Source organism: Thermomonas sp. S9 (assembly GCF_024704365.1).
Taxonomy (GTDB): Bacteria; Pseudomonadota; Gammaproteobacteria; order Xanthomonadales; family Xanthomonadaceae; genus Thermomonas.
On the sequence record NZ_JAJDFY010000001.1, the window covers coordinates 781,375 to 892,435 of the forward strand.

A 111,061-nucleotide genomic window follows, 5' to 3' on the forward strand; every position below is an offset into this window, starting at 1 on the left:
GCGCATGGCGCTGATGCGCGACGTGTTCGCGATGGACTACGACAGCCGCGGCCAGACCCCGCGCGAGGCGGCGCGCGGTAGCATCCGGGTGCTGGTCGAGGCCGGCCTGCTGGCCCCCGGCGACCGCGTGGTGTTTACCAGCGGCGAGCACATGCAGACCCACGGCGCCACCAATACCCTGCGCCTGCTCGAAATCGGCGCGGACGGGCACGCCACCGGGCTGGGCGAGCTGTAGCGCCCGCCGGGCATCCGGCGGGCCGGCCGGCGCGGCTATAATCCGCGTTTTCCCACCGCCAGCCGAGCCGCCTGCATGAGCATCGAACAGCTTGCCGAAACCGCCCGCGCCATGGTCGCCCCGGGCAAGGGCATCATCGCCATCGACGAGTCCACCAGCACGATCGCCAAGCGTTTTGCCGCAGTCGGAATCGAGAACACCGAGGAGACCCGGCGCGCCTACCGCGAGCTGCTGCTGACCGCGCCCAACCTCAACCAGTACATCTCCGGCGCGATCCTGTTCGACGAGACCATCCGCCAGTCCACCCGGGACGGCGTGCCGTTCGCCAGGTACATGGCCGAGCACGGCATGATCCCGGGCATCAAGGTGGACAAGGGCACGCATGCGCTGGCCGGCTTCCCCGGTGAGCTGGTGACCGAGGGGCTGGACGGCCTGCGCGAGCGCCTGGCCGAGTACTCCAGGCTTGGCGCCCGCTTCGCCAAGTGGCGCGCGGTGATCACCATCGGCGAGGACATGCCCTCCGGCACCTGCATCGAGGCCAACGCCCACGCGCTGGCGCGCTACGCGGCGCTGTGCCAGGAGCAGGGCCTGGTGCCGATGGTCGAGCCCGAGGTGCTGATGGACGGCGACCACGACATCGAGACCTGCTACGAGGTCACCGAGGTGACCCTGCGCGCGCTGTTCGACGCCCTGTACAACCAGAACGTGATGCTGGAAGGCACCATCCTGAAGGCGTCGATGGTGGTGCCGGGAAAGGGCTGCGCCGAGCAGGCCAGCGTCGAGGAAGTGGCGGAGTCCACCCTGATGTGCCTGAAGACGGCGGTGCCGGCGATCCTGCCGGGCATCGTGTTCCTGTCCGGCGGCCAGAGCGACGAGGACGCCACCGCGCACCTCGACGCGATGAACCGCATGGGCCCGAACCCGTGGCCGCTGTCGTTCTCCTACGGCCGCGCCATGCAGCAGGCGGCGCTGAAGCTGTGGGCGCAGGACATGCAGGGCAATTACGCCAAGGCCCAGCAGACCGTGTTCGAGCGCGCCAAGGCCAACGGCCTGGCCGCGCTGGGCAAGTGGGAAGGCTGATGCAGGGCTGAGCCCCGGCGCGGGTTCCGCCCGTCCGCAGTGCACAGGGAATGCCGGCCACGCGCCGGCATTCCTGCGTCTGGGAGGCGGTCCAGCTTGCATCCGTGCCGGAAGCGGGAGCGTAGAAACGGATTGGCGCCTAAGGAACCTCTGATCAACTCAGAGGTTCCCGCCGGCCATGGAGGGCCGGCCACGCATCCATCACGCAAGTGATGGATGCGTGTGAGCCGAGTCCGGGCCTGTACCGGACTCGGCGTGGGCTGACAACGCCTGGATGGCGTTGTTCAGACCTTCCCTAACAGATTCCGGCGCCTGCCCCAGCCGATGGCACAGGGCGCGGGCAGCGGCGCCGCCTAGAATCGGCCGTTCCCCTGCGTCGAGTCTGCCCATGCCGCCGTCCTCTGTTCGCGTCGCCATCGTGTCCTGCCTGTGCCTGCTGCTGGCCGCCTGTGGCAAGTCGGCGCCGTCGCAGGGCGGTGGCCGCGGCAACGGGCCGCAGCCGGTGGAAGTGCAGGTGGTGGCGCCGCGCGACTGGCAGGACAGCCTGCGCGCGCTGGGCACCGTGCATGCGCGCGAGGCGGTGACGGTCACCGCCAAGGTCAGCGAAACCGTGCAGGCGGTGCATTTCGAGAGCGGGCAGGAGGTGGCCAAGGGCGCGCCGCTGGTGACCCTGACCGGCCAGCAGCAGCAGGCGGCGCTGGCCTCCGCGCAGGCGCAGGCGCGGGATGCCGAGGCCCAGTACCGGCGACTGGAGCAGCTGGCCGGGCAGCAGCTGGTGGCGCGCGCCGCGCTGGACAGCGCGCGCGCGGCGCGCGATGCGGCGCAGGCGCAGGTGGCGCAGATCCGCGCCAACCTGGCCGACCGGGTGATCCGTGCGCCGTTCGCCGGGGTGCTGGGCATCCGCCAGGTCAGCCCCGGCGCGCTGGTGACCCCGGGCACCGCGATCGCCACCCTCGACGATATTTCCCGCGTGTACGTGGATTTCCCGGTGCCGGAGACCGAGTTGGCCGACGTCGCGCCGGGGCAGGCCCTGGAGGGCCGCGCCAGCGCCTGGCCGGGGCGAACGTTCGCGGGCCGGGTCGCCACCGTGTCGGCGCGGCTGGAGGCGGCGACCCGTGCTGCCACCGTGCGTGGTGAGTTCGCCAATCCCGAGCGCCTGCTGAAGCCGGGCATGCTGGTCGAGATCACCCTGGTACGCGCCACCCGCCCGGCGCTGGTGGTGCCGGAACTGGCGGTGCAGCAGGTCGGCCGCGAGACCTTCGTCTGGCGCGTGAAGGCCGACGGCCGCGTGGAGAAGGCCGACGTGGTGGTGGGCGGCCGCATCCCCGGCTGGGTGATGTTGAAGCAGGGCGTCGCGGCGGGCGAGCGCATCGTCACCCAGGGCACTGGCAAGCTGCAGCCGGGCGCGAAGATCACGCCGGTCGCGCCCGCCGCGGCCGCCACCGCCGCCACCACGCAGGCGAAGTGACGCCATGACGCTGTCCGACCTGTCGATCAAGCGCCCGGTGCTGGCGGTGGTGATGAGCCTGCTGCTGATCGTGCTCGGGGTGATGGCGTTCCTGCGCCTGACCCTGCGCGAGCTGCCGGCGATCGACCCGCCGATCGTCTCGGTGCAGGTGGAGTACCCGGGCGCGTCCGCGGGGGGTGATCGAGACCCGCATCACCAAGCCGCTGGAGGATGCGCTGGCCGGGATCGAGGGCATCAACACCATCGACTCCAGCAGCCAGAACGGCAGCTCGCGGATCAGCATCGAGTTCTACCCCACCCGCGACATCGAGGCCGCCGCCAACGACGTGCGCAACGCGGTCAGCCGGGTGGCCGACCGCCTCCCGCCCGAGGCGCGCCCGCCCGAGATCAGCAAGGTCGAGGCCGATTCCGACGCCATCCTCTGGTTCAACCTGCGCTCCACCTCGATGGACCAGATGCAGATGTCGGACTATGCGCAGCGCTATCTGGTGGACCGCTTCTCCAGCCTGCAGGGCGTGGCGCGGGTGTTCCTCGGCGGCAGCCAGCGCTATGCGATGCGGGTGTGGCTGGACGGCGACAAGCTGGCCGCGCGCGGCCTGACCGCGGCCGACGTGGAGAGCGCGCTGCGTGCGGAGAACGTGGAGCTGGGCGCGGGCCGGATCGAATCGGCCGACCGCGACTTCATCCTGCGGGTGGCGCGCGACTACACCAGCCCCGGGCAGTTCGCCGAGCTGCCGCTGGGCAAGGGGCGCGACGGCTACGTGGTGCGCCTGGGCGACGTGGCGCGGGTGGCGCTGGAGTCGGCCGAACGCCGCGCCTGGTACCACAGCAACGGCGAGCCGGCGCTGGGCATCGGCATCGTCAAGACCTCCACCGCCAACAGCCTGGAGGTCGCGGATGCGGCCAAGGCCGAGGCCGACCGCATCCGCCCGACCCTGCCCAAGGGCACCGACATCTACGTCGCCTACGACAGCACCACCTTCATTTCGGCCGCGGTGGCGCGGGTCTATGAGACGCTGGTGGAGGCGATCGTGTTGGTGCTGGTGGTGATCTGGCTGTTCCTCGGCAGCGCACGCGCGGCGCTGATCCCGGCGGTGACGGTGCCGGTGTGCGTGATCGCCGCGTTCATCGCGCTGTATGCGTTCGGCTATTCGATCAACCTGCTGACCCTGCTGGCGCTGGTGCTGTGCATCGGGCTGGTGGTGGACGATGCGATCGTGGTGGTGGAGAACGTCCAGCGCCGGGTGGACCTGGGCGAACCGGCGCTGGTCGCGGCCCGCCGTGGCACCGCGCAGGTGGCGTTCGCGGTGCTGGCCACCACCGCGGTGCTGGTGGCGGTGTTCCTGCCGGTGGGCTTCCTGCAGGGCAATACCGGGCGGCTGTTCCGCGAGCTGGCGGTGACGCTGGCGGCGGCGGTCGCCATTTCGGCCTTCGTCGCGCTCACCCTGACGCCGATGATGGCCAGCAAGCTGCTGCGCCCGCACACCGGCCCGCACGCGGTGCACGGCAACCTCGTCAGCGAGTGGATCAACGCCCGCTTCCAGCGCCTGGGTGCAGGCTACCGCGGCATGCTGGCGCGCCACGTGCACCGGATCGGGCTGTTCGCGGTGCTGATGCTGGGCGCCCTGGTGGCGCTGGTGCTGCTGTTCCGGCATCTGCCCAGTGAGCTGGCGCCGACCGAGGACCGCGGCGCGTTCCAGCTGCTGGTGGAGGGCCCGGAGGGCGCCGGCTTCGATTACACCGTCAAGCAGATGCAGCAGGTCGAGGCGATCCTGGCCGGCCTGACCGGCCCGGACAAGCCGATCCTGCGCGCCAACCCGCGCGTGCCCGGCAGCTTCGGTGCCAGCGAGGAGATGCACACCGGGCGCGCGATCGTGTTCCTGCAGCCCTGGGATCAGCGCGACAAGAGCACGGTGGAGCTGGCCGGCGAGCTGGAAAAGGAATTCGCCGGCCTGCCCGGCGTGCGCGTGCGCACGATGGCCGGCGGCGGCCTGGTGCGCAGCCGCGGCCAGCCGTTCCAGCTGGTGCTGGGCGGCCCGGACTACCAGGAGCTCGCGCAGTGGCGCGACATCCTGCTGGCGAAGATGGCGGAGAACCCCGGCTTCCTCGGCCCGGATTCCGACTACAAGGAAACCCGCCCGCAGATGCGGGTGATCGTGGACAAGGCGCGCGCCGCCGACCTCGGGGTGCCGGTGGCGGCGATCGGCAGCACGCTGCAGACCATGATGGGCGGCATCCGCGCCACCACCTTCGTGGACAACGGCGAGGAGTACGACGTGATGCTGCAGGCGGATCGCAGCGGCCGCGATTCGGTGGCCGCGCTGCAGTCGCTGCAGGTGCGCGCGCGCGACGGCAGCCTGGTGCCGCTGTCGAACCTCGTCACGCTGAAGGAAATCGCCGAGCCCGGCACCCTCAACCGCTTCAACCGCCTGCGCTCGATCACCCTGAGCGCGCGCCTGGCGCCCGGCTACCCGCTGGGCGAGGCGGTGGCCTGGGCGCAGCAGACCGCGCGCGAGGCGCTGCCGGATTACGCGCAGATCAGCTGGAAGGGCGAATCGCGCGAGTTGCAGCAATCCGGCGGCGAGGTGCTGGTGACTTTCGCGCTGGCGCTGCTGATCGTGTATCTGGCGCTGGCGGCACAGTTCGAGAGTTTCCTGCACCCGCTGGTGATCATGCTCACGGTGCCGCTGGGCGTGCTCGGCGCGCTGCTCGGGCTGTGGCTCACCGGCAGCACGCTCAACCTGTTCTCGCAGATCGGGATCGTGATGCTGGTGGGCCTGGCGGCGAAGAACGGCATCCTGATCGTGGAGTTCGCCAACCAGCTGCGCGACGAAGGCCACGGCGTCCACGAGGCCATCATCGAAGCCGCCGGCGTACGCCTGCGCCCGATCCTGATGACCTCGATCGCCACCGTGATGGGCGCGGTGCCGCTGGTGGTGTTCGGCGGCCCCGGTTCCGCCAGCCGCGCCGCCATCGGCATCGTGGTGATCTTCGGGGTGGCGTTCTCCACCTTGCTGTCGCTGTTCGTGGTGCCGGCGTTCTACGCCGCGCTGGCGCGCTACACGCGCTCGCCCGAGGCGCTGGCGCGCACGCTGGAGACACTGGAGGCGGACACCCCGCAGGCAGGCGGCCATGCGTGATCGCGACGGCGAGCTGCGGATCTACGGCCTGAATGCCGTGCGCGCGGTGTTCGCGCGGCGGCCGCAGGCGCTGCGCAAGCTGTATCTGGCCGAGGCGCGGATTCCGCTACTAAAGCTGCTGCTGAAGTGGTGCGTCGCGCGCCGGATCGGCTACCGGGTGGTGGCGGAGGAAGAGCTGCAGCGGCTGGCGGCCAGCGCGCACCACGAGGGCGTGGTCGCCGACGTGCTGCAGGAGGCGCCGCGGCCGCTGTCGTCCTGGCTGCGCGGCCTGCCGGCCGGACCGCAGTGTGCGCTGTGGCTGGATGGCGTAGGCAATCCGCACAACCTCGGTGCGATCCTGCGCAGCGCCGCGCATTTTGGGGTCGCTGCGGTGCTGCTGCCCAAGCACTCCACGCTGGCGCTGTCGGGCGCGGCCGCGCGGGTGGCCGAGGGCGGCGCCGAGGCGGTGCCGCTGGTGCGGCTGGGGCGCGAGGACAACAGCCTCGCGCAGCTGCGCGGGGCTGGGTTCCGGCTCGCAGCCACCGTGGTGCGCGGCGGTGACGACGTGCTGCGCGTGCCACTGCCGCCGCGGCTGGTGTACGTGCTGGGCGCGGAAGGCCCGGGCATGTCGCCGGCGCTGGCCGCGGCCTGCGACCTGCGGCTGTCGATCCCCGGCAGCGGCGCGGTGGAGAGCCTCAACGTGGCCGCCGCCACCGCGGTGCTGCTGGCGCAGTGGGCCGCGCGCGCGGCCTAAGCCGCGCTTACTTCGCCGCCGGCGCGGCGGCCTCCGGCTTCGGTGCGCTGCCGAAGTCGCCGTCCGCGTCCGCCGCGAGATAGGCGAAGGTGACGTAGGCGGCGACGTTCTGCGCCAGCGCCGCCGGGTCGATCTTGTCGAGGGTGTCGTCCGGGGTGTGGTGGTAGTCGAAGTAGTCGGTGCCGTCCTGGGCCAGGCCGGCGCAGGCCATGCCGAGGGCGTGGAAGGGCGACAGGTCCGGCCCGCAGCCCTCTTCGCCGGCGCTGCCGGCGGCGATGCCCAGCGGCGCCAGCGCCTGGGCGATCTGCGCCAGCGCGGCTTGCGCGTGCGCGGGGACGTCGGCCTTGAAGGCATAGATGCGCCCCGCGCCGAAGTCGCTCTCCGCGCCGATCTGGTGCTGGCGCAGCTGCGCCTTGTGCGCCTCGGCATAGGCGCGGCCGCCCCACAGGCCCTGCTCCTCGTTGGCGAATGCGACCACCCGGATGCTGCGCGCCGGACGCTGCGCCTTCGGCAGCTGGCCGATCAGGTGGCCGGCGGCCATGGTGATGGCCACCCCGGCGCCGTCGTCGATCGCGCCGGTGCCGAGGTCCCAGGAATCCAGGTGGCCGCCGATCAGCACCACCTCGTTCGGCTTGCTGCGCCCGGTGATCTCGCCGACCACGTTCTGCGAGGTGTATTCGCCGTCCCAGCTCACAGTCCAGCGCCAGTTGCACCCGGATCGGGCCGAGCGCGATCAGGCGCGTCAGCTGGTCGGCGTCCGGCAGCGACAGGGCGGCCATCGGGATCGGCGTCACCCCCGGGCTGGAAGCGGCTGATGCCAGTGTGCGGGTTGCGGTGCATGTCGGTGCCGGCCGAGCGCATCAGGTAGCCGACCGCGCCGGCGCGCGCGGCCGCCGACGGGCCGGCGCCGCGGATCTTCGCGCCGACCTGGCCATAGCCTTCGCCGCTGCGGCTGCGCGGCATCGGCACGTCCACGAAGGCGATCTTGCCGGCCAGCGAGCCGGGCGCGGCCTGCTGCAGGGCTTCCAGCGAGTCGAAACGCACCACCTCGGCTGCGACCGTGCCGCCCGGGCTGCCGCCCAGCGCGGTGACGTGCAGCGGTTGCGCGTGCGCGCCCAGCACCTGCGCCGATTCGCTGCGGCGCTCCCATTTCGGGAAGGTCACCGGCTCGGTCCACACCCGGTCGAAGCCCAGCGCCTTGAACCGGGCCTTGGCCCATTCCACCGCGCGCGCATCGGCCTCGCTGCCGGCCAGGCGCGGGCCGACCTCGGTGGTCAGCGCTTCCACCACCTTCCAGGCGGTGTCGTCCTGCAGCGCCTGGGCCTGCAGCTGCGCGGCGCGCGTGAGCGCGGCGTGGCCGATGCGGGTGGGCTGGGCGGCGTGCAGCGGGGCCGCCAGCAGCAGGGCGAAGGCGGCGGCGAGAACGGTGGTGCGCATCGGCGGGCTCCGGGGCGGGGAACCCCGGAAGTTCTAGGGCGGCGCGCGCGCGGGCGGGCCTGTGCCGGAAGTTATTTCTTCAGCGCGTCGCGGATCTCGCGCAGCAGCAGCACGTCTTCCGGGGTCGGCGGCGGCGCCTCGGGCGCGGGCGCGGGTGCGCGGTGCAGGCGGTTGATGGCCTTGACCAGCAGGAAGATCGCCAGCGCGATGATGACGAACTGGATCACCGCGTTGAGAAACTCGCCGTAGGCCAGCACCACCGCGGGGATCTCCTTGCCATCCGGGCCGGCGTGCGCGGCCTGCAGGGTGATCGCCAGCTTGGAGAAATCCACGCCGCCGACCAGCAGCCCGATCGGCGGCATGATCACCTTGTCCACCAGCGCCGACACGATCTTGCCGAACGCGCCGCCGATGACCACGCCGACGGCGAGGTCGATCACGTTGCCGCGCATCGCGAATTCCCGGAACTCGGTCATCATGCCCATCAGCGGTGGCTCCCCAAGGGTGGCGTGTGGTGCCAGCTTAACCCGTCGGCGGGGCGATCCGGCCATCCAGCTGCAGCAGCCCGCCCAGACGGGCGCGGAACGTGTCGCCCGGGTGCAGTGCGGCCACGCCGGCCGGGGGTGCCCATGAACACCAGGTCGCCGGCGCGCAGGGCGTAGAGCTTCGACAGCGCGTGCAGGATCTCGGGGACATCCCAGATCAGCTGGTCCAGCGTCGCGGCCTGGCGGCGCCGGCCGTTGACCTCCAGCGACAGTTCCAGCGGCGCGAGCGCGTCCACCTCGGCGGCTGGCAGCAGTGCGGAGACCGGGGCGGAATGGTCGAAGCCCTTGCCGGTATCCCACGGCAGGCCCTTGGCCTTGGCCGCCGCCTGCAGGTCGCGCCGGGTCAGGTCCAGCCCGATGCCATAGCCCAGGATCAAGGTCCCGGCCGTTTCGACCGGAAGAATGCCCGCCGGAGCGTCGCGGCCGAGCGCGACCACCAGCTCGACTTCGTGGTGGAGATCGGCGGTGCCGGGCGGGTAGGGGCACCACGCCGTCGGTGACGATGGCATCCGCCGGCTTCATGAAGAACACCGGGCTGCCGCGCTCGGCCTTCGAGGCCGGGGCGCTGGCGCCCATCTCGCGCGCATGGTCGGCGAAGTTGCGGCCCACGCAGTAGATGCGGCGCACCGGGAACTCGCCCAGCGCGTGGCCGTGGCGGTCGATGACGGGAATGCAGCGGCGCGGCCGCGGCCGGCACCAGATCCATCAGCGCGCCAGCGACGGCTTGCCCACCACCCGGTAATCCCCCCTCGAGGGTGCGGCCACGCACGCGCGCTGGCTTGCCCGGGCGCGTGCGCAGGCGCCTACAGCATGCCGGCCAGCAGCATCGCCAGGCCCACCACCAGCCCGACCGCCAGCAGCACCAGCAGCAGGGCGACCCCCACCAGCCCCAGCGCGACCCGCAGCAGCGGGTGGCGCGGACGGCGCGGAGTGCCGGAAATCAGGGTACGCAGGCGTAGGAAGGCGGAGTGCTGGAAGAACGACATCGCTTGAGATCCTGGACGTGACAGGGTCATGACACAATGCCGGCAGTATCGGCAGAACCGGCGGGACGGGTGTGAGCAGTTCGTTAAACGACGGGACGGTGTTGGCCGCGCTGGAGGCCCTGCCCCGCGATGGCCTGCTGGCCGTGGAGGCGCCGCTGGATGGGGCGCCGGAGCCGCTGATCCTGCACCGCGCCGCCGATGGCGGCGTGCGCGCCTGGCTGAACGTGTGCCCGCATGCCGGGCGGCGGCTGGACTACGCGCCCGGAATGTTCCTGCGCAGCAAGGCCGGCGAGCTGGTGTGCGCGGTGCATGGGGCCACGTTCACGCTCGAAGATGGCCGCTGCGTGGCCGGTCCCTGCCGTGGCGAGTCGCTGCGCGCGGTGGCGGTGCACTGCGCGGATGGCCAGGTGCGGCTGGGCGCGGCGCCGATGGATCAGTAGAGCAGGTTGACCATCGCCACGATCACCCCGGTGTAGAGCAGGGTCAGCGGCCCGCCCGAGCGCCACATGTCGCGCACGCTGTAGCCGGCCGGCCCGGTGATCATCGACACCGACGGGTTGGAGGCGGTGATGAAGTTGTTGGAGGCCGACAGCGCCACCACCAGCGCGAACGCGGTGGGGTTGCCGTTCACCGCCAGCGCCAGGTTGATCGCCAGCGGCACCAGCACGATGGTGGCGCCGACGTGGCTGATGACCATCGAGAACGCGGTGGTGAACAGGGCCAGCGCGATCTCGATCAGCCACGGCGGCATCCCCTGCGGCAGGCGCTCGATGCTGTGCCCGGCCACCCACGCCGCGGCGCCGCTGGAATCCATCGCCCAGCCCAGCGGGATCAGGCAGGCCATCAGGAACACCGTCTTCCAGCTGATCGCGGCGTAGGCCTCGTCGATCTTGAGCACCCCGGTCACCAGCATGCCGGCCACGCCGGTCATCAGCGCGATCGAGGTCGGGATGCGCGAGGACAGCGCCAGCAGCATCGACAGCGCGAAGATCGCCATCGCGATCTTGAACTTGTGCGGGCGCTGCTCGTCCTTCGGGTAGTCGGTCACCACCACGAAATCGCGGCTGCGCGCGGCTTCGGCCAGGTCGGTCCAGATGCTGTGCAGCACCAGCATGTCGCCGGCCTGCAGCGGCACGCTGCGCACGTCCTCGCGCAGCACCTTGCCGTCGCGGTTGATCGCCAGCAGGCTGAGCCCGAACTGCTTGCGCAGGCGCAGCTGGGCCTGCGATTTGCCGATGAAGTTGGAGGTGGGCGGGATCACCGCCTCGGAAATGCCGGCGCGCGCCGGGTTGAACAGGTCGGCGAACACGCGCAGGCGCGAGGACAGGCGCAGGAAGTTCTTTTGCGCGAAATCGGCGATCTGCTCGCGCGGGCCCATCACGCCGAGCACGCTGCCCACCCAGATGCGGGTGTCCGCCGGCGGCGCCAGCCGCGATTCTTCGCCGGTACGCAGCGCCAGCAGCAGCGGCATGTCCACCAGCGCCTCGGCATCGCCCACGCTCATGCCAACCAGCGGGCTGTCGGCAGTCACCGTGAGCTCGTGGATATCGCCTTCGATCCCGTAGGTGCGCGCGAAATAGCTCTGGGTGCGCGCGGGGGTCACCGCCTCGTCGCCGCTTTCGCGCAGCACGCGATCGCCGAAGAAGTGGAAATAGGCCAACGAGGCGGCCAGCAGCGCCAGCCCGATCGGCAGCGGCGCGAATATCTTCAGCGGGGTGAGCGCCGCCGCGCCGGAGGGCATGCTGGCGTTGGCCGAGACCAGCAGGTCGTTGAGCAGGATCAGCGGCGAGTTGCCGACCATGGTCAGGCTGCCGCCCATGATGATCGCCGCCGACATCGGCATCAGCAGGCGCGACAGGCTGATGCCGGTGCGCGCGGTCAGGCGCGAGGCCACCGGCAGGTACAGCGCGGTCGCCGAGGTGTTGGGGATGATCGCCGAGTTCAGCCCGGACACCGCCGAGGCCAGCAGCACCAGCCGGCGCTCGATCCCGCGCGCCCGCCGCAGCGTTTCAGCCGGCCAGCCGGTTCAGCGCGCCGGTGCGGTCCAGCCCGGCGCCCAGGATCATGGTGGCGATCACGTTGATCACCGCGTCCGAGGAAAAGCCGCCGAACAGGTCCTCCGGCGCCACCAGCCCGGTCAGCCCCAGCACCACCAGCACCACCAGCGAGATCACGTCGGCGCGGATGCGCTCGAACAGGAACATCGCCATCGCGAACGCCACCAGCCCCAGCACCCAGAGCATGTCGTTGGTGAGGACGAGGGTGGTATCCATTCCGGGGGCGGCGGGCGCGGGCGGTGGCGGCGAGGGTGCAGGCAGGGTAGCGCGTTTTGCGCGCGCGTCAGCCCGCCTTGCCGGTGGCGACGCGGTCGTACAGCAGATCCCACACGCCGTGGCCCAGGCGCAGGCCGCGCGCCTCGAAGTGGGTCTGCGGGCGCCAGTCCGGGCGCGGCACGTGGCCGCGCGGACCGGCGCGGTTGGCCAGCCCGGGGGTGGCGTCCAGCACATCCCACATCTGCTCGGCGTAGTCCTGCCAGTCGGTCGCCAGGTGCAGGCGGCCGCCCGGGACCAGCTTGCGCACCAACAGCGCGGCGAAGGCCGGGTTCACCAGCCGCCGCTTGTGGTGGCGCTTCTTGTGCCAGGGATCGGGGAAATAGATGCGCACCTCGTCCAGCGCGGCATCGGCGATCTCGTGTTCCAGCACCTCCACCGCGTCGTGGTGATAGACGCGGACGTTGGTCGCCCCGTCTTCGGCCAGCGCGTTCAGCAGGCGGCCGACCCCCGGGGCATGCACTTCGATGCCAATGTGATCGCGCGCCGCGTCGCGGGCCGCCGAGTAGCGCAGCGCCTCGCCGTTGCCGAAGCCGATTTCGAGGATGCGCGGCGCGCAGCGGCCGAAGGCGGCGTCGAAATCGCGCGGCGCGCCGGTGTAATCGAGGCCGAAACGCGGCCACAGCGCGTCGAAGGCACGCTGCTGGGCCTCGGTGAAGCGGCCCTGGCGCAGCACGAAGCTGCGCACCTTGCGCTGGCCTGCGGTGGCGGTGAAAGGCTTGGGCGGCGCTTTCGCGCCCTGGCTGGAATAGGGATCGGTCAAGGCGTGGGTTCCCGTGGATGTGCGCGGCAGGCGCCATTGTCGCCGCTTGTGGGGCGGCGTGATGCGCTGCAGCGTGAGAGCGTTATGATTTCATGAAACCATCATTTCCATTCGCCGGCGTACGGCTTGCGGCAGGCCCCCGGTGGGCTGCCGACGTTTTGCGCGATGTCCACACCCATGCACGCGAGGATGCCCATGAAACGCTCTCTCCGCAGGACCCTGCTCACCGCTGCGCTGGCGTTGGCCGCGCTGCCCGCCTTCGCCCAGAACGCGCCGAAGTCGCCGTTCTCGCAGACCGTCTTCTTCGGTGACAGCCTGACCGACGGTGGCTACTTCCGGCCGATGCTGATCAACCTGATCGGCCCCAACGGCGCCATCATCGGTCGCTTCACCACCAACCCCGGCTACCTCTGGGCGGATTACCTGTCCAGCTACTACGGCGGCAATGCGAATCCGGCCTGGACCGGCAACACCACCCCGAGCCCGACTCCGGGCAGCGGCAGCAACTGGGCGGTTGGCGGCGCGCGGGTGAAGATCGACAGCGTCGGCGGGCTGGGCTACACCCCGTCGCTGGTCAGCCAGTACAACGCCTATCTGGCGGCCGGCAACAAGGTGGATCCGAACGCGCTCTACACTGTCTGGGGTGGAGCCAACGACATTTTTGCCGCGACGGGTGCTTATCAGACCGCCTATGCGAATGTGTTGCTCGGCGGCGGCACGACCGCGCAGGCGCAGGCAGCCGGCAGCGCGGCCGCACAGGCGATCCTCGGCACCGCGGTCGGCGACCAGATCAGCCTGATCGGCGCCATGACCCAGGCCGGCGCCCGCTACATCCTGGTGCCGACGATCCCGGACATCGGCCTGACCCCGGATGCGGCCGCCGGCGGCGCCGCCGGCATCGCGCTTGGCACCGCCCTGTCCACCGCCTACAACGGCGGGCTGTACGGCGGGCTGGCCAGCGCCGGCCTGCACGTGATCCCGGTCGATACCTTCCACTTCCTGCAGGAAGTGGTGGCCAGCCCCGGCACCTACGGCCTGACCAACGTCACCGGCAAGGCCTGCCTGACCCAGCCGGCGCCGGCGGGCGGCTCTTCGCTGTTCTGCAACCCGACCTCGACCGTGCCGAATGGCGCCAACACCTACCTGTTCGCCGACGGCGTGCACCCGACCTCGGCCGCGCATCAGGCGCTGGGGGATCTGGCGATTGCGATGATCGAGGGCCCGCGCAGCATCGCGGTGCTGCCGCATTCGGCGGGCACGGTCGGGCGCGCGCGCGCGGTCGGCGTGGACAGCGCGGTCGCCGGCATGGCGATGCAAGAGGGCGACGGCATGCGCTGGTGGGCCGACATCCGCGGCGACCAGCAGCGCTTCGTGAAGTCGTTTGGTTTCGACGGCTTCGGCGGCACCGGCGCGTTCGGGGTGGGCTGGCGCAGCGGCCACCTGCTGTACGGCGCGTTCGCCGGCTACGGCCGCCAGGACATCGATTTCGGCTTCGACCGCGGCAGCTTCCGCCAGACCGACGCCAGCGTCGGCGGCTTCATCGGCTGGGCCAGCGACGGCCTGTGGGTCAACGGCCAGGCCAGCTGGACCAAGCTCGGCTACAAGGTGGACCGCCAGGTCAACCTCGGCCAGGCCGTGCGCGTCCACCACGGCTCCCCGGATGGCACCAACCTGAGCGTGGGCGCCAGCGCCGGCTGGACCTTCAAGCACGGCAAGTGGGAGCACGGCCCGCTGGTCAGCCTGCTGTCGCAGACCATCCGCGTGGACGGGTATGCCGAGGACAGCAACCAGTCCAGCGCGCTGGCCTACATGAAGCAGAAGGGTGATTCGCTGATCGGCAGCGCCGGCTGGCAGGCCAGCTACGCCATCAACGACCACGTGCAGCCGTTCGTGCGCCTGACCGGCGATCACGAATACAAGAAGCCAGCCGAGCAGGTGTGGGCGCAGTCGCTGTCGCTGTCCGGTTCGCTGCCGTACGCGGTGCCGGGGCTGGACTTCGACCGCACCTACGGCACCTTCACCGTCGGCCTGCGCAACAAGCTCGGTGGGCTGGACCTGACCACCGGCGCCAACGTCACCGTGGGCCAGCGCGGCGGCAGCAACGCCAGCTTCTACGTGATGCTGGGCGGCGCGTTCTGATCGCCGCGGGCACGGCCGGGCCTGCATGCGTTGCATCCCGGCCGGCCACCGGCATAGACTTGCGCCCCGCGCGGGTGTAGTTCAATGGTAGAACTGCAGCTTCCCAAGCTGCTAACGTGGGTTCGATTCCCATCACCCGCTCCAGTTTCGCGCAGTGCCTGCGGCACTTCCTGCAATATCGGGGCGGCATCCTCACGGATGCCGCCCTTTGCGTTGGGGGCCCGCGGTCTGGCCGCCGGCGGCAAGGACATCGATCGGGCACTTCCACCGGGCATCCCCATGAAACTCGCCATCCTGTCCCGCAACGGCAAGCTGTATTCCACCCGGCGACTGGTGGAGGCCGCGCGCGAGCGCGGCCACAGCGTGCGGGTGCTCGATCCGCTGCGCTGCTACCTGCGGATCAGCAGCGATGGCTTCGACATGCACTACAAGGGCAGGCCGATCGCCGGCTACGGCGCGGTGGTGCCGCGCATCGGCGCCTCGATCACCCGTTACGGCTGCGCGGTGCTGCGCCAGTTCGAGCTGATGGGCAGCTACAGCCCCAACAGCGCGTCGGCGATCGCGCGTGCGCGCGACAAGCTGCGCTGCCACCAGGTGCTGGCTGCGGCTGGAATCGGGTTGCCGGTGACGGTGTTCGGCGACAACCCGGACGATACCGCCGACCTGCTGGCAATGCTGGGCCCGCCGCCGCACGTCATCAAACTCAACGAAGGCACCCAGGGCGCGGGCGTGATGCTGACCGAAAAGGCCTCCGCTTCGCGCGCCACGATCGAAACCCTGCGCGGTCTGTATGCGAATTTCCTGGTGCAGGAGTTCATCGCCGAGGCCAGGGGCGCCGACCTGCGCTGCTTCGTGGTCGGCGAGAAGGTGGTCGCGGCCATGCGCCGGCAGGCGCCGAAAGGGGACTTCCGCTCCAACCTGCACCGCGGCGGCAGCGCCAGGCCGGTGCGCCCGAGCCGGGCGGAGATGCACACCGCCGTGCGCGCGGCCGGCCTGCTCGGCCTGGGCGTGGCCGGGGTGGACCTGATCCGCAGCAAGCGCGGCCCGCTGGTGCTGGAGGTCAATTCCTCGCCGGGGCTGGAGGGCATCGAGGCGGCCACCGGGATCGACGTGGCAGGCGCGGTGGTGGAGCACGTGGTGGCCCGCGCGGTTGGCCTGCAACACAAGCGCAACGCGGATTTGACGGATTCTTAATCGCGCCGCGCGCAGCATGCGCATGTGCCCGCCGCGCTTCCCCCTCGGCCGGCACTGCAGGGCGATGAGACGTTTGGCCCGGGCGACCCCCCACCGCCCGGGCTTTTTCTCGTTCGCGTTCCGCCTGCCGCGCGCGGCGGCTGTGCAAGAATCCGGGAACCGGCCTGCGCCGCGCCGGTCATAGCCGGAGCCTGCGGCTTCCTGGAGACGAGACACATGCGCGTACTGGTCATCGAAGACAATCCCGACATCGCCGCCAATCTCGGGGATTACCTCGAGGACTGCGGGCACACGGTGGATTTCGCCGCGGACGGCGTCACCGGCCTGCACCTGGCGGTGGTGCACGACTTCGATGCCATCGTGCTGGACCTCAATCTGCCGGGAATGGACGGGCTGGAGGTCTGCCGCAAGCTGCGCGGCGACGCCCGCAAGCAGACCCCGGTGCTGATGCTGACCGCACGCGATTCGCTGGACAACAAGCTGGCCGGCTTCGATTCCGGGGCCGACGACTACCTGATCAAGCCGTTCGCGCTGCAGGAGGTGAACGTGCGCCTCAACGCGCTGGCGCGGCGCGGGCGCGGGCTGCCGGCGCGGGTGCTCAACGTGGGCGAGCTGGAATACAACCTGGATACCCTGGAGGTACACCGCGAGGGGCGTTCGATCCAGCTCAACCCGACCGCGCTGAAGATCCTGCAGGCGCTGATGGAGGCCTCGCCGGCGGTGGTGACCCGGCAGGAGCTCGAGAACCGGGTGTGGGGCGAGGAACTGCCGGATTCCGACTCGCTGCGGGTGCACATCCACGGCCTGCGCGCCGCGGTGGACAAGCCCTTCGCCAAGCCGATGATCCAGACCCGCCATGGCATCGGCTACCGGATCGCGGCCCCCGATGCCGACGGCTGAGGTTTCCGCGCAGCGCCGCCCGCCCGGCCGGCGCCGGCTGCGCACCCGCATCATCACCTCGTTCGTGCTGCTGGGCTTCGGCCTGACCGCGCTGTTCGCGGTGGCGATGGTGCACCTGCGCAACCGGCTGGAGAACCAGCTGATCGAAAAGACCCTGCAGCGCGAGGTGGACAACCTGGTGCGGCACGTGGAGACCAATCCGGACGAACCACCGTTCTACCTGGTGTTCGATGCACGCACCTTCAGCGACGCGAACGCCTACAAGATCAACCCGCTGTACCGCGACCTCAAGCCCGGCGTGCACGAGATCCGCGAGCCGGATGCCAGCGGCCGGATGCAGGTGTACAAGGTGGCGGTGCGTCGCGGCATCAGCCGCGAGGGCAAGCCGTTCACCAGCCTGGTGCGCTACAACGTCACCGACGCGGCCGCCACCTCCGACCTGCTCACGCGCTGGCTGCTGGCGGCGGTGCTGGCGTTCACCCTGTTCGCGCTGGTGCTGGGCTGGTGGTCGGCGTCGCGGGTGATGGCGCCGGTGTCGGAGCTGGCGCGGCGGCTGCGGCGCTCGGGCAACAGCCCGAACCCGAAGCGCTGGCACCGGATTTCGCGGACGACGAAGTGGGCGAGCTGGCGCGTGCGCTGGACGACTATGCCGCGCGCCTGACCGAGGTGGTGCAGCGCGACCGCGAGTTCAACGCCGACGTCGCCACGAGCTGCGCACTCCGCTGGCGGTGATCCGCGGCGCGGCCGAACTGCTGCTGGCCAAGCCGGATCTGGACGAGCGCACCCGCGCCCGCCTGCTGCGCATCCAGCGCGCCGAGCAGCAGTGTTCCGACCTGATCGGTGCGCTGCTGCTGCTGTCGCGCAACGAGCGCGCGGTGGGCCAGTGCGATGTCGCCAAGGTGGCGCAGCAGCTGCTGGAAAGCCACCGTGCCCAGCTCGCCGGCAAGCCGGTGGAGCTGAAGCAGGAGGGCGAGCCGAGCCTGCCGCTGCAAGTGCCGGAGTCGGCGCTGGCGGTGGCGCTGGGCAACCTGATCGGCAATGCGGTGAAGTACACCCCCAGTGGCGAGGTGGTGGTGCGGGTGCTGGCCGATGCGGTGGAAGTGCGCGACTCCGGCCCCGGCCTGAGCGCCGAGGACGCCGCGCGCCTGTTCGAGCGCGGCTATCGCGGCACCCACGCCGGGCACTCGCAGGGCGGCGGCATCGGGTTGTCGATCGTGCGCCGCCTGTGCGCCCTGTACGGCTGGGAGGTGCAGGTGCGGCCTGGCGGAGAACGCGGCGTGGTGGCGACGCTGCGCTTCGGCTGAGCGACAGCGTGCGGACGGTGCGCCGGGGCGGTGCCGGCCCGGGCGCGGCTTCGGCGGCATAATGCGCAGTCCGTTCGCAAGGAGTCCCGCATGAACCACGCCGCCGCGCCGCTGGCCTACCAGGTCATTCCCTCCGACCATGCCCGCGGCGATGCGCAGCGCGAGGCCCTGCTGGCCGGCGAGCTCGGTTTCGGCCGCCTCTTCACCGACCACATGGTGGCCATTCACTGGGACCAGGCGCGCGGCTGGCACGATGCGCGGGTGTGCGCCTACGGCCCGCTGACGCTGGACCCGGCCGCGGCGGTGCTGCACTACGGGCAGGAGATCTTCGAGGGGATCAAGGCCTACCGGCATGCCGACGGCTCGATCTGGACCTTCCGCCCCGAGGCCAACGGCGCGCGCCTGCAGCGCTCGGCGGCGCGGCTGGCGCTGCCGCAGCTGCCGGTGGCGGAGTTCGTGGAGTCGCTGCGGCAGCTCGTCGCCGTCGACCACGGCTGGGTGCCTTCGCAGCCGGAGAGCAGCCTGTACCTGCGTCCGTTCATGATCGCCACCGAGGCCTTCCTCGGGGTGCGTCCGGCGCAGGCGGCCGTCTACTACGTGATCGCCAGTCCCGCAGGCGCCTATTTCGCCAAGGGCATGGCGCCGGTGGCGATCTGGCTGTCGCAGGACTATGCGCGCGCGGCCAGGGGCGGCACCGGCGCGGCCAAGTGCGGCGGCAACTACGCCGCCTCGCTGCTGCCGCAGCAGGAGGCCTATGCCAACGGCTGCTCGCAGGTGCTGTTCCTGGACCCGGTGGAGGGCCGCTACATCGAGGAACTGGGCGGCATGAACGTGTTCCTGGTCTATCGCGACGGCCGCCTCGTCACCCCGGCGCTGTCGGGCAGCATCCTCGAGGGCGTCACCCGTTGCAGCCTCCTGCAGCTGGCCCGCGACCGCGGAATGCAGGTGGAGGAGCGCAAGGTCGCGATCGACGAATGGATCGACGGCGTGTCCTCGGGTGAGATCAGCGAAGTTTTCGCCTGCGGCACCGCCGCGGTGGTGACCCCGATCGGCCAGCTCAAGGGCAAGGGCTTTTCAGTGGGTGATCTGGATGCGCCGATCGGCGAGGTGACATTGGCGCTGCGCCGCGAACTGGCCGACATCCAGTACGGGCGCGTGCCCGATCGCCACGGCTGGATGGTGCGCCTGCGCTGAGCGCGCGCCGTGCGCGGCATTCCCGCTACAGCGTCGCCACAGGCAGCCCATGCGCCGGCGCAGCCCGAACCCGGCCTGGCGCGGGGTGTGCCCGTTGCCATCCACCTGGTCCGCCACCAGCCCGGTGAGCGTGCCGTCGTCGGGATCGGTGCGCGCGTGCACGCCCACGAGCGGGCGCGCGGCGATCCGCTGCAGCCGGTCCAGCACCGCGTTCGCGGCGGCGCTGCCCATCCCGGCCCAGTCGTAGAGCGCCGCGAGCTGGTTGGCATCGCCGGCCTGCAGCGCGCGTTCCAGCGCATCGGCCAGGTCCTGCACGCTGCGCGCGCAGCTGCCGCGCGCGGCCAGCAGGGCGCCGCCGGCGCCGGCCGTCGGGGCCGCCGGTGGCGCCTCGCGCGCGGCGAGGTCGCCGCACGGGCGGTCGGTATAGATCCGGGTGCCGTCGCTGGTCAGGCACTGGCGCACCTGCGCCTGCGCGGGCGGGGCGGGCAGCGGGCCGAGCAGGAGTGCCGGCAGCAGCAGGGCGGTGATGCGGGGCATGCGTGCAGGGTGCGCGCTCACTCCAGCCGCTGCAGCACCGCCTGCACCGGATGTGCCAGGTTGAGGGTGTAGAAATGCAGCCCCGGCGCGCCGCCGTCCAGCAGGCGGCGGCACAGTGCGGCCACCATGTCGGCGGCGAACGCGCGGATCGCCGCGGCATCGTCAGCGAACGCGCGCATGCGGCGGTCGATCCAGCGCGGGATCTCGGCGCCGCAGGCTTCCGAGAAGCGGCGCAGCTGGGCGTAATTGGCGATCGGCATGATGCCGGGCACGATCGGGATGCCGATGCCGGCTTTGTGCGCGTCTTCGACGAAGCGGAAATAGGCGTCGGCGTTGTAGAAATACTGGGTGATCGCGCCGCTCGCGCCGGCCTCCACCTTGGCCTTGAAATGGCGCAGGTCCACCTGCGCGTCCACGGCCTGTGGGTGCACTTCCGGATAGGCCGCGACCTCGATATGGAAGTGGTCGCCGTGCTCCTCGCGGATCAGGCGCACCAGCTCGCTGGCGTGGCGCAGGTCGCCGCTGCGCGCCATGCCCGAGGGCAGGTCGCCGCGCAGGGCGACGATCCGGTTGCAGCCCAGCGCGCGGTAGTGCCGCAGCAGCGTGCGGATTTCCTCGCGGCTGCCGCCGACGCAGGTCAGATGCGGTACGCCCTCCAGCGCGTGTGTCGCGCAGCCGCTGCACGGTTTCCGGGGTCTGGCTCAGGGTCGAGCCGCCGGCGCCGAAGGTCACCGACATGAACTCGGGTGCGTATGCCTTCAGCCGGCGCACGGTGCGGTCGAACTGGGCGCGCTGCTCGTCCGTCTTGGGCGGGTAGAACTCGAAGCTGACGCTGGGCATGGCCGCACTCCGGAGGGAATGCGGGCATGATAACTTTCATCGCGATGAAGCGATAGAGCTCCAATCGAGTCAGCGCGACCAGCAGAAAACGCAGGCGGAGTGCGCTGGAAACGACTGCGGGCGCCGTGAGGCGCCCGCAGTCTCGATCGCGCAGGCGTGCCGGCATCAGTAGCGGTAGTGCTCCGGCTTGTACGGGCCGTCCACCGATACTCCGAGGTAGGCGGCCTGCGCGGGGGTCAGGGTCGTCAGCTTCACGCCGATCTTTTCCAGGTGCAGCCGCGCCACTTCCTCGTCCAGCTTCTTGGGCAGCATGTACACCTTGCGCTGGTAGCGATCGCGGTTCGCCCACAGGTCGATCTGCGCCAGCGTCTGGTTGGAGAAGCTGTTGCTCATCACGAAGCTGGGATGGCCGGTGGCGCAGCCCAGGTTGACCAGGCGGCCTTCGGCCAGCAGGAAGATGCTGTGGCCGTCGGCGAAGGTGTACTTGTCCACTTGCGGTTTGATGTTGGTCTTCACCGCGCCGCTGGCGTTCAGCGCGTCCACCTGGATCTCGTTGTCGAAGTGGCCGATGTTGCAGACGATGGCCTGGTCCTTCATCGCCTGCATGTGTGCCAGCGTGATGATGTCCCGGTTGCCGGTGGTGGTGACGTAGATGTCGGCGCTGCCGAGGGTGTCCTCGACCGTCTTCACCTCGAAGCCTTCCATCGCCGCCTGCAGGGCGCAGATGGGGTCGATCTCGGTGACGATCACCCGGCATCCGTAGGCGCGCAGCGAGTGCGCGCTGCCCTTGCCGACGTCGCCGTAGCCGCACACCACCGCCACCTTGCCGGCCAGCATCACGTCCATCGCGCGCTTGAGGCCATCGGCCAGCGACTCGCGGCAGCCGTACAGGTTGTCGAACTTGCTCTTGGTGACCGAGTCGTTGACGTTGATCGCCGGCACCAGCAGCTTGCCGGCCTCGGCCAGCTGGTACAGGCGGTGCACGCCGGTGGTGGTCTCCTCGGACACGCCGCGCCACTCCTCGACCACGCGGGTCCAGAAGCCGGGGCGCTCGCGGGCGACGCGCTTGAGCAGGTCCTTGATCACCTGCTCCTCGTGGCTGGCGGAGGGCGAGTTGACCCAGGCATCGTCGCCCTGCTCGAGCCGCGTAGCCCTTGTGGATCAGCAGAGTGACGTCGCCGCCGTCGTCCACCACCAGCTGCGGGCCGGTCAGGGTGCCGTCGGGCAAGGTGAAGGTCAGTGCGGCCAGGGTGCAGTCCCAGTATTCCTCCAGGGTTTCGCCCTTCCAGGCGAACACCGGGGTGCCGGTGGCGGCGATCGCGGCGGCGGCGTGGTCCTGGGTGCTGAAGATGTTGCAGGAGGCCCAGCGCACCGAGGCGCCGAGATCCACCAGCGTCTCGATCAGCACCGCGGTCTGGATGGTCATGTGCAGGCTGCCGGTCACGCGCACGCCCTTGAGCGGCTGTTCGGCGGCGTACTTGCGGCGGATCGCCATCAGGCCCGGCATCTCGTGCTCGGCGATGTCGATTTCCTTGCGGCCCCAGTCGGCCAGCGAGAGGTCGGCCACCTTGTAGTCGGCAGCGGTCGAGAAGGTCTTGGCAACAGCGTTCATGATGGTTTCCGGTTTCATGCCCGCCTCCTGCTATGCGGGGGAGGGCTGGGTGAGTGCAAACCGGGCGCCGTTTTCTGCAAGACCGAGCCTGGCGGACGCCGGCTTGTGCAAGCCGACCCATCGCAGCGCCCCTCGGGATGCACGAATTATAGCGGGGACGGGCGCTATCGGATGCAGCCCAGGGATGAACGGCCTGCCCACCGTGCTGACACGGCGCCCCGGACCCGGATGCCCTGCACCGCTTGACATTAATAATAGGAATCCTAATATATCGCCATGGATGCATCCGGCAACCCCCGCGAACAGGCCGCCGCTGCGCTGGAGCAGCTCAGCCGGCTGCTGCGCGCACAGGCATGGCATGGCGATGCCGGTTGGCCCATGCCGCCGGTGCAGGCTGGCGTGTTGAAACTGTTGGCCGACGCGCGCCAGGGCTGCGCGCGGCGCGGATGGCGGAGCGGCTGGGGGTCACCGCCGCCAGTCTCAGCGACACCCTGAAGACCATGGAAGCCCATGGCTGGATCGAGCGTAGTCCGGATCCGCGGGACGCGCGCGCCCAGCTGTTGCACCTGAGCCCGAAAGGGCGCGCGCAGGCAGCGCTGAAACGACAGTCGGACCGCGGCGCGCTGGGCCTGGTGCAGGCATTGGAGCAGGCCGATCTCGCGGCGCTGCTGCGCTGTACCCAACTGCTGGTTGGCGAGGCGCAGCGACAGGGGCTGGCGACAGGCCTGCGCACCTGCGTGGGCTGCAGGTTCTTCCGGCCCTTCGCCAGTGGCGATGCCGCACGGCCCCACCTGTGCGGCTTCACCGGCCAGCCGTTCGGCGATCTGGAGCTGCGTGTGGACTGCGCCGAGCATGAACGCGCCGAACCACAGGATTTCGCCGCGAACCGGGAACGGTTCCGGCAACGGATTCCGCTTCCGGCGGAATGAAAGAGGGCGACACCCGATTGCAGTCGAATGTCGCCCGGTTCCACTCCTTACCCGTCACGAGCAAGCAAGAGGAATCATGATTATGCGCCAGAACGCCGTTTTCTATCATGCCGGTTGTCCGGTCTGCGTGGAGGCCGAACAATACCTTGCGCATGCGCTGGACCCACAGCGCTACGACGTCGAGATCGTGCATCTGGGCGAGCAGCGCGCCCGTCTGGACGAAGCCGAAGCCGCCGGTATCCGCTCGGTGCCCGCCCTGGTCATCGACGGGGTGCCGATGCATATCAATTTCGGCGCGTCGCTGGCCGAACTGCGCTGAGGAGACGACGATGACCCTGCATCCGATCGTCGCGGCGCTGCTGCTGGCCGCCGTACCTGCCGCGGCTCACGACGGTGGCATCGCCACACCCGCAAACACCGCGGTGGCTGCCGACTTCGATATCGTCCACACCCGCATCAGCACCAGCGGAAATGTCGCCACGTTCCACATGGCGGTCTCCGGAAGGGCCGGCCGGACGCGCCCGTCCGCCTCCGGCAAGCTGGCGGGAAGCCAGGTGTTCTCCTACGTCTGGCCAACCAGCATCGATCCGTGGGAAGTCGGTTTCGAACACAAGGCCGGCATTCTGGCATTGGCGGTGACGGCGCATCCGGATTTCGACGACACACCGCTGTTCGATGAAAATGGCGATGGGCGCCGTGACAACGATGGTGACGTCTGGCACAGCCCACTGGGTCGTGCTGCAGCCGAACCCGGCCTGCGGCAAGGGCGCACTGGCGGTGGTGGACATCCCGCAAGGCGCGAAGCCGCGCCTGCCCAGGACCTGGCCGGGATTGCCGCTGCTGCTCGACAGCCCCGGCTGGAGCCCGACGCTGGAGGCCGGAACGGTGGAGGTGAAAGTTCCCTTCGACGACATCGGGGTGGTCACGGCGGGCGGTTTCGATGGGGTGACCGCCGGTCTGCGCGTCAATGCCAGCGTGCATGCGCCGCTGCTTTGCGTGGTGGATGTGTTCAAGGTGGCCTCCGGAGATCTCAGCCTGCCGGGCAAACCCAATCGTTGAGCATCCGGCCCGCGCTGCGCTGGCGGCGCGGGCTTTCCATTGCGGAGAGGCGTATGCCGATGAGGATTCAAACCGCCCCCGAGCTGCAGATTTCGCACTGGTTCAACGTGCCCGCGCCGCTGTCACTGGGCCGCGCTGCGCGGCCGGGTGGTGGTGATGGAGGCGTTCCAGATGCTCTGCCCCGGCTGCGTCTCGCACGGGCTGCCGCAGGCGCAGCGGGTACGGCAGCTGTTCGCCCGCGAAGACGTGGAAGTGATCGGCCTGCATACCGTGTTCGAACACCATGCGGCGATGACGCCGGTGGCGCTGGAGGCGTTCCTGCACGAGTACCGGATTGGCTTCCCGGTGGGCGTGGATGCCGCCTCCGAGGCCGGGCCGATCCCGCGCACCATGGCCGCCTACGGCATGCGCGGCACGCCGACGCTGCTGCTGATCGACCGGATCGGCTGCCTGCGGCAGCACCACTTCGGGCAGGTGGAGGATCTGGTCCTGGGGGGCGCAGATCGCGATGCTGGCAGCCGAGCCTGCGCCAACTGATGCGATGACGGGTGCGACCTGCCACGTGGATGGTGGCTGCGGCTGACGGTTCAACCGTCCAGCGCCTCCCAGCGGGCGTAGGCGGCGTCCAGCTCGGCCTGCAGCTGCGCCAGCGCGGCATTGGCCTGTTGCCGGGCCGCGTCGCCCTGGCGGTAGAACGCCGGGTCCTGCATCGCGGCGGTGCGCGCGGCGATCGTGGCCTCCAACGCTTCGATGCGGCCCGGCAGCTGCTCCAGCTCGCGCTGGTCCTTGTAGCTCAGCTTCTTGCGCGGGGGAGGGCCCCGCCGCCGCGGGTGGTGGGGCCGCTGGCTTGATCGCTGTGGCGGGGGGCGTGGTCGCAGGGGGGCGCGGGGCGCTGGCGCAGCCAGTCGCTGTAGCCGCCGACGTAGTCGCCCAGCCGGCCGTCGCCTTCCAGCACCAGCGTGCTGGTCACCACGTTGTCGAGGAAGTCGCGGTCGTGGCTGACCAGCAGCAGGGTGCCGGGATAGTCCAGCAGCAGCTCCTCCAGCAGTTCGAGCGTCTCCACGTCGAGGTCGTTGGTGGGTTCGTCCATCACCAGCAGGTTGGACGGCTGTGCGAACAGGCGCGCCAGCAGCAGGCGGTTGCGCTCGCCGCCGGACAGGCGGGTGATCGGTGCGCGCGCACGCTCCGGTGAGAACAGGAAGTCCTGCAGGTAGCCGACCACGTGCTTGCGGCTGCCGTTGATCTCCACGAAATCGCGGCCGCCGGCCACGTTCTCCAGCGCATTGCGGGTGTCGTCCAGCTGGCTGCGGTGCTGGTCGAAGTAGGCGATCTTCAGGTTCGTGCCCAGCGCCACTGTGCCGGCATCGGGTTGCAGTTCGCCCAGCAGGATTTTGAGCAGGGTGGACTTGCCCGAGCCGTTCGGGCCGATGATGCCGACCTTGTCGCCGCGCAGGAGCGTGGCCGAGGCGTCGCGCAGGAGGACCTGGTCGCCGAACGCCTGCGACACGCCGGTCATCTCGATCACCTTCTTGCCGGAGGCCTGCGCGCTCGCGGCTTCCATCTTCACCGTGCCGGTGAGGCCGCGACGCGCGGCGCGCTCGCGGCGCATCGCCTTCAGTGCGGTGACGCGGCCTTCGTTGCGGGTGCGGCGGGCCTTGATGCCCTGGCGGATCCACACCTCTTCCTGCGCCAGCAGTCTGTCGAAACGCGCGTTCTCCTGCGCCTCGGCGTGCAGGCGCTCCTCGCGCCGGCGCAGGTAGTTGTCGTAGTCGCCGGGCCAGCTGGTGACCTGGCCGCGGTCGATCTCGATGATGCGGGTGGCCAGCGCGCGCAGGAAGCCGCGGTCGTGGGTGACGAACACGAGGCTGCCGGGGAAGGTCTTGAGGAAGCCCTCCAGCTCAGGTGATCGCTTCGACGTCGAGGTGGTTGGTGGGCTCGTCCAGCAGCAGGATGTCCGGCGCGCGCACCAGCGCCTGCGCCAGCAGCACGCGCCGCTTCATGCCGCCGGAGAGCGCCGCGAATTCGGCATCCTCGGGCAGCTCCAGCCGCTCCAGCACCTGCTGCACGCGGCGGTCCAGGTCCCAGCCGTCGCCGGCCTCGATCTGCGTCTGCGCCGCCGTCATCGCGGCCATGTCGCCGGCCTGCACGGCATGGTGGTAGCGCGCCAGCAGCGCGCCGAGATCGCCCAGGCCTTCGGCTACCACGGCGAGCACGCTGCCCTGCGTGTCCTGCGGTACTTCCTGCGCCATCCGTGCGACCACGACGCCGGCCTGCACGCGCACTTCGCCGTCGTCGGGCTTGAGCTCGCCGGCCATCAGCCGCATCAGGGTGGACTTGCCGGCGCCGTTGCGGCCGACGATGCAGACGCGTTCGCCGGGTTCGATGGTGAGGTCGACGTGGTCGAGCAGCAGCGGACCGCCGACGCCGAAGTCGACGCGCTGGAACTGGAGGAGGGGCATGCGCGCATTTTACGCGGCCCCCACGCGAACGGGCCGCATCACTGCGGCCCGTCCGGGGACTGCCCGCCGCGGTGGCGGCTTACTTCAGCTTGGCGGCCTTGCGCAGGGCCTCGGCCTTGTCGGTCTTCTCCCACGAGAACAGCGTCGCCTTCTGCTTGTTGCCGGCGCCGTCGGTGTAGCTGATCTCCTTCGGCTTGCGGCCGAAGTGGCCATAGCTGGCGGTCGGCTGGTAGATCGGGTGCTCCAGGTCCAGCATGCGGGTGATCGCATACGGACGCAGGTCGAAGTGGGCGCGGATCAGCTTCTCGATCACGTCGTCGCCGACCTTGCCGGTGCCGAACGTCGTCACCGAGATCGAGGTCGGCTGGGCCACGCCGATGGCGTAGCTCACCTGCACCTCGCACTTGTCGGCCAGGCCGGCGGCGACGATGTTCTTGGCCACGTAGCGCGCGGCGTAGGCGGCCGAGCGGTCCACCTTCGAGGGGTCCTTGCCGGAGAACGCGCCGCCGCCGTGGCGGGCCATGCCGCCGTAGGTGTCGACGATGATCTTGCGCCCGGTCAGGCCGCAGTCGCCCACCGGGCCGCCGATCACGAACTTGCCGGTCGGGTTGATGAACACCTTGCTCTTCGGCAGCGCGTCCAGCTCACTTCTTCGGCAGCACCGGGGCGAGTACGTGTGCGCGCACCGCTTCGATCAGGTCCTTCTGCTTGATGTCGGGATCGTGCTGGGTGGACAGCACCACCGCATCCAGGCCGACGATGTCGTGGCCGTCGTAGCGCAACGTCACCTGGCTCTTGGCATCCGGGCGCAGCCACTTCAGCTTGCCGTTCTTGCGCACCTTGGCCTGTTGCTCGACCAGGCGGTGCGCGTAGTAGATCGGCGCCGGCATGAACTCGGGCGCCTCGTTGCAGGCGTAGCCGAACATCAGGCCCTGGTCGCCCGCGCCCTGGTCTTCCGGCTTCTTGCGATCCACGCCCTGGTTGATGTCGGGCGACTGCTTGCCGAGCATGTTGATGATGGCGCAGGTGTGGCCGTCGAAGCCGACGCCGGAGTTGTCGTAGCCGATGCCGTTGATGACCTTGCGGGCCAGCTCCTCGATGTCCACCCACGCGCTGGTGGTGACCTCGCCCGCCACGATCGCCGCGCCGGTCTTCACCAGCGTCTCGCAGGCCACGCGGGCGTGCTTGTCCTGGGCCAGGATCGCGTCCAGCACCGCATCGGAGATCTGGTCGGCGAGCTTGTCCGGATGGCCTTCGGAGACCGATTCGGAAGTGAACAGATAGCTGGACATCGCTTTATATCCCTGCATTCGGATGGAAAGATGGCCGCGCATGATACAGGCTGGCGGCCCGGCGCGCATCATGCGCCCACGGGCGTGACCGCAATGTTGGGCCGGCGTTAAGTCCCGCTGTCACCGTGGGGTCATGTGGCTGCCATCCGGCTGTCCCGCGGCGCGGGCAGGCTGCGGGCCAACCCGGCCGCCACGCTCTCGCCATGATCCAGCTTGAACAGCGCCTGCAGCAGCGCTTCCCGCACTGGTTCCGCGGTCGCCGCGCGCTCCTGGCCCGCCCGCTGCTGCGCGGCATCGCGCGCTGGTCGCGGCTGGACGAGATCGACGCCTTCCTCGCCGGCAACGCTCACCTGCGCGGGTTCGATTTCGTCGCCGCGGCCCTGCGTCACCTGGGCGCCGGCTACGACGTGGACGCGGACGAGCTGGCGCAGGTGCCCGCCCACGGGCGGCTGCTGGTGGTCGCCAACCATCCGTCGGGCGCGCTGGACGCGCTGGCGCTGCTGGATGCCCTCGGCCGGGTGCGGCGCGACGTGCGCATCGTGGCCAATGATTTCCTGTCGGCGCTGGACGGGCTGGGCGAGCTGCTGCTGCCGGTGCGCATCCTCGGCGGCCGTCCGGCGCAGGACAGCCTGCGCGCGATCGAGGCGGCGCTGGCGCGCGGCGAATGCGTGGTGGTGTTCCCGGCCGGCGAGGTCTCGCGGCTGGGCCCGGGCGGTATCCGCGACGGCCGCTGGCGGCGCGGCTTCCTGCGCTTCGCCCGCGCCTGCGCGGCGCCGGTGCTACCGGTGCGCATCCACGCCCGCAACTCGGCGCTGTTCTACGGTGCCTCGGCCCTGTTCAAGCCGGCCGGCACCGCGCTGCTGGCGCGCGAGATGTTCGCCCGCCGCGCGCGCCGGATCGGGTTGCGCATCGGTGCCCCGCGCGAATTGCCGGCCGCAGGCGATGATGCCGCGCTGCTGCGCGAGGTGCGCCGCGAGCTGTACGCGCTCGGCAGCCACCGCCAGCGCGCGCGCGCACGGCAGCAGGGGCCGGAGCCGCTGGCCGCGGCGGTCGAACCCGGCCTGCTGCGCGCCGGAATCGACGGGATGCGGCTACTGGGTCAGACCGCCGACGGCAAGCAGATCCGGGTGGGGACGCTGGCGGTGGGGTCGCCGCTGCTGCACGAGATCGGCCGCCTGCGCGAGCTGACCTTCCGCGAAGTGGGCGAGGGCACCGGGCGCAGTCTGGACCTGGACACCTGGGACAGCTGGTACGAGCACATCGTGCTGTGGGACGCGGCGGCTGGCAAGATCGCCGGCGCCTACCGGATCGCGCGCGGCGCGCCGACCCTGGCCGCGCACGGCCTGCGCGGGCTGTACACCGCCAGCCTGTTCGCCTACGGCGAGACGATGCTGCCGCGGATCGCGCAGGGCATGGAGCTGGGGCGCAGCTTCGTGGTGCCCGCGTACTGGAGCAGCCGCAGCCTCGACTATCTGTGGCAAGGCATCGGCGCCTATCTGCGCGCGTATCCGCAGGTGCGCTACCTGTTCGGCGCGGTCTCGATCAGCGCCGCGCTGCCGCCGGCGGCGCGTGCGCAGATCGTCGCCCACTACGCGCGCTGGCACGGCGGTCCGCCAGGCGAGGTCACCGCGCGCCGCCCGTTCGTGTATGAGGCCGCACATCCCGACGATGCGGCGCTGGACGCCGACACCGCTTTCCGGGTGCTGAAGGCCAACCTCGAAGCCTTGGGGGCGCAGGTGCCGACCCTCTACAAACAGTACGTGGAACTGTGCGAACCCGGTGGCGCGCGCTTCCTCGCGTTCGGCGTCGATCCCGGCTTCAGCGACGCGGTGGACGGCCTGATCGAAGTGGACATCGCCTGCATGCGCCCGAAGAAGCGCCAGCGCTACCTGGGTGCGGCAGCCGACTGCGCGGGGGCGGCATGAACATCGCGTCGCCACCACTGCGGCGCGCGGTGTTCGTCTCCGACCTGCACCTGGGCGCGCGTCACTGCCATGCCGCGGCGCTGGCGCGGTTCCTGTCCGGGCTGCGCTGTGCGCGGCTGTACCTGGTCGGCGACATCGTGGACCTGTGGTGGATGGCGCAGCGCCGGGTGCGCTGGGACGCCGAGCACAACCGGGTGGTCGAGGCCCTGCACGCGCTGCGTCGGGCGGGCACCGAGATCATCTACATCCCCGGCAACCACGACCGCCCGCTGCGGCATTTCTGCGGGCTGGCGCTGCCGGCGATGCGGGTGCGGCGGCGCGCGATCCACGTCACCGCCGACGGCCGCCGGCTGCTGGTGGTGCATGGCGACGAGTTCGACGACGCCACCCATTTCGGCACCCTGCAGGAGCGCTTCGGCGACTGGCTGTATTACCGCATCCTGACCGGCAACCAGTGGGTGAACGCGATCCGCGCGCGGCTGGGGGTTGCGCTACTGGTCGCTGGCGGAGTTCCTGAAATCCCGCAGCGGCGCCGCCGAGCGCTACATCGGCCGGTTCGTGCAGGCCGGGCTCGCGGCCGCGCGCCGGCGCGGGCTGGATGGCATCGTCTGCGGGCATATCCATCGCGCCGCGCTGACCGAGCATGCCGGGCTGGTGTACGCCAACGACGGCGACTGGGTGGAAAGCCTGAGCGCGCTGGTGGAGGAAGCCGACGGCACGTTGCGCCTGCTCTCGCACCTGGGCGAGGTGCTGGCCGAACTGCCGCCGCGGAGCGCGTTGCCATCAAGCCTGCCGCAGGCCGCGTGAGGGGTGCGATCAGGCGGCTTCTGGCAGATCCGGCGGCACGCCCGCGGCCAGCGCGTCGAAGTAGTCGCATGTCAGCCGCCGCTGCGCTTCCAGCGGTCTGCGCGCGGTTGACCACCGCGCGGAAGGCCGCGTTCTCGGGCCGGTCCCTGGCATACCAGCCCAGGTGCTTGCGCGCGATGCGCACACCGGCGTCCTCGCCGTAGAAGGCGTGCAGCGCGTGCAGGTGGCCGAGCAGGATGTCGCGCACCGCGGCCGGCGAAGGCTCCGGCAGTTCCTCGCCGGTGGCCAGGTAGTGCGCGATCTGGCCGGGCAGCCACGGCCGGCCCTGCGCGGCGCGCCCGATCATCACCGCGTCGCAGCCGGTTTCTGCCAGCACGCGGGCGGCCTTGCGCGGCGAGTCGATGTCGCCGTTGGCAATCACCGGGATCTTCAGCATCGCCTTGACCGCGGCGATGGTGGCGTATTCGGCGCTGCCGGCGTAGTGCTGGTCGCGGGTGCGGCCGTGGATCGCCAGCGCCTGCACGCCGGCGGCCTCGGCGATGCGCGCGATTTCCGCCGCGTTCCGGTGGTCGGCATCCCAGCCGGTGCGGATCTTCAGCGTCACCGGCACGTCCACCGCCTTGACCACCGCCTCGAGGATGCGCGCCACCAGCGCCGGTTCACGCATCAGCGCGCTGCCGGCCCAGGCGTTGCACACCTTCTTGGCTGGGCAGCCCATGTTGATGTCGATGATCTGCGCGCCGTGGTCGACGTTGAAGCGCGCGGCGTCGGCCATGACCTCGGGCACGGTGCCGGCGATCTGCACGCTGACCGGGTCGGGTTCGCCGGCATGGTCCATGCGGTGGCGCGACTTGGCGGTGTGCCAGAAGCGCGGGTCGGAGGTGGTCATCTCCGACACCGCAAGGCCGGCGCCAAGGCGCTTGCACAGCTGCCGGAACGGCTTGTCGGTCACGCCCGCCATGGGCGCGAGGATCACCTTTGGGTCGATGGCGTAGGGGCCGATGCGCATGCGCGCATTCTCGCACTCTCGCGTTGGGCGGCGCGCGCCGGCGGGCTCAGTCCGCGGGAAAGTGGGGCATCGCCAGCGCGGCGCCGGCCTGCTCGGTGCTGCGCGCGGCGTAGCGGTTGGCGAAACGCACGTGTTCGCCGAAGGCCAGCCGCGGGCGCAGCGCGAGCGAGGCCGCCAGTGCCCCGTTGAAGGCATCGCCGGCCCCGGTGGTGTCCACCACCTGCGCCGGCTCCGCGCCAACCCGGTAGTGCCCGGCGGCATCGCCGCGCTGCTGTGCTTCGGCGTGCGAGACGAAGCAGCCGCTGGCGCCCAGGGTCACCACCACGCTGCCGTCCGGCAGCAGGTCGCGGCAGAGCGCATGCAGGCGCCCCGAGTCGAGGCTGGCCACCGCCTCGGCCTCGATCCGCTGGCCCACGTGGCGGCCCAGCAGGGCGGCGAATTCGGTCTCGTTCGGGGTCAGCACCTCGGCGCGGTCGAGCAGGGCGCGGTCGATCGCCACGTTCGCCGGCGCCGGATTGAGGATGGCCAGCGCGCCGGCCGCGCGCGCCGCCTCCAGCGCGGCCGCCACCGCCGGCAGTGGGGACTCCAGCTGGACCAGCAGCACGTCGCCGGCGCCCAGCCCGGTCAGCGCGGTGGCGATGAAGCCGGGATCCAGCGCGGCGTTCGCGCCGGGGCCGATCACGATGCAGTTGCGGCCCTCGGCATCCACGAAGATGCCGGCGGTGCCGGTGGGCGCGGCGCTGGGCTGGGCGTGCAGCGTAAGGCCGTCGGCTGCAGCCAGCTCGCGCGCCATCCGGGCGCCGCCATCCGGTCCCAGCGCACACACGAAGGCGGTCTCGGCGCCGGCGCGGCGCGCGGCGATCGCCTGGTTGAAGCCCTTGCCGCCGGGGCCGCTGGCGTATTGCCCGGCAAGCGTCGCGCCGGGCGCTGGCAGTGCGGCCACCCGCCAGACGTGATCGACGTTGAACGAGCCGGCGACGAAGACGCGCGCCATGGTCAGGGGTTGCCCACGTCGGCCGCGCCGTGCGCAGGCACAACCTTGTGCGGATCGTGGCGGTGCTTGAACAGCGGCACGAACGCCACCGCCATCGCCAGCCCATACAGCGCGAAGGTCAGCCAGATGCCGTGCCAGTCCTTCACGCCGGCGGCATCGGTGAAGAAGCGGTCGATCATCCAGCCGCTGACCGCGCTGCCCAGCACCGCGCCGATGCCGTTGGTCATCAGCATGAACAGGCCCTGCGCGCTGGCGCGAATCTTCGGGTCGGCCTGCTGCTCCACGAACAGGCTGCCGGAAATGTTGAAGAAGTCGAACGCCATGCCGTACACGATGCAGGAGAGGATGATCATCCACAGGCCCGGGCCCGGATTGCCGTAGGCGAACAGCCCGAAGCGCAGGAACCAGGCGACCATGCTGATGGTCATCACCGTCTTGATCCCGAACCGCTTCAGGAAGAACGGGATGGTGAGGATGAACAGGGTTTCGCTGATCTGCGAGATCGACATGATGATGGCGGGGTACTTCACCGCCAGCGAATCGGCATAGGCCGGGTTGTTCTCGAACTCGCCCAGGAAGGTGCCGCCGTAGGCGTTGGTGAGTTGCAGCGCGGCGCCGAGCAGCATCGCGAAGATGAAGAACACCGCCATGTTGCGGTCGCCCAGCAGGCGGAACGAGGTCAGCCCCAGCGCGTCCAGCAGCGAGCCGTGCCGGGCTTCGCGCAGGCGCGGCGGGGCCGCGGGCAGGGTGAACGCATAGGCACCGAGCACGAACGCCGCGCCGGCCGCCACGTAGAACTGCCCGGGGGATTTCTCCAGCCCGAGCAGGCTGGTGGTCCACAGCGCGGCGATGAAGCCCACGGTGCCCCACACCCGGATCGGCGGGTAGTCGCGGATCACGTCCATGCCCTGCTGCTTCAGCGCGTTGTAGGCCACCGCGATCGCCAGCGAGATGGTGGGCATGTAGCACAGCATGGTGGCCAGGATCAGCCAGAAGAACGTGTTCGGGTCGGAGGCCTGCGGCAGCAGGCACAGCAGCATGCCGCCAAGGATGTGCAGCGCGCCGTACAGGCGCTCGGCATTGATCCAGCGGTCGGCGACGATCCCCATCAGCGAGGGCATGAACAGCGCGGAGATGCCCATGGTCGAGAAAATTGCGCCGAAGCTGGTGCCGGACCAGCCGCGGTTTTCGAACCAGTAGCGGCCGATGGTGATCAGCCAGGCCCCCCAGATGAAGAACTGGAGGAAATTCATGATGGTCAGGCGCAACTTCAGATTCACGCGGGCATCCCCCTGTCGAAGGCGCCCCAGTGCGCCTGCTGGCGCAGGGTAGTCAGCGCCGCAGGTGCCGGCAAGCCGGGGCCATCAGGCGTCGCGCGCCACCACCCGGTTGCGGCCTTCCAGCTTGGCCCGGCGCAGGCGCAGGTCGGCCCGCCGCAGCAGTTGCGACAGGTCGTTGCCGTCCTGCGGCCAGCTGGCGATGCCGGCGCTGAAGGTCAGCCGCATCGGGTCGTCGTCGCGGCCGGGCTGGAACGGGGCGGCCGCCAGCTCGCGGCGCAGCGCCTCCATCCGTTCCCAGGCGCGGCCGGTGGGCAGCGGCATCACCAGCACGAATTCCTCGCCGCCCAGCCGCACCAGCCAGTCGTCGTGGTCCAGCGCCTGCCGCAGCACGTTGACCACGTGGCGCAGGGCGCGGTCGCCGGCCGTGCGGCCGGCTTCGTCGTTGACCCGGCGGAAATAATCGAGGTCGAGCAGGCACACCGACAGCGAGCTGCCGCTCGCGCGCGCGCCATCGGCCAGGCTGGGGAAGCGATGCACCAGCAGGGTGCGGTTGGGCAGGCCGGTCAGGCCGTCGTTGCCCGACAGCTCCACCAGCCGCTGCATGCGGAACACCACGGTGGCGGTGATCGCGGTGGTGATCGCCAGCAGCACCTCGCGCTGCAGCACGTTGGACAGGCGCACCGTCCCGTAGTCGGCGGAAGCCAGTTGCTCGGGGCCCGGCACCAGCTGGAACACCGCCGCCGCCAGCGCGCCGTACTGCAGGATCGCCAGCATGCCGGTAAACAGGGTCAGGCGACCGTCGTTGCGCAGCGCGGTCATCAGGATCGCGATCAGGTAGAACGCCCACACCACCATGCTGTTCAGCCCCGTGGCGGGCGAGTCCAGCGCCAGCAGCGCCAGCACCAGGGTGGTCAGGGTGACGTCATAACTGGCGGTGGCCCAGGGCGCTCAACGCAACCGGCGCGGCGGCCGCGCCAGCAGCAGCCACAGCTGCGAGAACAGCACCGCCAGCAGCACGCCGACGAATCCGGCCGTGCCTTCGGTGGGTGTGAATTCCCCGGTAATGATGTTCACCAGCGGCAGCAGCAACAGCAGCAGCGACAGGCCCGCGCGCAGCTTGGCCACCAGCAGCTCGCCACCGGCGCCGATCTCCAGCATCAGGGTATCCGGCGATGTGCGCAGCTGCCGCCAGAACTCACGCAGTCCGAGTCCGATGATGTTCACGCCTTCCCCCGTTCCAGGTGCAGGATAGGCCGACGCCGGGGACGGCTCAATGGCGGGCGGTCAGGTGCCGATCCCGGCCAGCGCCGCCCACAGCCCCAGCGCCAGGAACACGCAGGCAGCGGCGATGCGCGCGGTCTTCAGCGGCAGCTTCGCCGCGAAGCGGTTGCCCAGCGCGACCACCGGCACATTCGCCAGCAGCATGCGACGGCGGTGCCGGCGACCACCTGCCACAGCGGCGAATATTTCGCCGCCAGCAGGATCGTCGCCACCTGCGTCTTGTCGCCGATCTCGGCGATGAAGAAGGCGATGGTGGTGGCGATGAAGACGCCGTGCGCGGGTAGTTTCTCGTCCTCGTCGAGCTTGTTCGGCTTCAGCGTCCACAGTGCGATGGCGATGAAGCTGATCGCCACGATCCAGCGCAGCATGTCGGGCGTCAGCCAATGCGCCACCAGCGTGCCGACCCAGCCGGCCAGCGCGTGGCTGAGCAGGATGGCGACCAGGATGCCGGCCACGATCGGCCACGGGCGGCGGAAACGGGCGGCCAGCAGCGGGAGGAAGAGGGCGCGTATTCAAACACGCGGCGATCGCTTGACTAGATAATGAGAATCATTATCATAAATCGCGCCACCACCTTTCGAGTCCCGACCATGTCCGCGACCACGATCTTCGAGCCGTCCTTCCGCCTTGCCCCGCGCGCCATCGCCAAGCCCGCGGCGCCGCTGCACGGCCAGCCGACGCAGCTGGAAAGCCGGCAGCTGCTGCAAGGGCGATGCGAGGTGCTGATCCGCCACGGCGACGCGGTCTACCGCCTGCGCCACACCCGCAACGACAAGCTGATCCTCACCAAGTAAAACGCTCCGCCGGCGCGTGTCGCGCCGGTTTTCCCGCCAGCCAGCGCATGCGAGCGCGAGCCAGCAGACGACCCCGACCCTCTGGAAGTCCCATGCGTTCGCATCCGCTGTCGCTCGCGCTGCTCGCCGCGCTCTCCGTTTCCGCCGTTCCGCTCCACGCCCAGACCCGATCCGGCCCCGCCGCCGCATCCGCCGATGCCGATGCCGACGTCAAGGTGTTCGACCGCGTGGTCGTCACCGCCACCCGCACCGAGCGCGCGCTGGTCGACGTGCCGAACACGGTGGACGAGATCGACCGCAGGCGCATGGACGAACTCCTGGTCGGCGACCTGAAGGACCTGTTCCGCTACGAGCCAGGCATCAGCGTCGGCACCAGCTTCGGCCGCTTCGGCATCGGCGACATCCGCATCCGCGGCCTCGGCGGCAACCGCGTGCGCATCCAGACCGACGGCATCGCGGTGCCGGACGCGTTTTCCATCGGCAGCTTTTCCAACGCCAACCGCAATTTCGTCGACCTCGACACGCTCAAGCGGGTCGAAGTCGTGCGCGGCCCGACCAGCTCGCTGTACGGCTCGGACGCGCTGGGCGGCACCGTGTCGTTCGTGACAAAGGATCCTTCGGACTACCTGAAGGCGGGCAAGGATGCCTACTTCGGTTTCAAGCTTGGCTTCGACGGTGAGTGGAGCGGCCTGTCCGCCGGCGCCACCGCGGCGTTCGGCGGCGAGAGCTGGTTAGGCCTGCTGGCGGTGAGCCACCGGCAGGGGCAGGAAACGCGCAACCAGGGCGAGAATGACGGCACGGGTTCCGCGCGCACCAAGCCCAATCCGCAGGATCGCGACGGCCGCAGCGTGCTCGGCAAGCTGGTGTTCGCGCCCAGCGCCGCCCAGCGCTTCACTCTGACGGTGGAAGGCAACGAGGACAATGCCGACACCGACATGTTGACCTCGCAGGGCGTGCAGGCGCTGACTGGCGCGAACAACACGCGGGTGGCCGCGCGCGACGAACAGCGCCGCACGCGCGTGTCGCTGGGACACCAGATCGAATTGCAGGACGGTTTCGCCGATGCCATCGACTGGCAGCTCTACACGCAGAAAAGCGTCACCACCCAGTACACGATCGAGGAACGCACGCTGCCGCCGCCGACGTTGCAGGACATCCGCGAGCGCTGGTTCCATTTCGACCAGCGCGTGGAAGGCGTGCAGGCCAACTTCCGCAAGTCGCTGGACGGCGGCGCGGTGAGCCACGATCTGGCCTGGGGCCTGGATGTGGCCCGCACCAGGACCGCGCAGCGCCGCGACGGCCTGCGCAGCTATCCGCTGACTGGCGCGAGCACATCGAACATGCCGCCCGACAATTTCCCGGTGCGCGACTTTCCGCTCAGCACCACCACCAACGCGGCCGCGTATTTCCAGGACGAGATCGCACTGGTCGGCGGCGCGCTGCGGCTGGTGCCGGCGGTACGGGTGGATCGCTACGAACTGAAGCCGCACATGGACGCGATCTTCGCCGGCGACAACCCCGGCGTGACCCTCAGCGGCCTGACCAAGACCAGCGTGTCGCCCAAGCTCGGCGCGGTCTGGCACTTCAACGAGGACTGGTCGCTGTTCGGCGGTTACGCACGCGGCTTCCGCTCGCCGCCGTATGCCGACGTCAACATCGGCTTCACCAACGTGCAGTTCGGCTACACCGCCATCGCCAACCCCGATCTGAAGCCGGAAACCAGCAACGGCGTCGAGCTGGGCCTGCGCTATTCCGGCCCGGCGGCCTACGCCAGCTTGAGTGGTTACGACAACCGTTACCACGACTTCATCGAATCGTTCGTGTTCACCGGCTTCAACCAGCAGGGGCTGATGGTCTACCAGTCGCAGAACGTGGCCGATGCGCGCATCCACGGCGTCGAGTTGAAGGCCGGGCTGGAGCTGGGCGCGCTGGCGGATGCGCTGGCGGGCTGGTCGCTGCGCGGCGCGGCGTCGTGGTCGCGCGGCGAGGACCGCAGCGCCGACGAGCCGCTGGAATCGGTCGATCCGCACACCGCCACGCTGGGCCTGGCTTACGGCGCCGAGGCCTGGGGCGTGGAACTGGCCGGCCGTTTCGCCGGCCGCCGCGACCGCATGCCGACGCCTCCGCCGGGCACCACGTATTTCGCCTCGCCCGGCTACGGCGTGCTCGACCTGTTCGCGCACTGGCAGCTAGGCCCGCAGATGAAGTTCAACGTGGGCATCGCCAACCTCGGCGACCGCAAGTACTGGGCGGCGGGCGACGTGCCGCTGGCCGGTTCGACCAGCGCCGTACTGGATCGCTACACCGCGCCCGGCCGCACGATCTCCGCCTCCGTGCAGGTGGAGTGGTAGCGCGCCATGCCGTCCGTCGCGCTGCCCGGCCTGCCGCGCCTGCCGCATCCGCAGCAACTGGCGGCGCTGGGCCCCGTGCTCTGCCTGTACCGCAGCGGCGCCGGCAGCGAGCTGGAAGGCTGGTCGCAGGCGGCGCGGGTGGCCTGCGAGCGCGCGCTGGGCAGCGACGGCCTGCGCGAGAGCCTGCAGTTCTTCGACGGCGAAGGCCGGTGCTGCTGGCGCCTGCACCTGCTGCCGGACACCGACTTCCTGGCCTGGGAACAGGTGGTGGCCGGCCTGCCGGAAAGCCGCACGACGGAGCCGGAGCTGGGCATCGGCGAACGCCTGTGGCGGCGCGTGGCGCGGCGGCTGAGCGGGCCGGGCTGGCAGGCCAGTGTGTTGCGCCTGCACGCGGTGTCGGGCGGTCCGAGGTTCGCCGACCTGCCGCTGCTGGCGGCCAGCCTGCCGAGGCTGTCGGCCTGCGGCCTGGACGTGGCGGGCCGGATCGTCCGTCACGAAGGCATCGCCGGCGACGCGCTGTTCGACAATCCCCGTGGCCGCGATGCGGCTCCCCCATGACCCCCCGAAGATATCCATCTGTTCGACACGAAGAGGATGTGCACATGACCGTCAAGCCTTTCGTTTCCCTGCTGCTGGCGCTGTCCGCCTGCGCGCCGGCCTTCGCGGGCGATCCGCCAGACGCGGACCGCAATGCGATCCTGGCGATGCAGGGCGGGTACGAAGTCCATTTCGCCTTCGACGAAACCACCCTGCTCAAGCCCGGCTACGAGCGCGCCGCCGCCCAGCGTGCGGCCGGCCACGAAGCGGTGATCGTGGTCGAGGACACGCCGACGAAGATCGTGCTGCAGCACGTGCTGGTCGATCCCAAGAGCGGCCACGTCACCAAGCACTGGCGGCAGGACTGGACGTTCGAGGCGGCCAAGCGCTTCGAGTTCGACGGCGGCCGTACCTGGGCGGTGCGCGACATCCCGGCCGAGCTCACCCGCGGCGCATGGACGCAGTGCGTCTTCGAGGTCGACGACGCACCGCGCTACTGCGGCACCGGCAAGTGGACGCATGAGCGCGGCGTCTCCACCTGGACCAGCGACACCACCTGGCGCCCGCTGCCGCGCCGCGAATACACCCGCCGCAGCGACTACAACGCGCTGGAGGTGATCAACCGCCACACCATCGTCGCCGGCGGCTGGACCCACGAGCAGCTGAACACCAAGGTGCTGCGCAAGCCTGACGGCAGCCGCGAGGACATCGCTCGCGAGTTCGGCTTCAATGACTACCGCAAGGCCGAGGACACTGACTTCAACCCCGCTTACGCCTACTGGGACGCCACCAAGGACTACTGGGCAAAGGTGCGCGCTCGCTGGTCGGCGCTGCTGGACGTGCCGCCGGGCCTGCACCTGAAGACCAAGGTCGACGGCATGCAGCTGATCATGGAGCTGTTCACCCAGGCCAACGACGTGCAGCAGGGCAAGGCGGTGGCCGACGCCGACATCGACAAGGCGTTCGCGGAATGGGTGGAGCCTGCGGCGGTGACCGGCGCGGCGGCTAACCGCTGACGGCGCCGCGCATGGAACGCGAACAATCCGGCGAGATGCGAATGCCTGCGGACGATGCGGCGCATCTGGCGACAATCAACCACAAGATCGTCTCCGAGGGCGAGGTGCTGCCGCCCGTGCTGCTCAAGGACGGCAGCCGGGTCCAGACCGGCACGGTCGCGACCATGCTGCACAACATCGGTCTGTACAACGCCGGCGAGCGCGGCGAGGTGGAGCGGGAGCTCGCGCTATCGATCCCGACCCTGTTCAAGGTGGGCCTGTTCGAGCTGTTCGCGCCCGACGACTGGATCCGGGGCTCCAATCCCGGCCGCTGCTTCATGGGCGAGCAGGCGAAGGCGTACCTGGCGAACCGGACAGGCGATTGACCCTGCCCGGTGCGATGCGAAACGAAGCCCCGCATGGCGGGGCTTCGTCGTTTCCGGTCAGTCGCCTTGTTCCGCCGTTGGCGCGTGGCGTCCCGGCGGATGATCTGCACGCGCTTTTCCGCGTGCGGGCCGTCCTTGGGTAGCGCCTGCACCCAGGCCGGCGGCGCGTCGTCCTTGCCGCCTTCCCAGGTCTGGGTCCTGCCGTCCTTGTCGATCACCATGACGCGGCGCACGTTCGTTCCATCGCCCGCCGCCGGCGCGCTTACATGGAACGCCGGGAACGGCAGCGCCCTCGGCATGGCGACCTGCGCGGCGCCGGGCTTGCGGTCGCGCAGGTAGTCCACCACCAGCTTACCGTCGGCGGGCTGCGCGCGCAGCCGCTCCCGCGCCTGCGGCGGCGCGGCGTCCAGGGGCAACGCCGCGAACGCGTCGTTCCAGCGCGGCGGCAGGGAATGGCGTTCGTGGCCACTGGCGTCAGGCATGGGCGTGCTCCTCGTCCGGTGCGGGCGCATCGATTTGCAGCAGCGTGCGCAGGCGGCGGGTGCCGCGCGCCAGCTGCGATTTCGAGAAACTCACGCTGCGCTGCATCGCACCGGCGATCTTCCGATGGGTATAGCCCTCGGCGTGGTACAGCCACAGCACGCTGCGGATAGCGTCGGGCAGCTGCGCCAGCGCGTGCTGCGGCAGGGCGGCATCGGCGGCGGCGGGCGGCAGCGGGGCCAGGTCTTCGGCCAGCGCGTCCACCGCGTCGCCGTCCACGTTCAGCCGGCGGCTGCGGCGCAGCCGCATCAGCACCTCATTCACCGTCACCTGCCGCAGCCAGCCCCAGAACGGGCTGCCGCCGTCGCCGCGGAAACGGTCGAGCGAGGAGAACGCCTTCAGCATGGTGTTCTGCAGCACGTCGTCCGCTTCGCTGCGGTCGCCGCAGATGCGCAGCGCCAGCGTGAACACCGGCCGCTCGAACCAGCGGAACAGTTGCTCCAGCGCCTCCGCCTCGCCGTCGCGCGCGGGCGAGCAGGGCGGCGGGGACGTCGATCGCGAAGCTGGAAGTCGGGCCGGTCATTCCTGTCTGTGGATGCGCCGGGGCGCGAAAGGGTCGCAGCCCGCATCGGTGCTCCGGTGCGGGGCGCCCGCCCCTATACTGGACGCATCATCCAGGGAGGACATCCGAATGACACCCGTACTTGCGCTGATCCTGCTGCTCGCCGGCATCATCCTGCTGTCCAAAACCGTGCGCATGGTGCCGCAGGGCTATGAATGGACGGTGGAGCGTTTCGGCAAATACACCCATACGATGGGGCCGGGGCTGCATTTCCTGATCCCGGTCGTCTATGGCGTGGGTCGCAAGATCAACATGATGGAGCAGGTGATGGACGTGCCCAGCCAGGACGTCATCACCAAGGACAACGCGGTGGTGAAGGTCGATGGCGTGGTCTATTTCCAGGTGCTGGACGCGGCCAAGGCCGCCTACGAGGTGGCCCAGCTGGAAGTGGCCATCCTCAACCTGGTGATGACCAACATCCGCACCGCGATCGGCTCCATGGATCTCGACGAGTCGCTGTCCAAGCGCGACGAGATCAACGCCAAGGTGCTGCACGCGGTGGACGAAGCCACCCATCCGTGGGGGGGTGAAGGTCAACCGCATCGAGCTCAAGGACATCCAGCCGCCGCGTGACCTGGTCGACTCCATGGCTCGGCAGATGAAGGCCGAGCGCGAGAAGCGCGCCAACATCCTGGAGGCGGAGGGCCTGCGCCAGGCGGCGATCCTCAAGGCCGAAGGCGAGAAGCAGTCCAAGATCCTGGAGGCCGAGGGCAACCGCGAAGCCGCGTTCCGCGAGGCCGAGGCGCGCGAGCGCCTGGCCGAGGCCGAGGCGCGCGCCACCCAGTACGTGTCCGAGGCGATCGCCAAGGGCGATGTGCAGGCGATCAACTACTTCGTGGCGCAGAAGTACATCGAGGCGTTCAGGAGCTGGCGCAGGCGCCCAACCAGAAATTCGTACTGCTGCCGATGGAGGCCTCGGGCATCCTCGGCTCGCTGGGCGGCATCGCCGAGCTGGCGAAGGACACCCTCGGCAAGTCGTCCGCGCGCCCGGGGAGCTGACCGTCATGCGCTGGGACGTGTTCACCTGGGCGGCGGTGACGCTGCTGCTGTTCGCCGCCGAGGCGCTGGCGCCGGGGGCCTTCATGCTGTGGCTGGGGTTCGCGGCGGCGGCGGTGTTCCTGCTGGTGTGGCTGCTGCCGGTGGAGCTGCCGCTGCTGCTGCAGGCGGGCGCATTCGTGGTGTTCAGCTTCGCCTCGATCCTGGTCTATCGGCGCTGGTTCCGGGCGCGCGAGCCGCGCAGCGACCAGCCCGCGCTGAACCGGCGCAGTGCCGCGCTGGTGGGGCGGGTGGTGGTGCTGGCCGCGCCGATCGAAGGTGGCCGCGGCCGGGTGCAGATCGCGGACGCGTACTGGGACGTGGTCGGGCCGGACCTGCCCGCCGGCAGTCACGTGCGCATCACCGGCGGCGATGCCATGACACTGCAGGTCGAGCCGGCCGCGGATACCGGCGCGTAGGGCGTCGTCGTCTGGGATAATGCGCCTCCCCACGCAGGCAGGCCGCCCATGATCCAGAAGACCATCCTCAACGACACCCACCGCGCCCTCGGCGCCAAGATGGTGGACTTCGGCGGCTGGGACATGCCGATCCACTACGGCTCGCAGCTCGACGAGCACCACCAGGTGCGCCGCGATGCCGGCATGTTCGACGTCAGTCACATGACCGTGGTCGACCTCGCCGGCGCGCGGACCCGCGAGTTCCTGCGCCACCTGGTCGCCAACTCGGTGGACAAGCTCAAGACGCCGGGCAAGGCGCTGTACACCGCGATGCTCAACCCGCAGGGCGGGGTGATCGACGATTTGATCGTCTACTTCATGTCCGAGGACTGGTTCCGGTTGGTGGTGAATGCCGCCACCCGCGACAAGGACCTGGCGTGGATCGCCGCGCAGGCCGGGCCATTCGGAGTCGAGGTGCGCGAGCGGCCGGAGTTCGGCATGGTCGCGGTGCAGGGCCCCAATGCCCGTGACAAGGTGATCGGCCTGTTGCGCGAGGACGACCGCGCGCCGGTCGCCAAGCTGGCCCGCTTCGCCGCCCGCACCGCCACCACGCTGGACGGGGTCGAGGTGTTCGTCGCCCGCACCGGTTACACCGGCGAGGACGGGTTCGAGGTGATCGTGCCGGAAGCGCACACCATCGCGTTCTGGAACGCGCTGCTGGCGGCGGGCGTGAAACCGGCTGGCCTCGGCGCGCGCGACACCCTGCGCCTGGAGGCCGGCATGAACCTGTACGGCCAGGACATGGACGAGTCCACCACCCCTTACGAGGCGGCGCTGGGCTGGACGGTGGCGCTGGACGAAGGGCGTGAGTTCATCGGCCGCGCCGCGCTGGAGGCGCAGCTGGCCGCCGGTACCGCGCGCCAGATGGTCGGCCTGGTGATGGACGAGAAGGGCGTGCTGCGCCACGGCCAGAAGGTGCTCACCGCACAGGGCGAGGGCGAGATCCTGTCCGGCACGTTCTCGCCGACCATCGGCAAGGCGATCGCGTTCGCGCGCATCCCGGCCGGCGATCCAGGCCAGGTGCGGGTGGACATCCGCGGCCGCGAGGTGCCGGTGCGGGTGGTCAGGTTCCCGTTCGTTCGCGACAACACTATCCAGCCGGGCGTCTGATCTTTCCCGGCCGCCCTTCGTTAGACTTCCCGTATCCCCACGAACCGCGCAACAGGAGCCCCCCATGAGCGAGATCCCCGGCGACCTCAAATTCCTCAAATCCCACGAATGGATCCGCGTCGAAGGCGGCGGCAAGGCCACGGTGGGCATCTCCGACCACGCCCAGAGCCTGCTTGGCGATCTGGTGTATGTGGAGCTGCCGAGCGTCGGTGACACCGTCGAGGCTGGCAACGCCTGCGCGGTGGTGGAATCGGTGAAGGCGGCGTCCGACGTGTACGCGCCGGTCAGCGGCAAGGTGGTCGAGGTCAACGGCGCCCTGGCCGACAAGCCGGAAACCATCAACGAGGATGCCTACGGCGACGGCTGGCTGTTCGTGCTGGAGATGACGGATCCCGATCAGCTGGGCGAGCTGCTTGGCCCGGACGACTACGCCGAGCAACTGGAAAACGACGACCACTGAGCGCGGCAGCGCCCGCGTCGTGCGTCGAACCCGCGGTGGCGACACCGCGGGTTTTTTTCTTGCGCGGACGGGGTGCGCGACGGGTGCGCAGGTACGTTGCGCCGGCGCGGAGTTCGCGCATTTTTCGCGCATTCGGGGTTGTGCGACGCGAAACCGGGAGGCCGCATGCGTGCTGCGGCGAGGATGCAGCGCGTGCCAGGCACGACGGGTGTTGGCGCCCGGGATCACGCACGCGCGCCTGCGATGAATTTCCGCGCGGCGCGCTGAAAGTCGCGCCAATGCTTGCTTTCAGCGATTCGCGATGCCGCGTCTCGCGTGCCGGTTCGCGCATGCGTCGCGTGCGTTTTGCGCGGAGGACGCGATGCGTGCGCCGCGGTGCGGGCGCGCGGTCGGAAAAAGTTTTCGCAAGATTGTTGACACTCGAAAAAACCGTGATTAGGTTTCGCCCAGCAGAGGTTTCCTGCGGAAGCAAGTGAGCAAGCACGACGCGCGAGCCAGCGGCACCTCACACCACACCACCGGCAGCATCGGAAGGCGGGTGAAGGCGGTCTGCCCCTCGGGCAAAAGCGAGCCACCGCATCCGTCGGGATCCTGGTCGGGAACCTGCAGCGTCACTCGCCGCGGGTTTTTTAATGGACGGGGATCATCCCGGCTCGCGCGGGAAGGGGCCTTCGCCCGCGCCGGCCACCACATCCGTTCCGGCGCGCCTGGCGCGCCGGCGGTCGATCGCAGGTCCGATACCTGCGGTGTCTTTCGTACTGGGCTTTACCGATTTACCCATTGACGAGGAGCCATACCATGGCCGTTAAGAAAGCTGCGAAGAAGTCCGCCGCGAAGAAGCCGGCGGCGAAGAAAGCCGCTGCCAAGAAGCCGGCGGCGAAGAAGGTTGCGAAGAAGGCTGTCGCCAAGAAGCCGGCCGCCAAGAAGGCGGTGAAGAAGGCTGTCGCCAAGAAGCCGGCCGCCAAGAAGGCGGTGAAGAAGGCCGTCGCCAAGAAGCCGGCCGCCAAGAAGGCGGTGAAGAAGGCGGCTGCGAAGAAGCCGGCCGCCAAGAAGGCGGTGAAGAAGGCGGCTGCCAAGAAGCCGGCGGCGAAGAAGGCCGCTCCGAAGAAGGCGGCTGCCAAGAAGCCGGCGGCGAAGAAGGCCGCTCCGAAGAAGGCCCCCGTCGCCATGCCGGCGATCCCGGGCCCGATGTCCACGCTGTAAGGTCCACGACCGGGCCGGGATTCCCGGCCTGGCATCGCCACACCCTGCAGACCCTTCCCGTTGCCCAGGCGGGAGGGGTTTCTTTTATCGGGATACCGGTACGTGCGTCGGGGCGACCGCCGCGCGACAGCGCTTGCCGCGCCGCGGTGCGTGCCGCCCGCTCAAGGCGGCGAGGCTTTGGCGCGCGAGGCGTTGCCGCCGGGCGGAGCCGCACGTTCGGCGTACAGCAGGTCTTCCGAGCCGTCGAGGGTGTCCTCGTCCAGCCAGCGCCCACCCTGCAGACCGAGCACGCTGTCGAGGATGGTCGGCAGCAGGCCGCTGGGCAGCGCGCTTTCGCTGTTCCAGAGGATGGCCACGCCGAGGTCCTGTTCGGGCAGCAGCGCCATCATCCCGCGGTAGCCCTGCACTGCGCCGCCGTGGAAGACCACGGCGTGGCCGGCGTAGTCGTATTCGCGCCAGCCAAGCGCATAGCTGGCATGCTGCAGGCGCGCGCGCCGCCAGGACGAGCCGCGGATCTCGCTTGGAGTGGGGACCAGCGGCGCGTGCAGGGTGGCCAGCAGCGGCGCGGGCAGCACGTCGGGGCGATGGCCCCCCTGCGCCAGCAGCCACTGCGCCAGGTCGCTGATGCTGGCGTTGACGCCGGCGGCCGGCGCCACCCGGTAGTAGTTCGGCTTCGGCATCAGCGGCACCCAGCCGCCGCGGCCACGCACGTGCGGGCGCGCCCAGCGCGCGCTGGCTTCCAGCCCTTCCAGCCCGTAGCTGGCGTCGTGCATGCCCAGCGGCTTGAAGATGCGACGCGCCACTTCCTCGCTGTAGAAGCGGCCGGTGGTGGCGAACACGATGTCGCCGATCAGGCTGAAGGCCACGTTCTGGTAGGCGTAGCACTCGCCGGGCGCGCAGGCCATCGGCGCATCTGCGATGCGCAGGGTCAGGTCGTGGTACTGGGCGTTGCCTTCCAGGTCGCGGTCGAAGGCGTTGCGCGGCAGCCCGGTGCGGTGGCTGAGCAGGTCGGCCACGGTCACCTGCGCGGCGGCCTCGGGGCGCGACATCCGGAACGACGGGACGTAGTCCACCAGCCGGCTGTCCCAGCGCAGCATGCCGTCGTTCACCAGCATCCCGGCCATGGTGGCGGCGAACGACTTCGACAGCGAGGCCAGCCGGAACACGGTATGCGCATCCACCGGCTGCGGGTCGCGCGCATCGGTGACGCCGTAGCCGCGCAGGCTGACGATCCTGCCGCCCTTGACGATCGCCATCGCCAGCCCGGGGATGCGCCCGTTGGCAACCAGCGCCTCGGCCATGGCCTCGAAGCGGGAGGCATCGAACGCCGGCGCAGGCGCGGTGCTGGTCGCGGCGACCGGTTCCGGCAGTGCCGCCGGCAGCGCGCTGCCGGGGGCCGGCGGCAGGCGGGTGATGGTGCCGGCAATCGGCGTGGCGTCCTGGGCGGCGGAGCCCAGTGCGAAGGGAAGCAAGCCTGCGATCAGGCCCGCGCGCCAGGTCTGGCGCCGGATGCGCTCTTTCATCGGCAGGACCCCCTGCGTATGCTGCAACGACCGGCCGATTCTAGCCGCTGTCGCAGCGATTGCATGAACAAGGGGAACTTGCATGGGCAGTCTTTTGATTTTCTTCGTGATCGTCGTCGCACTCGTGGTCTGGGTGGCGGGCATCTACAACGGCCTGGTGACGGCGCGCAACGGCTATCGCAATGCCTTCGCCCAGATCGACGTGCAGTTGCAGCGGCGCTTCGACCTGATCCCCAACCTGGTCGAGGTGGCCAGAAAGTACATGGCGCACGAGCGCGAGACGCTGGAGGCGGTGGTCGCCGCGCGCTCGGCCGCGCAGTCCGGCCTGGCCGCAGCCAAGGCCAATCCCGGCGATCCCGGGGCGATGGCGCAGCTGGCCGCCGCGCAGGGCCAGTTGGCCGCGGGCTTGGGGCGACTGCTGGCGGTGGCCGAGGCCTATCCCGAGCTGAAGGCCAACCAGACCATGCTGCAGCTCACCGAGGAGTTGACCAGCACCGAAAACAAGGTCGCGTTCGCGCGCCAGGCCTTCAACGATGCGGTGATGGCCTACAACAACCGGCGCGAGGTGTTCCCGAACAGCGTGTTCGCCGGCATGTTCGGGTTCCAGCCGGCCACCCTGCTGGAGATCGCCGCCGACCGGCAGGCGCAGGTGCGCGAAGCGCCGAAGGTGCAGTTCTGAGTAGAAACGGCGGCGAGCCGTGCGCGCGGGCGCGTTGCGCGCACGCGCACGACCGCGCCCGGATGCCATGAATTTCTTCGAACACCAGGCCGCCGCCCGCCGCGCCTCCGCGCGGCTGATGCTGCTGTTCGCGCTGGCGGTGGCCGGCGTGGTGCTGGCGGTGGATGCCGGGGTGTGGCTGGTGACGCAGTCGCCGAAGGCGGTGGCGCTGGCCAGCGTGGCGACCCTGGCGGTGATCGGGCTGGGCTCGCTGTACCGCATCGCCAGCCTCGGCGATGGCGGCGATGCGGTGGCGCGTCAGTTGGGCGGCACCCCTGTGCTGGAGGATGCCGGCGAGCCGGCCCTGCGCCGCCTGCGCAACGTGGTGGAGGAAGTCGCGATCGCCTCCGGGGTGCCGGTGCCGCGGCTGTACGTGCTCGAGGACGAGCCCGGCATCAATGCCTTCGCTGCCGGCTACAGCGCCTCCGATGCGGTGGTGGCGGTGACCCGCGGCGCGCTCGACCGCCTTAACCGCGACGAGCTGCAGGGCGTGATCGCGCACGAGTTCAGCCATATCCTCAATGGCGACATGCGCCTGAACCTGCGCCTGATCGGCGTGCTGTTCGGGTTGCTGGTGGTGGCGCTGGCCGGGCGCCGGGTGCTGGAGGGCGCGCGCTTCTCCGGCGGCCGCAGCCGCAATGCCGGCCCGATCCTGCTGGTGGCGCTGGCGGTGATGGTGATCGGCTACCTCGGCCTGCTGCTGGCGCGGATCCTCAAGGCCGGCATCAGCCGCAGCCGCGAGCGCCTGGCCGATGCCAGCGCGGTGCAGTTCACCCGCCAGACCGCGGGCCTGGCCGGCGCGCTGAAGAAGATCGGCGGCCTGCAGGCGGGCTCGCGGCTGGACGGCCACGGCCATGCCGAGGAAGTCAGCCACATGCTGTTCGGCGAGGGGCTGGGGTTTTCCGGGCTGTTCGCCACCCATCCGCCACTGCTGGAGCGCATCCGCGCGCTGGAGCCGGGGTTCGACGGCGCGCAGCTGGAGCAGCTGCAGGCTGGCTGGCGGATGGCGCCGCCGGATGGACTGCAGGAGGATCTGCAGCTGGGGCTGGCCGCGCGCGACGGCCCGGGCTTGCCGGCCGACGGGCAGGTGGTGGTGGTGGCGCCGGGTGCGGTATCGGCGCAGGTAGCGCGCCCGAGCGCGGACGACTGGCAGCGGGCGGGCGCGATCGTCGGCGCATTGCCGGAGGCCCTGCGCGATCTCGCGCGCGACCGCCAGGCGGTGATGCCGCTGCTGCTGGCCCTGCTGCTGGATGCCGACGAGGCGCTGCAGGCGCACCAGCAGGCGGCGATCACCCGCCACCTGGGCGAGGCGGTGGCCGCACATGCCCTGCGCATCCACCAGCAGCTCACCGCCGACCTGCATCCGATGCTGCGCCTGCCGCTGGCGGCGCTGGCGTTCCCGGCGCTGCGGCGGCAGCCGCGGGCGCAGCTGGACGTGTTCCTGGCCGCGGTGCAGGCGGTGGTGCGCGCCGACGGCCGCGTGTCGCTGTTCGAATACTGCCTGGGCAAGCTGCTCGACGTGCAGGTGCGCGAGGCGCTGGCGCCGGCGCGCCATGTCCAGTTCGGGCGGCGCAAGCCCGGCGGCGTGCAGCGCGAGTTCGCGCTGCTGCTGGCGGTGGTGGCGCAGGCCGGCAACGCCGACGACCCGGCGGCCGCGCGTCGTGCCTACCTGGCCGGCCTGCAGCGCATCCTGCCGCGCGACCATCTGGCCTACGCGCCGCCCGCGGACGGGGTGCTGGCGCTGGAGACGGTGTGGGCCCCGCTGGACGCGCTGGATCCGCTGGCCAAGCAGGTGCTGGTGGAGGCGATCGTGGACGCGATCGCCAGCAATGGTCAGGTGAACGTGGTCGAGGCGGAGCTGCTGCGCACCATCTGCGGCGTGCTGCACTGCCCGCTGCCGCCGATGCTGGAAACGCTCCCCGCGGGTGGGCGCGTCAGCCGGCCTTGATCAGATCCGCCGCACGTTCGGCGATCATGATGGTCGGGGCATTGGTGTTGCCGCCGGGCAGTTCCGGCATCACCGAGGCGTCCACCACGCGCAGCCCCTCCACGCCGCGCACGCGCAGCAGCGGATCGACCACCGCCGCGTCGTCGCTGCCCATGCGGCAGGTGCCGATGGGGTGGTAGACGGTCTCCGCGCGCTGGCGCACGAACGCGATGAAGTCGGATTCGCTGCGCGGCATCTCTTTCGGAAAGATCGGCGCGCCGCGATACGGATCGAAGGCCTTCTGCGACAGCAGCTCCAGCGACAGCTTGGCGCACTCGACCATCATCTTCAGGTCGAACCCTTCCGGGTCGCCGAGGTAGTTGGGGTCGATCAGCGGCTTGTCGCCGGCACGGTTGCTGGCCAGGCGCAGCTGCCGCGGCTGCGCGGGCGCAGGAAGCAGGCGTGCAGGGTGTAGCCGTCGCCCGGCAGGCGGTTGCGGCCGTGGTCATCGATCATCGCCGGGATGAAGTGCAGCTGGATGTCGGCGCGCGCGTCCGGCGCCAGCGGCGAGCGCGCGAAGCCGGCACCCTCCGCCACGTTGCTGGTGCCGGGGCCGCGATGGCCGCCGAGGTAGTACTGCAGCGCGGTCTTCACCTCGCTGATGCGGTCGTAGCTGAGCGGCTGCGTGCAGTGCTGCAGGGTGGTGACGTCCAGATGATCCTGCAGGTTGGCGCCGACGCCGGGGGCATCGTGCACGACCTCGATGCCCAGCCGGCGCAGCTCGGCGGCCGGACCGATACCCGAGAGCATCAGCAGCTGCGGCGAGTTGATCGCGCCGCCGCTGAGGATCACCTCGCGCGCCGCCTCGAAATGGAAGCCCTGGCCGCGGATCGCGCAGACCACGCCGGTGGCGCGGCCCTTGGCGAAGGTGATGCGACTGACCGCGGCATGGGTGCGCACGGTGAGATTGGGGCGGGTCTTGATTGGATTCAGATAGGCCACCGCCGCCGAGCAGCGCGCGCCGTCGCGCTGGGTCACCTGGTACAGGCCCACGCCGTCCTGGCGCGGGCCGTTGAAATCGTCGTTCTCCTCCAGCCCGGCCTGCCGGCCGGCCTCGACGAAGACCCGGGTGAGCGGGTTGACGTGGCGCAGGTCGGACACGGTCAGCGGGCCGTCGCCGCCGTGGAAAGCATCGGCGCCGCGGGTATTGCCCTCGGACTTGCGGAAGTAGGGCAGTACGTTGTCCCAGTGCCAGCCGGTGGCGCCGGCGGCGGCCCAGGCGTCGTAGTCGGCCGGCACGCCGCGGATGTAGCACATCGCGTTGATCGAGCTGGAACCGCCCAGCAGCTTGCCGCGTGGGCACCACAGCACGCGACCGCCCAGCTGTGGCTGCGGCACGGTGCTGTAGTCCCAGTTGATCGACTTCAGCCCCGCGATCCGCGCCAGACCGGCCGGCATGTGCACGAACGGATGCCAGTCGCGGCCGCCGGCCTCCAGCAGCAGCACCTTGACCGCGGGGTCTTCACTCAGGCGGTTGGCCAGCACGCAGCCGGCCGAGCCGGCGCCGATGATGATGTAGTCGTACACGCGCGATCCTGCGGCGGTGAGGGCCCGAACCTATGCGCCCCGGTTAGAGCAATTGCTCGGCGACCGGGCGCGCGCGGGGCTGGCGCGCATCCGGCGCTGCGGGTACCGTTGCGCATCGCCGTCCTGCCGCCCGCCCCATGGCCGATTCCGATGCCGCCTCCGGCCGCCTGGCCCGGTTCCAGTCCGCCCTGCGCGAATCGCCGCCACTGCTGTGGGCCTTCCTGTACTTCTTCTTCCTGCTGACCGGCTATTACGTGCTGCGCCCGGTGCGCGAGGCGATGGGCGCGTCCAGCGATGTCACCGCGCTGTTCCCGCCGGGGATGATCGCGTTCTTCGCCGAGCGCGGCGTGGCCCTGAAGGAGCTGCAGCTGCAGGTGCTGTTCACCTTCACCTTCCTGATCATGCTGGTGCTGCAGCCGGCCTACGGCTGGCTGGTCAGCCGTTGGCCGCGGCGGGTGTTCCTGCCGGCGGTGTATGGGTTCTTCATCGCCACCCTGCTGCTGTTCTACGCCGCGTTCGACAGCGGCATGCCCGGCCGCGGGATGGCCTTCTTCCTGTGGCTCACGGTGTTCAACCTGTTCGCGGTCGCGGTGTTCTGGAGTTTCATGGCCGACGTGTTCAGCGATGCCGAGGCGCGCGCCGTGTACGGCTACATCGGCGCGGCCGGGACCCTGGGCGCGATCCTCGGGCCGATCCTCACCCGCCTGCTGGTGGAGCGCATCGGCATCGCCCACCTGATGCTGGTCTCGGCCGGCTGCCTGCTGCTGTGCATCGTCTGCCTGCTGCGCCTGCGCCGGCACGCGGTGGCGCGCGAGGCGCAGCGCCGACTGGCCAGCGGCGAGGTGCCGATGGGCGGCAGCGTGTTGGCCGGTCTGCGACTAGTGGCGCGCGAGCCGTTGCTGCGCTGGCTGGCGGTGCTCACGGTGTTCGGCGTGGGCGTGGGCACCCCTGCTGTACAACGAGCAGGCGGCGATCGTGCGCCAGTTCTACCCCGACCCGCAGCGTGCCACCGCCTATTACGCCAGCATCGACCTGGCGGTGAACGGGCTGACCCTGCTGGTGCAGCTGCTGGTGACCCGCGCCCTGCTGTCGCGCTTCGGGATCGCGCCGGCGCTGCTGATTCCGGCCTTCGCCATCGTCCTCGGCTATGCCGCGCTGGCGGCCTCGCCGCTGCCGCTGCTGGTGGCGGTGGTGCAGGTGGCCACCCGCGCTGGCGAGTTCTCGCTGGGCAAGCCGGCGCGCGAGACCATCTACACCCGGGTGGCGCGCGAGTGGCGCTACAAGGCCGGCGCCGCGATCGATACCGTGATCTACCGCGGCGGCGACCTCACCTTCGTGTGGGTGCACAAGCTGCTGGCGGCGTTCGGCTCGCAGGCGGTGTTCGGCGCCGGGCTGCTGGTGGCCGGTGCATTCACCCTCGGCGCCTTCAAGGTGGTGGGCGAGGCCCGGCGGCTTCCCGCCGCGCGCGGCTGAGCGGTGCGCTCAGCGCTGCAGGCGCGCCTGCAGCAGCGCGCGCAGTTCCTGCTTCTCAGCCTCGTCCAGGGCCTGGCTGCGCTGCCGCTGCTGCAATTCCTCGATCCGCTGCTGCAGCACCTGGCGGTCGAGCTGCGCGATCGCGTCCAGGAATTCGGCGCGCAGGTCCTTGTCCTCGCCCGGCAGTTCGACCAGCGCCAGCTTCTGCAGCGCGCCCAGTTCCTCGCGCCCCTCGAAATGCTCCAGCAGCCCGCCGGTGGTGATCTCGGGGCGTTCGCGCACCAGCAGCACCAGCTCGGACAGCAGGTCGATCCCGGGTTGGCGCAGTGCGGCGAAGCGGAACGGCGACTGCAGTTCCAGCGCGAAACCGGGGCGGTGCAGCAGGTGGGTGATCGCCGTCCGGATCAGGCTGGGCTTCTGCGCCGGCTGGCCGCGCATCTGCGCGTTGGCGCGCTGGGTGGGCACGTGCGCCTGCGATGGGCTGGTGCGCGCGCCGACGCCGGTGAGCTCGGTCAGGCGCTGGCGCATCAGATCGCCGAACGCGCCGTCCGGGATCTGCGCCAGATACGGCTTGCAGCGCTCGGCCAGGCGGGCCTTGCCGTCCAGACTGGCCAGGTTCACGTCCGCCGACAGCGAGGCGTAAAAGAATTCGGATAGCGGCGTGGCCTCGCGCAGGCGCGCGTCGAAGCCGGCCACGCCTTCCTGGCGCACCAGCGAATCCGGGTCTTCGCCGTCTGGCAGGAACAGGAAGAACGCCTGCCGGCCGTCCTTCATCCGCGGCAGCACTGCTTCCAGCCCCTTCCACGCCGCACTGCGGCCGGCGCGGTCGCCATCGAAGCAGAAGACCACGTCCGGTGCGTTGCGGAACAGCAGCTCGGCGTGGTCCGGCGTAGTGGCGGTACCCAGGGTCGCCACCGCCTGCGATACCCCGTACTGCGCCAGCGCCACCACGTCCATGTAGCCCTCGACTACGATGAGCCGATCGAGCTTCTGGTTGGCCTGGCGCGCCTGCCACAACCCGTACAGCTCGCGGCCCTTGTGGAACAGCGCGGTCTCCGGCGAGTTGAGGTATTTCGGCGAATCCTCCGGATCGATCACCCGACCACCGAAAGCAATGGTGCGCCCGCGGCGATCAAAGATCGGGAACATCAGGCGGTCGCGGAACTTGTCGTAAACCGCGCCCTTGTCGTTCTTCGAGAACAGCCCGCCGCGCTCCAGCAGCTGCAGGCGGCGCGGGTCGGTGCCCAGCGCGTCGCGCAGCCCGGAGTAGCCGTCCGGCGCGTAGCCGATGGCATAGCGTTCGACGATCTCCGGCGCGATCCCGCGCTTCTCGACGTAGGCGCGCGCCTTGTCGCTGCGTGCCAGCTGCGCGCGGAAGAAGCCGGCAGCGGCCTCCATCACGGCGTACAGATCGCGGGTCTCGGGATTGGCGTTGCGCTGCTGGGTATCGCGCGGGACTTCCATGCCCACGCGCTTGGCCAGCTCGTCCACCGCGTCGAGGAACTCCAGGCGGTCGTACTGCATCAGGAAGCTGATCGCGGTGCCGTGCGCGCCGCAGCCGAAGCAGTGGTAGAACTGCTTGGTGGGCGAGACCGTGAACGATGCTGAACGCTCGTCGTGGAACGGACAGCGCGCCGCGTATTCCTTGCCCTGGCGCTTCAGCGGCACGCGCGCGCCGACCACCTCCACGATGTCGGTGCGTGCGAGCAGATCGTCGATGAAAGCGTCGGGGATGCGGGCCATCGGGCTAGTGTAGGACGGCCGTACAGGCGGCGCCGGCTAGAGTTCGGCGCGCGCCGCCAGCGCGTGCAGGGCCGCGCCTTCCAGCCGCTGCACGGTCCATTCGTCCATGCCGTTGGCGCCCAGCCGGCGGTAGAAGTCGATCGCCGGCTGGTTCCAGTCCAGCACGCTCCACTCGAAGCGGCCGCAGCCGCGCTGCGCGGCGATCCGCGCCAGCGCGGCCATCAGGTGGCGGCCGAGACCGGCACCGCGGTAGGCGGGGCGCACGTACAGGTCCTCCAGATACAGGCCGCGCTTGCCGAGGAAGGTGCTGAAGGTGTGGAAGAACAGGGCGAACCCGGCCGGCTCGCCGTCCACCTCGCCGATCAGCACCTCGGCCGCCGGGCGTTCGCCGAACAGCTGCGCGCGCAGGTCGTCGTCGGTGGCCACCGCGGCATGCGCCAGCTTCTCGTACTCGGCCAGCTCGGCGATGAGCTGGCGGATCAGCGGGACGTCGTCCGCGGTGGCCGGGCGGATCGACAGTACGCGCGCGCCGGCCATCGCTCAGCCCAGCCGCTGCTTGACCAGCTTCGAGACCAGGCCCATGTCGGCCTGTCCGGCCAGCGCGGGCTTGAGCACGCCCATCAGCTTGCCCATGTCGGCGGCGGAGGCCGCACCGGTGGCCGCGATGGCCTTGTCGATCTCGGCCAGGATGGCGGCCTCGCCCAGCCTGGCCGGCAGGTAGGCCTCGATCACGCCCATTTCGTAGCGCTCCTGCGCGGCGAGGTCCGCGCGCGCGGCGGCCTCGTACTGGGCGATCGAGTCCTTGCGCTGCTTGACCATTTTTTCCAGCACCGCCAGTACCAGCGCGTCGGTCATCTCCACGCGCTCGTCCACTTCCTTCTGCTTGATGGCGGCGTTGATCAGCCGGATCACCGCCAGGCGGTCCTTCTCGCCGGCCTTCATCGCGGCCTTCATGTCGTCGTTCAGCTGTTGCTTGAGGCTCATGGGATGCTCCGGGCAGGGCCGATCAGCGGGATCGGCAACATGGGGCGGGATGGGTCGGGAGGCAAAAACGCGAAAAGCCGGCCACGCTTGCGCGTGCCGGCTTTCGCGCTCAACCACCGCGCTCAGTACAGGCGCTGGCGCTTGGTGACGTCGCGCGAGGCGCGGCGCGCCTGGCGCTTCACCGCCGCCGCGGCCTTGCGCTTGCGCTCCTGGGTCGGCTTCTCGTAGAACTCGCGCTTGCGGGTCTCGGCCAGCACGCCGGCCTTCTCGCAGGTGCGCTTGAAGCGGCGCAGGGCAAACTCGAACGGTTCGTTTTCGCGGACTTTGACGCTGGGCATCGGGGAATCTCGTGGCTGGAGAAGTCGCCCGGTCGGGTGGGCGAGCCGCGCATGATAGCAGTGGCCTCCGTTTCGGCGCAAGATAAGCGCATGAAGGTATTGGGTATCGAGTCCTCCTGCGACGAAACCGGGGTGGCGGTCTACGACACCGCCATCGGCGGCGCGGCCGGCCTGCGCGCGCAGGCGGTGTACAGCCAGATCGCCCTGCACGCCGAGTACGGCGGGGTGGTGCCGGAGCTGGCCAGCCGCGACCACGTGCGCAAGCTGCTGCCGCTGATCCGCCAGACCCTGGCCGAGGCCGGCCTGAGCACCGCCGACCTCGACGGCGTGGCCTATACGGCCGGCCCGGGCCTGGTCGGCGCGCTGCTGGTGGGCGCGGGGGGTGGCGCGGTCGCTGGCCTGGGCGCTGGACGTGCCGGCGATCGGCGTGCACCACATGGAGGGCCACCTGCTGGCGCCGCTGATCGAGGACGACGCCCCGCGGCCGCCGTTCGTGGCGCTGCTGGTCTCGGGCGGGCATACCCAGCTGGTGGCGGTGGATGCCATCGGCCGCTACCGCCTGCTGGGCGAAACCCTGGACGATGCCGCCGGCGAGGCTTCGACAAGACCGCCAAGCTGATGGGCCTGCCGTATCCGGGCGGGCCGCAGCTGGCGGCGCTGGCGGAACAGGGCGTCCCCGGCCGGTTCAGGTTTTCGCGGCCGATGACCGACCGCCCCGGGCTGGATTTTTCCTTCAGCGGCCTGAAGACGCAGGTGCTGTTGGCCTGGCAGGGCAGCGACCAGTCGGACCAGACCCGCGCCGACATCGCGCGCGGATTCGAGGAGGCGGTGGTGGACACGCTGGCGATCAAGTGCGCGCGCGCGCTGGAGGCGGCCGGCTGCGGCACCCTGGTGGTCGCCGGCGGTGTCGGCGCCAATGCGCGCCTGCGCGCGAGGCTGGCGGAGCTGTGCGAAAAGCGCGGAGGCCGTGCCTGCTTCCCGCGCCCGGCGCTGTGCACCGACAACGGCGCGATGATCGCCTTCGCCGGCGCGCTGCGGCTCGCGGCCGGCCAGCTGGACGATGCTGCGATCCGTGCGGTACCGCGCTGGGACATGGCGACGCTGGCGCCGGTCTGAGCCGCGCTGGGCTGCGGGCCTGGGATTGCTAAGCTGTGCATCCAATCCCCTCCGCGCCGCGGTATTCCGTGGCCAGGAAGACGCGAATCCGCCCATGACCGACATCGTTTTCATCCAAGGACTGCGCGTGGATGCCGTGATCGGCGTCCATGCCCACGAGCGCCTCGCCCCGCAGCCGCTGCGGCTGGATCTCCGCATGCAGTTCGACAATCGCCCGGCCGCCGCCAGCGATGCGCTGGCCGATGCGCTGGACTACGAGGCCGTCAGCCGGCGCCTGGCCGAGTATGTCGCGGGCAGCTGCTTCGCCTTGGTCGAGGCGCTGGCCGAGGGCTGTGCGGCGCTGATCCTGCGCGAGTTCGGCGCGCGCGGCGTATGGCTCCGGCTGTCCAAGCCGCAGGCGCTGGCCGGCGCGCAGGCGGTGGGCGTGGAGATCGAGCGTCGCGGGAGCGCGACATGAGCGTGGTACTGGTCACCGGAGCCTCGCGCGGGATCGGCCGCGCCATCGTCGAACGCTTTGCCCGCGAAGGCGCCAGCGTGGTCGCCTGCGCGCGTGGCCACGAGGGGCTGGAGGCGCTGCGCGCCGCGCTGCCGCAGGTGGAAACGCATGCCTGCGACATGCGCGACGACGCGGCGGTGGACGCGCTGGCGCGCGAGGTGCTGGCGCGCCACGGCGCGGTGGACCTGCTGGTCAACAATGCCGGCGCGTTCCGCCCGGGCGGGATCGCCGGCGAGGACGACGGCGCCCTGCTGGAGATGCTGCAGGCCAACCTGTTCGGCGCCTACCGCCTGACCCGGCGGCTGCTGCCGCAGATGATCGAGCGCCACCGCGGCATGATTCTCAACGTGTGCAGCACGGCCTCGATCGCGGCCTACCCGAACGGCGGTTCCTACAGCATCGCCAAGCACGCACTGTACGGTTTTTCGCGCAACCTGCGCGAGGAGATGAAGCCGCATGGCGTGCGCGTGGTGGCGCTGCTGCCGGGCGCCACCCTGACCGCGTCCTGGGACGGGGTGCCGCTGCCGCCCGAGCGCATGATGCCGCCCGAGGACGTGGCGGAGATGGCGTGGGCGGCGTGGTCGCTGTCGCCGCGCACGGTGGTCGAGGACATCCTGATGCGGCCGCAGCGGGGCGATATCGGCGAGGCCGATTTCGCATGAGCGCGCAGGACGGCATCGCGATGCAGGAAACCGTGGTCATCCGCCTGGCCAAGCAGAACATGAAGTTCTCGGCCGGGCACTTCACCATCTTCTCGGCGACCGAGCGCGAGCGCCTGCACGGCCACAACTTCACCGTCGAGGTGGATATCGAAGCGCGCATGCTGGGCAACGGCATGTGCTTCGACTACGGCCTGTACAAGGACCGCGTGATCGCGCTGTGCCGCGAGCTCAACGAGTGGACGATCCTGCCCACCCGCTCGCCACACCTGCGGATCGAGGAGGATGGCGAATGCGTGTATGCGCATTTCGATGGCCAGCGCATCCCGTTCCTGCGCGCTGACGTGCTGCTGCTGCCGATCGAGAACGCCACGCTGGAAGAGTTCGCCGGCTGGTTCCTGCAGCGCCTGTGCGAGGACCGCGCGGCCCTGCGCGCGCATGCCATCGTCGCGATCGAAGTGCGCGTTCTGTCGGGGCCGGGACAGAGCGCCGGCCGCCGGGTCAGGCTCGGCTGATGGCGGTCTCGACCTTGTCCGCGCCTTCCGCCGATGCGCAGGCGCACAGCGCGCACCTGCGCGAGGTGATCCAGCAGCACATCATCGCCGCCGGCGGTCACATCCCGTTCTGGAAGTTCATGGAGCTGGCGCTGTATGCCCCGGGCCTGGGCTATTACAGCGCCGGCGCGCACAAGTTCGGCGCGGGCGGGGATTTCATCACCGCGCCCGAGCTGTCTCCGCTGTTTTCCGCCTGCGTGGCCGATGCGCTGGCGCCGGCGCTGCGCCAGGCCGGCAAGGGCGCGCTGTTCGTGGAGCTGGGCGGCGGCAGCGGCGCGTTCGCCGAAGCCTGTCTGCTGCGGCTGCAGGATGCCGGAGTGCTGCCCGCGCGCTACGCGATCCTCGAACCCAGCGCCGATCTGCGCCAGCGCCAGCACGCGCGCCTGCAGGCGCGGCTGCCGGCGGCGCTGTTCGCGCGGGTGGAGTGGCTGGACGGGCCGATCCAGCAGCCGTGGGACGGCGTGCTGTTCGCCAACGAGGTGATCGACGCGCTGCCGACCCCGCGCTTCGTGGTGCAGGATGGGCGGGTGCTGGAGGAGTGCGTGGTGCTGGATGGCGAGGGCCGCTTCGTGCGCGCCGGGCAGGCAGCCGATCCGCTGCTGGCGGCGGCGGTGGCGCGGATCCAGTCGCAGCTGCCGGCGCCGTTCGCCGATGGCTACCGCAGCGAGGCGCTGGCGCAGCTGCCGTACTGGCTGCAGGCGGTGGCCGGCGGGTTGCGCAATGGTGCGCTGCTGTTCATCGACTACGGCTATGCGCGTAGCGAGTACTACCTGCCCGAACGCAGCGATGGCACCCTGCGCGCCTTCCGCCAGCACCACCTGATCGACGATGTGTTCGCCTGGCCGGGCCTGCAGGACATCACCGCCTCGGTGGACTTCACCGCGCTGGCCGAGGCCGGCGTGGGCGCGGGCTTCGAGTTTTCCGGCTACTGCAGCCAGGCCAGTTTCCTGCTGGGCAATGGATTGCAGCAGCATCTGGAAGCCGCCGAGGCGCAGGCCGCGGACGACATCGCCCGCCACAACCTGCGCCAGCAGGCCAAGCGGCTCACACTGCCCAGCGAGATGGGCGAGCGCTTCCAGGCCATGGGGTTCCAGCGCGGGGTGGAGCTGGAGACGGCGTTCCTGCTCGGCGACCTGAGCCACCGCTTATGAATCGCGGGCCGTATCGCATCGGGCGCTCGCTCAAACCGTTCCGGCAGCCGTGGCTGTGGGCCGGTCTGTGGATGCTGGCGATCGCGCTGGTGGTGGCGGCCTCGCTGGTGCCGGGCCGCGACCTGCCAGACCTGAAGGTGAGCGACAAGATCGAGCATCTGACCGCCTATGCCCTGCTCGCGGCCGGCGCGGTGCAGGTGTTCGCGCGCCGGCGCTCGTGGGCGGTGGTGTGCGTGCTGCTGGTGCTGATGGGGATCGCCATCGAGTTCCTGCAGGGCGCGATGGGGCTGGGCCGCACGATGGATCGCTACGACGCGCTGGCGAACACGCTGGGCGTGCTGGTCGGGCTGGCCACGGCGTTCACGCCGCTGCGCGATGCCCTGCTGTGGCTGGATTCACGCCTGTTCCGGGGCTGAGGCGGCTGCGATCGCGGCGATCCGCGCGTGCCGCAGCGCCTGTCCGAACGCCGGGCCGCTGACGCCCTGCGCGGCGATCGCCTCGCCGCGCACCGCCAGCGCCGCGGCGTGCAGGCGGCGCAGCAGTGCCGCCTGCGGATAGGCGGCCTCGGCCCGCCCGGCACGGCCGCGCGCATCGGCCTCGCACACGGTGGCGAGGTGGTCGATCCGCGCCGGCTTGCGGAAGCCGTCGCAGCGCGCGATCAGGTCGTGCACAGTGGCCGGCCTGAGTTCGGTGAGACGATGGATGTTGAGGTGTTCGCGGCAGCACAGCACCGCCAGTTCGCGATGTTCGTTCGGCACTTTCAGGCGCTGGCTCAGCGCGATGGTGGGCGCGACCCCGCGCATCTCGTGCATCAGGTGCCGCGGCAATACGTCGGCCGGGGTCAGCGCCTTGCCGAGGTCGTGGCAGAGCGCGGCGAAGCCGATCAGGTCATCGCCCGGCGCCAGGTGCGCGGCCATGTCGCACACCAGTTCCTGGTGCAGGCCGGCATCGATCTCCGGGTGGTACTCGGCGCGCTGCGGCACGCCGTACAGCGCATCCACCTCGGGCAGCACCGCGCGCAGCGCACCGGCCGCGCGCAGGGTGCGCAGGAACGCGGCGGGCGAGGCGCTGCGCAGCGCCTTCGCCAGTTCCTGCCAGACCCGCTCCGGCACCAGCGCGGCCAGCTCACCGCCATCGGCCATCTGCCGCATCAGCGCCAGCGTGTCCGCGGCGAGGCGGAAGCCCAGCGGCGCCAGGCGCGCCATGAAGCGCGCCGCGCGCAGCACCCGCAGCGGGTCCTCGACGAAGGCCGGGCCGATGTGGCGCAGCACGCGCGCCTGCAGGTCGCGCGCGCCGCCGAAGGGATCGACCAGGGTGCCGTCTTCGGCGCGGGCGATGGCGTTGATGGTGAAATCGCGCCGCGCCAGGTCCTGCTCCAGCGTCACCGCCGGATCGGCATGCACCGTGAAGCCGGTGTAGCCGCGCCCGGATTTGCGCTCGGTGCGCGCCAGCGCGTACTCCTCGCCGCTGTCGGGATGCAGAAATACCGGGAAGTCGCGGCCGACCTGGCGGAAGCCGGCAGCCCGCATGTCCTGCACCGTCGCCCCGACCACCACGAAATCGCGGTCGCCCGGTGGCAGCCCGAGCAGGGCGTCGCGCACCGCGCCGCCGACCAGGTAGGTGCGGACGTGGGCGGGCAGGCGGGCGGGCGCGGCGGCGGTCATGGGCGTTTGCGCACGTCCTGCGCCGGGGCCGCGGCGGGTGTTGCAGGGGCCGGGCAGATGAAGCCCTTGCGCGGGCCGTCGCTGCGCCCCAGCAGGCGGTCGGACAGGCGCAGCGCATCGCCGCGCAGGCGCCAGTCATACAGCACGCTGAAGGCCAGCACGCGCATCACATAGTCGCGGGTTTCGCGATAGGGAATGGTTTCGATCCAGACATCCGGATCCAGCGCCGGCCGCTGCGCCCGCCAGCGCGCCAGCGGCGCGGGCCCGGCGTTGTAGGCCGCGATCGCCAGGTACGCCTGGCCGTCGTAGCGGTCCAGCAGCTGGCGCAGGTAGGCGCTGCCGAGGGTGATGTTGGTGTCGGGATCGTAGAGGTCCTCGCCACCGTTCCACGGCATGCCGAGGGATATTGCGATCGTCGCGCCAGTGGCAGGCAGCAGCTGCATCAGGCCGCGCGCGTCGGCCCGTGAGCGCGCGCGCGGGTCGAACACGCTCTCGGCGCGGATCTCGGCGGCCACCCAGGCCGGATCCAGGCCGTTGCGCGCGGACTCGCGGCGGATGCGCTCGGCGTGGTGCAGCGGGAAGCGCAGCAGGTAGAGCTGCTGCTCGTCGGGGTAGCGCTTGCCGCCCACATTCACCAGCCCGAACACGCCGCGGTCGAACCAGCCGTTGTCCTGCGCCAGCTCCACCGCCAGCTGGCGCTGGGTGGGGTCCAGGCGTGCCACCGCGGCATTCCACTCGCGCCCGGCCCAAGGGCGGCGGTCCAGCTGGAACAGCTGGATCGCGCGCACCAGCCCGGGGTCGCGCGCCAGCGCCTGCTTGGCCGCGGTTGGCGCCTCCAGCGTGCGCGGGCACAGCGCATAGGGCTGGTCCAGGCGGTCGGCGGCGAGGAAGCCGTGGAAGTCGGCCTTCTGCGCCGCCTGCGCGTACAGCGCGCGGGCGCCGGCCGGGTCGCCAGTGAGTTCGCGCAGGCGCGCGGCGAAGTACAGCTCAGCGGCTGTCGTTGCGCTGTGCCTGCGGCATGCGCGCGATCGCGCCAGCGCGGCCGGCCAGTCGGCGCGCGCCAGCGCCTCGCGCACCCGCCACTCGCGCAGGCTGTCGTCGTAGGCGGACTCCGGCACCGCCGCCAGCCGGCGCGCCGCGTCCGGCAGGTAGGAGGCCACCGTCCACAGCGCGATCTGGTAGCGCATCCGGCCCAGCTCGGCCTCGCCGAAGCCCAGCGCCTGCGCCACGCCGGGCAGCAGGGCCTCGGCGCGGTCGGGGTTGGACTTGGCCAGCTTCGCCAGCGCCGCCGCCGCGACCAGCCGGCTGCGCGCGTTCTTCGGCCACGCCGACACGTCGCCGCCGGGCGCATCGAGATAGGCCGCCCACGCCTGCGCCTGGGCGGCATCGCCAGGATTGGAAAAGCCGCGCGCGATGCTGCGCATCACCGTGCTCTGGGCAGCCTCCACGGCCTTGTCGAAGCGTTCCCAGCGCAGCGCGTCGGGCAGCCCGCCCTGCGCCGCCAGCAGGGCGAACGGGGCGTCGCACTGCGCCGGCAGCGATGCGCCGCTGCTGCGCCAGAGCGCCTGCGCCTGCGCGGTCCAGTCTGCATCCACCCGGTCCATCGCCATCAGCGCCTGCAGGCGCAGGCAGCGCAGCGCGGGGGGCGTCGATCGCCGGATCCCAGGCGTCCAGGAACGCCGGCCATTCGTTGCGCCGCGCCAGCGCCGGCAGCTCAGTCGGCGCGGAAGGCGGCGGCCACCGGCTCGCCCTTGTGCGCGGCGAGGAAGGCCGCGCCGCGCGCCGGCGGCAGGCGGTCGAAGCGGGCGCGCAGCGCGGCGTATTCCAGCCAGCCGGCCAGCGGCTGGCCGCTGAAGCCGGCCAGCACCAGATCGTCCAGCCCGCCGCGGGATGTGGCCTCCAGCGCCGCTACCAGCGCGGGATCAGGTGCCGGAATCGTCACCGGCGGACGCGGCGGCAAGAGGGGAGGCTGGGTGGACCGCGCGCCGGTCGCGCCGGCAACGAGGGGAATCGAGAGCAGCAGAAGGCAGGCGCGCTTGAGCATGGATCGACTATAGCCGAGCATGCATGAACTTCCTGGCGGGCACGGCATGGACCTGGCGATGGCGTTTTTCCCGATCTACCTGGCGCTAGGCGCGCTGGCCGGCGTGCTGGCCGGATTGCTGGGCATCGGTGGCGGGCTGGTGCTGGTGGGGGCGCTGGCGTGGCTGCTGCCGCTGCAGGGCGTGTCCGCTGCGGTGGCCATGCATGCGGCGCTGGCCAGTTCGCTGGCCAGCATCGTGCTGACCGCGGCCGCCTCGGCGCGCGCGCACCACCGCCGCGGCAGCGTGCTGTGGCCGACGGTGGCCTGGATGGTGCCGGGTGTGCTGCTGGGCGGCTGGCTGGGCAGCCGCTTCGCGATCGTGCTGGACGGCGACGTGCTGCGCTGGTGCGTGGCCGCCTATTGCGCGCTGGTGGCGATGCAACTGCTGGCTTCGAAGCAGGCGCCCGCCGGCGCGAGCGGGCGCGTGCCGCGCGGGCCCGGCTACAGCCTGGCCGGGATCGGCATCGGCGGGGTGTCGGCGCTGGTCGGCATCGGCGGCGGTAGTCTGACCGTGCCGCTGCTGGTCTGGCGCGGGGTGGCGCCGGTGCGCGCGGTGGGCACTTCGTCCGCCTGCGGCATCTTCATCGGCCTGGCCAGCGCGCTGGGCTACGCGCTGCAGGCGCCGGCGGGTGCGCTGCCGCTGGTTGGCGCGGTGGGGTATGTGTACCTGCCGGCGGCGCTGGGGGTGGCGGTCACCTCGGTGCTGGCGGCACCGTACGGCACCCGGCTGGCGCACGCCCTGAGCGGGCAGGCGCTGAAGCGGGTGTTCGCCGGATTCCTGTTGCTGGTCGGCGCGGGGTTCGCCTACAGCGCGTTGCGCTGATCAGCGCAGCGCCGCATCCGGCACGTCCAGCTCCATCGACACCGCCAGATGGTCGGACTGCGCGGCCGGCAGCGCTTGCATCGCCGCCACCGGCAGCGCCGGGGTCACCAGCATGTGGTCGATCGCGCGCTGCGGACGCCACGCGGGGAACGTGGGCAGGCGCTGCGCCGGCGGCTGCAGGCGGGTCTTGCGGTAGAGCCGCTGCATCTCCGGGGCGGTCGGGGTCGCAGTTGAAGTCGCCCATCAGCACCGCATGCGGGGCCTCCGCCAGCAGCTCGGTGATGAAGTCCAGCTGCGCGCGCCGCGACTGCGCGCCCAGCGACAGGTGGGCGATCGCCACCAGCAGCCCGGCATCGCCCCTGCCGAAGCGGGCCAGCAGCACGCCGCGGCCTTTGACCCGCCCCGGCAGCGGATGGTCCTCCACCCGCACCGGCGGCAGCCGGCTCAGCAGGCCGTTGGCGCTGGAAGCCACGCCGCCGACGCGGCGGTTCGGCTGGTGGCTCCAGTAGGCGAAGCCGGCGCGTTCGGCCAGGTAGTGGGTCTGGTTGGTGAAGCCCGAGCGCAGGCTGCCGGGATCGGCTTCCTGCAGGCCCACGATGTCGTGCTGGCGGGCCAGCGCCGCGATGCTGTCCAGCGCCCCGCGCTTGTTGCCGGCCGGCAGCACGTGCGACCAGCTGCGCGCCAGGTAGTCGCGGTAGCCGCGGGTGCTGGAGCCGGCCTGGATGTTCGCGCTCAGCAGGCGCAGCCGGCGGGTGGCCATGGACGTGCCGGGATCAGGGCTTCGGCGCGTCCGCGGGAGCCTTGGCAGGCGCGGGGGCGGCCGGCGTGGCGGCGGCCAGCTTGGCGCGTTCGGCCACGATCAGCTGGTTCATGATCCGGAACATGTCGTCCACGGTCTTGCCCTTCACCCGGTACTTGCCGTCGATCAGGAAGGCGGGGGTGCCCATCTGGTCGCCATTGGCGAATGCGGCCTGCATGTAGGCGCGCGCGCGGTTGACCTTGGTGGCCACCGCGAAGCTCTGCATGCTGCTGAGGAACTGGCGCGGATCGATGCCGTAGTTGGCATAGAACGCGGCGATGTCCTCCGGGGTGTCCATGCCGCGTTCGCCCTTCAGGGTCTGGTCGACGTGGATGGCGCGGAACAGGGCGTCGTGGGTCTTGTCCTCCACCCCCATCGCCTGCGCGGCGTAGAACGCCTTGGCGTAGTTGTCCCACATCGAGCCGAACGCGGCCGGCACGTACACGAAGTGGACGTCGGCCGGCAGCTTGGCCTTCATCGCGGTGACGGTGGGCTGCACCATCGCGCAGAACGGGCAGACGTAGCCGAAGAACTCCACCACCTCGACCTTGCCGGGCGGGGTGTCGAACGGCTGGCCGTTCGGGATCGTCACGTAGTCCACGCCCTCTACCGGCGGCGGCGCCTTGGCGGCGGCCTCCTCGGCGGCCTTCCACGCGGCCTCGGCCTGCGCCTTGCGCTGCGGGTCTTCGGCGCTCACGGGCTTGGCGGCGGCAGGAGCACTGCTGGCGCCGGTGGCGGTGGCATCGGTAGCGGGTGCCGGCGCGTCGTTCTTGCACGCAGCCAGCGGCAGTAGGGCGATCAGGAGCAGGGCGTGGCGCAGGGCGGTCATGGCGGTATCGGTCAGTGGCGGGGGAAGACGGCTTGCCGGCGGGGGCGGCGGGCCTGGCCGGCGCGGGGCGCGCCGGGGCCAGCGCGTCGACCACCCGGCGCGCATTGTCGAGCAGGTTCTGATAGCTGTTGCCGAGGATCTGGTAGCGGCCGGCCACGATCAGGGTGGGCGTGTCCTCCACCTCGGTACGGCGCTCGAACTCGAACGCGGTGCGCAGCGCCTCCAGCTGCGCCGGCTCGTCCTGCAGCGCGGCCTTGAGGGCGGCCACGTCCACGCCTTTCACGCGGCTGGCGAAGGCGAGGATCTGCGCGGCGTCGGCATTGCGCGGCAGTTCGCCGGTGTCATGGATGGCGCTGAACAGGCGCGGGTGCAGCACGCCCAGCGCGCGCGCCTTGCGCGCCGCGAAGTAGATGCGCGCCCACGGATCATTACGGTCGGAGACCCACGGCACCAGCACCACCCGCGCATGCGCCGGCAGCTGCTTTTCCCAGGCCTCCAGCATCGGCGCGAAGTGCGCGCAGTGCGGGCAGGTGTAGGCGAACACCTCGGCCACCTCGACCATCCCCGGCGGCAGCGGCTGGTACGGCTGGCCGTTGTCCAGGGTGCGGTATTGCACGCCTTCGGTCAGCCCCGGCAAGGGCGCCTGCGCGCGCGCGGGCGCGGCCAGTAGCGGCAACAGCAGGGCAAGCGACAACAGCAGGGTCCGCATGGTCTGAAGGCTCCGGCGGTGGGGACGTCCGTGCGAAGATGCCGCGGCGACGGCCAACCCAGGGTGAAGCGACCGGCTTCAGCGGGCGTGCAGGCCCTGCACATAGCTGGCCAGGGACTGGATCTCCTCGTCGGTCAGCGGCTTGCTGACCATGGCCATCAGCTGGAACTGGGCCGGGTTCTTGTAGGTGGTGGTGCCGGCGCGGTACTCCTCCAGCCGGCGCGCGACATAGGTGGCAGCCTGCCCATGCAGGGCCGGGTAGGGCGGGCCCGGGTTGCCGGCACCGGCCGGGCCGTGGCAGGCCATGCAGGCCGGGATGCCGCGGCTGGCGTCGCCGTCGCGGAACAGGCGCTGGCCGACCTGGTAGAACTTCAGGCCCTTGTTCGGGCCCTCGGCGATCACGGTGTCGTCGGCCACCCCGGCGCCGGCCTTCTGCGAGGCGAACCAGGCCCCGACGTCGCGCATGTCCTGCGCGCTGAGCAGGCTGGCGAACGGCATCATCACCCCGGCCAGGCCGCTGGTGCGCTGGCCGGTCTTGAACAGCTCGAGCCTGCTCGGCGATGTAGCGCTCGGGCATGCCGGCGATGCGCGGGGCGTTCTGCTGCATGGCGTTGCCGTCCATGCCGTGGCAGGCGGCGCACACCCCGGCCTTGGCCTGCCCGGCCTTGGCGTCGCCCCAGGTGGCCGGCTTTTCGTCCAGCGGTGCGGCCTGCACCGGGGCATTGTCGGGCGCGGCCACCGGCGTGCTTTGCGCATAGGCGATCGCGGCGATGGCAAGGCAGGCAATGCCGGCTAGGGCGTGGGCAGAACGCATGCGGAACTCCACTGGACGATTGGATGCGGGCGTGAATCGCCTTATCCGCCCGATTATGGTGGGGCCGGCGGGGGCGGTCAAACCGCGCCCGCGGCGTGGCCAGGCCACGGCCAGACGGCGGGCGGGGAGGCCTGGGCGTGCGATCCTATGCCGATGGCCGTCCCCAACCCGTTCGCCCGCGCCCAGTATTCGCTGGCCGCGCATACCCTGCGCCAGTTGCCCGCCGATGGCGGCTTCGAAGTGGCCTTCGCCGGCCGTTCGAACGCCGGTAAATCTTCCGCGCTGAATGCCCTGTGCCAGCAGAATGCGCTGGCGCGGGTGTCCAAGACCCCGGGCCGTACCCAGCAGCTGGTGTTCTTCGGAATCCCGCCGCATCCGGATAAATACCTCGTGGATCTGCCCGGCTACGGCTACGCCAAGGTGCCGCAGGATCTGCAGGCGCACTGGCAGGCGTTCATCGATGCCTATTTCGCCAGCCGGTTCGCGCTGCGCGGGCTGGTGGTGGTGATGGACGTGCGCCATCCGCTGAAGGATTACGACCGCCAGATGCTGGGCTATGCCATGCGCCGCGGGCTGCCGGCGCATGCGCTACTGACCAAGGCCGACAAGCTCGGCCGCGGCGCCGCCGGCAACACCCTGCAGGCGGTGCGCGCGGAACTGGCGCGGGCGTTCGCTGGCAGCGTCAGCGTGCAGCTGTTCTCGGCCGAATCCCGGCAGGGCGTGGACGAGCTGCGCGCCACCGTCGCCGGCTGGCTGGCGCTGTAGGCCCGGCATCGCCTGCCTGTCGCGCGGCGATTGCGCACGCCCGCGGAACACAGAGGCCGCTCCTCTGCGGCTGCGCCGGATGCGCGCGGCCGGCTATCCTGCCCCACCGTTTCGACAGGCCACGCCGATGTCCGGACCCAGCACCGCCAGCGACGCCCCGATCAGCGACCGCCGTCAGCTGGTGGAGGTGCTGGCCTCCGGCGAGAAGCCGCGCAGCGACTGGCGCATCGGCACCGAGCACGAGAAGTTCGGCTTCCGCCTCGATGACCTGCGCCCGCCCGCGTTCGACGGCGCGCGCGGGATCGAGGCGCTGCTGACGGGGCTCACCCGCTTTGGCTGGGCGCCCTACGAGGAGGACGGCCGGGTGATCGCGCTCACGCGCGAGGGCGCCTCGGTGACGCTGGAGCCGGCCGGGCAGCTGGAACTGTCCGGCGCCCCGCTGGAAACCCTGCATCAAACCTGCAGGGAAGTCGGCAGCCACCTGCGCGAAGTGCGCGCGGTCGCCGACGAGCTGCAGCTGGGCTTCCTTGGCATGGGCTTCCAGCCGAAGTGGGCGCGCGCGGACATGCCGTGGATGCCGAAAGGGCGCTACCAGATCATGCGTGCGTACATGCCCAAGGTCGGCAACCTCGGCCTGGACATGATGACCCGCACCTGCACGGTGCAGGTCAACCTGGACTATGCCAGCGAGGCGGACATGGTGAAGAAGTTCCGCGTCTCGCTGGCGCTGCAGCCGATCGCCACCGCGCTGTTCGCCGATTCGCCGTTCACCGAAGGCCAGCCCAACGGCTACCAGAGCTACCGCTCGCACATCTGGACCGACACCGATCCCGACCGCACCGGCATGCTGGACTTCGTGTTCGGGGACGGCTTCGGCTACGAGCGCTATGTGGACTACCTGCTCGACGTGCCGATGTATTTCGTGCACCGCGACGGCCACTACCACGATGCCAGCGGCAAGTCGTTCCGCGATTTCCTGCAGGGCCGGCTGGACGTGCTGCCGGGCGCGCTGCCGAGCCTGCGCGACTGGAACGACCACATGACCACCGCCTTCCCCGAGGTGCGGCTGAAGAAGTACCTCGAGATGCGCGGCGCCGACAGCGGCCCGTGGAGCCGCATCTGCGCGCTGCCGGCGTTCTGGGTGGGCCTGCTGTACGACGATGCCGCGCTGGATGCGGCCTGGGACCTGGTCCGCGATTTCACGCTGGAAGAGCGCCATGCCTTGCGCGACGGCGTGCCGCGGCACGCGCTGGACCTGCCGTTCCGCAACGGCCGCGTGCGCGACCTGGCGCGCGCGGCGCTGACGATCGCGCACGAGGGCCTGCACCGGCGCGCCCGCGCGGATGCCTGCGGCACCGACGAGACCGGCTTCCTCGCGCCGCTGCTGGAGATCGCCGAATCCGGCCAGGCCCCGGCGCAGCGCAAGCTGGAGCTGTTCCACGGCCCCTGGCAGGGCCGCGTGGACCCGGTGTTCCGCGAGTTCGCGTACTGACGGGCGCGTCGTGGCCGCCGCCCGCCGGCGGCGTTCTCAGTAGCGCGAGGCCGTGAGCGGCGCATCCGCCCATTGCCAGGCGATGGCCTGCCGGCGCTGGCTGTCGGCCGCACCGGCGCTGTCGCCCAGCGCGCGCTGGGCCTGCGCCAGCCCGAACAGCGACCAGCCGTTTTCGGGATAGGCCTGCAGGTCCTCGCGATACGCCTGCGCGGCAGCGGTGGCATCCCCGGCTTCCAGCAGGGCGGCGCCGAGGTACCAGCGCACCGGCAGCGGCCAGTCCGCGGGTTCGTTGTAGTTGAGTGCGGCCTCCGCCTTGGCCGCCGCGCGCAGCGACGCCAGCGCCTCGGCCTGCCGGCCCTGTGCGCGCAGCCACTCGCCGCGCAGCAGTGGATCGGCCACCTTGAGGATGGCGGCGGCGGTGTTGATGTCGAAGAACGCGACGTTCTCCAGCGCCGGGTCCTGCGCCAGCGCGTGCAGGGCGTCGGCCTCGCGCCCGGCCTCCGCCAGCTGGCCGCCGCGGACGTAGGCCATGCCGCGGGCGAAGTGGCGGATCGCGCGCGGGAAGGGCAGGTCGGGCGTGGCCGCAGGCGTGGCCAGGATGCCGCTCCAGTCGCCGAAGCGGACCTGGGTCAGCAGCGGGGCCACCACGAACAGTTGCATGAACTCCATCGGTGGCGCGCCCATCGCCGCATGGTCCGCGCGCCTGGCGGTCTGTTGCGCGGCTTGCAGCGCCAGCGTGCGCGAGCCAGTGAGGCCGGCGGTCATCGTCGCGAAATGCCAGTTGTGGGGCACGTAGCCCAGCGGATATACGCCATTGCTGCCGCGGCAGACGGCCAGGAAGGCGCGGTCGGCATCGGCGGCGGCGAAGTTGGCGAGGGTGGCGTCGTGGTAGCGCCCGAGCCGGATGTAGGCATGCGCCGGCATGTGCACCAGGTGGCCGGAACCGGGGGCGAGCGCGGCCAGCGCCGTCGCCTCGGCGGCGCTGGCCGGGTCCATCGGCAGGTTGATGTTCGGGCCTAGCACCAGGGCTTGGCCCCAGACGCAGATCGCGCAGTCGGGATCGCGTCGCGCCGCTTCCGCGAACGCGCGCCCGGCGGCCTCGTGGTTGAAGCCGTAGGCCAGCCGCAGGCCCTGGTCGAAATACTGCTGCGCCTCCGGAACCCGGGTGCCGATGTCGCGGTGCGTCTCGCCCAGGCCTTGCAGCAGCGGGACGTCCGTGGAGCGCCCTGCGGTTTCTGCCGCCGGGGGCGCGACGATCCGCAGGCGGCGAGCACGGCGGCGAGCGCGGTGGCGAGCAGGACGGAAGGCAGCGGCGTGCCGGACATGGAGGACTCCGTGGCGGATCGAAGGCGGTATCGGGGCCAACGCGCCCGCCGGCGGATGCCGGCCAGCCCCCTTCGCGCCGCCGCCACGCGTGGGCGGGTAGTCTTGCCGCCATGCACGATGAATCCGGGAACGAGCCGTTGCGCGAGGAGCTGGACTTCGCGCCCACCGACCACCTGCTGCGCGAGGACGTGCGCACCCTCGGCGCGCTGGTCGGCGAGATCCTGGCCGAGCAGTGCGGTCCCGGGTTCCTGCGCGAGGTGGAGGAGATCCGCCGGCTGGCGATCCGCCGGCGCGAGCAGGACGAGCCGGTCGCGGAACTGGCCGACCGCCTGGCCGGGGTGCCGCTGGATGAGGCGGAGGCGCTGGTGCGGGCGTTTTCGGCCTATTTCGGCGCCACCAATCTGGCCGAGCGGGTACACCGCATCCGCCGCCGGCGCGATTACCAGCGCCAGGGCGGGGCACCGCAGCCGGGCGGGCTGGAGGCGGAGCTGCTGGCGCTGCAGGCGGACGGGGTATCGCTGCAGGCGCTGGAGATGCTGCTGGCGCGGCTGCGGATCGAACCGGTGTTCACCGCGCATCCCACCGAGGCGGTGCGGCGGGTGCTGCTGGAGAAGGAGCGCGAGGTGGTGCGACGGCTGGTGGCCGACATCGATCGCCAGCTCACGCCGGCCGAGCGTGCCAGCGGGCTGGAGCGCATCCGCTTCGCGCTGACCGCGGCGTGGCAGACCTCGGACGCGCCGCCGGCGCGGCCCAGCGTGGCCGACGAGCGCGAGCACGTCGGCTTTTACCTGGGCGAAGTGCTGTACCGGGTGCTGCCGGTGTTCCACGAAACCCTGGAGGCGGCGATCACGCGCGCCTACGGGCGGCCGCTGGCGCTGCCGCCGCTGCTGCGCTTCGGCACCTGGGTGGGCGGCGACATGGACGGCAACCCCAACATCGGGGCCGACACGATTCTGGCCGCGCTGGAGGCGCAGCGCGCGCAGGTGCTGGGCAACTACCGCGCTGACCTCGAGCGGCTGGCGATGCTGCTCACCCAGACCCGCGACCGGGTCGAGGTGGAGGCCGAGGTGGAGGCCCGCATCGCGGCGGCACAGGCGCTCCTGGGCGGGGTGCTGGACCCCGACCCGCGGCATGCCGACATGCCGTACCGCCAACTGCTGGAGGCGGTGCGCGCGCGCCTGCGCGCGACCGCGGCCAATGATGTGGTGCGTGGCTATCCCGGGCCGCAGGCGCTGCTGGAGGATCTGGCTGCGATCGATGCCAGCCTGGCCCGCCATCGCGGCGAGCATGCCGGACGCTTCGCGGTGCGCCGGATCATGCGCCGCGTGGAATGCTTCGGCTTCCACCTCGCCACCCTCGACCTGCGCCAGGATTCGGCTGTACACGATGCCGCGCTGGCCGCGCTGCTGGACGCGCCGGACTGGGCCGAGCAGGCGGTGGAGGCGCGGGTGGCGCGCCTGCATGCGCTGCTCGATGGTGCGCCGGTGGCGCAGCCGGCGGCCCCGGAGGCGGCCCCGGAGGCGGCGGCCACCCTCGCGGCCCTCGCCGCGGCCGGGCAGGCGCGACGGCGCTTCGGCGCGCAGGCGATCGGGCCCTACATCATCAGCATGAGCCGCAGCGCCGCGGATGCACTGGCGGTGCTGGTGCTGGCGCGCATCGCCGGCTGCGTGGAGGACGGCGAGGTGCCGCTGGATGTGGCGCCGCTGTTCGAGACCGTGGGCGATCTGCAGGCGGCCGCCGGGGTGATGCGCGCGCTGTTCGCGGACCCCGCCTACCGCCGCCACCTGGCCGCGCGCGGCGACCACCAGGTGGTGATGCTGGGCTATTCCGACAGCGCCAAGGACGGCGGCCTGCTCGCCTCGCGCTGGGCGCTGCAGCGTGCGCAGGTGGAACTGCTGGACGTGGCGCGCGCCGCTGGCGTGCGGCTGGCGTTCTTCCACGGCCGTGGTGGGTCGGTCAGCCGCGGCGGTGGCAAGACCGGGCGCGCGATCGTGGCCGCGCCGCGCGGTTCGGTGGACGGCCTTTTCCGCCTGACCGAGCAGGGCGAGGTGATCCATCGCAAGTACGGCATCCGCGCGCTGGCGCTGCGCAATCTCGAGCAGATGGCCGCCGCGGTGCTGCGGGCCTCGCTGCGGCCACGCGCGCTGGAACCGCGCGAGTCCGAGTGGCGTGCGCTGGCCGACGCGCTTGCCGCCGATGCGCGCGCCCACTACCGCGCGCTGGTGCACGAGCATCCCGATTTCCCGGCGTATTTCCGCGCCGCCACCCCGATCGACGTGATCGAGCAGCTGCACATCGGCTCGCGCCCGTCGCGCCGGCGCGACGGCAGCATCGCGAATCTGCGCGCGATTCCGTGGGTGTTCGCCTGGGCGCAGAACCGGTCCGGCCTGACCGGCTGGTACGGCCTGGGCACCGCGCTGCAGCGCGGGATCGACGCCCACGGGTTGGACGCGATGGCGGCGATGGCGCGCGACTGGCCATTCTTCGCCGCGATGATCGACGACGTGGAGATGCTGCTGGCGAAGTCGGACCTGGCGATCTTCGAGCGTTATTCGCGCCTGGCCGGCCCGCTGCACGCTGCCTTCTTCCCCGGCATCGCCGCCGAATTCGCGCGCGTGCGCGCGGCAATCCCGGCGCTCAAGCAGCGCAGCGGCCTGCTGGCCGACGACTACCGGCTGCGGCTGTCGATCCGCCTGCGCAACCCCTACGTGGACCCGATCAGCCTGCTGCAGGTGGACCTGCTGCGGCGCTGGCGCGAGGGTGGCCGCAGCGACGAGGCGCTGCTGCGCGCGCTGGTCTCCACCGTCAACGGGATAGCGGCGGGCATCCAGAACACCGGCTGAGCGCGCCGGCTCGTTCGTGGTTCGACAGGCGCACCAAGAACGGGCGGGGCGCCCGTCCGCATGAAGCGTCAGTCCTGCGGCGGATCGGCGGGAACCTGACCCTCCGCCGCGAGCAGGAAATCGGTGTAGGCGAAGCGGCCCTCGCGCAGCACGCTGTCGCCGCGCGCCAGCGCCAGCGGGGCGGTGAACATCGGGCCGGCCTGCACGCAGGTGTGGAACTCACCGTGCTCGCCGCAGGGGTCGATCCCGGCCGGCAGCGCCTGCAGCAGCGCGGCATCGAACGCGCGCCCGGCGAGTGCCGGGGCCAGCCGGGTGGTGTCCACGCAGCACAGGTGCGCGCGCAGGCCGCCAGCCAGCATCGCGCGTGCAAGCTGTGCGGTATCGTGGCCGAACAGCGGGAACAGCGGCGTCCAGCCCAGGTGCGCGCACAGCGCTTCGCGCCAGGCGCGGATGTCGGCCAGGAACAGGTCGCCGAAGGCGATGTGCGCCAGCCCCGGCCAGCGCGCCCGCGCGCGTGCCAGCGCGTCCGCGAAGCTGGCCTCGTAGCGCGCGTTGTCGGCCGCCTGCGGGATCCAGGCCTCGATCACCGGCAGGCCCGCGGCGCGTGCCTGCGCATGCAGGACCTCACGGCGGATGCCCTGCATCGAGATGCGGTCGTAGCCTTCGGTGAGGGTGGTCAGCAGGCCGACCACCTCGACCTCGCCGGCCTGGCGCAGCGCGTGCAGTGCCCAGGCGGCGTCCTTGCCGCCGCTCCATGACAGCAATGCGCGCGTCATGGCGGCGCGCGCGCTCAGGCCGCGGTGACGTCGCGCAGCTGCCAGTGCTCGCCGGCCAGCAGGTGCATGCGCTGGCGCAGCACGGTGGAGGGCAGGGTGGTGTCCACCGTCAGGTCGATATGCAGGTCGTGCTGGGCGCCGCGAACAATGGCCTGCGGATCGGTTTCGCCAAGGGCGGGATCGACATCGTCGGGATCCTCCTGCGCCGCGCTCCAGCGGTCGAACAGCGCGCGCGAACGCAGGGCAGCCTGCAACTCCTCTGCGAAACCGTCGGCGCCGTGCGAGTGGAACGCGAGGCCGGGGGTATTGCCGCGGGCGGCGGAGGGATCGGGCAGGCGGATGTGGTAGCGCATCGGGGTCTCGTGCGGGGTTCAACTGCCGAAAGGATAATGCGTGATGCGTGCAGGCGCCGTCACGCTTCAGTCGAAGCCGCTCTGCTCCGAGGCGAAGCCCACGGTCAGCGCACCCTTGCCCACGTTGACCAGCCCGGACAGGCCCATGAAGCTCTCGAACACGTCCACCTTGCGGTCGGCGCAGGCCTCGCGCAGGCGGTCGTAGCCGGGCAGCTTGCGCATCTCCTCCAGCGGGCCGCCGTAGCTCAGGCACACGGTGGGTGAGAGCAGGCCACTCTTGACCCGGCGCGCGGTGAAGTCGAACAGGCGTTCGCTGGCGTTGGCAAAGCCCTTGACCTTGGCCACCGGCTCGGTTTCGCCCTGGTTGCAGTGCAGAACCGGCTTGATGTCGAGCGCGGTGCCCAGCGCGGCGCTGAGGAAACTCACGCTCTTGTCGCCGCGCTTCTTGATGCGGTTGCGCAGGTAGTTCAGGTCGGGCGCCACCATGTAGGCGTGGGTATGCCGGGCCAGGTTCTCGAGGCTGGCGCGGATGCGCGGCGGGGTTTCCCCGGCGGCGCGCAGGCGGGTGGCCTCGACCACCGGCACCGCGACCCCGGCGAACACGTTCTGGCTGTCAACCACGCGCAGCATGAACGGGGTGTTGTTGCCGGATGCGGCGCGTACGGGCTTGTAGTCGTTGAGGATGGTGTAGCTGGCCTGCACCGCATTGTCGTGGATGCCGCTGCGGGTACGGGTGGTGGTGATGCAGAACACGTAGTCGTAGTCCAGCACCAGCTTGCTCAGGAACAGATCGTGCACCTGCTGCACGGTGAACGGCGTGGTCTCGGCCTCGAACGCGCGCGCGCCGGTCTCGCCGCTGAGGAAGTTCATCGTCGCTTCCTCGTTGCGGACATCGGCCAGCACCGCCTGCCCGATCTGCACGGTGACCGGCAGGATGGTGATGTGTTCCCGCTCCAGGAACTCGCCCGGCAGGTCGCAGGCCGAGTCCACGATGATTCCGATGCGCATGGATCCCCCCTTTGGGCTCCGACTGTGGTGCTGCGAAGCTACCGCAAGTCGCGGCCGCGTGCATTGTGCGACGCGGCTCGCATTCCCTTGCCGGGGCGGTGGCGGGCGTTCAGCGGGCCGGCGCGGGGTAGGCGCGCGGCAGGCCGTCGTCCGCGCGCAGGTAGCGGTCGCGCAGCTCGGTCTGGCGGCTGCGCATCGGAATCGCGCGGCCCTCCAGCCACACCTGGCGCGCCACGCTGGCCACGTCCAGCGGATCGCCTGACCACAGCACCAGGTCGGCACGCTGGCCCGGCGCGATGGCGCTGCCCACCGCGTCGCGCACGCCCAGCACCTCTGCCGGCACCGCGGTCAGCCCGGCCAGCGCCGCGTCCCACGGCAGGCCGTTGGCCACCGTGTTGCCCGCCAGCTGGCGGATCTTGCGCGCGTTGTGGGAGGCGTCGCGACCCTGGAAGAACGCCACCCGCACCCCGGCCGCATGCAGCCGCGCGGCGTTCTCCAGCGTCGCGCCGATCTCGTCGAAGTCGGATGGCAGGTTGGCCAGTGCGTCCACGAACACCGGCACGCCCGCGGCGGCCAGCTGCGGGGCGACCTTCCACGCCTCGGCGCCGCCGACGATCGCGATGCGCACGTCGCGCTGCCGGGCCCAGCGCAGCAGGCGGGCGATATCGGCCGCGCGCTGCACCCGCACCATCACCCGGCCGCCGCCGCCGATGTATTTGGCCAGCGTCGCGCGCCCGGCCGGTGTGAGCAGGGCGAACTGCGAGTCCTGCGGGATGCGCCCGTGCAGCTCGTCCACCAGCTGATCCAGCAGCATCCACTGCGCGGCGCGCGAGCTGCCGCTGAGGCCGGCGCCGTCGCCGCCGAGGGTGACGAACAGCGCACGCGGACCGACTGCATCGAGGCTGCCGTCCAGCCGCACCACGCCGCCCTGGCCGCCGATCAGCGAGCCGCCGGGCTTGCTGCCTGCCGACAGCAGGGTCCAGCCGATGCCCTCCACCCGCGCCACCGGCACCAGCACCGAGTCGGGGTTGTAGGCGAGGGTGACGTCGAACTCCGGGCGCACCCGCATGTCGGCGGCGTTCGCGCCGAGCGCAAGGCTGGCATCCACCGTGGACGACTCGCCCGAGACTTCCTCCACCCCGATGTCGTTGATGCCGCCGAACAGGGCCGGCGTCAGCGGCGCGCCCTGGGCATCGACCACGACCGCGCCGTCGGCCTGCAGGCCCTGGCCGACCGCGGCGATCCGGCCGTTCTTCACCAGCACGTCGGCGTTGCGCAGGGTGCCGCGCGCGGTCACGGTATGCACGGTGGCATTGCGGATCAGCAGGTCCTGCGCGGTGGCCGGCAGCGCGGCCAGCAGCAGCGCCGCGGCGGCGGCGAACAGGTGATGGCGGGCGTTCATCGGGCACCTCCCTGCGCGGCCGATTGGCCCAGCATGAAATCCGAGACCGGCTGGCGCGCCGGGTCGCGGCGGTCGTACAGACGGGCGCCGTCCACGTACACCTGCTCGGCCTGCGCGTAGCTGCTGAAGGGGTTGCCGTTCCACACCACCACGTCGGCCATCTTGCCCGGCTCCAGGGTGCCGGTCTGGCCGAGGATGCCCATCGCGTTGGCCGGGTTGGCAGTGATCCAGCGGATCGCGCGTTCCGGCGCGATATCGATGCCGGCCAGGCGGGCGTGGGCGATCACCTTGGCCGCCTCTTGGTTGAGGCGCTGGATGCCTTCCTCGGAATCCGAATGCACGATCGCGCAGCCGCCGGGGACGCGGTCCACCAGCGCGATGTTCTCCTGGATGCCGTCGAAGCTTTCCATCTTGAAGCCCCACCAGTCGGCCCACAGCGCGCCGCATACGCCCTCGGCGGCGAGCCGGTCGGCGATCTTGTAGGCCTCCACCCCATGATGGAAGGCGCTGATCTTGAAGCCGAATTCCTTGGCCAGGTCGAGCATGGTGGCCATCTCGTCGGCGCGGTAGCAGTGGATGTGCACGCGGATGTCGCCGTTGAGGGCGCCGGCCAGGGTGTCGTTCTTGTAGTCGCGCTTGCCTTCCGCTTCCTTGCCGCCGGCCTTGCGCTTCTTCATGTATTCGGCGGCCTCGGCGAACGCGGCGCGGTAGCCGGCCACGTTGCCCATGCGGGTGGACGGGCCGCCCTTCTGGCCGTACACGCGCTTGGGGTTCTCGCCGCAGGCCATCTTCAGGCCCCAGGGCGCGCCCGGGAACTTCATCGCCTGATAGGTGGTGGCCGGCACGTTCTTCAGGGTGACGCCGCGGCCGCCGATCAGGTTGGCGCTGCCGGGCAGCACCTGCAGGCTGGTGACGCCGCCGGCCAGCGCGGTGGCGAAGCCCGGATCCTGCGGCCATACCGAATGCTCGGCCCAGACGTTCGGGGTCACCGGCGCGGTCGCCTCGTTGCCGTCGCTGTGCGCGCTCACCCCCGGGCTGGGATACACGCCGAGGTGGGAATGGATGTCGATGATGCCGGGGTGATCCACTTGCCGCGGGCATCCACGCGCACGGCATCGGCCGGCGCCTCCAGCGCTTGCCCGATCGCCGCGATCCGGCCGTCGCGCAGCAGCAGGTCTGCGTTCTCCAGACGGGCGCCGGTGCCGGTCAGCACGGTCGCATGCTGCAGCAGCACCGGCGGCGAAGGCACGCGCTGGTAGGTGCTGGGGTAGGGGTCGGCCGCGAAGTCGTAGGGTTTCGCGGATGATGGAGGGGCTTTCTGCGGTGTGCTGGCGCAGCCGGCGAGTAACAGCGCCAGCAGCGTGGTGGGCAAGGCTCTCATGATGGGTTCCCCAGGGCGGTTGAACGCCGGTAACCGCACGCTACCGTCTGGTGTTTGCGTGCGCCATGTGTCCGAGGTCATGCCTGCCCTGGCCGGCCGCCGTAGAATCGCGAAAACCCAGAGGACCTCCATGCACACCAAGCAAGACATCGTCCACAACTGGCTGCCGCGCTACACCGGCGTGCCGCTGGAACAGTTCGGTCAGCACATCCTGCTCACCAATTTCGGCGGCTATCTGCAGCATTTCGCCGAGATGACCGGCGCGCCGATCGTCGGCAGCGACCGCCCGATGCCCAGCGCCACCTCCGACGGCATCACCATGATCAACTTCGGCATGGGCAGCCCAAACGCGGCGACCATCATGGATCTGCTGTCGGCGATCGCGCCCAAGGCCGTACTGTTTCTCGGCAAATGCGGCGGCCTCAAGCGCAAGAACAGGCTCGGTGATCTGATCCTGCCGATCGCGGCAATCCGCGGCGAAGGTACCAGCAACGACTACCTGCCACCGGAAGTGCCGGCGCTGCCGGCATTCGCGTTGCAACGCGTGATTTCCACCACCATCCGCGACCACGAGCTGGACTATTGGACCGGCACCGTGTTCACCACCAACCGTCGGGTGTGGGAGCACGACGACGAGTTCAAGCAGAAGCTGCGTGCGATGCGCTGCATGGCGATCGACATGGAGACCGCCACCGTGTTCGCCGCCGGCTTCGCCAACCGCATTCCCTGCGGCGCGCTGCTGCTGGTGTCGGACCAGCCGATGATTCCGGACGGCGTGAAGACCGAGGCTAGCGACGCCAGGGTGTCGGCCGAGTTCGTGCAGAGCCACATCAAGGTCGGGATCGAGGCGCTGAAGCTGATCCGCCGCAACGGCAAGTCGGTGCGCCACCTGCGGTTCGACGAGTGAGCCAAGGCGCGCTTTGCGCGGCGCCGCCGCGCAGCCTTGGCGAACGCGCGGCCATGGATGGCCGGGCTAGAGGTTCCCGAAGTCGTTATTGTTGCGCCATGGAGGGCTGCGAATGACCATGTCGAAGGAGCTGCTCGCCTTCTGGCGCGAGGCGGGCATGGGCAAGTGGTTCCGCGGCGGCGCGGCGTTCGACGCCGAATGCCGCGCGCGCTGGCAGGATGCGCATTTCGCCGCATCCAGGCGCGAATGCGACCACTGGCTGGCGGATGCCGATGGCGCGCTGGCGTTGGTGCTGCTGCTCGACCAGATCCCGCGCAACATCTTCCGTGGCAGCGGCCACGCCTTCGCCACCGATCCGCTGGCGTTGCACGTCGCCGACCGGGCGCTTGCGGCCGGCTTCGATGCGCAGGTCGACCCGGCGCTGCGGTTCTTCTTCTACCTGCCGTTCGAGCATTCCGAGGCGATGGCCGACCAGCGGCGCGCGGTCGAGCTGTTCACCGCGCTGGGCGATGCCGACCTGCTGGGGTATGCCGTCGCCCACCGCGACGTGATCGCGCGCTTCGGCCGCTTCCCGCACCGCAACGCGGCGCTGGGACGGGTCAGCACGCCGGAGGAGCAGGAATGGCTGGATGCGGGCGGCGGGTTCTGAGCCGCCGCCGCCCCGGGGTGGCGGGATGCGCGTTCAATAGCGCGGCAGCGTCGGGTCGTACAGCGCCCACGCGGAGATCCCGCCCTCGACATTGAAGACCGAGGTGAAGCCCAGCGCACGGAAGTGTTCCGCGGCCTGCGCGCTGCGGCCGCCGCTGTGGCACAGGAAGGCCAGCGCGGTGTCCTTCGGCAGGGCTTCCAGCGCGGCCACGCCGTGATCGATGTGGCGGTACGGCACCGGCGCTTCGGCCAGCAGGCGCTCGTCCAGCGGGCGCACGTCCACCAGCACCAGGGTGCCGGCGCGCACCCGCTCGCTGGCCTGGGCCGGGGTCAGCGGCTGCACCTTCGGCGGCGCGTTCGGGTTGTCGATCACCAGGCCCTTGCCGCGCGCGTCTTCCACCCAGCCGAGGCGCATGCCATCGGCGCGGCGCGCGCTGGCGAGGTCGAACTGGGCGCGGATGCCGGCTTCTTCGCAGGCGATCGCGCCGGGGTCCACGGGCGCCAGCTGCAGGCGCGTTTTGAACGCCTTGTCCACTTCGATCTGCAGCGCATAGCCTTCGCCGGCATCGGCGATCGCCTGCTGCAGCATGCGCGCCGCCGCCGGAGTGATGTACAGGCGTGGTGGCGTGCGATCGGGCGTGGGCAGGCCCAGCGCGGCGTGCAGCTCGCCGCTGGCCGCCATCTGCTGGAGGATGTCGGAGCCGCCCACCAGCTCGCCGCGGATGTACAGCTGCGGAATGGTCGGCCAGTCGCCATAGAGCTTGATGCCCTCGCGGATTTCGGGGTCGGCCAGCACGTCCACGTGCGCGTAGGTGGCGCCGGCGGCGTCCAGCGCATTGACGGCCTTGGCCGAGAAACCGCACTGCGGCGCGTCCGGGCTGCCCTTCATGAACAGCACCACGGGATGGGCGGCCAGCAGGGTGTCGATGCGGGCGCGCAGGGCGGGATCGAGGGACATCATGGAGCTTCCGGCATGAGAGAGGCTGCAATTCTACGCCGCCGGCTGCCGGCGGCCCGATGACGCCGGTCAAGCTGTCGGCGCGGTGGCTAAGGGCGCCACCGTGCGGCGCGGGTATCGTCTTGTTAACGCCCGGCGCCATGGCCGCGTCGGTATGGGGTATCCGGAACGAGCCGCTTGGTCGAGAACGAGGCAACCGCCGCGCTGGTCGCAGCCGCGCGCCGTGGAGACGGCGGTGCGCTCGATCACCTGTACCGCCGCTTCGCGCCGGTGGTGCACGGCATCCTGCTGGGCTACGCAGCGCATGCCGACGCCGAGGACCTGGCCCAGCGCGTGTTCGAGACCGCATTCCGCCGGCTGGCCGACTTGCGCGAGGACGCGGCCTTTCCCGGTTGGATCGCCAGCATGGCGCGCCGCGCCGGGCTGGACGCGCAGCGGCGGTTCGCGCCGGCGACAGGCTTGGAGATCGAGGCGGTCGCCGTCCACGCCAGCCACGAGGACCAGGTGGACGCGGAGCGCGCCCTGCGCGCGATCCGCGGGCTACCGGAGGCGTACCGCGAGCCGCTGCTGCTGCGGCTGGTGGAAGGACTGAGCGGCCCGGAGATCGCCGAGCTGACCGGGCTGACCCCCGGCAGTGTGCGGGTCAACCTGCATCGCGGCATGGCGCTGCTGCGGCAGGCGCTGGCGGAACCAGACGGGAGGCGTGCGCATGAATCCCCATGACGATTACCTGTGGTCGAAGGCAGGGCAGGGCGAGGACGACACCCGCCGTCTGGAGCAGCTGCTGGCGCCGTATGCGTATCCGCGCGAACAGCGGCCGGAGGCCGCTCCGGCCATGCCCGCATCGACGCCGACGCCGCATCGCCTCCGCCCGCGCCGTTTCCGCATCGCCTGGGGGCTGGCCGCGGCGCTCGCCGCGTGCGCGCTGACGGCAGCGCTCCTACTGCAGCATCGCCTGGCCTGGCCCGAGCATCGGGGCTGGGAGGTGGCCGCTACGCGCGGGCAGGTGCGGGTGGTGGACGCGCCGCTGCGGGTCGGCGAACGATTGCCGGTCGGCGGTGAAATCGTCACCGGCGACGACGGCAGCGCGCGCCTGCGGATCGCGCGGATCGGCGAGCTGCGGCTGGATGCCGGTTCCCGGCTACGGCTGGAGCAGACCGGCTCCGGCCGGCATCGTGTGCGCCTGTTGCAAGGCCGGCTATGGGCGCGGGTGTGGGCGCCGCCAGGCTATTTCGGCGTGCGCCTGCCGCGCACCGAGGCGCTGGACATGGGCTGCGAGTTCACGCTGGAAAGCGACGCGACGGGTGCGGGCGCGCTAACCGTGCGTAGCGGCTGGGTGTTGGTCGGCAACGGCGGCGGCGAAGTGCTGGTGCCGCAGGGCGCCACGGTGCGCCTGCGCGCGGACGGCATGGCGGGGACGCCGTACGATCTCGGCGCGAGCGCCGGTTTCGTGGCGGCGCTGGCGGAACTCGACGCGCGGCGCGAAGTGTTGCCGGTCGACGAAGCGCATCTCCGACGCTTGCTGGCGCAGGCGCGACCGCAGGACGCCATCAGCCTGCTGTCGCTGCTGCAGCGACAGCCTTCGCTGGCTGGCGGGCCGTTGTACGATCGCCTGCGCGCCTTCCTCGCAAATACGCCCGCACCGTCGCGCGCAGCAGTGCTGCGTGGTGCGCCGGGCGCGCTGGATCCGTGGTGGAACGCGTTGCCCTATCCGCGTGCCAAGCGCTGGTGGCTGCAGTGGCCCGATGCGTTGCCGGCGGGAGCCGATGCGGCGGCGGCCGATGCGCGCGCCGGCAAGGGGGCCTGAACAGCCCTGCCTCTTGCTCGTCATCCCCGTAAAAGTGGGGGACAGCGACTTGCAAGCCGTTGAGAGCCAAGACGCGGGACAGACAATCATGCGGCTGTGAAAAGGTCTCCGCTTCGAGCGGACATTCGTTTGTTGGATGGGCGGGAAAAGACGGCAGTTGTCTGGATTTTCGCACTCGATCCCTGAGTGCCGCTTGCGGCGTTAACGCTCGCCGCTTTGCGCTCGTCCTTCCACGGCACCTACATGGAGACCCCAACGATGCCCGCACTTCCCCGCGCCATGCTCGCGCTCGCACTCGTCCTGCCCGCCGCCTGTGGCGCACCGGCCAGCGACCATGCCGTCACGACGGCGATCAATCGCACGGTGCCGGTGATCGGCAATTCCTGCGAAGGCTGCGAGGCCGTGTTCGACGGCATGCCGACAGAGATTCCGTCCAGTATCCGGCTTGCGCCTCCCGGCGAACCCGGGGTGCCCATGCGCATTTCCGGACGGGTATTGGACGGTTTCGGTCGCGCACGCGCCGGGGTGGTGGTCTATGTCTACCAGACCGATCGCACCGGCATCTATCCGCGCCCGGCGCAGCGGCTCGGCCGTGAAGCCATGCGTCATGGACGGCTGCGCGGCTGGGTGCGCAGCGATGCGCAGGGCCGCTACGTCATCGACACCATCCGACCGGGCAGCTACCCCGGCGAGGACGTGGCCGAACACGTGCACATGCAGGTGCTCGAACCCGGCTGCTTCACCTATTACATCGACGACCTGATGTTCCTCGACGATCCCAAGTTGTCCGCGGAAGAGCGGCGGCAGGCGCACGGCACCGGCGGCAACGGCTTCCTGTGGCCGGTGATGGTCGATGGGCGTTGGCAGGCCGAGCGCGACATCGTGCTCGGGCTGGGTGTGCCCGGCCCCCGCGAATGCCTGGCGCCATGAGCGGCGAACGCCATCCCGCCTGTCTCCGGCACCTGCACTGGGCGGCCGCGGCGGGCGTGGCGATGCAACTCGCGCTGGGCTGGGGGTCGGAAGCCATCGACGGCGACACCGGGATGCGTCTGCTGCGCATCCACTTCCAGCTCGGCATGGTGCTGCTGGCGCTGATGTTGCTGCGGCTCGCATGTCGGCTGGTGCGGCGCATGCCGCCGGCCGATGGCGGAGAACCGCGCTGGCGGCGCCGGGCGGCGCGCATCGTCCACGCCGGGCTGTATCTGCTGCTGTTCCTGCTGCCGATCAGCGGCTACGTGATCTGGGTCTGGATGGAGGCACCGCTCGACGTGCTGGGCGTGCTGCGGGCGCCGCGGCTGTTCATGCCGCCGGCCAACGACGAGACCTGGCGGGCGGTCGCCTGGTACGTCCACTTCGCCTGCGCGTGGGGGCTCTCCGCGCTGGTCGCGCTGCACGTGGCGGCCGCGCTCTGGCACCAGTGGGTGTGGCGCGACGGGCTGATCAGCCGGCGGATGCTGTAGCGGCGTCGGCCAGCAGGGCGCGCGCCACCGGCAGCGCGGCGTCGACCCAGCGCGCGTACTGCGCGGCGGAAGGGTGCAGGCCGTCATCGGCCAGCATCGCCGCGGCATCGCCGCCGTCGCGGCTGATCCCGGTGATGTCCACGAAGGCGATGCCGCGCGCGCGGCAGCGTTCTGCGGCAGCGGCGTTGCAGGCGTCCAGCTCGGCGGCGACCCGGCGCGGGCTGCGCAGCTCGCGGCGGGCGAACGGAGTCACGCCCCAGTCCGGGATCGACAGCACCAGCACCCTTCCTGCGCGCCCTCCGGCCAGGGCGGTCGCGCGCGTCAGCAGGGCGTCGAAGCTGCGCGCGTATTCGGCCAGCGGCAGGCCGCGGTACTGGTTGTTGACGCCGATCAGCAGCGAGACGAAGTCCCACTGCCCCAAGGGCTCGGCCGCGTCCATCGCCGCGGAGAGCTCGTCGGTGGTCCAGCCGGTGGTGGCGAGGATGCGCGGCTCGGCGATCGCGATACCCGCCGCGCGCAGTCCTGCGGCCAGCTGCCGCGGCCAGCGGCCGTCTGCGTCGATGCCTTCGCCGATGGTGTAGGAATCGCCGAGCGCCAGATAGCGGAGTGGGGTCATGGCGGGTATGCAGCGTGCCTGAGAAGTTGAAGCCTAGCCCGGATGCCGCGCCGCGGTCAGGCCGGCAGCGCCAGCACCGTGATTTCCTCGCGGTCATGGTAGAGCTGGCGGGCGCGGACTGTCAGCGGCCGGCCCGCCTGCCGCGCGAACAGGTCCAGGCACAGCCGGGTTTCCTGCCAGCGTTTCTTCATCGGCAGCTTGAGGTTGAAGACCGCCTGCCGGCACCAGCCCTCGCGCAGCCAGGTCGCCATCCGTTCGGCCACCCGGCGCGGCTGCTCCACCATGTCGCAGACCATCCAGTCCAGCGGTTGCGGCGGCTGCCAGGTGAAGCCGTCGGCGCGCAGGTGCTGCACCAGGCCGGTGTCCAGCACGTGCGGGCGCAGCGGGCCGTTGTCGATCGCGGTGACGCGCAGGCCGTGGCGGGTCAGCACCCAGGTCCAGCCGCCGGGGGCGGCGCCGAGGTCGGCGGCCCGCATGCCGCCCTGCAGCAGGCGCGCACGCTCCGCATCGGTCAGCAGCACCAGCAGCGCCTCTTCCAGCTTCAGCGCCGAGCGCGAGGGCGCGTCCGGGTGCATGCGCAGGCGCGGGATGCCCAGCGGCCGCGGCGCGCTGTCGGCGGGCAGGCTGCGGGCGAGCAAGGCGTGGTCGCCGGCGACGAGGCAGACGTGCAGGCGCGGCAGGCGCGGGTCGTCCTGCGCGCCGAGCAGGCCGGCCTTGCGCAGCGCCGGGCGCAGGGCGTTGCCGAGGCTGCGCGCCAATCCTGCCAGCGGCTTGCCGGCATCGGTATCCGGGTGTTCCATCACCAGCGTGCCGAATCGCGCCTGGCCCTGCAGTGCCTGCAGCATCGGCGTGATGCGGTCGCGCGGGTCCAGAGCGCGCAGCTCGGCGAGCAGGCGCAGCTTCTGGCGCGCGAAGATCAGGGTGGAGAAAGGCAGCGCGCGGTCGAGCGCATCGGCGTCGGCCGGGTCAGGGGTGAGGAACAGCACGTAGCCGCTGTCGCGCTCGGTGCGCGCGTAGCCGGCCAGCCCGGCCTCGCCGGCGCGTTCGCTCAGTTCGCCGGCCAGTTCCGGCTCGAAGCCCTGGCGGCAGTAGCCCAGCAGGCCGTCAATAATTCGGCCCGCCGAGCTCGCCATAGGCCTTCAGCACCGCGCAGGCAGCTTCGCGCTCGATGTCGCGCACGACCTCGATGCCGCGACGCGCGAGCTCGCCCATCCAGTCCGCCGGCAGCGGGCCTTCGTCGAACGCGGTCAGCGCCTCCACGTCCTCGCTGCGCGCCCCGATCAGCAGGCGGTCGATCCCGGCCCACACGGTGGCGCCGTAGCACTGGCAGCACGGCTGCGCCGAGGTGGCCAGCGTCACCGGTCCGCCCAGCGCGTTCAGGCGGAACTGCTGCAGGCGCTGCTGCGCCAGCATGCAGGCCATCATTTCGGCGTGCGCCACCGAGCAGCTCTGGCGCACCACCCGGTTCACGCCCACCGCCACCAGCTGGTGCTGCGGGCTGAACACCGCGGCGCCGAACGGGCCGCCGCTGGCGTGTTCGACGTTCAGGCGCGACAGCTCGATCGCAAAACCCACCTTGGCCGCGTCGGTGCTGAAATCGCGGCCGGCCAGATCCAGCTCCATCACCCAGACCGGCAGGGTGAGGTGCAGCTGCGCGGGCAGGGGCATCGGCATGGCTCAGACCTTCTGCAACCAGGTGTCGCGCAGGGTCACGCTGCGGTTGAACACCGGCGCATCGCTGCGATGGTCGTAGCGGTCGGCCACGAAATAACCCAGACGCTCGAACTGGAAACTGGTCTCCGGCGCGGCCTGCGCGGCGGCCGGCTCCACGTAGCCGGTGACCACGCGGCGGGAGTCGGGGTTAAGATAGTCGCGGTAGGTCTTGCCGTCCTCGTCGGTGTCCGGGTCCGGCACCGTGAACAGGCGGTCGTACAGGCGGATTTCCGCCGGCACCGCGTGTTTGGCGCTGACCCAGTGGATGGTGCCTTTCACCTTGCGGTTGGCGCCTTCCATGCCGGGGCGCGAGGCGGGGTCGAGGGTGCCGTGCAGTTCGACGATCTCGCCGCGGGCATCCTTCACCACTGCATCGCAGCGCACGATGCCGGCGCCGCGCAGGCGCACTTCGCCACCCACGGTCAGGCGCTTGAAGCCCGGTGGCGGCACCTCTTCGAAATCCTCGCGCTCGATCCACAGCGCGCGCGAGAACGGCAGCATGCGCTCGCCCTGGCGCGCGTCTTTCGGATGGTTGGCAAAGCGCGCCATTCCTCGTGCGTCTCGGGGAGATTGGTGAGTACCAGCTTGATCGGGTCGATCACCGCCATCCGCCGCGGCGCGTGCGCGTCGAGATCGTCGCGCAGGGCGCCTTCGAGGATGGAGAGATCCAGCAGCGAGTTCTGCTTGCTGATGCCCACGCGCTCGACCATCAGCTTCAGCGCCGAGGGCGTGTAGCCGCGGCGGCGGATGCCCTGCAGGGTGGGCATGCGCGGGTCGTCCCAGCCGTCCACCAGACCTTCTTCGACCAGCGCCAGCAGCTTGCGCTTGCTCATCACCAGGTAGTTGAAGTTCAGGCGCGAGAACTCGATCTGGCGCGGCTTGCCGGCTTCCAGCGGCAACCCCTTGGCGCGCAGCGGCGCCAGCAGCTCCGGGTTGTGCGCCAGGTCCACCCTGTCCACGCACCAGTCGTACAGCGGGCGGTGGTCCTCGAACTCCAGCGTGCACAGCGAATGGGTGATGCCCTCGATCGCATCGCTGAGCGAATGCGCGAAGTCGTACATCGGATAGATGCACCAGGCATCGCCCGTGTTCTGGTGCGGCACGTGCTTGATCCGGTACAGCGCCGGGTCGCGCAGGTTGATGTTGCCGCTGGCCATGTCGATCTTCGCGCGCAGGGTGCGCGCGCCGTCCGGGAACTCACCCGCGCGCATGCGCCGGAACAGGTCCAGGTTTTCCTCCACGCTGCGGTTGCGGTAGGGCGATTCGCGGCCCGGCTCGGTCAGGGTGCCGCGGTAGGCGCGCACGTCCTCGGCGCTGAGGTCGCACACGAAGGCGTCGCCCTGGCGGATCAGCTTCTCGGCGGCGAGATAGAACACCTCGAAGTAGTCCGAGGCGTGGCGCAGGCTGGCCCAGGTAAAGCCCAGCCAGCGCACGTCGTCCTGGATGGCGCGCACGTACTCGGGGTCTTCCTTGGCCGGGTTGGTGTCGTCCAGGCGCAGGTTGCAGCTGCCGCCGAACTCGGCGGCGATGCCGAAATCCAGGCAGATCGCCTTGGCATGGCCGATGTGCAGGTAGCCGTTGGGCTCCGGCGGGAAGCGGGTCTTGATCGCGGTGTGCTTGCCGCAGGCCAAATCGTCGCGGACGATCTGGCGGATGAAATCGGTGCGCGCGGGCGCGTCGGTGGAGGCGAGGGTATCGGACACGGCAGGGGTCGCAGACAGGTAGCGGATTAGTTTATCCGAGCCCCGCCGTGCAGGCTTTCGTACTTGGGTTTCCGGGGGTACGCTGGGCAGGCCGCGAGGAGAGCCGATGCGCACCGTGTACGACGCCGCCAACCTGATCGATGCGCATCTGGTCAAGCACGCGCTGGAGGATGCCGGCATCCCCGCGTTCGTGCGCGGTGAGGCGCTGACCGGCGGGATCGGCGAACTCGGGGTGTTCGGGCTGGTCGCGGTGATGGTGGCGGATGCCGCCGAGCCGGAGGCGCGTGCGCTGATCGCGCAGCTGCAGCTGGGGCAGGCCGCGGCGGCGGATGGCGATCCGGATGTCGATGCGGACGGGCTGCCGGCCGGCGATCCTGCGTGAGCCCGGCGCAGTCCTCGCGCGCGGCCAGCCTGCAGCTGCTGGCCGGGGCCGCGATCATCGGCAGCAACGGGATCATGGTGCGGCTGGCCGGGATGCCGCCGACCGCGGTGGCGTTCTGGCGGATGCTGCTGGCCGGGGTGCTGCTGAGCTGTGCTGGTGACGCTGCGCCACAACTGGCAGGCGCTGCCCGGCAAGGCCTGGCGCTGGCTGGCGGTGCCGGTGCTGGCGTTCGCCATCGACCTGTGGATGTGGCACCAGAGCATCCTGCGGATCGGCCCGGGTCTGGCCACCCTGCTGGCGAACGCGCAGGTGTTCTTCATGGCGCTGGCCGGCGTGCTGCTGTTCCGCGAGCGGTTGGGGCCGCGCTTCGTGGCGGGCGTGCTGCTGGCGTTCTTCGGGCTGTGGCTGCTGCTGGGCGCGGACTGGGCCAGCCTGCCGCCGCAGTACCGCGGCGGGGTCTGGCTGGGGCTGGCGACCGGAGTCGCGTATGCCGCCTACAACGTCGGGATCAAGCGCACCCAGGCGCTGGCCGGGGCCGGGCGCGCGCGGGTGCCGGTGGAGCAGGTGCTGTGCCTGGCCGCGTTCGGCAGCGCGGTGTGCCTGGGTGCGATCGGCTGGGCCGAGGGCGAGGCGTTCCGGCCGCCGTCGCTGCACGCCTGGGGCGTGCTGCTGGCGTTGGCCGCGATCGGCCACTGCCTGAGCTGGATCCTGATCTCGCGCGCGATGGGCGCATTGCCGGTGGCGCTGGCCGGCCTGCTGCTGCTGGCGCAGCCGATCGTGGCCTACCTGCTGGACGTGCTGCTGTTCGACGTGCCGGTGTCGCCGCGGCAGTGGCTGGGGCTGGCGGTCAGCCTGGCCGGGATTTTCGTGGCCGGGGTTCGTGGCCGGCAGCCGCCGCTGCCCGCGCAGGAGCCGTGAGGCGCGCGGCCACGCGGTCTGCTGCCCGTTCATGGTTCGACAGGCCCGCCACGAACGGGCATGGGGCGCGCCGCGGGCTGCGGCTGTCAGAGCGGAGTGATCGCGCAGGTATAGACCAGTTCGCAGGCGCCGCGGCCGGTGTCGTCGCGGCGCAGGAGCTGGCCCAGTGCCAGCCGTGATCGTCGATCCGCACCAGCCAGCCGTCGAGGCGGACGTGTTGCCCCGCGTGCAGGCGGTGCAAGGTCGCCGCCACCCGCTCGTCGGCCGGGACGATGTGCATGTTCGCGCTGCTGCGGGCGATCTCGGCCGGCGGGATCGGCGGATGCCCGCGCCAGCGGTAGTGGTACCAGCGGCCGCTTTGGTGGATCGACAGATGCTTGAGGATTGCCGGGTCGGCCATCCGGCCCCAGCCCAGCGCGAGGTCGCTGGGCGAATACGCCGCCTCGTGCCCGAAGCGGTAGTCCTCGCGGGCGAGCACGCGGGCATCCACGCTGAACCCGGCCAGCGCGGTGAGGTTGGCGGGCCCCACGTCGGGCAGGACGGTGCCGGGGGGCACCGGGCTTTGCAGCGGCGGGTCGCCGGGATGCACCTGTGGCGGCAGCGGGCAGGCCGGCGGCGCCGCGGCGGTGGACGGTGCCGGGGGCGGCAGGCGCACGTGCGGATGCGCCAGCCACCAGCACAGGGCCAGGCAGACGGCGACGGCCAGGATCAGGCCGCTGCGGGTGGGCATATGGGCTCCAGGCGCGCGGGGGTCAGCCCAATTGTGCACGCGCGCGTGCGCCGATGACATCCGCCACCTGGTGCAGGAAGCCGTCCAGCGCCGACGACTTGCGCCAGGCCAGCGCCAGCCGGCGGGTGGGGGCGGGATCGGCGAACGGCACCAGCCGGATCCCAGCCGGCTGCACCACCGGCGCATGCACCGACAGCGCCGGCAGCAGGGTGACACCGACCCCGGCGGCCACCATCTGGCGCAGGGTCTCCAGGCTGGTGGCGCGGAACCCGGCTTTTTCCTGTGCGCCGGACAGCCGGCACACGTCCAGCGCCTGGTCGCGCAGGCAGTGGCCGTCCTCCAGCAGCAGCAGGGTCTCGTGGCCAAGGTCATCAATGTGCAGGCCGCGCGCCTGCGCCAGCGGGTGGCGTTCGGGCGCGGCCAGCACAAAGGGCTCTTCGAACAGGAATTGCGCGTGCAGCTGCTCGTCGTGCAGTGGCAGCGCCAGCAGCGCGGCATCCAGCTGGCCATCGCGCAGACGCTGCAGCAGCACGTCGCTCTTTTCCTCCACCAGCAGCAGCTCCAGCTGCGGGAAGGCCTCGCGCAGGGCCGGCACCGCATGCGGCAGCAAATACGGGCCGAGGGTGGGGAACACGCCCAGGCGCAGGGTGCCGGAGGCCGGGTCGTGGCTTGCGCCGCGCGGCCTCCTTCATCTCGTCCACGTCGGCGACGATCCGGCGCGCGCGCTGCACCACGTCCTGGCCGGCGGCGGTGAGCATCACCTTGCGCGGCGCGCGCTCGATCAGGACCACGCCCAGCTCCTCCTCCAGCTTGCGGATCTGGGTCGAGAGCGTGGGCTGGCTGACGAAGCAGGCCTCCGCCGCCTTGCCGAAGTGGCGCAGATCGGCCAGGGCCACCAGGTACTTCAGGTCGCGCAGGTTCATGCCGCCTCCGCTGCAATGCTTGGGGCCGGGGGACGGGCGCCGCTTCAGGCCGCCTGTGCGGCGCCCGCCGGGGTGCGGATCAGATGGTCGAAGGCGGACAGCGCGGCGGTCGAGCCGGCGCCCATCGCGACCACGATCTGCTTGTACGGCTCGGTGGTGGCGTCGCCGGCGGCGAACACCCCGGGCAGCGAGGTCTGGCCGCGGTCGTCGATCACGATCTCGCCGCGCGGCGACAGCTTCACCGTGCCCTTGAGCCACTCGGTATTCGGCAGCAGGCCGATCTGCACGAACACGCCATCCACCGCCAGCTCGTGGCGCAGCGCGGTGCCGCGCTCCAGCCAGCGCAGGCCGGTCAGGCGCTGGCCGTTGCCCAGCATCTCGGTGGTCTGCGCGTTCAGCACGATGCTGACATTGGGCAGGCTGCGCAGCTTTGCGTTGCAACACATCATCGGCGCGCAGCTTGTGCTCGTATTCGAGCAAGGTGACGTGCGCCGCGATGCCGGCGAGGTCGATCGCCGCCTCCACGCCGGAATTGCCGCCGCCGATCACCGCCACCGGCTTGCCTTTGAACAGCGGGCCGTCGCAATGCGGGCAGTAGGTGACGCCGCGGGTGCGGTACTCGGCCTCGCCGGGCACGCCGGTCTGGCGCCAGCGCGCGCCGGGCGCCAGCACCACGCTGCGCGCGCGCAGGGTGGCACCGGTTTCCAGTTCGATGCCGACCAGGCCATCATTGCCGGCTGGATGCAGGCTGCGCGCGACCTGCGCGGTGACCAGGTCCACCCCGTACTGGCGCACGTGCGCTTCCAGCGCGGCGGCCAGCTTCGGGCCTTCGGTGTATTCGACCGAGGGGACGTTCTCGATCGCCAGCGTGTCCAGCACCTGGCCGCCGAAGCGCTCGGCCACCAGGCCGGTGCGGATGCCCTTGCGCGCGGCGTAGATCGCGGCCGCCGCGCCGGCCGGGCCGCCGCCGACGATCAGCATGTCGTAGGGCTCGCGGTCCTTCAGCGCTTCGGTGGTGCGTGCGGCGGCACCGGTGTCGAGCCTGGCGAGGATCTGCTCCACGCCCATGCGCCCGTTCTCGAACGGCTGGCCATTGAGGTAGACGGTTGGCACCGACAGGATCTGGCGCGCCTCGACCTCGTCGCGGAACAGCGCGCCGTCGATCGCCACGTGGCGGATGCGCGGATTCAGCACGCTCATCGCGTTCAGCGCCTGGATCGTGTCCGGGCAGCTCTGGCAGTGCAGCGACATGTAAGTCTCGAAGCGGTAGTCGCCGTCCAGCGCGCGCACCTGCGCGGCCAGCGCCTCGTCGATCTTCACCGGGTGCCCGCCGACCTGCAGCAGGGCCAGCACCAGCGAGGTGAACTCGTGGCCCAGCGGGATCCCCGCGAAGCCGACCTGCACGTCGCTGCCGGCGCGGCGGATCAGGAACGAAGGCGTGCGCGCGTCGTCGCCGGCGACCCGGGTGATCTTCGGCGAGAGCGCGGCGATCTCGTCCAGCAGCGCGTCCAGTTCGCGCGCGGCCGGCGAGGCGTCCAGGCTGGCGACCAGTTCGATCGGCGCCTGCACGCGCTCCAGGTAGCCGGCCAGTTGGTCTTTCAGGTCTTGCTCGAGCATTCGGGACATCCTCGGGGGAGGGTGGGGCGTGGGGTGGATATGGCGGAAACGGTGGAGTGGAAGCGGGCTGCGGCCAGCCGCGCAGGGCGGCGGGGCTGGCCGCAGCCCCTTCCCGGCGCGGGAAGGGGTGCGGGCCGCGGACGGCAGCGGCCGCCCGCGGCGCGAGGGTCAGATCTTGCCGACCAGATCCAGCGACGGCTTGAGGGTCTTGGCGCCCTCGTTCCACTTGGCCGGGCACACTTCGTTCGGGTGCGCGGCCACGTACTGCGCGGCCTTCAGCTTGCGCAGGGTTTCGGTGACGTCGCGCGCGATCGCGTTGTCGTGCACTTCCATGGTCTTGATCAGGCCGTCCGGGCTGACGATGAAGGTGCCGCGCAGGGCCAGGCCTTCCTCGTCGATGTGCACGCCGAAGGCGCGGGTCAGCTGGTGGGTGGGGTCGCCGACCAGCGGGAACCTGGCCTTGCCGACCGCCGGGCTGGTTTCGTGCCAGACCTTGTGCGAGAAGTGGGTGTCGGTGGTGACGATGTAGACCTCGGCGCCCAGCGTCTGGAACTCGGCATAGTGCTCGGCCGCGTCCTCGATTTCGGTCGGGCAATTGAAGGTGAAGGCGGCCGGCATGAAGATCAGCACCGACCACTTGCCGGCCAGGTCCTTGTCGGTGACCTCGATGAACTTGCCCTCGCGGTAGGCTTGCGCCTTGAACGCGGGGATGCGGGTGTTGATCAGCGGACGACGGTCGGCTTGCAGGCTGTTTTCGAGCAGGGACATCTTTCAGACTCTCCATGTGGGGGATGTTGCGCTGCGCAAAAACTAGCGCGCGCGATTCAATCCATCAATAAAATCGTTTCTATCATTTAGATAGATTTTAACTATCAATAGCGGAGAGCCCCTGAAATGCAGCCTTCCAGACGCCATCCTGCGGCGATCATCCTGGTTCGGTGTCGAGCATGAGTGCGGCGACGGTCGTCGGGCTGCTGCGTATTCAGGCAGCGGGCATCGATCCCGTCGATGGCGAACTGCTGCTGGCGGAGGCGCTGGGGCGTCCCCGCAGCTGGCTGTACGCGCATCCGGAGGCGCCTGTATCTGCGTCGGCGCGCGCGCGGTTCGAGGCGCTGCTGGCGCGCCGGCAGGCGGGCGAGCCGGTGGCCTACCTGCTCGGGCGGCAGGGGTTCTGGAGCCTGGAGCTGGAGGTGGGCCCGGCGACCCTGATCCCACGTCCGGAAACCGAGCGGCTGGTGGAACTGGCGCTGGCGCGCCTGCCGGCGGGGCCGCCGCTGCACGTGGCCGACCTCGGTACCGGCAGCGGCGCGATCGCATTGGCGCTGGCGCGCGAGCGGCCGCAGGCGCGCATCGTCGCCACCGATGCCAGTGCGGAGGCGCTGGCGGTGGCGCGGCGCAACGCCGAACGTCTTGGCCTGGTCCAGGTCGAGTTCCGCCTTGGCGACTGGCTGGCCCCGCTGCGCGGCGAGCGCTTCGATCTGATCGTGAGCAATCCGCCTTACATCGCACTCGGCGATCCGCATCTGGCGCAGGGCGATCTGCGCTTCGAGCCGCCCATGGCGCTGGCCTGCGGCACGGACGGGCTGGAGGCGATCCGGGGGATCGTGCGCGATGCCGGCCGCCATCTGCATCCGGGCGGCTGGCTGCTGCTGGAGCACGGCTGGAACCAGGGCGCGGCGGTGCGCGGCCTGCTGGAGGCGGCGGACTTCGTCGAGGTTGCGACCGGACGCGATCTGGAAGGGCGCGAGCGGGTCAGTCTGGGCCGTTGGGTACAGGCCGCGCCGCAGTCTGCGCCGGGGTGAGCGGGACGGTCGAAGCGGCCAGTTAGACTCTGTGCCTTCCCACACGCCGGAGCCCCGCCATGCGCAGCCTGTATCCCGAGATCACGCCCTACCGCAGCGGCATGCTCGCGGTGGATGCGCGCCACACCCTGTACTGGGAAGAGTGCGGCAATCCCGACGGCAAGCCGGTGGTGCTGCTGCACGGTGGCCCGGGCGGCGGCTGCAGCGCCAACATGCGGCGCTTCCACGACCCGGCGAAGTACCGCATCGTGCTGTTCGACCAGCGTGGCGCCGGGCGCAGCACGCCGCATGCCGACCTCACCGACAACACCACCTGGGACCTGGTGGCCGACATCGAAAAGCTGCGCGAGCACCTGGGCATCGCGCGCTGGCAGGTGTTCGGCGGCAGCTGGGGCTCGACCCTGGCGCTGGCCTATGCCGAAACCCACCCGCAGCGCGTCACCGAGCTGGTGCTGCGCGGCATCTTCCTGCTGCGGCGCTGGGAGCTGGAATGGTTCTACCAGGAGGGTGCCAACCGTCTGTTCCCGGATGCGTGGCAGCATTTCCTGGCGCCGATCCCGCCAGTGGAGCGCTGCGACCTGATCGGCGCCTACTACCGGCGCCTGACCTCCGACGACGAGGGCGTGCGGCTGGCCGCGGCGCGCGCCTGGAGCATCTGGGAGGGCGCCACCAGCTATCTGCACATCCCCGACGACTATGCCGAGACCCACGGCGACCCGCAGTTCGCGCTGGCGTTCGCGCGGATCGAGAACCACTACTTCGTCAACGGCGGGTTCTTCGACGAGGAGGGCCAGCTACTGCGCGACGCGCACCGGATCGCCGACATCCCCGGCGTGATCGTGCACGGCCGCTACGACGTGGTCTGCCCGATCCAGAATGCCTTCGACCTGCATGCGGTGTGGCCGCGCGCGGAGCTGCTGGTCAGTCCCGCGTCCGGGCATTCGGCGTTCGAGGCCGAGAACGTGGATGCGCTGGTGCGCGCCACCGACCGCTTCGCCACTGGTTGAGGCGGCGGTCCGGCAGACGGCGATCAATCCGCTGGACTGCCGTCCGGATTGCGTTCGATCATCCACAGCCCGGCCCACAGCTTGAGGTCCAGTTCGTAGCCTTCGGCGTGCTTGCGCATCAGCCAGGCCGGGGCCTCATGGCGCGGTACTGCGTGCACGGTGATGCGCTCGTCGCCGATGCCGCCACCTGCGCCCACCCGCACCAGCTCGCGGGCGCGCACGAAGGCGATGCGCTCGTTGGTCAGGCCCGCGCTGGTGGGGCCGGTGAGCAGCAGCTCCAGCCGACCCGGCGCCCAGCCGGTTTCCTCGATCAGCTCCTCGCGCGCGGCTTCCAGCAGGGTGGCATGCGCGGGATCGTCGCCGACCAGCCCGGCGGGCATCTCGATCGTGCGCGCGCCCAGCGGGATGCGGTATTGCTCGACGAACAGCACCTCGTCGGCCGGGGTGACGGCGATGATGATCACCGCCATGCCCTCGCCATGCACGCGTTCGCAGGACTCCCAATGGCCGATGCGCACCAGCCGCAGCCATTGGCCTTCGTGGAGGATTTCGCGGGCGTTATTCATGCCCCGATGCTAGCGCAGGCGGATGACCGCCAGCGTGCGCGGGTGGTCGTCAAGCGGGTGGCCGTCAGGCGGGTGGGCCGGCCGCGGCGGCCAGCCGGCGGCGGGTGAGCGGCCCGAAGCCGACCCAGTCGGCCAGTGCGTCCAGTTCGGCGGGGTCGCCGCCCTGGCGGGTGAAGTCATGCACCGGCAGCGGGGCGTCCAGCGCGACCGTGGTCAGCTGCCGCCACAGCAGGACCTGCGTCCGCTGCTCGCGCAGGCGCGCGGCCAGCTGGGCGGCGCCGCGCAGGCGCAGGAACGGCACTTCGTCGATGCGCTCCAGCAGCGCGTCCAGCGAACCGAAATGGGCCAGCAGTACCGCCGCCGACTTCGGGCCGATGCCGGTGACGCCGGGGATGTTGTCCACCGCATCGCCGGTCAGCGCCAGATAGTCGGCGATCTGGTGCGCGTGCACGCCGTGCCGCGCCTTCACGTCGTCCGCGCCCCAGCGCTCGCCCCTGGCGAAGTCGTACTGCTCATCGCCCGCGTGCAGCAGCTGCGAGAGGTCCTTGTCGGCGGACACGATCACGCTGCGGAAGCCGTATCCGCGCGCGCGGTGGGCGGCACTGCCGATCAGGTCATCGGCTTCGTAGTCGGTATGCGCCAGGGTCGGAAGCCCCAGCGCCTGGCACAGCGCCTTGCACCAGGCGAACTGCCGGCGCAGCTCCGGCGGGGCCGGCTCGCGGTTGGCCTTGTAGGCCGGATACAGCGCGTTGCGGAAGCACGAATCCAGCGCCTCGTCGAAGGCGATGGCGATGTGGGTCGGGTGCTCGCGTTCCAGCAGCTCCAGCAGGAAGCGGGCGAAGCCATGCACCGCGTTGGTGGGCCAGCCGTCGGCGTCGTGGAACTCGTCCGGCAGCGAATGCCAGGCGCGGAATACGTACAGCGAGGCATCGACGAGGTGGAGGGTGGGCGCGCTCATCCGGCGATTGTAGGCGGCGACCGCCGTCTGGCTCAGGGATGCCAGTCCGCCAGTAGCGCGGCCGGATCGGGGCGTTCGCGCTCGGGTGCGGCGAGCTGCGGAGTGCCGATGGCGACCGTGCCGACCAGTTCCTCATCGGGCGCCAGCCCCAGCGTGCCTTCCAGGAATGGGCGGTCGTAGGCCGGCCAGCCGGTCAGCCATTGCGCGCCGAAGCCTTCGGCCTGCGCCGCCTGCAGCAGCAGCAGGCAGACGCAGGCGGCGCTGGCGCGGCGTTCGGCTTCCGGGATCTTGGTGTCCGGTTCCAGCCGCGCGATCACCGCCAGCGTCAGCGGCGGCAGGGTGAAGCGGGTGCGCAGCTTCTCCTCCACCGCCGCGCCGGCGTCCGGCTCGCGCTGGCGCAGGCGCGCGAGCGCGGCGTCGGCCAGCGCCGCGCGGGCCGTGCCTGCGATCCGCAGGAACCGGAACGGCACCCGCTTGCCGTGGTCGGGCACGCGCACCGCGGTGCGCAGCATGCGCAGCAGGGTCGCCTCATCCGGGCCGGGCGAGGTCAATTGCCGGGTCGGCACGGAGCGGCGGGAGTCGAGCGCCTGGAGGGTGAGCATCGTGGCAGCGTGCTTGCGGGAGGTGGCCATGGTAGCGGTAGGATGCGGCATCCCAGAACCGATGCGGAGCAGGCGATGGCGGTGATCGTGGGCGTGGCGCGGGAGACGGCCGAAGGCGAGCGCAGGGTGGCGCTCACACCGGAGACCTGCCGCAAGCTGGTGGCGGCCGGGTGCGCGGTGCAGATGCAGCCGGGCAGCGGCGAGGGCGCCTACTTCGCGGATGCGCACTATGCCGAGGCCGGGGCCGAGTTGCGCGAGGATGCGCTGGCCGCCGCCGAGCTGGTGCTGTGCGTGCAGCCGCCGCCACTGGAGGCGCTCGCGACCCTGAAACCAGGCGCGGTGTTGATCGGCATGCTGCAGCCGCAGGCTGATCCGGCGCGCGCGCAGGCCCTGCAGGAGCGCGGGATCGTCGCGTTTCCCCTGGAGCGGCTGCCGCGCACCACCCGCGCGCAGGCGATGGACGTGCTCAGCTCGCAGGCCGGCATGGCCGGCTACAAGGCGATGCTGATCGCGGCCGAACTGGCGCCGCGGTTCTTTCCGATGCTCACCACCGCGGCCGGCACCATCCGCCCGTCGAAGGTGCTGGTGGTCGGCGCCGGCGTGGCCGGTCTGCAGGCGATCGCCACCGCCAGGCGCCTGGGAGCGCAGGTGGAGGGGTTCGACGTGCGCCCGGAGACGCGCGAGCAGATCGAGTCGCTCGGCGGCCGCTTCCTCGACCTGGGAGTGTCGGCGGTCGGCGAGGGCGGCTATGCGCGCGCTCTGACCGACGAGGAACGCGCCGAGCAGCAGCGCCGGCTGGGCGAGCACCTGAAGGGCGTCGACGTGGTGGTGTGCACCGCTGCGGTCCCGGGGCGGCCGGCGCCGAAGATCCTGTCCGCGGCGATGGTGGGCGGAATGAAGCCCGGCAGCGTGATCGTGGACCTGGCCGCGGAGACCGGCGGCAACTGCGAGCTGACCCGCCCCGGCGAGCGCATGCAGGCGGGTGGGGTCATCGTCGCCGGCCCGCTTAACCTGGCCTCGCTGGGGGCGCAGCACGCCAGCGAGATGTATGCGCGCAACCTCTACAACTTCGCCATGCTGTTGGTGAAGGACGGCGCGCTGGCGTTCGACTGGGACGACGAACTGCTGGCGAAGACGGTCTGGCCGGAGCGCGCCGCCACCTGAGCGCAGCGCGTGCGGGTTCGGGCCCGGCTCAGCGGCCGTCGGGCCGCGCCGGCGCGGGGTGCGCCCTGGCCCAGTCCGCGCGCTGCTGCGGGCTCATCTGCTGCCACTGATCCATGAACGCGCGGCGGGCGTCCCTGTCCATCCCGCGCACCGCGTGGAAGACCGCGCGCGCCTGCTCGCGCTGCTCCGGCGTCATCGCCTCCCAGCGCTCGGCCCCGCGATGGATGCGGTCGCGCTGTGCCGGGGTCATTTGCTGCCAGCGCTGGGCGCGCCCCAGCAGGCGCGCACGTTCGTCGGGATTGGCGTTCCAGCGCTCGCGCAGCGGCGCGATCAACAGCTCGCGTTGCGCAGCGGTCAGCTTGTCCCATTCCGGATAGGCCGGCGAAGCGGGTGCTGCGGCGGCCGGTGCGGCCTGCTGCGCGAGGGCCAGCGCCGGCGACAGGGCCAGCGCAAGGACGAGGGTCTGGGTCATGCGGGTCATCGGGGCTTACTCCATGGCGACCCGGCGGGCATCGGAGGAGCCCAGCCAGGCATAGAACTCGGGGTCTTCGTCGAGCAGGGTGGTCGCGCGCGCGCGGCCTTGGGGGTTGCGGCCGTCAGCGCCGCTGCCGGCAGCCGGGCGCCGGGGGCTTCCGAGGGCACCGGCCGGAACTGCAGCCCCAGCGCCAGCGCGCACAGGGTGGCGAGGCCGGCGGCGGCGAAATGCAGGCGATGCGAGCGCCGTGCGGGGGCCGGCTGCCCGCGCAGGGCGGCATTGCGGCGCTGCGCCAGCTGCGCCTGCACGCGCGGCGACAGCCGTTGCAGCGCCTCGGCGTGGCGCGCGCGCACGCTGGCGTCGAACAGCAGATCGTGGCCGGCATCGGCGGAAACGTTCGGGCGATTCATCGGAAGTCCTCCAGTTGCGCCTGCAGCGCCGCGCGTGCGCGCGATAGATGGGTTTTCACCGAGCCTTCGCTGCAGCCCATGATGCGCGCGGTATCGGCCACCGCGAGCTCCTCCAGCACGCGCAGGGTGAAGGCTTCGCGCTGGCGCGCCGGCAGGACGCGCAGGGCATCGGCGATGCGCGTCCAGGCTTCGTGGCCATCGTGCTGGCGGGACGGGTCCGGGCTGGCGTCGTCAGCCCAGTCGATCGTCTCGCCATCGCGATCGCTGCTGCCCGGCAACAGCCAGCGCAGGCGGAATAGCCCGCGCCGCTGCATGTCTGTGATGCGGTTGCGCAGAATGCTCCAGAACAGCGGGGGCCACTCTTCCGGCGGGTGCTGACGGTAGGCGAGCATCTTCAGCATCGCATCCTGCACCGCGTCGAGCGCGTCGTCGCGCTGGCGCAAGGCCAGCTCGGCGAAACGGAAGGCACGTGCCTCGACCCCGGCCAGGAACTGTTCGAGGGTGTGCCCGGCGCGATCTGCTTGCGCTTGGGATGCCGATGGCAGGGGCGAGGTGCTCACCAACATAGCTTAGTGGCTGCCCGCACGCCTCAGTGGCGACGGTCGAGGCGGCGGTCGATGCGGTCGCCGCGACGGTCCCAGCGGGACTCGGCAAGTTCTCCCCGGCGATCCAGCCGTGCGTCGATGCGATCGCCCCGACGCTCCAGCCTGGAAGCTAGTTGCGGATGGCCGTGCTGGTTCGCAATGTCCGCGCGGCGGTCGTAGCGCTGCTCGATGCGGTCACCACGCGTGTCCAGGCGCTGCTCGATCCGTTCGCCACGCGCATCCATGCGTTGATCGATGCGATCTCCACGATCCTGTGCCGCTGCGCCGCCGATGCAAAGCAGTGCGGCCAGTCCGATGAGTGTTGCGCGTGACATACAGCCTCCTTGGAAATGGGAAATGGGTTGCAGTGTGCTCAGCAGAACGCGCGTGCTCGCGGGTGGTTGACAGCCCCTCGCCTGGAGATGGCAGGATTCAGTTGCCGTTATGATGCGGCAAGGAGCAGGCAACCCCTGTTTTGCCTTGCGCGGTTTCGGGGAAGGTGGAGGGCGGTCGATGGGCGACGGATTCGGGGCGCTGTACATCTTCATGCTGGCGGCGATCGCCGGGCACGTCATCATCAGCCGGGTGCCGGTGATCCTGCATACGCCGCTGATGTCGGGGTCGAACTTCATCCATGGGATCGTGCTGATCGGTGCGATGGTGGTGCTCGGGCACGCCGACACCCCGCTCGAACAGGCGCTCGGCTTCGTCGCGGTGCTGCTCGGCGCGGGCAACGCCGCCGGCGGCTACGTGGTGACCGAGCGCATGCTGGAGATGTTCAAGTCCAGCAAGCAGGAGGGCGGCAAGTGAGCGTGCTGACCCTGATCAAGCTGAGCTATTTCATCGCCGCCGCCCTGTTCCTGCTGGGCCTGCAGCGCATGGCCAGCCCGAAGACCGCGCGCAGCGGCATCCAGTGGGCAGGCGTGGGCATGCTGATCGCGACCTTCGCCACCTTCTTCCTGCCGGGGATGCACAACATCGGCCTGATGCTGGTGGCCATCGCGCTCGGGGTCGCGCTGAACTGGGCCTGGGGCAAGAAAGTGGCGATCACCGACATGCCGCAGATGGTCGCGCTGTTCAACGGCATGGGCGGCGGCAGCGCGGCCGCCATCGGTGCGGTGGAACTGATCGGTTTTGCCTCATCGTCGATGGCCGGGCTGGCGGTCGCGATGGCCGGCATTGCGGGCGAATCGATGTGGCCGTTCGCGCTCAAGTTCGGGCTGGCCGCGCTCGGCGGTTTGATCGGTGCAGTGTCGCTGTCCGGTTCGGTGATCGCCTGGGCCAAGCTCGACGGGCGCATGGACAAGCGCTACACCTTCCCGGGCCAGCAGTGGTTCAACGCGCTGGTCGCGCTGGCCACCCTGGCGCTGGGCGTGGTCGCGGTGTGGACGATGTCGTTGCCGGTCATCATCGCGTTCTTCATGCTGGCACTCGCGCTGGGCGTGCTGATGACGCTGCCGATCGGCGGTGCCGACATGCCGGTCGTGATCTCCCTTTACAACGCGTTCACCGGGCTGGCGGTGGCCTTCGAGGGCTACGTGCTGGGCAACGAGGCGCTGATCATCGCCGGCACCATGGTCGGCGCGGCCGGCCTGCTGCTGACCCGGCTGATGGCCAAGGCCATGAACCGTTCGATCAAGAACGTGCTGTTCTCGAACTTTGGCGGCGCGGCCTCCGGCGGGCAGGCCATCGCCGGCAGCATGAAGCCGATCGAGGCCGCCGACGTCGCCGCGATGATGGCCTATGCCGGGCGCGTGGTGATCGTGCCCGGCTACGGCATGGCGGTGGCGCAGGCCCAGCACAAGATCTGGGAGCTGACCCAGCGCCTGCTCGACCGCGGGGTGAAGGTGAAGTTCGCGATCCACCCGGTGGCCGGGCGCATGCCGGGGCACATGAACGTGCTGCTGGCCGAAGCCGGTGTGCCCTACGACCTGATCGCGGACATGGACGACATCAACCCGGAGTTCCCGAATACCGACGTGGCGCTGGTGATCGGCGCCAACGATGTGGTCAATCCGGTGGCCAAGACCGACCCGTCCAGCCCGATCTACGGCATGCCGATCCTGGACGTGGTGAGCGCGAAGAACGTCATCGTGATCAAGCGTGGCAAGGGCACCGGCTTCGCCGGGATCGAGAACGCGCTGTTCTATGCCGACAACACGCGCATGCTGTACGGCGACGGCGCGGAGATGGCCAATGCGCTGGTCAGCGAGTTGAAGGCGCTGGACGGCGGCCACTGAACCCGGCCCAGGTCGCCGCCAGCACGCCGGACGCGAACAGCAGCAGGTCCGCGCGATCGATCGCCAGCCCGGCCAGCAGCCAGGCGTAGTGCGGTCCGATCAGGCAAGCCGACTCCCACGGGCGCAGGCCGAAGTTTTCGCCGACCTGTCCGGCGATGATCAGGAAATTGGCAGCGACGATCACCAGCGCCGTGGCGACTGCCGCCCAGGCCGCGCGCGTGGGCCCGGCCGGCCAGCGCGCCATGCGCAGCAGCAGCACCATGTCCAGCGCCGCCAGCGGTGCCAGCCAGGCGCACTGCCGGTCCAGCGCCAGCGCCAGCAGCATCCACGCCGCGGCGAAGCCGGCGGCACCCAGCGCGAGCAGGGGCAGGGCGTACCAGCGAGGATGTGTGGTGGGGGGCATGGCGGCGAACGGGGCGCAGGGCCGCGCATGATCCCATCGCCGGCCGACACCGGCAAACCGATTGGGACTAGAATGGTACGGATTATTCCATTCCCCGTTTCCGCCCATTCATGTATTCCCGCAGCAGCGAACCCGTCCGTTTCGAGCGCGATTGCCCCGCCGTGCTGGTGCCGCAGGGCGACGAGGTGACCCTGCCGGCCGGCACCGTGGGCTACATCACCCAGGCCCTGGGCGGCAGCTGGACGGTGTTCGTCGAAGGCAACCTGATGCGGATCGCCGGCAAGGACGGCGATGCCATCGGCAAGCCGCCCGCCGAGCCGCTGGTGCTGCCGGAAGGAGCCGGCGACGAGGACGTGGAGCGGCTGGTCTGGGAGCAGCTGCGCACCTGCTTCGATCCGGAGATTCCGGTCAACATCGTCGAGCTGGGGCTGGTGTATCTGGTCGAGCTGTACACCCCCGAGAGCGGCAACGGGCGCGGGGTGCGGGTGCGCATGACCCTGACCGCCCCCGGCTGCGGTATGGGCGAGATCCTGGTGGACGATGTGCGCAGCAAGCTGGAGCAGATTCCGACCGTCACCGAGACCGACATCGAGCTGGTGTTCGACCCGCCGTGGAACCAGACCATGATGTCGGACGTGGCCAGACTCGAGACCGGGATGTTCTGAGGCCGGTTCCGGCGGCCCGTGGGTGGGTGGTCACGCCAGAGGCGTGAGGCTGGTTGGGGCGCCGTGACCATGGGCATAGCCTCTCCCTGTCATAAAGTGACGCGCAGTGTCAGCGCCCGAGCTTGTTGCAGTGCAGAAAATCTGCCTCGCCAAGCGGGCTGATCGCCCGGTTCTGGGCTGGTCGGGGGGGGCAAGGCCAAGCAACGAGGCGGGCTTCACTTGTATATTTCTAAATAGAATATAGATATTCCGTACTGTTCTTGACAGTGCGGCAGTAGCGCGGGAATGTCGGCCGCTGCTTCGGCTTCTGTTCAGGAAGCAGGCAAGCCTGCGTCAGGGAAAACATGGCGGTATCACGCCAGGGGGCGCAGGGGTTGTGTCGTTCGTCCGGGCCGAGCAACGGCCCCCAACCAATCTCACCCAGGGGTAATACCAGTGAATCGTTCCCGTACTCATCTTCTCGGCACCGCCATCCTGCTCGCGCTTGCCGCCGGCAGCGCGCAGGCGGCCGATCGCATCGACCTGCTGCAGCGCAACGTCCCGCAGCTGCGCCAGCAGTACCAGGCGCTGACCGCCGGCAAGGGCGTGGCCACCATGGTCCACCGTCGCCACGAGCAGTTCCTCGGCCTGAATGCCGACAACACGCTGCTGATGAAAAACGCGATCGCCGACCACGGCGTGCGCAACTACCGCTACGACCAGGCCTGGCGCGGTATTCCGGTGTTCGGCCAGGGCGTGGTGGTGAGCGAGGATGGTGCCGGCAACGTGCGCGCCCTGTTCGGCACCATGGTGTCCGGTCTGGAGCGCGATATCACCTCCACCACGCCGAAGTTGACCCGTGCGGCGGCGCTGGCGGCGGGCAAGCGCATCGCGCTGGGCAATGCCCTGGCCGCGATGCAGACCCGCAACGAGAAGTCCGACCTGGTCGTCTTCATCGATGACGCCGGCAAGGCGCATCTGGCCTATGCGGTGACCTTCTTCGCCGATTCGCTGGCGGGCAACCCGACCCGTCCGATCATCATGATCGACGCGATCAGCGGCCGGGTCATCAAGCAGTGGGAGAACCTGCAGCACACCCTGGTGGGCACCGGCCCCGGCGGCAATACCAAGACCGGCCAGTACGAATGGGGCTCGGGCGGGATCTACGGCTACATGGACGTCACCCAGTCCGGCAGCACCTGCACCATGAACAACACCAAGGTGAAGGCGGTGAACCTCAACGGCGGTACCACCGGCACCACCGCTTTCTCTTACACCTGCCCGCGCAATACCTACAAGACCATCAACGGCGGTTACTCGCCGATCAATGACGCGTTCCAGTTCGGCGGTGTGATCACCAATATGTACCCGGCCTACACCGGCTACAACGCGCTGAGCTTCCAGCTGGTGATGCGCGTGCACTACAAGACCAACTATGAGAACGCCTTCTGGGATGGCTCCACCATGAGCTTTGGCGACGGCGCCAGCACGTTCTATCCGTTGGTCAGCTCCGATGTCGCTGGCCACGAGGTTTCGCACGGCTTCACCGAGCAGCACTCGAACCTGACCTATTCCGGCCAGTCGGGTGGCATGAACGAGGCCTTCTCCGACATGGGCGGCGAAGCCACCGAGTACTACTGGAAGGGCAGCAACGACTTCCTGGTCGGCGCCGAGATCTTCAAGGGCACCGGCGCGCTGCGCTACATGTGCAACCCGACCCAGGACGGCGCCTCGATCGACAATGCCGCCAACTACACCAGCGGTCTCGACGTGCACTACAGCTCCGGCGTGTACAACAAGGCCTTCTGCCTGTTGGCCAAGACCTCGGGCTGGGGCGTGCCGAAGGCGTTCAAGGTGTTCGCGCGCGCCAATGCCAACTACTGGACCGCCAGCAGCACCTTCAACAGCGGCGCCTGCGGCGTGCAGACGGCAGCGCAGGACCTGGGCTACAGCGTGTCCGATGTCACTGCGGCGTTCTCGGCGGTGGGCGTCACCTGCCCGAGCGGCGGCGGTGGCGGCGGTAGCACCGGCGGCACCCTGACCAAGGGCGTCACCGTCACCGGCCTGTCGGCGGCGACCGGCAGCGAGATCGTGTACACCATGACGGTGCCTTCCGGTGCCAGCAACCTGACCTTCAACATGTCCGGCGGCACCGGCGACGCCGATCTGTACGTGAAGTTCGGCAGCGCGCCGACCGATACCTCCTACGACTGCCGCCCGTACAAGTCCGGCAATGCCGAGAGCTGCGCGTTCGCCTCGCCGTCGGCCGGCACCTACTACGTGCGCCTGAAGGCCTACTCGTCCTTCTCCGGCGTCAGCCTGGTGGGTGACTACACCACCGGTGGTGGCGGCGGTGGCGGAACCACCACGGTCAGCCTGCCGTCGGTCTCCACCGGCAACTGGTCCAGCACCTACACCCTGGCGGTGGCGGCAGGCAAGACGGCCACCATCAAGATCTCCGGCGGCACCGGCGATGCCGACCTGTACGTGCGCGCCGGCAGCACGCCGACCACCAGCAGCTACACCTGCCGTCCGTACCTGACCGGCAACAACGAGACCTGCACCCTGACCCCGACCAGCAACACCACCTACTACATCCGGGTGTATGCGTACTCGGCATTCTCCGGGGTCACTCTGAGCTACGGCACCAACTGATCCGTCCGGAAATCCGGCGCATCATTCCGACCCCGGCTTCGGCCGGGGTCGGCTTTTTCGTGGGATTGCAAGCGCCGGGGTGACGCCGCTGCGCGAGGTGGCCGCTTCGCGCCGGGTCCGGCGGGCGCCGGGTTCGCGCTCAGTCGATGCCGATTTCCTCGAAGCGGTTGGCTTCGACGTTCTTGCGCACCCGCGCCGGGTCCCAGATGCGCCCGTTCATGGCGATGTACACGCCCTCGGGCAGGCACTGCACGGCGCCGATCGCGCAGCCGATGTTGAACTCCGCGTCGGAACCGCGGAAGCGCGCCGGGCTGAGCGCGCCGGTCAGCACGATGGTCTTGCCGGCCAGACCGGCCAGCGCGCGCGCGGTTTCCACCATGGTGTCGGTGCCATGGGTCACCAGCACCCGGGTTTCTTCCTGCGCGGCGATGGTGGCGCGCAGCAGCTGGCGGTCGGCGTCGGTCAGCTCCAGCGAATCCTTGCGCAGCAGCGGGATCACGTGGAAGCGGAAGGCCACGCCCAGCTCCTGCAGGATCTGGCCGATCTGCGGATCGCCGACCTGATAGTCCGACTTGGCGTCGAAGTAAATCTTGTCGATGGTGCCGCCGGTGGTGACGATGAGCAGATTGTCCATACCCATCATTGTCCCTGAAAACCGGGCCGTTTACAGCGGCGGCGGCGCTTGCAGCAGGGTCAGCAGCGGCTCCAGCAGCAGGCCGTAGGCCAGCGCGCGGGCGGTATCGGCGCGCAGCGGCTGGCGCACCTGGGCGGCGCTGGCAGTACGCACGCTGCGCCCGGCGCGATGGAAGTCCAGACAGGCCGGGTCGAAGGGCAGCCCGCAATCGGCGAGCAGGGCGCGGATGCGCGCTTCGGGCGTGGCCAGCAGGTCCTCGTACACGTGCAGGCGGATACGCGCCGGGTCGCGCACGCGCCACTGCTGCATCGCGTGCGCGCAGCCCTGCATGTACAGCGCGATGTCGGCCATGTCGTTGGCGAAGTGCGGCTGGCTGTAGAACGGCTGCTTGAAGCAGGACCACGCGGTTTCCAGCGGGTCGCGGCGGGTTTCGATGATGGTCGCGCCGGGCAGCATCGCGCGCAGGATGCCCGCATGCTTCCAGTTGTCGGGCTGCTTGTCGGTATGGCGCGGCCGCCGCTGGCGCCAGCGCGCGGTGCGCGCGAGATACTCGCGGCCCAGCCGGTGCCAGTCTCCGGCGCTGGCCTGCGCGATCCACTGCGGGTAGGGCACGCCGCGGCGCCTGGATTCCTGCTGGATCACGATGCCCAGATCCGGCAGCTCGCTGGCGCCTTCGACCTGCGGGTGCGCCGCCAGGATCTGCTCGAACAGGGTCGAGCCGGAGCGCGGCAGGCCGACGATGAAGATGACCTCCTCGCCCAGCCGCGGATCGAGCGGCGCGGGCAGTGTGGCGGTCGCCGCCAGCGCCTGCTGCATGTAGGCGCGGAAGGCGTCGGCGCTCCACGGCGTGAGCGCTTTCTGCTGTGCGTTGGCGGCGCTGAAGGCAGCCAGTGCCTCGGCGTGGCGGTCGCGGTCCTCTTCCAGTTTGCCCAGCGCATACAGCATGGCGATGCGATCGCTGGCGACCACATCGGCGCGCTGCAGCTGCGCGCGCAGCGCGACGGCGTCGGCCTCATCCAGCGGCATGGTCTTGATGTTGGACAGGCCGCGCCAGGCATCCCCGCAGGCCGGATGCACGGCCAGCGCGGCGCGGTAGTGGCCGGCGGCCTCGGCGAAGCGCCCGGCGTGCACCAGCGCATCGCCCAGCAGCACCCGCGGCGGCAGCGCCTGCGGTGCCAGCGCGCAGGCGCGTTCCAGCGCGACGATTGCCTCTGCGGTGTCGCCCTGCTGCTGCAGGTTGCGGCCGAGGTTGAACCAGGCGCTCACCAGCGCCGGGTCCAGCGCCGCCGCGTGTCGCCAGCCGGCGAGGGCGGCCTCGGCATCGCCGCTGGCGGCCAGCGCAGCAGCCAGATCGCTGTGCAGCTGGGCGTCGTCAGGGGTGAGGCCCAGCGCCTGCCGCAGCAGGGCCACGGCGGCCTCGGTGCGGCGGCCCTGCAGCTGGGCCAGGGCCAGATAGCGCAGCGGCTCGGGGTGCTGCGGCGCCTGCCGCTGCGCATCGTGGAGCAGGGTGAGTGCCTGTGGCAGGCGGCCGTCGCGCAGCGCGCGCGCGCCTGCGTGCAGGGTCGCGATGACCTCCGGCGCCAGCCCGGCCAGACGGGGATCGGAAGCGCTCATGGACGGGCGGCGGGCTGACGGGCGAGGCGGCGCGCGCGCCAGCCCGGCAGGCAGGCGGCGTGCACGATGAGCAGGGCCAGCAGGGTTTCGCCGGCGGCCCAGGCGCGCGCGCCCGGCTCCGCCCACAGCAGCATCACCCCGTGGCTGAACCACAGCAGGGCCAGCACCCCGGCGGTGAAACCGGCGCGCCGCCAGGACCGCAGCGCAGCCACCGCCAGCAGCGCCGGCGGCAGCGCGAACACCAGCAGCCCGGCCAGCGGATGCGGGTGCCCCAGCGCCCAGCCAGCGAACAGCAGCGCCAGCGCCAGCAGCACGCCGGCCAGATAGGCCGGCGCGCTCATGCCTGCAGCTTCCGCGCGAGTCCGGCCACCCGCCGGCCGAGCGCACGCGCCAGCAGCGCTTCTTCTTCGGTTGGTTCGGGGTGGTCGTCGCCGCCGGCCACGTGGCTGGCCCCGTATGGGGTACCGCCGCTGCGGGTGGTGGACAGCGCGGGTTCGGTGAACGGGATGCCGGCGATCACGCAGCCGTGGTGCAGCAGCGGCACCAGCATCGTCAGCAGGGTGGATTCCTGCCCGCCGTGCAGCGTGGCGGTGGAGGTGAACACCCCGGCCGGCTTGCCGACCAGGGTGCCGCTGGCCCATTCCGCGCCGAGGGTGTCGAGGAAATGCTTGACCGGCGCGGCCATGTTGCCGAACCGGGTGGGGCTGCCCAGCAGCAGGCCGGCGCAATCGGCGAGGTCGCGCGGCTCCACGTAGGGTGCGCCCGCCTCGGGTTCGGGCGGGGCGGCGACGGTGGTGAGCGGCGCCACCGGCGGCAGCGTGCGCAGCCGCGCCTGCATGCCGTCCACTTCCCCGACACCGCGCGCGATCTGGCGGGCCAGGCGTGCCACCGAGCCGCCGCGGCTGTAGTACAGGACGAGGATGTCGGGCATGGCGCGAGGGGAGTGATCGGATGGCGGCAGGATAGGGCATGCGGCGCCTGCATGGCATCGGGTAGGCTGTGACGATGCAGTGGCCATCGTCGATCCATCGCTGGAGCGAGCGCCTGCGCGACCACGGCCGCGCCGCCGGCTTCGCGCGCTTCGTGCTGCGACGGTTTCTGGACGACCGCCTGTTCGAGGCCGCCGGTTCGCTGTCGTACACCACTGCGTTCGCGCTGGTGCCGCTGTCGGTGGTGGTATTCGGGGTACTGTCGGTATCGCCGGTGTTCGAGGCCTGGAGCGCGCGCCTGACCGACTACATCTTCGCCAACTTCGTGCCCAGCGCGGCGCGTGCGGTATCGGGCTATCTGGCCGATTTCGCCGCCAATACCCGCTCGCTGACCGCCGCCGGCGCGCTGGCGCTGATCGTCTCGCTGCTGCTGACCCTGCGCAGCGTGGAGGCGGTGTTCAATCGCATCTGGCGGGTGTCCGGGGCCCGCCCGCGGCTCGCCCGCTTTCTGATGTACTGGACGGTGTTGACCCTGGGCACCCTGGTGGCGGCGGCCAGCCTGGCGCTGTCCACCCGCTTCTTCGCGCTGGCCATTTTCGAGACCCTGCCCGGGCGCTGGCTGGAGGCGTTGCTGCTGCGTTTTGCGCCGATGCTGATCGAACTCCTGGCGTTCGCCGCGGTGTTCAGGCTGGTGCCGCACCGCGACGTCGCCTGGCGGCACGCGCTGGCAGGCGCGCTGCTGGCAGCGCTGCT

At 70.8% G+C, this 111,061-nt stretch carries 90 protein-coding genes, 1 tRNA gene, 24 pseudogenes and 1 riboswitch (2 of these 116 running past the window's edge); of the genes and pseudogenes, 59 read left to right on the plus strand and 56 right to left on the minus strand.

Translation table 11 applies throughout. The annotated features are described in order from the left end of the window. The 5 genes and pseudogenes from pyk to LJB71_RS03875 all read left to right on the plus strand — a co-directional run. On the plus strand, positions 1–235 hold the 3' portion of the coding sequence (gene pyk / locus LJB71_RS03855; RefSeq protein ID WP_259303152.1) for a pyruvate kinase. Its footprint begins 1,244 nt before the window's first position; 235 of the gene's 1,479 nt are visible here — the last part of the coding sequence; its start codon lies off the left edge, out of view; it ends in the stop codon at positions 233–235. 75 nt (positions 236–310) lie between these two features. Next, positions 311–1,315: a class I fructose-bisphosphate aldolase gene (locus tag LJB71_RS03860; protein WP_259303153.1), complete on the plus strand. Its 1,005-nt coding sequence runs from the start codon at positions 311–313 to the stop codon at positions 1,313–1,315. A 388-nt stretch (positions 1,316–1,703) separates the two neighbouring features. Beyond that, the gene (locus LJB71_RS03865) at positions 1,704–2,783 is read left to right on the plus strand and encodes an efflux RND transporter periplasmic adaptor subunit (RefSeq protein ID WP_259303154.1); all 1,080 of its coding nucleotides are present in this window, start codon (positions 1,704–1,706) and stop codon (positions 2,781–2,783) included. Positions 2,784–2,787: 4 nt separating this feature from the next. Further along, positions 2,788–5,923: pseudogene (locus tag LJB71_RS03870) on the plus strand (efflux RND transporter permease subunit). 10 nt (positions 5,924–5,933) lie between these two features. Then, positions 5,934–6,656 (plus strand): annotated as a pseudogene (locus tag LJB71_RS03875) (TrmH family RNA methyltransferase); the annotation flags it as partial. A 7-nt stretch (positions 6,657–6,663) separates the two neighbouring features. On the opposite strand, the pseudogene LJB71_RS03880 reads toward LJB71_RS03875, so the two are convergent. From LJB71_RS03880 to LJB71_RS03895, 4 genes and pseudogenes are all read right to left on the minus strand, one after another. Next, positions 6,664–8,093: pseudogene (locus LJB71_RS03880) on the minus strand (M28 family peptidase). 71 nt (positions 8,094–8,164) lie between these two features. Continuing rightward, positions 8,165–8,578: a large-conductance mechanosensitive channel protein MscL gene (mscL, locus tag LJB71_RS03885; protein WP_259303155.1), complete on the minus strand. Its 414-nt coding sequence runs from the start codon at positions 8,576–8,578 to the stop codon at positions 8,165–8,167. A 37-nt stretch (positions 8,579–8,615) separates the two neighbouring features. Next, positions 8,616–9,344 (minus strand): annotated as a pseudogene (locus tag LJB71_RS03890) (fumarylacetoacetate hydrolase family protein). A 97-nt stretch (positions 9,345–9,441) separates the two neighbouring features. Next, positions 9,442–9,654 (minus strand): hypothetical protein, encoded by a 213-nt coding sequence (locus tag LJB71_RS03895; protein WP_259303156.1) that lies wholly within the window; start codon positions 9,652–9,654, stop codon positions 9,442–9,444. A gap of 41 nt (positions 9,655–9,695) precedes the next feature. On the opposite strand from LJB71_RS03895, the gene LJB71_RS03900 reads away from it, so the two are divergent. Then, the gene (locus LJB71_RS03900) at positions 9,696–10,064 is read left to right on the plus strand and encodes a Rieske (2Fe-2S) protein (protein ID WP_259303157.1); all 369 of its coding nucleotides are present in this window, start codon (positions 9,696–9,698) and stop codon (positions 10,062–10,064) included. On the opposite strand, the pseudogene LJB71_RS03905 reads toward LJB71_RS03900, so the two are convergent. Further along, positions 10,058–11,897, minus strand: a pseudogene (locus LJB71_RS03905) (SLC13 family permease). The gene LJB71_RS03900 and the pseudogene LJB71_RS03905 sit on opposite strands and share 7 nt — an antisense overlap. A 67-nt stretch (positions 11,898–11,964) precedes the next feature. Then, complete coding sequence (trmB, locus tag LJB71_RS03910) at positions 11,965–12,717, minus strand: tRNA (guanosine(46)-N7)-methyltransferase TrmB (protein ID WP_259303158.1); 753 nt, start codon at positions 12,715–12,717, stop codon at positions 11,965–11,967. A 195-nt stretch (positions 12,718–12,912) separates the two neighbouring features. Here trmB and LJB71_RS03915 point away from each other — a divergent pair, with 195 nt between their 5' ends. From LJB71_RS03915 to LJB71_RS03940, 6 genes and pseudogenes are all read left to right on the plus strand, one after another. Continuing rightward, positions 12,913–14,856, plus strand: a complete 1,944-nt coding sequence (locus LJB71_RS03915; RefSeq protein WP_259303159.1) for an autotransporter domain-containing protein — start codon at positions 12,913–12,915, stop codon at positions 14,854–14,856. 70 nt (positions 14,857–14,926) lie between these two features. Next, positions 14,927–15,000: transfer RNA gene (locus tag LJB71_RS03920), tRNA-Gly, on the plus strand. A 135-nt stretch (positions 15,001–15,135) separates the two neighbouring features. Next, positions 15,136–16,050: a 30S ribosomal protein S6--L-glutamate ligase gene (rimK, locus tag LJB71_RS03925; protein WP_259303160.1), complete on the plus strand. Its 915-nt coding sequence runs from the start codon at positions 15,136–15,138 to the stop codon at positions 16,048–16,050. A 216-nt stretch (positions 16,051–16,266) separates the two neighbouring features. Then, positions 16,267–16,950 carry a response regulator transcription factor gene (locus tag LJB71_RS03930; RefSeq protein WP_259303161.1) on the plus strand — a complete coding sequence of 228 codons (684 nt, stop codon included), beginning with the start codon at positions 16,267–16,269 and terminating at the stop codon, positions 16,948–16,950. Continuing rightward, positions 16,937–18,254, plus strand: a pseudogene (locus LJB71_RS03935) (HAMP domain-containing sensor histidine kinase). Before LJB71_RS03930 ends, LJB71_RS03935 begins: the two are co-directional and overlap by 14 nt. Positions 18,255–18,344: 90 nt before the next feature. Beyond that, on the plus strand, positions 18,345–19,448 hold the full coding sequence (locus tag LJB71_RS03940) for a branched-chain amino acid aminotransferase (RefSeq protein WP_259303162.1): 1,104 nt from the start codon (positions 18,345–18,347) through the stop codon (positions 19,446–19,448). On the opposite strand, the gene LJB71_RS03945 is transcribed toward LJB71_RS03940, so the two are convergent. From LJB71_RS03945 to ahcY, 3 genes and pseudogenes are all read right to left on the minus strand, one after another. Continuing rightward, positions 19,329–19,985 carry a hypothetical protein gene (locus LJB71_RS03945; protein WP_259303163.1) on the minus strand — a complete coding sequence of 219 codons (657 nt, stop codon included), beginning with the start codon at positions 19,983–19,985 and terminating at the stop codon, positions 19,329–19,331. The genes LJB71_RS03940 and LJB71_RS03945 overlap by 120 nt on opposite strands. Positions 19,986–20,002: 17 nt before the next feature. Continuing rightward, positions 20,003–20,825: pseudogene (metF, locus tag LJB71_RS03950) on the minus strand (methylenetetrahydrofolate reductase [NAD(P)H]). Between the two features lie 165 nt (positions 20,826–20,990). Beyond that, positions 20,991–22,437 (minus strand): annotated as a pseudogene (gene ahcY / locus LJB71_RS03955) (adenosylhomocysteinase). A 55-nt stretch (positions 22,438–22,492) separates the two neighbouring features. Continuing rightward, a riboswitch (S-adenosyl-L-homocysteine riboswitch) is annotated at positions 22,493–22,577 on the minus strand. Positions 22,578–22,808: 231 nt separating this feature from the next. On the opposite strand from ahcY, the gene LJB71_RS03960 reads away from it, so the two are divergent. The 4 genes from LJB71_RS03960 to LJB71_RS03975 all read left to right on the plus strand — a co-directional run bounded on the left by LJB71_RS03960 (position 22,809) and on the right by LJB71_RS03975 (position 24,962). After that, positions 22,809–23,366 (plus strand): MarR family transcriptional regulator, encoded by a 558-nt coding sequence (locus LJB71_RS03960; RefSeq protein ID WP_259303164.1) that lies wholly within the window; start codon positions 22,809–22,811, stop codon positions 23,364–23,366. 82 nt (positions 23,367–23,448) lie between these two features. Further along, positions 23,449–23,685, plus strand: a complete 237-nt coding sequence (locus tag LJB71_RS03965; RefSeq protein WP_259303165.1) for a thioredoxin family protein — start codon at positions 23,449–23,451, stop codon at positions 23,683–23,685. A gap of 362 nt (positions 23,686–24,047) precedes the next feature. Further along, positions 24,048–24,425, plus strand: a complete 378-nt coding sequence (locus LJB71_RS03970; protein WP_259303166.1) for a hypothetical protein — start codon at positions 24,048–24,050, stop codon at positions 24,423–24,425. Between the two features lie 171 nt (positions 24,426–24,596). After that, positions 24,597–24,962 carry a TlpA disulfide reductase family protein gene (locus LJB71_RS03975; protein WP_259303167.1) on the plus strand — a complete coding sequence of 122 codons (366 nt, stop codon included), beginning with the start codon at positions 24,597–24,599 and terminating at the stop codon, positions 24,960–24,962. Positions 24,963–25,012: 50 nt separating this feature from the next. Here LJB71_RS03975 and LJB71_RS03980 read toward each other — a convergent pair. Next, positions 25,013–26,884 (minus strand): annotated as a pseudogene (locus LJB71_RS03980) (ATP-binding cassette domain-containing protein). A 79-nt stretch (positions 26,885–26,963) separates the two neighbouring features. Then, a pseudogene (metK, locus tag LJB71_RS03985) lies at positions 26,964–28,176 on the minus strand (methionine adenosyltransferase). 203 nt (positions 28,177–28,379) lie between these two features. On the opposite strand from metK, the gene LJB71_RS03990 reads away from it, so the two are divergent. Both LJB71_RS03990 and LJB71_RS03995 read left to right on the plus strand, forming a co-directional pair. Then, positions 28,380–30,101, plus strand: coding sequence for a lysophospholipid acyltransferase family protein (locus LJB71_RS03990; RefSeq protein WP_259303168.1), 1,722 nt, complete (start codon positions 28,380–28,382; stop codon positions 30,099–30,101). Next, positions 30,098–30,908, plus strand: a pseudogene (locus tag LJB71_RS03995) (UDP-2,3-diacylglucosamine diphosphatase). The gene LJB71_RS03990 and the pseudogene LJB71_RS03995 overlap by 4 nt, the downstream one beginning before the upstream one ends. A 9-nt stretch (positions 30,909–30,917) precedes the next feature. Here the strand turns inward: LJB71_RS03995 and dusB are convergent. The 6 genes and pseudogenes from dusB to LJB71_RS04025 form a co-directional block, all read right to left on the minus strand. Further along, positions 30,918–31,917, minus strand: a pseudogene (gene dusB, locus LJB71_RS04000) (tRNA dihydrouridine synthase DusB). Between the two features lie 46 nt (positions 31,918–31,963). Then, on the minus strand, positions 31,964–32,911 hold the full coding sequence (locus LJB71_RS04005; protein WP_259303169.1) for a ribokinase: 948 nt from the start codon (positions 32,909–32,911) through the stop codon (positions 31,964–31,966). A 2-nt stretch (positions 32,912–32,913) separates the two neighbouring features. Then, positions 32,914–34,191 (minus strand): nucleoside permease, encoded by a 1,278-nt coding sequence (locus LJB71_RS04010; RefSeq protein WP_259303170.1) that lies wholly within the window; start codon positions 34,189–34,191, stop codon positions 32,914–32,916. 84 nt (positions 34,192–34,275) lie between these two features. Beyond that, positions 34,276–35,094, minus strand: coding sequence for a GGDEF domain-containing protein (locus tag LJB71_RS04015; RefSeq protein WP_259303171.1), 819 nt, complete (start codon positions 35,092–35,094; stop codon positions 34,276–34,278). Positions 35,095–35,139: 45 nt separating this feature from the next. Continuing rightward, positions 35,140–35,415 (minus strand): hypothetical protein, encoded by a 276-nt coding sequence (locus tag LJB71_RS04020; RefSeq protein WP_259303172.1) that lies wholly within the window; start codon positions 35,413–35,415, stop codon positions 35,140–35,142. 137 nt (positions 35,416–35,552) lie between these two features. Further along, positions 35,553–35,927: a TMEM165/GDT1 family protein gene (locus LJB71_RS04025; protein WP_259303173.1), complete on the minus strand. Its 375-nt coding sequence runs from the start codon at positions 35,925–35,927 to the stop codon at positions 35,553–35,555. A 228-nt stretch (positions 35,928–36,155) separates the two neighbouring features. Here LJB71_RS04025 and LJB71_RS04030 point away from each other — a divergent pair. From LJB71_RS04030 to LJB71_RS04050, 5 genes and pseudogenes are all read left to right on the plus strand, one after another. Continuing rightward, positions 36,156–36,266: pseudogene (locus LJB71_RS04030) on the plus strand (hemin uptake protein HemP); the annotation flags it as partial. Positions 36,267–36,358: 92 nt separating this feature from the next. Continuing rightward, complete coding sequence (locus LJB71_RS04035; RefSeq protein ID WP_259303174.1) at positions 36,359–38,617, plus strand: TonB-dependent hemoglobin/transferrin/lactoferrin family receptor; 2,259 nt, start codon at positions 36,359–36,361, stop codon at positions 38,615–38,617. Positions 38,618–38,623: 6 nt separating this feature from the next. Then, positions 38,624–39,175: a Hemin transport protein gene (locus LJB71_RS04040; RefSeq protein WP_259303175.1), complete on the plus strand. Its 552-nt coding sequence runs from the start codon at positions 38,624–38,626 to the stop codon at positions 39,173–39,175. Between the two features lie 44 nt (positions 39,176–39,219). Then, positions 39,220–40,170, plus strand: a complete 951-nt coding sequence (locus LJB71_RS04045) for a DUF6607 family protein (protein WP_259303176.1) — start codon at positions 39,220–39,222, stop codon at positions 40,168–40,170. An 11-nt stretch (positions 40,171–40,181) separates the two neighbouring features. Then, positions 40,182–40,535 (plus strand): hypothetical protein, encoded by a 354-nt coding sequence (locus tag LJB71_RS04050; RefSeq protein ID WP_259303177.1) that lies wholly within the window; start codon positions 40,182–40,184, stop codon positions 40,533–40,535. 474 nt (positions 40,536–41,009) lie between these two features. On the opposite strand, the gene LJB71_RS04055 is transcribed toward LJB71_RS04050, so the two are convergent. Further along, entirely contained in the window at positions 41,010–41,486 is a 477-nt protein-coding gene (locus LJB71_RS04055) for a sigma-70 family RNA polymerase sigma factor (protein ID WP_259303178.1), read from the minus strand. A 220-nt stretch (positions 41,487–41,706) separates the two neighbouring features. Here LJB71_RS04055 and LJB71_RS04060 point away from each other — a divergent pair. From LJB71_RS04060 to LJB71_RS04080, 5 genes and pseudogenes are all read left to right on the plus strand, one after another. Beyond that, positions 41,707–42,636 (plus strand): annotated as a pseudogene (locus tag LJB71_RS04060) (SPFH domain-containing protein). A gap of 5 nt (positions 42,637–42,641) precedes the next feature. Continuing rightward, on the plus strand, positions 42,642–43,091 hold the full coding sequence (locus LJB71_RS04065) for an NfeD family protein (RefSeq protein WP_259303179.1): 450 nt from the start codon (positions 42,642–42,644) through the stop codon (positions 43,089–43,091). 48 nt (positions 43,092–43,139) lie between these two features. Next, positions 43,140–44,240 (plus strand): glycine cleavage system aminomethyltransferase GcvT, encoded by a 1,101-nt coding sequence (gene gcvT, locus LJB71_RS04070; RefSeq protein ID WP_259303181.1) that lies wholly within the window; start codon positions 43,140–43,142, stop codon positions 44,238–44,240. A 64-nt stretch (positions 44,241–44,304) separates the two neighbouring features. Then, positions 44,305–44,700: a glycine cleavage system protein GcvH gene (gene gcvH / locus LJB71_RS04075; protein ID WP_259303182.1), complete on the plus strand. Its 396-nt coding sequence runs from the start codon at positions 44,305–44,307 to the stop codon at positions 44,698–44,700. 798 nt (positions 44,701–45,498) lie between these two features. Further along, positions 45,499–45,903 carry a histone H1-like repetitive region-containing protein gene (locus LJB71_RS04080; RefSeq protein WP_259303183.1) on the plus strand — a complete coding sequence of 135 codons (405 nt, stop codon included), beginning with the start codon at positions 45,499–45,501 and terminating at the stop codon, positions 45,901–45,903. A 161-nt stretch (positions 45,904–46,064) separates the two neighbouring features. Here the strand turns inward: LJB71_RS04080 and LJB71_RS04085 are convergent, their stop codons facing one another. Continuing rightward, entirely contained in the window at positions 46,065–47,426 is a 1,362-nt protein-coding gene (locus LJB71_RS04085; RefSeq protein WP_259303184.1) for a serine hydrolase domain-containing protein, read from the minus strand. An 82-nt stretch (positions 47,427–47,508) separates the two neighbouring features. Between LJB71_RS04085 and LJB71_RS04090 the strand changes: the two genes are divergently transcribed. Both LJB71_RS04090 and LJB71_RS04095 read left to right on the plus strand, forming a co-directional pair. After that, a complete protein-coding gene (locus LJB71_RS04090) occupies positions 47,509–48,105 on the plus strand; it encodes a LemA family protein (protein ID WP_259303185.1) in 597 nt (198 codons plus the stop codon). A gap of 67 nt (positions 48,106–48,172) precedes the next feature. Continuing rightward, positions 48,173–50,092, plus strand: coding sequence for a M48 family metallopeptidase (locus LJB71_RS04095; protein ID WP_259303186.1), 1,920 nt, complete (start codon positions 48,173–48,175; stop codon positions 50,090–50,092). Here LJB71_RS04095 and LJB71_RS04100 read toward each other — a convergent pair. After that, positions 50,079–51,658: pseudogene (locus LJB71_RS04100) on the minus strand (choline dehydrogenase). The gene LJB71_RS04095 and the pseudogene LJB71_RS04100 sit on opposite strands and share 14 nt — an antisense overlap. A 137-nt stretch (positions 51,659–51,795) precedes the next feature. Here LJB71_RS04100 and LJB71_RS04105 point away from each other — a divergent pair. Next, a pseudogene (locus LJB71_RS04105) lies at positions 51,796–53,131 on the plus strand (MFS transporter). 9 nt (positions 53,132–53,140) lie between these two features. On the opposite strand, the gene dnaG reads toward LJB71_RS04105, so the two are convergent. From dnaG to rpsU, 4 genes are all read right to left on the minus strand, one after another. Next, positions 53,141–54,874, minus strand: a complete 1,734-nt coding sequence (gene dnaG / locus LJB71_RS04110; RefSeq protein WP_259303187.1) for a DNA primase — start codon at positions 54,872–54,874, stop codon at positions 53,141–53,143. Positions 54,875–54,910: 36 nt separating this feature from the next. Then, positions 54,911–55,411, minus strand: coding sequence for a GNAT family N-acetyltransferase (locus tag LJB71_RS04115; RefSeq protein ID WP_259303188.1), 501 nt, complete (start codon positions 55,409–55,411; stop codon positions 54,911–54,913). A 3-nt stretch (positions 55,412–55,414) separates the two neighbouring features. Continuing rightward, positions 55,415–55,858, minus strand: coding sequence for a GatB/YqeY domain-containing protein (locus LJB71_RS04120; protein WP_259303189.1), 444 nt, complete (start codon positions 55,856–55,858; stop codon positions 55,415–55,417). Between the two features lie 122 nt (positions 55,859–55,980). Next, positions 55,981–56,196 (minus strand): 30S ribosomal protein S21, encoded by a 216-nt coding sequence (rpsU, locus tag LJB71_RS04125; protein ID WP_031371286.1) that lies wholly within the window; start codon positions 56,194–56,196, stop codon positions 55,981–55,983. Positions 56,197–56,286: 90 nt separating this feature from the next. On the opposite strand from rpsU, the pseudogene tsaD reads away from it, so the two are divergent. The 6 genes and pseudogenes from tsaD (at position 56,287) to LJB71_RS04155 (ending at position 60,588) form a co-directional block, all read left to right on the plus strand. Beyond that, positions 56,287–57,312 (plus strand): annotated as a pseudogene (gene tsaD / locus LJB71_RS04130) (tRNA (adenosine(37)-N6)-threonylcarbamoyltransferase complex transferase subunit TsaD). Between the two features lie 94 nt (positions 57,313–57,406). Further along, positions 57,407–57,769, plus strand: a complete 363-nt coding sequence (folB, locus tag LJB71_RS04135) for a dihydroneopterin aldolase (protein ID WP_259303190.1) — start codon at positions 57,407–57,409, stop codon at positions 57,767–57,769. Then, positions 57,766–58,470: an SDR family oxidoreductase gene (locus LJB71_RS04140; protein ID WP_259303191.1), complete on the plus strand. Its 705-nt coding sequence runs from the start codon at positions 57,766–57,768 to the stop codon at positions 58,468–58,470. Before folB ends, LJB71_RS04140 begins: the two co-directional genes overlap by 4 nt. After that, positions 58,467–58,982 carry a 6-carboxytetrahydropterin synthase gene (locus LJB71_RS04145; RefSeq protein ID WP_259303192.1) on the plus strand — a complete coding sequence of 172 codons (516 nt, stop codon included), beginning with the start codon at positions 58,467–58,469 and terminating at the stop codon, positions 58,980–58,982. Before LJB71_RS04140 ends, LJB71_RS04145 begins: the two co-directional genes overlap by 4 nt. After that, entirely contained in the window at positions 58,982–60,172 is a 1,191-nt protein-coding gene (locus LJB71_RS04150) for an SAM-dependent methyltransferase (protein WP_259303193.1), read from the plus strand. The genes LJB71_RS04145 and LJB71_RS04150 overlap by 1 nt, the downstream gene beginning before the upstream one ends. Beyond that, on the plus strand, positions 60,169–60,588 hold the full coding sequence (locus LJB71_RS04155; RefSeq protein WP_259303194.1) for a VanZ family protein: 420 nt from the start codon (positions 60,169–60,171) through the stop codon (positions 60,586–60,588). Before LJB71_RS04150 ends, LJB71_RS04155 begins: the two co-directional genes overlap by 4 nt. On the opposite strand, the gene LJB71_RS04160 is transcribed toward LJB71_RS04155, so the two are convergent. The 3 genes from LJB71_RS04160 to LJB71_RS04170 form a co-directional block, all read right to left on the minus strand. Then, a complete protein-coding gene (locus tag LJB71_RS04160; protein WP_259303195.1) occupies positions 60,568–61,836 on the minus strand; it encodes a multifunctional CCA addition/repair protein in 1,269 nt (422 codons plus the stop codon). The genes LJB71_RS04155 and LJB71_RS04160 overlap by 21 nt on opposite strands. Next, the gene (locus LJB71_RS04165; protein WP_259303196.1) at positions 61,833–63,446 is read right to left on the minus strand and encodes a lytic transglycosylase domain-containing protein; all 1,614 of its coding nucleotides are present in this window, start codon (positions 63,444–63,446) and stop codon (positions 61,833–61,835) included. The genes LJB71_RS04160 and LJB71_RS04165 overlap by 4 nt, the downstream gene beginning before the upstream one ends. A 104-nt stretch (positions 63,447–63,550) precedes the next feature. Continuing rightward, complete coding sequence (locus LJB71_RS04170) at positions 63,551–63,796, minus strand: hypothetical protein (protein ID WP_259303197.1); 246 nt, start codon at positions 63,794–63,796, stop codon at positions 63,551–63,553. A gap of 103 nt (positions 63,797–63,899) precedes the next feature. Here LJB71_RS04170 and LJB71_RS04175 point away from each other — a divergent pair, with 103 nt between their 5' ends. Beyond that, positions 63,900–64,742 carry a sulfite exporter TauE/SafE family protein gene (locus tag LJB71_RS04175; protein ID WP_259303198.1) on the plus strand — a complete coding sequence of 281 codons (843 nt, stop codon included), beginning with the start codon at positions 63,900–63,902 and terminating at the stop codon, positions 64,740–64,742. On the opposite strand, the pseudogene LJB71_RS04180 reads toward LJB71_RS04175, so the two are convergent. Together LJB71_RS04180 and LJB71_RS04185 are read right to left on the minus strand one after the other, a co-directional pair. Beyond that, a pseudogene (locus LJB71_RS04180) lies at positions 64,743–65,502 on the minus strand (endonuclease/exonuclease/phosphatase family protein). 13 nt (positions 65,503–65,515) lie between these two features. Continuing rightward, on the minus strand, positions 65,516–66,370 hold the full coding sequence (locus LJB71_RS04185; RefSeq protein ID WP_259303199.1) for a thiol:disulfide interchange protein DsbA/DsbL: 855 nt from the start codon (positions 66,368–66,370) through the stop codon (positions 65,516–65,518). On the opposite strand from LJB71_RS04185, the gene LJB71_RS04190 reads away from it, so the two are divergent. Then, positions 66,369–67,040, plus strand: coding sequence for a hypothetical protein (locus LJB71_RS04190; RefSeq protein WP_259303200.1), 672 nt, complete (start codon positions 66,369–66,371; stop codon positions 67,038–67,040). The two genes, LJB71_RS04185 and LJB71_RS04190, sit on opposite strands and share 2 nt — an antisense overlap. Positions 67,041–67,157: 117 nt before the next feature. Here LJB71_RS04190 and LJB71_RS04195 read toward each other — a convergent pair. Further along, positions 67,158–67,893 (minus strand): annotated as a pseudogene (locus LJB71_RS04195) (c-type cytochrome). 153 nt (positions 67,894–68,046) lie between these two features. On the opposite strand from LJB71_RS04195, the gene yihA reads away from it, so the two are divergent. Then, positions 68,047–68,658 (plus strand): ribosome biogenesis GTP-binding protein YihA/YsxC, encoded by a 612-nt coding sequence (gene yihA, locus LJB71_RS04200; RefSeq protein ID WP_259303201.1) that lies wholly within the window; start codon positions 68,047–68,049, stop codon positions 68,656–68,658. Positions 68,659–68,785: 127 nt separating this feature from the next. Continuing rightward, entirely contained in the window at positions 68,786–70,150 is a 1,365-nt protein-coding gene (locus LJB71_RS04205; protein ID WP_259303202.1) for a glutamate--cysteine ligase, read from the plus strand. A gap of 36 nt (positions 70,151–70,186) precedes the next feature. Here the strand turns inward: LJB71_RS04205 and LJB71_RS04210 are convergent, their stop codons facing one another. Continuing rightward, positions 70,187–71,515: a hypothetical protein gene (locus tag LJB71_RS04210; protein ID WP_259303203.1), complete on the minus strand. Its 1,329-nt coding sequence runs from the start codon at positions 71,513–71,515 to the stop codon at positions 70,187–70,189. Between the two features lie 71 nt (positions 71,516–71,586). On the opposite strand from LJB71_RS04210, the gene ppc reads away from it, so the two are divergent. Continuing rightward, on the plus strand, positions 71,587–74,319 hold the full coding sequence (gene ppc, locus LJB71_RS04215; RefSeq protein ID WP_259303204.1) for a phosphoenolpyruvate carboxylase: 2,733 nt from the start codon (positions 71,587–71,589) through the stop codon (positions 74,317–74,319). 68 nt (positions 74,320–74,387) lie between these two features. On the opposite strand, the gene LJB71_RS04220 is transcribed toward ppc, so the two are convergent. From LJB71_RS04220 to LJB71_RS04240, 5 genes and pseudogenes are all read right to left on the minus strand, one after another. Beyond that, the gene (locus LJB71_RS04220; protein ID WP_259303205.1) at positions 74,388–75,095 is read right to left on the minus strand and encodes an adenine nucleotide alpha hydrolase; all 708 of its coding nucleotides are present in this window, start codon (positions 75,093–75,095) and stop codon (positions 74,388–74,390) included. A gap of 14 nt (positions 75,096–75,109) precedes the next feature. After that, complete coding sequence (locus tag LJB71_RS04225) at positions 75,110–75,448, minus strand: hypothetical protein (RefSeq protein WP_259303206.1); 339 nt, start codon at positions 75,446–75,448, stop codon at positions 75,110–75,112. A 66-nt stretch (positions 75,449–75,514) separates the two neighbouring features. Further along, a complete protein-coding gene (locus LJB71_RS04230) occupies positions 75,515–76,456 on the minus strand; it encodes a DegV family protein (protein ID WP_259303207.1) in 942 nt (313 codons plus the stop codon). 109 nt (positions 76,457–76,565) lie between these two features. Continuing rightward, the gene (locus tag LJB71_RS04235) at positions 76,566–77,858 is read right to left on the minus strand and encodes an amidohydrolase family protein (RefSeq protein WP_259303208.1); all 1,293 of its coding nucleotides are present in this window, start codon (positions 77,856–77,858) and stop codon (positions 76,566–76,568) included. Further along, positions 77,855–79,218, minus strand: a pseudogene (locus LJB71_RS04240) (amidohydrolase). Before LJB71_RS04240 ends, LJB71_RS04235 begins: the two are co-directional and overlap by 4 nt. 151 nt (positions 79,219–79,369) lie before the next feature. On the opposite strand from LJB71_RS04240, the gene LJB71_RS04245 reads away from it, so the two are divergent. Together LJB71_RS04245 and LJB71_RS04250 are read left to right on the plus strand one after the other, a co-directional pair. Continuing rightward, positions 79,370–80,146: an AMP nucleosidase gene (locus LJB71_RS04245; protein ID WP_259303209.1), complete on the plus strand. Its 777-nt coding sequence runs from the start codon at positions 79,370–79,372 to the stop codon at positions 80,144–80,146. Between the two features lie 112 nt (positions 80,147–80,258). Beyond that, positions 80,259–80,795 (plus strand): DUF924 family protein, encoded by a 537-nt coding sequence (locus LJB71_RS04250; protein WP_259303210.1) that lies wholly within the window; start codon positions 80,259–80,261, stop codon positions 80,793–80,795. Between the two features lie 33 nt (positions 80,796–80,828). Here LJB71_RS04250 and grxD read toward each other — a convergent pair whose 3' ends face one another. After that, positions 80,829–81,752: a Grx4 family monothiol glutaredoxin gene (gene grxD / locus LJB71_RS04255; RefSeq protein WP_259303211.1), complete on the minus strand. Its 924-nt coding sequence runs from the start codon at positions 81,750–81,752 to the stop codon at positions 80,829–80,831. Positions 81,753–81,929: 177 nt separating this feature from the next. Here grxD and LJB71_RS04260 point away from each other — a divergent pair, with 177 nt between their 5' ends. The 4 genes from LJB71_RS04260 (at position 81,930) to LJB71_RS04275 (ending at position 85,019) form a co-directional block, all read left to right on the plus strand. Next, on the plus strand, positions 81,930–82,475 hold the full coding sequence (locus tag LJB71_RS04260; RefSeq protein ID WP_259303212.1) for a sigma-70 family RNA polymerase sigma factor: 546 nt from the start codon (positions 81,930–81,932) through the stop codon (positions 82,473–82,475). Then, positions 82,462–83,559 carry a FecR family protein gene (locus LJB71_RS04265; protein WP_259303213.1) on the plus strand — a complete coding sequence of 366 codons (1,098 nt, stop codon included), beginning with the start codon at positions 82,462–82,464 and terminating at the stop codon, positions 83,557–83,559. Before LJB71_RS04260 ends, LJB71_RS04265 begins: the two co-directional genes overlap by 14 nt. Before the next feature lie 186 nt (positions 83,560–83,745). Further along, positions 83,746–84,489 (plus strand): hypothetical protein, encoded by a 744-nt coding sequence (locus LJB71_RS04270; protein ID WP_259303214.1) that lies wholly within the window; start codon positions 83,746–83,748, stop codon positions 84,487–84,489. Further along, positions 84,486–85,019 (plus strand): cytochrome b/b6 domain-containing protein, encoded by a 534-nt coding sequence (locus LJB71_RS04275; RefSeq protein WP_259303215.1) that lies wholly within the window; start codon positions 84,486–84,488, stop codon positions 85,017–85,019. Before LJB71_RS04270 ends, LJB71_RS04275 begins: the two co-directional genes overlap by 4 nt. On the opposite strand, the gene LJB71_RS04280 is transcribed toward LJB71_RS04275, so the two are convergent. The 4 genes and pseudogenes from LJB71_RS04280 to LJB71_RS04295 all read right to left on the minus strand — a co-directional run bounded on the left by LJB71_RS04280 (position 85,000) and on the right by LJB71_RS04295 (position 89,069). After that, positions 85,000–85,644, minus strand: coding sequence for a GDSL-type esterase/lipase family protein (locus tag LJB71_RS04280; RefSeq protein WP_259304730.1), 645 nt, complete (start codon positions 85,642–85,644; stop codon positions 85,000–85,002). The genes LJB71_RS04275 and LJB71_RS04280 overlap by 20 nt on opposite strands. 47 nt (positions 85,645–85,691) lie before the next feature. Beyond that, positions 85,692–86,744 carry a 23S rRNA (cytidine(2498)-2'-O)-methyltransferase RlmM gene (gene rlmM / locus LJB71_RS04285; protein ID WP_259304731.1) on the minus strand — a complete coding sequence of 351 codons (1,053 nt, stop codon included), beginning with the start codon at positions 86,742–86,744 and terminating at the stop codon, positions 85,692–85,694. Next, the gene (locus LJB71_RS04290; RefSeq protein WP_310649433.1) at positions 86,740–87,303 is read right to left on the minus strand and encodes a nucleoside deaminase; all 564 of its coding nucleotides are present in this window, start codon (positions 87,301–87,303) and stop codon (positions 86,740–86,742) included. Before LJB71_RS04290 ends, rlmM begins: the two co-directional genes overlap by 5 nt. Before the next feature lie 9 nt (positions 87,304–87,312). Next, positions 87,313–89,069: pseudogene (locus tag LJB71_RS04295) on the minus strand (glutamine--tRNA ligase/YqeY domain fusion protein). Positions 89,070–89,157: 88 nt separating this feature from the next. On the opposite strand from LJB71_RS04295, the gene LJB71_RS04300 reads away from it, so the two are divergent. Both LJB71_RS04300 and LJB71_RS04305 read left to right on the plus strand, forming a co-directional pair. After that, positions 89,158–89,433 carry a DUF2007 domain-containing protein gene (locus tag LJB71_RS04300; protein ID WP_259303217.1) on the plus strand — a complete coding sequence of 92 codons (276 nt, stop codon included), beginning with the start codon at positions 89,158–89,160 and terminating at the stop codon, positions 89,431–89,433. Positions 89,434–89,589: 156 nt separating this feature from the next. After that, positions 89,590–90,351 (plus strand): DMT family transporter, encoded by a 762-nt coding sequence (locus tag LJB71_RS04305; RefSeq protein ID WP_259303218.1) that lies wholly within the window; start codon positions 89,590–89,592, stop codon positions 90,349–90,351. Here the strand turns inward: LJB71_RS04305 and LJB71_RS04310 are convergent. The 4 genes and pseudogenes from LJB71_RS04310 to ahpC form a co-directional block, all read right to left on the minus strand. Further along, positions 90,281–91,081 carry a hypothetical protein gene (locus tag LJB71_RS04310; RefSeq protein ID WP_259303219.1) on the minus strand — a complete coding sequence of 267 codons (801 nt, stop codon included), beginning with the start codon at positions 91,079–91,081 and terminating at the stop codon, positions 90,281–90,283. The genes LJB71_RS04305 and LJB71_RS04310 overlap by 71 nt on opposite strands. A 22-nt stretch (positions 91,082–91,103) precedes the next feature. Beyond that, positions 91,104–92,004: pseudogene (gene oxyR / locus LJB71_RS04315) on the minus strand (DNA-binding transcriptional regulator OxyR). Between the two features lie 44 nt (positions 92,005–92,048). Further along, positions 92,049–93,621, minus strand: a pseudogene (gene ahpF / locus LJB71_RS04320) (alkyl hydroperoxide reductase subunit F). 168 nt (positions 93,622–93,789) lie between these two features. Beyond that, positions 93,790–94,389 carry an alkyl hydroperoxide reductase subunit C gene (gene ahpC / locus LJB71_RS04325; RefSeq protein ID WP_259303220.1) on the minus strand — a complete coding sequence of 200 codons (600 nt, stop codon included), beginning with the start codon at positions 94,387–94,389 and terminating at the stop codon, positions 93,790–93,792. A 179-nt stretch (positions 94,390–94,568) separates the two neighbouring features. Between ahpC and prmC the strand changes: the two genes are divergently transcribed. Together prmC and pip are read left to right on the plus strand one after the other, a co-directional pair. After that, entirely contained in the window at positions 94,569–95,423 is an 855-nt protein-coding gene (gene prmC, locus LJB71_RS04330) for a peptide chain release factor N(5)-glutamine methyltransferase (RefSeq protein WP_259304732.1), read from the plus strand. A 59-nt stretch (positions 95,424–95,482) separates the two neighbouring features. After that, entirely contained in the window at positions 95,483–96,430 is a 948-nt protein-coding gene (gene pip / locus LJB71_RS04335; protein ID WP_259303221.1) for a prolyl aminopeptidase, read from the plus strand. A 23-nt stretch (positions 96,431–96,453) separates the two neighbouring features. On the opposite strand, the gene LJB71_RS04340 is transcribed toward pip, so the two are convergent. The 3 genes from LJB71_RS04340 to LJB71_RS04350 form a co-directional block, all read right to left on the minus strand. Continuing rightward, entirely contained in the window at positions 96,454–96,996 is a 543-nt protein-coding gene (locus LJB71_RS04340) for an NUDIX hydrolase (RefSeq protein ID WP_259303222.1), read from the minus strand. Between the two features lie 64 nt (positions 96,997–97,060). Then, positions 97,061–97,954, minus strand: a complete 894-nt coding sequence (locus tag LJB71_RS04345; protein WP_259303223.1) for a 5'-3' exonuclease H3TH domain-containing protein — start codon at positions 97,952–97,954, stop codon at positions 97,061–97,063. A 32-nt stretch (positions 97,955–97,986) separates the two neighbouring features. Further along, the gene (locus LJB71_RS04350) at positions 97,987–98,586 is read right to left on the minus strand and encodes a nitroreductase (RefSeq protein ID WP_259303224.1); all 600 of its coding nucleotides are present in this window, start codon (positions 98,584–98,586) and stop codon (positions 97,987–97,989) included. 45 nt (positions 98,587–98,631) lie between these two features. On the opposite strand from LJB71_RS04350, the gene LJB71_RS04355 reads away from it, so the two are divergent. Next, positions 98,632–99,720 carry an NAD(P) transhydrogenase subunit alpha gene (locus tag LJB71_RS04355; RefSeq protein ID WP_259304733.1) on the plus strand — a complete coding sequence of 363 codons (1,089 nt, stop codon included), beginning with the start codon at positions 98,632–98,634 and terminating at the stop codon, positions 99,718–99,720. 28 nt (positions 99,721–99,748) lie between these two features. On the opposite strand, the gene LJB71_RS04360 is transcribed toward LJB71_RS04355, so the two are convergent. The 3 genes from LJB71_RS04360 to LJB71_RS04370 are packed head-to-tail and all read right to left on the minus strand — an operon-like array spanning position 99,749 to position 101,171. Next, positions 99,749–100,201 (minus strand): DUF3106 domain-containing protein, encoded by a 453-nt coding sequence (locus LJB71_RS04360; RefSeq protein WP_259303225.1) that lies wholly within the window; start codon positions 100,199–100,201, stop codon positions 99,749–99,751. Next, positions 100,198–100,605 (minus strand): hypothetical protein, encoded by a 408-nt coding sequence (locus LJB71_RS04365; RefSeq protein ID WP_259303226.1) that lies wholly within the window; start codon positions 100,603–100,605, stop codon positions 100,198–100,200. Before LJB71_RS04365 ends, LJB71_RS04360 begins: the two co-directional genes overlap by 4 nt. After that, positions 100,602–101,171, minus strand: coding sequence for an RNA polymerase sigma factor (locus LJB71_RS04370; protein ID WP_259303227.1), 570 nt, complete (start codon positions 101,169–101,171; stop codon positions 100,602–100,604). Before LJB71_RS04370 ends, LJB71_RS04365 begins: the two co-directional genes overlap by 4 nt. Positions 101,172–101,329: 158 nt before the next feature. Here LJB71_RS04370 and LJB71_RS04375 point away from each other — a divergent pair, with 158 nt between their 5' ends. The 3 genes from LJB71_RS04375 to LJB71_RS04385 all read left to right on the plus strand — a co-directional run bounded on the left by LJB71_RS04375 (position 101,330) and on the right by LJB71_RS04385 (position 103,429). Next, entirely contained in the window at positions 101,330–101,521 is a 192-nt protein-coding gene (locus LJB71_RS04375; RefSeq protein WP_259303228.1) for a hypothetical protein, read from the plus strand. Between the two features lie 181 nt (positions 101,522–101,702). Beyond that, positions 101,703–101,999, plus strand: a complete 297-nt coding sequence (locus LJB71_RS04380; RefSeq protein WP_259303229.1) for an NAD(P) transhydrogenase subunit alpha — start codon at positions 101,703–101,705, stop codon at positions 101,997–101,999. After that, on the plus strand, positions 101,996–103,429 hold the full coding sequence (locus LJB71_RS04385) for an NAD(P)(+) transhydrogenase (Re/Si-specific) subunit beta (RefSeq protein ID WP_259303230.1): 1,434 nt from the start codon (positions 101,996–101,998) through the stop codon (positions 103,427–103,429). Before LJB71_RS04380 ends, LJB71_RS04385 begins: the two co-directional genes overlap by 4 nt. Here LJB71_RS04385 and LJB71_RS04390 read toward each other — a convergent pair. Continuing rightward, positions 103,395–103,832, minus strand: a complete 438-nt coding sequence (locus LJB71_RS04390) for a hypothetical protein (RefSeq protein WP_259303231.1) — start codon at positions 103,830–103,832, stop codon at positions 103,395–103,397. The genes LJB71_RS04385 and LJB71_RS04390 overlap by 35 nt on opposite strands. A 110-nt stretch (positions 103,833–103,942) precedes the next feature. On the opposite strand from LJB71_RS04390, the gene sufT reads away from it, so the two are divergent. Continuing rightward, positions 103,943–104,497 carry a putative Fe-S cluster assembly protein SufT gene (gene sufT, locus LJB71_RS04395; RefSeq protein ID WP_259303232.1) on the plus strand — a complete coding sequence of 185 codons (555 nt, stop codon included), beginning with the start codon at positions 103,943–103,945 and terminating at the stop codon, positions 104,495–104,497. A gap of 435 nt (positions 104,498–104,932) precedes the next feature. After that, positions 104,933–107,131, plus strand: a complete 2,199-nt coding sequence (locus tag LJB71_RS14515; protein WP_310649387.1) for a pre-peptidase C-terminal domain-containing protein — start codon at positions 104,933–104,935, stop codon at positions 107,129–107,131. Positions 107,132–107,270: 139 nt separating this feature from the next. On the opposite strand, the gene LJB71_RS04410 is transcribed toward LJB71_RS14515, so the two are convergent. From LJB71_RS04410 to wrbA, 4 genes are read right to left on the minus strand one after another with little or no spacing between them, the layout of a single operon-like run. Continuing rightward, on the minus strand, positions 107,271–107,765 hold the full coding sequence (locus tag LJB71_RS04410) for an asparaginase domain-containing protein (protein ID WP_259303233.1): 495 nt from the start codon (positions 107,763–107,765) through the stop codon (positions 107,271–107,273). A gap of 30 nt (positions 107,766–107,795) precedes the next feature. Then, positions 107,796–109,379 carry a tetratricopeptide repeat-containing sulfotransferase family protein gene (locus tag LJB71_RS04415; protein WP_259303234.1) on the minus strand — a complete coding sequence of 528 codons (1,584 nt, stop codon included), beginning with the start codon at positions 109,377–109,379 and terminating at the stop codon, positions 107,796–107,798. Beyond that, the gene (locus tag LJB71_RS04420) at positions 109,376–109,720 is read right to left on the minus strand and encodes a DUF2069 domain-containing protein (protein ID WP_259303235.1); all 345 of its coding nucleotides are present in this window, start codon (positions 109,718–109,720) and stop codon (positions 109,376–109,378) included. Before LJB71_RS04420 ends, LJB71_RS04415 begins: the two co-directional genes overlap by 4 nt. Continuing rightward, positions 109,717–110,310, minus strand: a complete 594-nt coding sequence (gene wrbA, locus LJB71_RS04425; protein WP_259303236.1) for an NAD(P)H:quinone oxidoreductase — start codon at positions 110,308–110,310, stop codon at positions 109,717–109,719. Before wrbA ends, LJB71_RS04420 begins: the two co-directional genes overlap by 4 nt. A gap of 74 nt (positions 110,311–110,384) precedes the next feature. Between wrbA and LJB71_RS04430 the strand changes: the two are divergent. Next, positions 110,385–111,061, plus strand: a pseudogene (locus tag LJB71_RS04430) (YihY family inner membrane protein); it runs 596 nt beyond the window's last position.

Excerpts from the sequence above, each read along its gene's own strand:
- LJB71_RS04390 (WP_259303231.1), bottom strand. The coding sequence starts at position 103,832 with ATGCCCCCCACCACACATCCTCGCTGGTACGCCCTGCCCCTGCTCGCG.
- LJB71_RS03975 (WP_259303167.1), top strand. The coding sequence starts at position 24,597 with ATGCTCTGCCCCGGCTGCGTCTCGCACGGGCTGCCGCAGGCGCAGCGG.
- LJB71_RS04345 (WP_259303223.1), bottom strand. The coding sequence starts at position 97,954 with ATGAGCGCGCCCACCCTCCACCTCGTCGATGCCTCGCTGTACGTATTC.
- LJB71_RS04045 (WP_259303176.1), top strand. The coding sequence starts at position 39,220 with ATGACCGTCAAGCCTTTCGTTTCCCTGCTGCTGGCGCTGTCCGCCTGC.
- sufT (WP_259303232.1), top strand. The coding sequence starts at position 103,943 with ATGTATTCCCGCAGCAGCGAACCCGTCCGTTTCGAGCGCGATTGCCCC.
- LJB71_RS04355 (WP_259304733.1), top strand. The coding sequence starts at position 98,632 with ATGGCGGTGATCGTGGGCGTGGCGCGGGAGACGGCCGAAGGCGAGCGC.
- LJB71_RS04235 (WP_259303208.1), bottom strand. The coding sequence starts at position 77,858 with ATGAACGCCCGCCATCACCTGTTCGCCGCCGCCGCGGCGCTGCTGCTG.
- pip (WP_259303221.1), top strand. The coding sequence starts at position 95,483 with ATGCGCAGCCTGTATCCCGAGATCACGCCCTACCGCAGCGGCATGCTC.
- LJB71_RS04290 (WP_310649433.1), bottom strand. The coding sequence starts at position 87,303 with ATGCCCCTGCCCGCGCAGCTGCACCTCACCCTGCCGGTCTGGGTGATG.
- LJB71_RS04145 (WP_259303192.1), top strand. The coding sequence starts at position 58,467 with ATGAGCGCGCAGGACGGCATCGCGATGCAGGAAACCGTGGTCATCCGC.
- LJB71_RS03865 (WP_259303154.1), top strand. The coding sequence starts at position 1,704 with ATGCCGCCGTCCTCTGTTCGCGTCGCCATCGTGTCCTGCCTGTGCCTG.
- LJB71_RS04080 (WP_259303183.1), top strand. The coding sequence starts at position 45,499 with ATGGCCGTTAAGAAAGCTGCGAAGAAGTCCGCCGCGAAGAAGCCGGCG.
- gcvT (WP_259303181.1), top strand. The coding sequence starts at position 43,140 with ATGATCCAGAAGACCATCCTCAACGACACCCACCGCGCCCTCGGCGCC.
- LJB71_RS04160 (WP_259303195.1), bottom strand. The coding sequence starts at position 61,836 with ATGACCGCCGCCGCGCCCGCCCGCCTGCCCGCCCACGTCCGCACCTAC.
- LJB71_RS04095 (WP_259303186.1), top strand. The coding sequence starts at position 48,173 with ATGAATTTCTTCGAACACCAGGCCGCCGCCCGCCGCGCCTCCGCGCGG.
- LJB71_RS04050 (WP_259303177.1), top strand. The coding sequence starts at position 40,182 with ATGGAACGCGAACAATCCGGCGAGATGCGAATGCCTGCGGACGATGCG.
- LJB71_RS04085 (WP_259303184.1), bottom strand. The coding sequence starts at position 47,426 with ATGAAAGAGCGCATCCGGCGCCAGACCTGGCGCGCGGGCCTGATCGCA.
- LJB71_RS04035 (WP_259303174.1), top strand. The coding sequence starts at position 36,359 with ATGCGTTCGCATCCGCTGTCGCTCGCGCTGCTCGCCGCGCTCTCCGTT.
- LJB71_RS04380 (WP_259303229.1), top strand. The coding sequence starts at position 101,703 with ATGGGCGACGGATTCGGGGCGCTGTACATCTTCATGCTGGCGGCGATC.
- rpsU (WP_031371286.1), bottom strand. The coding sequence starts at position 56,196 with ATGCCCAGCGTCAAAGTCCGCGAAAACGAACCGTTCGAGTTTGCCCTG.
- folB (WP_259303190.1), top strand. The coding sequence starts at position 57,407 with ATGACCGACATCGTTTTCATCCAAGGACTGCGCGTGGATGCCGTGATC.
- LJB71_RS03915 (WP_259303159.1), top strand. The coding sequence starts at position 12,913 with ATGAAACGCTCTCTCCGCAGGACCCTGCTCACCGCTGCGCTGGCGTTG.
- LJB71_RS03930 (WP_259303161.1), top strand. The coding sequence starts at position 16,267 with ATGCGCGTACTGGTCATCGAAGACAATCCCGACATCGCCGCCAATCTC.
- LJB71_RS04365 (WP_259303226.1), bottom strand. The coding sequence starts at position 100,605 with ATGAATCGCCCGAACGTTTCCGCCGATGCCGGCCACGATCTGCTGTTC.
- LJB71_RS04115 (WP_259303188.1), bottom strand. The coding sequence starts at position 55,411 with ATGGCCGGCGCGCGCGTACTGTCGATCCGCCCGGCCACCGCGGACGAC.
- rimK (WP_259303160.1), top strand. The coding sequence starts at position 15,136 with ATGAAACTCGCCATCCTGTCCCGCAACGGCAAGCTGTATTCCACCCGG.
- LJB71_RS04090 (WP_259303185.1), top strand. The coding sequence starts at position 47,509 with ATGGGCAGTCTTTTGATTTTCTTCGTGATCGTCGTCGCACTCGTGGTC.
- dnaG (WP_259303187.1), bottom strand. The coding sequence starts at position 54,874 with ATGGCCCGCATCCCCGACGCTTTCATCGACGATCTGCTCGCACGCACC.
- grxD (WP_259303211.1), bottom strand. The coding sequence starts at position 81,752 with ATGTCCCTCGATCCCGCCCTGCGCGCCCGCATCGACACCCTGCTGGCC.
- LJB71_RS04265 (WP_259303213.1), top strand. The coding sequence starts at position 82,462 with ATGAATCCCCATGACGATTACCTGTGGTCGAAGGCAGGGCAGGGCGAG.
- mscL (WP_259303155.1), bottom strand. The coding sequence starts at position 8,578 with ATGGGCATGATGACCGAGTTCCGGGAATTCGCGATGCGCGGCAACGTG.
- LJB71_RS03860 (WP_259303153.1), top strand. The coding sequence starts at position 311 with ATGAGCATCGAACAGCTTGCCGAAACCGCCCGCGCCATGGTCGCCCCG.
- LJB71_RS04370 (WP_259303227.1), bottom strand. The coding sequence starts at position 101,171 with ATGTTGGTGAGCACCTCGCCCCTGCCATCGGCATCCCAAGCGCAAGCA.
- LJB71_RS03945 (WP_259303163.1), bottom strand. The coding sequence starts at position 19,985 with ATGCCCCGCATCACCGCCCTGCTGCTGCCGGCACTCCTGCTCGGCCCG.
- LJB71_RS04310 (WP_259303219.1), bottom strand. The coding sequence starts at position 91,081 with ATGCCCACCCGCAGCGGCCTGATCCTGGCCGTCGCCGTCTGCCTGGCC.
- LJB71_RS04250 (WP_259303210.1), top strand. The coding sequence starts at position 80,259 with ATGACCATGTCGAAGGAGCTGCTCGCCTTCTGGCGCGAGGCGGGCATG.
- gcvH (WP_259303182.1), top strand. The coding sequence starts at position 44,305 with ATGAGCGAGATCCCCGGCGACCTCAAATTCCTCAAATCCCACGAATGG.
- LJB71_RS04350 (WP_259303224.1), bottom strand. The coding sequence starts at position 98,586 with ATGGCCACCTCCCGCAAGCACGCTGCCACGATGCTCACCCTCCAGGCG.
- LJB71_RS04005 (WP_259303169.1), bottom strand. The coding sequence starts at position 32,911 with ATGGCGCGCGTCTTCGTCGCCGGCTCGTTCAACGTCGATCACGTCTGG.
- LJB71_RS04340 (WP_259303222.1), bottom strand. The coding sequence starts at position 96,996 with ATGAATAACGCCCGCGAAATCCTCCACGAAGGCCAATGGCTGCGGCTG.
- LJB71_RS04375 (WP_259303228.1), top strand. The coding sequence starts at position 101,330 with ATGGCCGTGCTGGTTCGCAATGTCCGCGCGGCGGTCGTAGCGCTGCTC.
- LJB71_RS04190 (WP_259303200.1), top strand. The coding sequence starts at position 66,369 with ATGGCGGTATCGGTCAGTGGCGGGGGAAGACGGCTTGCCGGCGGGGGC.
- LJB71_RS04150 (WP_259303193.1), top strand. The coding sequence starts at position 58,982 with ATGGCGGTCTCGACCTTGTCCGCGCCTTCCGCCGATGCGCAGGCGCAC.
- LJB71_RS04185 (WP_259303199.1), bottom strand. The coding sequence starts at position 66,370 with ATGACCGCCCTGCGCCACGCCCTGCTCCTGATCGCCCTACTGCCGCTG.
- LJB71_RS03895 (WP_259303156.1), bottom strand. The coding sequence starts at position 9,654 with ATGACCCTGTCACGTCCAGGATCTCAAGCGATGTCGTTCTTCCAGCAC.
- wrbA (WP_259303236.1), bottom strand. The coding sequence starts at position 110,310 with ATGCCCGACATCCTCGTCCTGTACTACAGCCGCGGCGGCTCGGTGGCA.
- yihA (WP_259303201.1), top strand. The coding sequence starts at position 68,047 with ATGGCCGTCCCCAACCCGTTCGCCCGCGCCCAGTATTCGCTGGCCGCG.
- LJB71_RS04275 (WP_259303215.1), top strand. The coding sequence starts at position 84,486 with ATGAGCGGCGAACGCCATCCCGCCTGTCTCCGGCACCTGCACTGGGCG.
- LJB71_RS04155 (WP_259303194.1), top strand. The coding sequence starts at position 60,169 with ATGAATCGCGGGCCGTATCGCATCGGGCGCTCGCTCAAACCGTTCCGG.
- LJB71_RS04415 (WP_259303234.1), bottom strand. The coding sequence starts at position 109,379 with ATGAGCGCTTCCGATCCCCGTCTGGCCGGGCTGGCGCCGGAGGTCATC.
- LJB71_RS04065 (WP_259303179.1), top strand. The coding sequence starts at position 42,642 with ATGCGCTGGGACGTGTTCACCTGGGCGGCGGTGACGCTGCTGCTGTTC.
- LJB71_RS04165 (WP_259303196.1), bottom strand. The coding sequence starts at position 63,446 with ATGGCGATGGACCGGGTGGATGCAGACTGGACCGCGCAGGCGCAGGCG.
- LJB71_RS03965 (WP_259303165.1), top strand. The coding sequence starts at position 23,449 with ATGCGCCAGAACGCCGTTTTCTATCATGCCGGTTGTCCGGTCTGCGTG.
- LJB71_RS04410 (WP_259303233.1), bottom strand. The coding sequence starts at position 107,765 with ATGGACAATCTGCTCATCGTCACCACCGGCGGCACCATCGACAAGATT.
- LJB71_RS04140 (WP_259303191.1), top strand. The coding sequence starts at position 57,766 with ATGAGCGTGGTACTGGTCACCGGAGCCTCGCGCGGGATCGGCCGCGCC.
- prmC (WP_259304732.1), top strand. The coding sequence starts at position 94,569 with ATGAGTGCGGCGACGGTCGTCGGGCTGCTGCGTATTCAGGCAGCGGGC.
- LJB71_RS04040 (WP_259303175.1), top strand. The coding sequence starts at position 38,624 with ATGCCGTCCGTCGCGCTGCCCGGCCTGCCGCGCCTGCCGCATCCGCAG.
- LJB71_RS04245 (WP_259303209.1), top strand. The coding sequence starts at position 79,370 with ATGCACACCAAGCAAGACATCGTCCACAACTGGCTGCCGCGCTACACC.
- LJB71_RS04300 (WP_259303217.1), top strand. The coding sequence starts at position 89,158 with ATGCGCACCGTGTACGACGCCGCCAACCTGATCGATGCGCATCTGGTC.
- LJB71_RS04420 (WP_259303235.1), bottom strand. The coding sequence starts at position 109,720 with ATGAGCGCGCCGGCCTATCTGGCCGGCGTGCTGCTGGCGCTGGCGCTG.
- LJB71_RS04205 (WP_259303202.1), top strand. The coding sequence starts at position 68,786 with ATGTCCGGACCCAGCACCGCCAGCGACGCCCCGATCAGCGACCGCCGT.
- LJB71_RS03940 (WP_259303162.1), top strand. The coding sequence starts at position 18,345 with ATGAACCACGCCGCCGCGCCGCTGGCCTACCAGGTCATTCCCTCCGAC.
- LJB71_RS04360 (WP_259303225.1), bottom strand. The coding sequence starts at position 100,201 with ATGACCCGCATGACCCAGACCCTCGTCCTTGCGCTGGCCCTGTCGCCG.
- LJB71_RS03990 (WP_259303168.1), top strand. The coding sequence starts at position 28,380 with ATGATCCAGCTTGAACAGCGCCTGCAGCAGCGCTTCCCGCACTGGTTC.
- LJB71_RS04230 (WP_259303207.1), bottom strand. The coding sequence starts at position 76,456 with ATGCGCATCGGAATCATCGTGGACTCGGCCTGCGACCTGCCGGGCGAG.
- ppc (WP_259303204.1), top strand. The coding sequence starts at position 71,587 with ATGCACGATGAATCCGGGAACGAGCCGTTGCGCGAGGAGCTGGACTTC.
- LJB71_RS04220 (WP_259303205.1), bottom strand. The coding sequence starts at position 75,095 with ATGACGCGCGCATTGCTGTCATGGAGCGGCGGCAAGGACGCCGCCTGG.
- LJB71_RS04225 (WP_259303206.1), bottom strand. The coding sequence starts at position 75,448 with ATGCGCTACCACATCCGCCTGCCCGATCCCTCCGCCGCCCGCGGCAAT.
- ahpC (WP_259303220.1), bottom strand. The coding sequence starts at position 94,389 with ATGTCCCTGCTCGAAAACAGCCTGCAAGCCGACCGTCGTCCGCTGATC.
- LJB71_RS04120 (WP_259303189.1), bottom strand. The coding sequence starts at position 55,858 with ATGAGCCTCAAGCAACAGCTGAACGACGACATGAAGGCCGCGATGAAG.
- LJB71_RS03970 (WP_259303166.1), top strand. The coding sequence starts at position 24,048 with ATGGCGATGGGCGCCGTGACAACGATGGTGACGTCTGGCACAGCCCAC.
- LJB71_RS04175 (WP_259303198.1), top strand. The coding sequence starts at position 63,900 with ATGCATGAACTTCCTGGCGGGCACGGCATGGACCTGGCGATGGCGTTT.